Below are 113,094 nucleotides of genomic sequence, written 5' to 3'. Positions count from 1 at the left end.
ACCTCCTTGAAATCGAAGGATGCGATGAAGCGGTCGGCCGAGGCGAAGAAGACCTGGCCCGTCACCAGATAGGCGCGGATGCGGCCCTCGTCGAGCGAGACCGATCCGACATAGAGCACCTTGCCGACCCGGTTGGCGAAGAAGAAGCCGGAGAGCAGCACACCCGCGAGGACGCCTTGCGCCAGATTGTGCGTGGCCACCACGACGATCACGGTCGAGAGCATCACCACGTTGGCCGACAGCGGATGGTCGCGGAGATTGCGGATCGAGGCCCAGTTGAAGGTGCCGATCGAGACCATGATCATGACCGCCACCAGCGCGGCCATGGGGATCTGCGCCACCCAGTCGCCGGCGAAGACCACCATCACCAGCAACAGGAGACCGGCGGCCAGCGTCGAGAGCCGTCCGCGTCCGCCCGACTTCACGTTGATGACCGACTGGCCGATCATGGCGCAGCCGGCCATGCCGCCGAGGAAGCCGGTCGCCACGTTGGCCACGCCCTGGCCAACGCATTCGCGGTTCTTGTTGCTCGACGAATCGGTCAGGTCGTCGACGATCGTGGCCGTCATCATGGATTCCAGCAGACCCACGGCGGCCAGCGTGGCCGAGACCGGGAAGATGATCTGGAGCGTCTCCAAATTGAGCGGGATCTGGGGTAGCAGAAACACCGGCAGGCTGTCGGGCAGCTGACCCATATCGCCGACGGTGCGCACGTCGAGATTGAGCCAGATGGCCACGCCGGTCAGTACCAGGATGGTCACCAACGGCGAGGGAACGACCTTGGTCAGATAGGGGAATAGATAGATGATCGCCAGACCGGCGGCCACCATGGCGTAGACCTGCCAGGTTGCGCCGATCAGCTCGGGAAGCTGGGCCATGAAGATCAGGATGGCGAGTGCGTTGACGAATCCGGTGATGACCGAGCGGGAGATGAAACGCATCAGGTTGCCCAGTCGCAGCCAGCCGGCGAGCATCTGCAGCACGCCGGTCAGGATGGTCGCGGCCAGCAGATACTGGAGCCCGTGGTCCTTGACCAGGGTGACCATGACCAGTGCCATGGCGCCGGTGGCCGCCGAGATCATGCCGGGCCGGCCGCCGACGAAGGCGGTGACCACGGCGATACTGAAGGAGGCATAGAGCCCGACCTTGGGATCGACGCCGGCGATGATGGAAAAGGCGATCGCCTCTGGGATGAGCGCCAGCGCGACCACCAGGCCGGCGAGCAGGTCGTTGCGGACGTTGGAGAGCCATTCCTGGCGGATGGATTTCATGCTGAGTCGGAACCTTCGCGGAGAGAGCCGAGCGGATCGGCGATGGATGGAAAACGCGAAGGCCGGCCGCCTAAGCGGCGAGGGGAGCGATCTGAGAACCGGGGGAGTCGGAGGGAGGCGCAGGCATCAGGTGCGGCATCGCGTCGAGATCTGGATATGGGCGTTTGCTTCAAACGCGTGGCGAGCCGGGGGTGTCTACACGGGGAACTGACTCCTGAAGTCCATGGTTTATTTGCGAATTTTCGCAAGTCTAGCCGTTTTGCATCCCGTGGGCAAACTGGGGCGTGGCCGGCGAGTCCTGCTTTCGGCCTGATTCCGGCGTCACCTTGCGAGCCTCTTCATCAAGCACTGGAGAGGCCCTGCAGCAAGGGGTCGGCGAGCGACGCTCGGCCGACCGAATGACGTCGCTCCGTCATGGATCAGGCGTTCCGCGTGTCCGCGCCGCCCGGTTGCGGGCCGGCGTGCCTGAGAATCAGCTCCTGGGTCGGATAGGCGAACTCGATGCCCTCTTCGCGGAAGCGGCGGTTGATCGCCAGATTGATCGCCTGCTGGATGTCCATGTAGCGGTTGTAGTCCGGACCCTGGACGTAATAGACGATCTCGAAGAGGAGCGCGAAGTCGCCGTACTCGAAGAAATGGGCGCGGTCGAAGCGGGTGTATGCCTGGTCGCGGACGATGCGCTCGATCATCCCCGGGATGCGTTCGAGCAGATCCGGCGGGGTCTGGTAGACCACGCCCAGCTTGAACACCACGCGGCGCTCCTCCATGCGCTTGTAGTTGTGGATGCGGCTGTTGAGCAGGTCGGTGTTCGACATGGTGATCTGCTCGCCCGAAAGACTGCGGATCCGGGTCGTCTTGACCCCGATCTGTTCCACCACGCCCAGGGTCGAGCCGGTGACCACGAAGTCGCCGACCCGGAACGGCTTGTCCAGAATGATGGCCATGGAGCTGAAGATGTCGGCGAGGATGTTCTGCACCGCGAAGGCGACTGCGATGCCGCCCACGCCCAGTGCCCCGATCAGGCCCGTGATGGGATAGTCGAAGTGGGTGAGCACCGAGATGAGCACGATGCTCCAGATGCCGACGCGGATGAAGAAGAGGATCAGTCCGTAACCGCTGACCGCCGAGGGATCCTGCCGCTCGCGGCGGCTGCGCTGGCGGTTGAGATAGTCGAGCGCACCGGCGCTGGCCCAGATCCCGATCTGGAGCCAGAAGACGACGACCAGGATGCTCCAGAGCCAATCGTGCAGTCGTTCCGGAAGCAGTCCGGACACCCGCATGGCCGCATAGAAGGCGATGATCACCACGAACAGCTGGCTGGTGTTGCGCACCAGCGCCAGAACCAAGGCGCGGGGGGCGCGCTTTTCGCCGTCGCTGGCGGCGACCAGACGCGGCAGGACCGTGCGGCGCAGCAGCCGTTGCAACAGTGAGACGGCCGCGATCACCAGCAGGAAGACGGCGCCCCCGCTGACCATGTCGCGCAGATAGAAGCCCTGGTCCTGGAAGACGAAGAGTTCCTTGTTCCACCAGCCCGCGAGCCAGGTCGCGGCCTCGTCCATGCGCTGGGCGAAGGAGCGCCGGCTCACCAGCGGATCCAGTTCCTGTTCGAAACGGTCCGCCAGTGCGCTCAGCTGGTCCTCGACGCCGAGCAGATCCTCGGCCTGTCCCTCCTGCGCGTCCAGGGCATCCAGTCTGCGCTTGAGCGCGGTGCGCATGTCGCTGGCGAGCCCCGAGTCGGCGAGTCGCTGGACGAGCATCAGCTGCACCGAGCGCACCGTGGCGAGTTCGTCCTGCAGATAGCGGGTCTCGTCTGCGATGGTGTCGGCGAGCGTGCCGACCTCTTGCAGCCAACTGGTCAGGGGGGCCTCCTGGTCGCCCTGGTACAGCCGATAGCGGCGCTCCCAGAGGGTACGGGCCGAGGCGAGGCTCGAGAGCGCATGACGCAGATAGGCGATGCCCTTGCGCGAGGCGTCGAGCTCGGCCTCGCGGGCCGCGACCTCTTCCTCGAGGAGCTGGGCGCGTGACGCGTCCTGGTTGCGCTCCAGACGTCGGCGGGCATCGAAGAGGGCGCTTTCGGCGCGATCGCCGGCCTGGGTCAGGCTCTCGATCCGTTTGCGGATCTGGGTCTCGCGCGCCGTCAGTTCATCGACCCGGTCGTCCAGCATCTCTTTGGTGAAGCTGACCGCGTCCTTCATGCGCACGATCTTGGCGCTCAGCAGGTCGCTGCGTTGCCGGGCGACCTGGGACTCCAGATGCGTCAGTTCCAGAAAGTCCTTCGCCGTCGCCCGCCGCTGGCGTGCGGCGAGCACGCCGAGCCGAGACGCCTCCAGGCGGCGTTCGAGCGCTGGCGTGTCGTCGCCGGGTGCGGCTTGCTCCAGCTGGGTGCGGGCGAGCCGGCGCTCCTGCTCCTTGGCCTCGATCTCCTTGGCCGCCGAGTCGGTCTGCTGCCGTGCGATCTCCAGTGCGCGCTCGGCCGCCTCGGCGGCGTGCCTGGCCAATCGATGCTCGCCGTGCAGCTGGTCGATCTGGTCGATCGGGTAGGGCGGCTTTTCGCTCAGCCCCTCGCGCTTCAGGGTCTCCCGGGCGGTCTCGATGTCGTTCAGCGAACCTTGCAGCTCCTGGCGCCGCGCGAGCAGGGTCGCCCGGCGCTGCACCGAGAGTCGCAGATCCTGCAGGGGTTCGAGTCTCGGGTCCGGGGCGGTGCCTTCGTCCGGCTGACCGGGGGCGGGCGGTGCGTCGTCGCGCTCGACCGCCGCGAGTTTGTCCTCGACGATCTTCAGTGCCTTGTCGTAGTCCTCGGCCGTAGCATCTTCTCCCGGAAGCGCGGCGAGACCGACCAGGGCGGGGTCCAGTCCGTTCTTGATTTCCGGCGCGGGCGTGGCTGGGTTATCGGTCGCGGGTGCGTCCTCGGCGGCGGCAGGCGTGTCCTGAGCGAGCGCCGAGATGGAGAAGCAGATGAGCGCGAGGGCGAGGAAGGAGAGGCGGGTGAGGCGAGCGGAGATCACGGATGGACGACTCCCTTGGGCTGGTCATGTGAGCGGAAGGGTGAAGTCGATCAGCTACACAAATATCGTGCCATAGGGCTTGTGTCCCGACGAAACGTCACGGTGGGTTTGCTCGATCCTCGTCGAGTGAGCGGGCACCTGAGTCGTTCGATGTCCCGCATGCGCCGTCGCTCATCGCGACTGGTGTCGGTCGGGCGGAGGTCAGTGGTGGTGCATTTGACTGGGGGCTGGTGCAAAACCACCGGACGGTTGAGGGTCGGGGAACGATGGGTTCACCATCCCCGTTCCAGTAACGGTCGCAGAAAGCGTCCGGTATGGGATGCTGGGTCGGCGGCGATGGTCTCGGGTGTGCCGGTGGCGATGATCTGACCGCCCTTGTCGCCACCCTCCGGTCCCAGGTCGAGGATCCAGTCGGCGGTCTTGATGACGTCGAGATTGTGCTCGATGACCACCACCGTATTGCCCTGGTCGCGTAGGCGGTGCAGCACGTCGAGCAGATGCTTGACGTCGTGGAAGTGCAGTCCGGTGGTGGGTTCGTCGAGGATGTAGAGCGTCCGTCCCGTGTCGCGCTTGCTGAGCTCGCGGCTGAGCTTGACCCGCTGCGCCTCGCCGCCTGAAAGCGTGGTGGCACTCTGTCCGAGCCGAACATAGGAGAGTCCCACGTCCTTCAGCGTCTGGAGCTTGCGGTGGATGACGGACACCGGTGCGAAGAACTCCAGTGCGTCCTCGATCGTGAGGTTCAGCACCTCGTCGATCGTCTTGCCCTTGTAGCGGATCTCCAGGGTCTCGCGGTTGTAGCGCCGGCCCTTGCAGGTGTCGCACTGGACGTAGATATCGGGCAGGAAGTGCATCTCGACCCGGATGAGTCCGTCCCCTTTGCAGGCCTCGCAGCGTCCGCCCTTGACGTTGAAGCTGAAGCGCCCGGCGGTGTAGCCGCGCGAGCGCGCCTCGGGGACGGCGGCGAAGAGGTCGCGCACCAGATTGAAGAGCCCGGTGTAGGTGGCCGGGTTGGAGCGTGGCGTGCGACCGATGGGGCTCTGGTCGATGTCGACGACCTTGTCGAAATGCTCCAACCCCTCGACGGCACCGTGGGGTGCCGGACGTAGACTGGCACCGTTGAAATGACGGGCGGCGACCGGGAAGAGGGTGTCGTTGATGAGCGTCGACTTGCCCGATCCAGAGACCCCGGTGATGCAGCAGAAGGTTCCGACCGGGATGGCGGCGTCGACGGCGCGCAGGTTGTTTCCGCGCGCCCCCAGTATGCGCAACTGACGCTCGGGGTCGTTGGGTGTGCGCCGCTCGGGGATGGGGATGCGCAGGTCGCCCGCGAGATAGCGCCCTGTCAGGGATTCCGGCATGGCCGAGATCGCCTCGGCGGTACCCTGAGCGACGATCTCGCCGCCGTGCGCGCCGGCGCCAGGTCCGATGTCGACCACCAGATCGCCAGCGCGGATCGCCTCCTCGTCGTGCTCGACCACGATCACCGTGTTGCCGATGTCGCGCAGATGCACGAGCGTCTTGAGCAGGCGGGCGTTGTCGCGCTGGTGCAGACCGATCGAGGGCTCGTCGAGGATGTACATGACGCCGACCAGACCGGCGCCGATCTGGCTGGCGAGCCGGATGCGCTGGGCCTCGCCGCCCGAGAGCGTCTCGGCGCTGCGCTCCAGGGTCAGGTATTCGAGCCCGACGTCGACCAGAAAACGCAGCCGGGTGGCGACCTCCTTGATGACCTTGGCGCCGATCTCACCGCGCTTGCCCGGAAGCTCCAGCGTCTCGAAGAAGCGCAGCGACTCGCCGACCGGCATGCGCGAGATGGCGGGCAGGTTGTAGTCGCCGACGAAGACGTGACGCGCCGCTTCGTTGAGCCGCGATCCCTGGCACGCGGGGCAGGGCTGGTGCGAGATGTAGCGCGCCAGCTCTTCGCGGACCGTGTTGGACTCGGTCTCGTGATAGCGGCGCTCCATGTTGCGGATGATGCCTTCGAAGGTGTGCGGCTTGGCGCTGCCCTTCTCGTGCGGCAGCTTGAGCCGAATCTTCTCCTTGCCGCTGCCGAAGAGCACGACCGAGCGGACCTGCTCGGTGAGCTCGTTCCAGGGCGTCTCGACGTCGAATCCGTAGTGCTCGCCGAGCGAGCGGATCATCTGGAAGTAATAGGCGTTGCGTCGGTCCCAGCCGCGCACCGCGCCGCCGGCCAGGCTGAGTTCTGGGTGAACCACGACCTTGGAGGGGTCGAAGAACTGCTCCACGCCCAGTCCGTCACAGGTGGGGCAGGCCCCGGCCGGGTTGTTGAAGGAGAAAATGCGGGGTTCCAGCTCGGGGATGCTGTAGCCGCAGACCGGACAGGCGAACATGGCCGAGAAGGTGAGCTCGGGCCGTTCCGGTTCGTCGATCCACCCGACGCGTGCGGTTCCGCCGGAGAGCGCGAGCGCGGTCTCGAAGGATTCGGCCAGGCGGAGTGGCAGATCCTCGCGCACCCGGAAGCGGTCGATCACCACCTCGATGTCGTGCTTCTTCTTGAGGTCGAGTTCCGGCGGATCGTCGAGTTCGTGGAGCTGGCCGTCGATGCGGGCGCGGATGAACCCCTGGGCATGCAGTTCGGCGAGCAAGCGCTGGTACTCGCCCTTGCGCGCCGAGACCACGGGGGCGAGCAGCATCAGCTTGTCGCCCTCGGGCAGGTTCAGCACCTGGTCGACCATCTGACTCACGGCCTGGGCCTCCAGCGGTTCGCCGTGGGTCGGGCAGCAGGGTTGGCCGACGCGGGCGAACAGCAGGCGCAGGTAGTCGTAGATCTCGGTGATGGTGCCGACGGTCGAGCGCGGATTGTGCGAGGTGGTCTTCTGCTCGATCGAGATGGCCGGCGAGAGTCCCTCGATGTGGTCGACGTCCGGCTTCTCCATGACAGAGAGGAACTGCCGGGCATAGGCGGAGAGGGATTCCACGTAGCGCCGTTGCCCCTCGGCATAGATGGTGTCGAAGGCGAGCGACGACTTGCCGGAGCCCGAGAGCCCGGTGAAGACGATCAGCCGGTCGCGGGGCAGGTCGAGGTCGACGCCCTTGAGGTTGTGCGTGCGTGCGCCGCGGATGCGGATGGTGTCCATGGAGTCTGCCGGGGGATTGGGTGCCTGGTCGCGAGGTTCGCGAGGCTCGGTGCGGATCACTGCGGCGGGGCGTCTGCTTCCGTCCAAGCCGAGCTGCTATTATGCGGAGCTTCGACGTCAAGAAGCAAAGGCCATCGGCCGTGAAGTCATCAGATACGCCAAACCTCGAAATCCCCAAGACTCCGCTCTCGCCCACCGAGCGGCGCGCCGCGATGGGGCTTGCCGCCATCTTTTCCACCCGTATGCTCGGCCTCTTCATGGTGCTGCCGGTCTTCGCGCTCTATGCCGACGATCTTCCCGGCGCGACGCCGCTCTTGATCGGTCTCGCGATCGGCGCTTACGGACTGACGCAGGCGATCCTGCAGATCCCGCTCGGTCTGCTGTCCGACCGCATCGGGCGTAAGCCGGTCATCTACGGCGGGCTCGCGCTCTTCGCCCTGGGTAGCCTGGTCGCGGCGCTGGCCGATAGCATCCAATGGGTGATCCTGGGACGCGCGCTGCAGGGCAGCGGTGCGATCGCTGCCGCGATCATCGCCTTGACCGCCGATCTGACGCGCGACGAGGTGCGTACCAAGGGCATGGCGGCGATCGGCATCAGCGTCGCGCTCTCCTTCGCCGCAGCCCTGGTGATCGGTCCGCCCATCGCGCGCTGGATCGGCATCTCGGGCATCTTCGCCCTGACCTCGGTGCTGGCGATCGTCGGCATGCTGATCCTCGCCTACGTGGTTCCGGACCCGGATCGCTCCATGGTGCATCGCGATGCCCAGCCGGTGCTGGATCAGCTCTCGGGCGTGCTCCGTAACCCGACTCTGCTGCGGCTCGACCTGTCCATCTTCATGCTGCATCTGACCATGGTGAGCATGTTCGTGGTGCTTCCGCTGTCGGTCGAGTCGGCCGGGCTGGCGCCGGTCGATCACTGGATGATCTATCTGCCGGCCGTGCTGCTTGCCATCCTGGCCATGGTGCCCTTCATCGTCATGGCGGAGCGTCTGGGCAAGGTCAAGCCGGTCCTGATCGGGGCCGTGATGGCGCTGGGCGCGGCCATGTTCGGGTTCTATCTGTTCCATTGGTCGCTCTGGCTGGCGGCCTTCCTGCTGGTCGTGGTCTTCACCATCTTCAACCTGCTGGAGGCGGTGCTGCCGTCGCTGGTGTCCAAGGCCGCACGGGCCGGGGCCAAGGGGACGGCCATGGGCGTCTTTTCCAGCTCCCAGTTCGTCGGCGCCTTCCTCGGGGGGCTGCTCGGCGGTTGGGCGCACGGCAGTTTCGGTCCGCAGGCCGTCTATCTGGTCGGCGCGGCGACCTCGCTGGCGTGGATCGGCGTCGTTGCGACCATGCGCATTCCGGCCAACCTGACACGCCACATACTGACCCTGGGCATCCTGCCCGAGGACGCAGTGACCGATGTGGAACAGCGTTTGTTGGATGTGCCAGGCGTCGAGGAGGCCGTGATCGCCCGCGACGAGGGTGTGGCCTACCTCAAAGTGGACAGCCGCCAGCTCGATTGGGCAAGATTGCAGGCCTTTTCGGCCAGCGCTTGAGAATCGGTATCCGACGCCGATGTCTGGCTGGCCGTTTGATTTTTTGCGAGACAACAATCGCTCACGCACGACGTGTAGCGGGAGGAAGGTATGGCGGGTATCAATAAGGTGATCTTGATCGGCAACCTCGGGGCCGATCCCGAGGTTCGCTACATGCCGAGCGGCGACGCGGTGGCCAATGTGCGGATCGCGACCAGCGAGACCTGGAAGGATCGCAACACCGGCGAGCGTCAGGAGCGCACCGAGTGGCACAACGTGGTCTTCTTCGGCAAGGTCGCCGAGATCGTCAAGCAGTATCTGCGCAAGGGCTCCAAGATCTACGTCGAGGGCAAGCTCCGCACCCGCAAATGGCAGGGGCAGGATGGCCAGGACCGCTATTCCACCGAGGTCGTGGTGGACATGAACGGCACCATGCAGATGCTCGACGGTCGTCAGGGGATGGGAGGCGGCTCGGCCGCGCCGTATCCGGAGGAGTCCATGTCGGCCCCGCGCGGCGGTGGCCGCGCTCCGCAGCAGCAGCCCTCGGCCCCGGCCGGTGGTTCGAGCGGCAGTTACGGCGGCGGCCCCGACTTCGACGACGACATCCCGTTCTGAAGACGATTTCGTGGTGGATTCGCATCCTCTCGCGTGGCTCTAGGAGGGCTTCATGCGCACCCTATTGGTAACCGGCGGCGCGGGCTTCATCGGCGGCAACTTCGTTCACTATCTGATGAACGAGACCGATGTCCGCGTGGTCAATCTGGACGCCTTGACCTATGCCGGTAATCGCGACACGCTGGCCGATCTCGAGGGCAACCCGAGGCACATCTTCGTCCAGGGCGACATCGGCGATGCCGCGCTGGTGAGCCGTCTGCTGGCCGAATATGCCGTCGACGCGGTGGTGAACTTCGCCGCCGAGAGTCATGTCGACCGCTCCATCGACGGGCCGGGCGCCTTCATCCAGACGAACGTGGTCGGCACCTTCAACCTGCTCGACTGCGTTCGCGCCCACTGGAATCGGCTCAGCGACAGTGCGCGCGAGGGCTTTCGCTTCCTGCACGTTTCGACCGACGAGGTCTACGGCTCGCTGGGGCCGACCGGGCTCTTCACCGAGACCACGCCCTATGCGCCCAATTCGCCCTATTCGGCCTCCAAGGCGGCCTCGGATCATCTGGTGCGGGCCTGGTTCCACACCTACGGGCTGCCGGTGCTCACCACCAACTGCTCGAACAACTACGGTCCCTATCAGTTTCCCGAGAAGCTGATCCCGCTGATGATTCTCAAGGCTCAGCGCGGCGAGGCCCTGCCCATCTACGGCGATGGCGGCAATATCCGCGACTGGCTGTTCGTCACCGACCACTGTCGCGCCATCTGGCGGGTGCTGGAGGCGGGCACGCCCGGCGAGGTCTACAACGTCGGCGGCAACAGCGAGCGGACCAATTTGGAGGTGGTGGATACCCTCTGCGCACTGCTCGACGAGCTGCTGCCCGGCTCGCCGCATCGCCCGCATACCCAGCTCAAGCGCTTCGTCACCGACCGTCCCGGTCACGACCGCCGCTACGCGATCGATGCCAGCAAGCTCAAGCGCGAGCTGGGTTGGGAGCCGACGGAGACCTTCGAGTCCGGCATGCGGCGCACCGTGAGCTGGTATCTGGACAACCCCGACTGGTGTCAGGGCATTACCTCCGGGCGCTATCGCGGCGAGCGTCTCGGCACCGAGCAGTAAGGACGCACCATGAATCGTAAAGGCATCATCCTGGCCGGCGGCTCCGGCACCCGGCTCTATCCCTTGACCCGGATCGTCAGCAAGCAGTTGCTGCCGGTCTACGACAAACCGATGATCTACTATCCCCTGTCGACGCTCATGCTGGCGGGGATTCGCGAGATCCTCATCATCTCCACCCCGCAGGATCTGCCCATGTTCCGCGCCCTGTTGGGCGACGGCTCGCGGTGGGGGATCTCGTTGAGCTATGCCGAGCAGCCCCATCCGGGCGGGCTGGCGCAGGCCTTCATCATCGGTCGCGACTTCGTCGGCGATGCGCCCTCCTGTCTCATCCTGGGCGACAACATCTTCTACGGCCACGGACTGGTCGATCAGCTCAAGGCGGCGAGTGCCCGTGAGCAGGGCGCGAGCGTCTTCGGCTATTACGTCTCCGATCCGGAGCGTTACGGCGTCGCCGAGTTCGATGCCGAGGGACGGGTGGTGAACCTGGAGGAGAAGCCCCAGTCGCCCAAATCCAACTGGGCGGTGACCGGCATCTATTTCTACGACGCCAAGGTCTGCGATCTGGCCGCAGGCCTCGTCCCCTCGCCGCGCGGCGAACTGGAGATCACGGATCTCAACAACTGCTATCTGCGCCAGGGCGAACTCTCGCTGGTTCGCATCGGACGCGGCACCGCATGGCTCGATACCGGCACCCATGCCTCCCTGATGGAGGCCGGGCAGTACATCGAGACCATCGAGAAACGTCAGGGGCTCAAGATCTGCTGTCCCGAGGAGGTCGCCTATTTCAACGGCTGGATCGACGAGGCGCAGTTGCGTGCCCAGGCCGCAGAGCTGCAGAAGAGCGGCTACGGCGACTATCTGCTGAGCCTGATCCAGCGGGGGCGGGTATGAAGGTCATCGAGACCGAGCTTCCAGGCGTCCTCATCATCGAGCCCAAGGTCTGGGGCGACGAGCGCGGCTATTTCCTGGAGACCTATCGCGCCAACCGCTACGCCGAGCTCGGTATCCCTCAGCCGATGGTGCAGGACAACCAGTCCTTCTCCCGTAAGGGCGTGCTGCGCGGGCTTCATGTCCAGCATCCGCATGCCCAGGGCAAGCTGGTGCAGGTGCTGGCTGGGGAGGTGTTCGACGTCGCCGTGGATATCCGGCGTGGATCCCCCACCTTTGGAAAATGGGTTGGCGCGATGCTCTCGGGCGAGAACAAGCGTCAGTTGTGGATTCCGCCCGGTTTCGCCCACGGTTTTCTGGTGACCGCCGAGACGGCGCTCTTCGTCTACAAGAACACGGACTATTACAGTCCAGAAACAGAATTCAGCGTGCGCTGGGACGACCCCGAGATCGGTATCGACTGGCCTCTTGAGGCCGATCCTGAACTCTCCCGCAAGGACAGCGAGGCGTTGCCTCTCGCCGACATCCCCGCGTCTCGCTTGCCAGGTTACGAGGATTACGCATGAAGAATTCAGGTGGTTCGGTCAGTCGGCCCACGTTGCTGCTGATTGGCTCGAATGGACAGGTCGGCTGGGAGTTGCGCCGCACACTGGCTGGCATCGGTGACGTGGTCGCCGCTTCGATCGAGGGCGAGTGTGGCCCCGTCATCGATCTCATGGATTCCGATGCTCTGGCCCGGCTCATCAGCGAGACCAAGCCCGATGCCGTGATCAATGCCGCCGCCTACACGGCGGTCGACAAGGCCGAGGTCGATCGCGAGATCGCTCAGCGCATCAACGCCGATGCCGTGGGCGAGATGGGGGCTCTGCTGGCGAAGACCGGGACGCCGATCGTCCATTATTCGACCGACTTCGTCTTCTCCGGCAATCTGAACCGTGCCTACACCGAGGACGATGTGCCGGATCCGCTCAACGTCTACGGCGAGACCAAGCTCGGCGGCGAGCGCGCACTGCTGGAGTCGGGCGCCAAGGCATTGGTCTTCCGCACCAGCTGGGTCTATGGCGCGCGCGGGGCCAACTTTCTGCTGACCATGCTGCGTCTGTTCAAGGAGCGTGAAGAGTTGCGGGTGGTCGACGACCAGATCGGCTCGCCGACCTGGAGCCGCATGTTGGCCGAGATGACCTCCATGGTGCTCTACCGTGTGCTGCGCGGCGATCTGGACCTGGACGAAGTCGGCGGGCTCTACAACCTCACCGGCTCCGGACAGGTGAGCTGGTGCGGCTTCGCCAGCGCCATCCTGGAGGCAAGCGGCCTGGACGCGCGCCTCATTCCCATTCCCTCGACCGAATATCAGGCCCCGGCCATGCGCCCCATGTACTCGGTGCTCGACAACAGCCGCTTCCAAGAGACCTTCGGGCTAGCCATGCCCGACTGGCGTCTCTCGCTGACGCAGTGTCTGGAAGAGCTGAAGCGGTAGCCATTCCACTCCGGGCGAGGTCCCGCCGGGTCCAGCTCGGCGGCATCTCCCAGATTAGGCTCGCGCTTCATCCGGGTTATGGCGCGTAGCCTGGGTGGAGCGCAGCGAAACCCAGGACCCCTGTTCGGGTCGCACTCGACGGTCGCGATCTGTTTCCCGTCCTTCACGACATTGACCCCTGCGTACCCTTCCGTCGCATCTTCCGAATAGTCGCGTCCGCGAAAATTTGTCCCCATCGATTCAGGATAGAATGTCGCTCCCATGGTGATGCGACATCGCCGATAGCGATCGATAAAACGAGGAGATGACATGTCGAGATACTGGCTATTGCCGATGGCGTTGACGGCCGGATTGATGTCGGCGAGCAGCGAGGCGGCCCTGGTGGTCACCGAGACTCTGGATGGAGAGTCGCAGACGCGGATCTATCATGACGGCGCCTATTTCGAGGTCGAATCGGGGCGTCTCATGAATCGCATCGATCTCAAGCAGGATCGTTGTCTCATGGTGAACCACGAGGCACGCGTCTATTTCGAGGGTGCATGCGAGGGCGGGCTCGACGAACTGATGGCCACTTTGAAGGCGGAATTCGATCGCCAGATCGCGACCTTGTCCCCCGAGCAGCGCGAGCAGATGCAGGCGATGGTCGGTGCCATGATTCAGGGCACGGGGCGCGGCACGGTGGGCTTCAAGCGTGACGGAGCGGGGGCGGTCGCGGGCTACGACGCCGAATCCTACCTCATCACCATCAACGACGTTCCCTATAGCACGATCTGGGTGTCTTCGGATCTCGAGGCGGCGATTAAGAAGGAGTTCGATCTGGACGCCTTCCGGCGTTGGGAGCGCAAGATGCGCGAGGAGATCGATGCCATGACCCATCAGTTCGGGGATCAAAAGAGGGACGCCGATCCGATGGCCGAAGTGTTCGACGCTATCGTCGCCAAGGGTTACCCTGTCAAGGTCGTGCCTAATCCGGCGGCAGACATGATGGGTATGATGCTGCCTCCGACGATTGCCGACGAGGCCAGCGAAACGATCGAGGTGATCTCGGTCGAGCAGGCATCCGATTTCCGTCCCGAATCCTTGAGTCCGCCGGATGACTACGCGAAGTTGTCATCCTGGGCCGAGTTCATGCGGGCCGACATGGGCAGCGAGGACGAGGATCACGCTCACGACTGAGCGCGATACGTCTCGACACCGCTCGGTTGGCGGAGGCATGTTTCGGCCTCCGCCAACCACTCCGATCGGGCTCAGACGGCCTGATCCATCTCCACGGGCTCGGCCTCGGCGCAATCATCCGCGTTCGCGGCCGATGTCTTCGCCGTCACCACGGACCGCTGGCCGAGTCGGCCCTGGCGATAGGCGACCAGGTCCTCGATCGTCAGCACCGGCATCTCGTGGCGTTCGGCGAACGCGACCACCTCCGGCAGTCGCGCCATGGTGCCGTCCGGGTTGGTCAGTTCGCACAGCACCCCGGCTGGTCCGAATCCCGCGAGCGTCATGAGATCGACCGTGCCCTCGGTATGACCGCGCCGGGCCAGAACGCCGCCGGCACGTGCGCGCAGCGGAAAGACATGTCCTGGGTGCGACAAATCCTCCGGTCGCGCATCCTCTGCGATCGCCGCCTGAATGGTCGTGACTCGATCGGCGGCCGAAACGCCGGTCGTCACGCCGTGGCGCGCTTCGATGGTGACGGTGAAGGCCGTCCCGTTTTGGCTGGTGTTGTGATCGACCATCATCGGCAGTTCGAGCTGCTGGATCCGCGCCTCGTCGAGACAGAGACAGACGATTCCGCTGCACTCGCGGATGAGCATCGCCATCTGCGGTGCGGTGATGGTGTGGGCGGGAAAGATGAGATCACCTTCGTTTTCGCGATCCTCGTCGTCGACCAGAAGGACTCCGCCGCCTTGACGGAGATGCTCGATCGCGATCTGGACGCGTTCCAGGGGTGAGCCGAAACGGCTCAGGAGACTCGTCGAATGAGTCTGGTTGGATTCGGTCTGATTCATGGCTCTCTGATACCGGCTTGTCGGTTTGCCAGAATCAGGGCGTGTTGGAAACGGGTGGTATAAATACCGGGCAATAGGGAACTCTGTCCCCGAAGGGACGCTGTCGGTACTGCCTTATCCTCTTCCATCCGGACTCTAACCGTCGGCTCCGGATTCGCACCGGATCTGCTGACCCTGCCTTGCGGCAGGCGCTCGCGGGCTGCTCCGCTGACGCGGAATCACCGCCGGTCGGGAATTTCACCCTGCCCTGAGAATAAGCGACTGGCGTGCTCCGGGTGGAGCACGCCCTTGATACTACGAGACATGGGCCAGCGGGGCAATGTCGATCAGGGGGCGCGTCTTGCTGGCCCAGGCGACGGCTAGGCCCCCTTTGGACTCAGTCGATGTGTCCCTTTTTGTGCTGATCGTACAGATAGCCGCCGAGCGCTCCCGCACCGGCTCCGATGAGTGCACCGGCCCCGGCGTTGGCGCTGAGCGATCCGATCAGTGCGCCGCCGGCGGCGCCCATGAGGGCGCCGCTACCGGAGCGTTCTCCTGTGGTGGTACCGCAGCCGGCGATACCGATGACAGCGGCGAGCGTGAATGGGATGAAGAGTTTAGGCATGGTCGGGCGCTCCTGATGAGATGAAAGGGGATGGCTCGTGAGTGCTACTTGCATGGATATTTCTCGGCAAGCGCGCGAACGAGACCCACAACGGGTGTTTCGTTCATCAGCGTCTCATTCCCGGCGTTCTTCTTCGCCCAGGCGAGGAATGCCATGCGTCCATCGTCGATGGTCACGCTCTTCGGATAGCAAATCAAAGGTTTCAGCTTCTTACGGTCCGTGACTGCGTCGTGATATTGCACGGCTCCGTGGATGAAGCCCCGGCATGCGAAGGAGGCGGGGACGTATTCAGGTGCGCCGGGCTCGACCGAGCACACCTGATAGAGATCTTCCGTGGTATCGAAGTCGATGTCTTCGTCCTGGACCGCAATGGCCGATTGGCTTGCCAGCAAGGCCGCGACTGCGGCGCCCAGGGTTGCAGCAAACAATGGGTGTGTCGGCATCTGGCTGAATCCTCCCGATCGATTGATGAAAGCTTCGGCTCGCGATCTCCAGGGAGCCGGCCGTGCGATTGGGCCTCGGCCTCCAATTCATAGCACGATCTGGCACCTGGCTGCATGCCCGAAATGGACAATGCGTGCATGCCGATGGATCTTGCTAGGCGCGCGGTACCGCTGGCCGATTCGTCGAGGCCGACTTTACCCGGTCGAGACCTTTATTTAGGCTACTCGGCGGGTGGCATGTCCCCTTGTTTCGCCGCTCGTTCGCTGCGCCTTCCTGTCGGGAGGGCGGCCCCAATCGACCCCAAGGAACGACCATGGCCATGATCAAACGACCGCTTGTTTCCGCCATCCTGTTCGGCGTCTCGATCCCGCTCCTGACGGCCTGTGGGCCCATGTACCGCACCGTCTACACCTACACACCGCCCACCGACCTCGAAGGCAAGCGGTGCCTCAATCAGTGCCTGGCGATGCGCGAGATGTGCCGCTCCAACGCCGAGGGCCGGGCGGCCCAGAATCGATCGAACTGCCAGCAAAGCGCCATGGTCAGCTATACGGCGTGCATCAGCACGGCCAAGAGCGATGCCGAGCGCGCGAAATGCACGGACAGCAGCTATTCGTGCAACGAGCAGGCGAATACCTCGCAATGCGACGCCGACTACCGCGTCTGCTACAGCAACTGCGGCGGAATCGTGGACAGTCGCGAGGTCTGCGTCTCCGGCTGTCAATGATCCAGGGTGCCTCGGTCGCGCCCGATGATCTGGACCCGGCGGGGCGTGCCTTTCGATTTCTCGCCGGCCTAGACGGGCGACTCCGTCCAGAGATACATGCTGGATTTCTTGCCCATGATCCGCAGTTCGAATGCCTCCGAACTGGGGGCTTGGGCGCATCCGTAACAGACCTGCAGTGGCAGCAGGTGTTCCTCGCGCGGGTGGCAATAACGGGCCGAGGGGGCCTTGGCCCACTGGATCAGGCGCCGCTCGCGTTCCTCCTCGTCGAGATTCGTACTGGAGCAGGTTTCCAGCAGCCATTCCTCGAACGCCGCGTTCATCTCCGCCGATTCGGTCGTCTCCTGACCGAAGAAGGCCCGCATGTTGTGAAAGGAGAACCCGGAGCCGATGACCAGCAGGTTTTCGTCTTCCAGTCCCCGGAGCGCCCGTCCCATGGCGAGATGCGCGGTTGGGTCGAGGTCGTTCACCAGTGACAGCTGAACGCAGGGGATGTCCGCCTCCGGGTACATGAGCTTCAGGGGCACGAAGAGCCCGTGGTCGAATCCGCGTTCCGCGTCCAGTTTGGAGGGGATCCCTGCCTCTGCGAGCAGTGCATGAATCCTCTCGGCTAAGCGCGGTTCGCCAGGGCAGGGATATTGGATCTCGTAGGACTCTTCGGGGAACCCGTAATAGTCGTAGATCAGATCCGGACGGTCTCCCGAGGTGATGGTCGGAATCCTCTCCTCCCAGTGCGCGCTGACCAGAATGATGGCCGAGGGCCTGGGATAGCGGGCGGCGATGTCCTCCAGGCACTCGACCATCTCCGCGTGTGCCCTGTCGCCCAAGAGGGGCAGGGGGCCTCCGCCATGCGACAGGAACAGGACGCGAGCTTTATCGTTCATCGGCAACTCTGATTCGGATCATTGGGGGCATGAGCGAAGCCTATTGCACCGGGGGAGGACGGTACAGCGGAATGTTCCCGCCTCGTGTCTACATCGGCATTGCGAATTTTCCGGGCCGGGTTCGATGTCTTGCGGCAGTAGGCGGATGAGAGGATTCTGCCCTCCAGCGAGGATCTCGCCGAGGCCGAGGTCGGGATCGACCGCTTTGATCCAGGAAACGGACCTCTGGGGCGAGGGCTCAGGTTCATCGTCGATTGGTCAACGGGGTGTCTCTCAGTGACGAAACGAGAAAAGGACGAAGCACGGGAAGAGCGTATCGAGATGGAGGTGGTCGTGGACGCCTACGGCCCGGAGGAGCGGGCCATGGGCTGGTACTACTACCTCGACGACAGGCTGAGCTTTCCTTTCAAGGCGCGTTGCGCACGGGAGCGGACGATTTCTCCCTTGCGCACCGGCGAGGAGGTGCTCGTCGAGCGCCTGGCTCCGGAGGACGAGTGTCTGCAGGAGATCTTCGTCTTGATCGCCTGGCAGGACCGGACGTTGGGCCTTCCATTGGCGCAACTCGACGTGGTCGAGTCCGATGAGGACACGCTCGAGGCCGTCGGCGACTGGCATTACTGGGTGGAACAGGGATATTCGTACGGATGAGGGCGAGGGAGCGGAGGCATCGCCCTTGCGGCGGGGTAGCGAGATCCCGCGCCCTCTTCGCCAAGCATGCGGCGCAATACGCTGGCGCTATTGCGCCCTACATGGGCTCGCCGGGTCGTACCGAAGCGTCAGGGTCTGACGCCCAATCTGTCGTATAGATTCCCGCCTCGACGAAGCGGGCAAAGGTCGAAAACGGCCAATCCCGCGCCCGTGAAGCATGGCCATGCTTCACGGGATTGATGTGGACATAGTCGCAATGTGCCGCGAAGTCGCGATTGTCGCGGATCGCATGCTCCCAGAAACGCCGCTGCCAGATGCCTCGCTCCCCTCGACGTCGTCGTACCTCGGAACGATATTCGGTCGATGCCATGGCGCGCGAAAAATGCTGTTTGATGGTCCGCCAGCGATTGGCGTAATCGGCATCGCCCTCCGGCAGTGTCCAGATGGCATGCAGATGATCCGGCAGCACCACCCAGGCATCGATGTGGAAGGGATAGCGACCCCGAACCCGCCGCACCGACTCGCGCAACGCATCGATATGCCGAACCAGCAGATCGTTCGGATAGCGTTCCAGCAGATTCACCGTGAAGAAATAGGTCCCACCCGGAACCCGAACGCGACGATAGTCCGGCATCCTTCCTCCATGTCCGCCCCACCCACTCCGCCCAATGTAGGGCGCAATAGCGAAGCGTATTGCGCCGAATGGAAATTGGCACAGGTCGAGCAGGTTGGCAGCATCAGACGAGACCTCGAAATCCGAGTGGCATGCGGCGTTGGTGTGGCGTTCACGCGAACCGCCCGCCAACCATGCGGCGCAATACGCTATCGCTATTGCGCCCTACGCGGGCTGAACTTTCATGGATTAAGGCGGCGTTCGCGCCGCATATCTTCATAGAGCCAGACCATCCGGTCTAGGAACCAGCTCTTCGCAAGATAGGTCAGCGCTAGGCCGCTGGCGGCGCCGGGGATCGAGTAGACGAGCGCCGACCCGAGAGCGATCAGAAAGCCGACCAAGGCGACGGTCTTGAGAATGGCGAATAGGGGCGAGCGATGATGGTCGGGGATTTCGACCCGATCGCGATCCAGATAGAGGCGTTCGCCGAGCACTGCCTTCGAGGCCCAGGCGTCAGTCGATTTCGGTTTTGGAAACAGCGCCGGATTGATCAGCATCCAGGCGATCGATAGCGCAAGTGGAACGAGAAACCACCAGCCGATCCAGGTCCGGCTCCAAATCGCCAGCATGAGCAGCGGCAGCACGGAATAGCGGCTCCACACGCTGAGAGGGTTGGCGTGTCGCATCCAGTTTTCGTCGGTCAACCGGAAGGTCGACGCGATCTTGCGTTCGAGTGTCATGTGTCAGCCTGTCAGTGTGGGGCTCGATCATCTCCGGCGGAGGGGCGGCCGAAAGAGTGTGCGTCAGCCTCGCCTTGATCCATGTAGGGCGCAATAGCGAAGCGTATTGCGCCGAATGGAAATTGGCACAGGTCGATCAGGTTGGAAGCATCAGACGACACCTCGAAATCCGAGCGGCACGCAACGTTGGTGTGGCATTCACGCGAGCCGCTTGCCAACCATGCGGCGTAATACGCTTTGCTATTGCGCCCTACGCGGGCTGGCATTCTTTGTGTCGTGTGGATCTACTGGCTTGATTGCTGGTACCTACAAATGCGAGAGCGGCCCGATGTTTTTCCCATAGTGGAGCTTCATTTCGCATGAAATGCGTTTCTTCTTCCAGCAGAAAGTCTCAGCTACTAATCTTGTAATCTGTCGTTGGCTATGGGCATCGGGCCTGCCCCGAACTATGCGGCCGCTGAGCAGGCATAGTAGCCCGGGGCTAGTTCAAAAGTTTGGTCAATAACATCACCTCCTGTTGGCCTTTGGTTCGTAGGTTAAGGTCGCGTATGGATGCTGTTTCCTGCTGAGATATTCTCTGAATTGTAGCTGGCTATAGTCAGTCTAGCATCTGATAATCCTAACCAACTGCTCCTACTGACAAGCCTCACACTCCGGATCCAATATCGAGCAGGCACTCGGCGCCGTCGCTCCATTCCCTTTTCCATCCGGCGTGCTCTTATCCATTGCGATATAGCTCCCACCAACCGCACTCAATCGATTCGCCTTGCTCGAATCCGCCATGGTCGACTTCTCGACATGCGTCGCGCCCATGGACCGCAGGTAATAGGTGGTCTTCAACCCCCGCACCCAGGCGAGTTTGTAGAGGTTGTCGAGCTTCTTGCCGCTGGGTTCCTGCATGTAGAGGTTGAGGCTCTGGGCCTGGTCGAGCCATTTCTGGCGGCGGCTGCCGGCCTCGATGAGCCAGCGGGGGTCGATCTCGAAAGCGGTGGCGTAGAGCTGCTTGAGGTCGTCCGGGATGCGGTCGATCTGCTGGACCGAGCCGTCGTAGTACTTGAGGTCGTTGACCATGACCGAGTCCCAGAGTCCGCGCTCCTTGAGGTCGGCGACCAGGAAGGGGTTCACCACGGTGAACTCGCCCGAGAGGTTGGATTTGACGTAGAGGTTCTGATAGGTCGGCTCGATCGACTGGCTGACGCCGACGATGTTGCTGATGGTCGCGGTCGGGGCGATGGCCATGCAGTTGGAGTTGCGCATGCCGACTCGCTTGACCCGCTCGCGCAGGCTGTCCCAGTCGAGCGTGGTTCCGGTGTCCATCTGTAGATAGCCGCTGCGTCCTTCCTCTAGCCGCTTGATGCTGTCGATCGGCAGGATGCCCTGGCTCCAGAGCGAGCCCTCGAAGCTTTGGTAGCGTCCGCGCTCGCCCGCCAGCTCGGAGCTGGCCTCAATGGCGTAGTAGCTCAGGTATTCCATGCTCTGGTCGGCGAACTGCACCGCCTCCAGACTGGAGTAGGGGAGGCGCAGCCGGTAGAGGGCGTCCTGGAAGCCCATGATGCCGAGTCCGACCGGGCGGTGACGCAGGTTAGATTTGCGCGCTTGGGGGACGTTGTAGAAGTTGTACTCGATGACGTTGTCGAGCATGCGCATGGCGGTGCGCACGGTCTTCCGCAACCGCTTGGTGTCGAGCCCCTTGTCGGTGACGTGCGCGGCCAGGTTGATCGAGCCCAGGTTGCAGACCGCGATCTCCTGGTCGTTGGTGTGCAGGGTTATCTCTGTGCACAAGTTGGAGCTGTGCACCACGCCGACGTGCTGGTTGGTGTAGCGCAGGTTGCAGGGATCCTTGAAGGCGATCCAGGGATGGCCGGTCTCGAACAGCATGGCCAGCATCTTGCGCCAGAGGTCGACGGCCTTGATGCGCTTGCTGACCCGCATCTCGCCGCGCTCGGCCCGTGCCTCGTAGGCGAGATAGGTCTGCTCGAACGCCTGACCGTTGAGGTCGTGCAGATCCGGGGTTTCGTCGGGCGAGAAGAGTGTCCAGTTCCCTTCCTCGGCGACGCGCTTCATGAAGAGGTCCGGCACCCAGTTGGCGGTGTTCATGTCGTGGGTGCGGCGGCGGTCGTCGCCGGTGTTCTTGCGCAGGTCGAGGAATTCCTCGATGTCGATGTGCCAGGTTTCGAGATAGGCGCAGACGGCGCCCTTTCTTTTCCCGCCCTGATTCACGGCTACTGCGGTGTCATTCGCCACCTTGAGGAAGGGCACCACCCCCTGACTCTTGCCGTTGGTGCCTTTGATGTGGGCGCCCATGCCGCGTACCCGGCTCCAGTCGTTGCCGAGGCCGCCGGCGAATTTGGACAGGAGCGCGTTGTCCTTGATGGCGCTGTAGATGCCGTCGAGGTCGTCCGGGACGCTGGTGAGGAAGCAGGAGCTGAGCTGCGGGCGCAGGCTGCCGGAGTTGAACAGGGTTGGGGTCGAGCACATGAAGTCGAAGCTGGAGAGCAGCTCGTAGAACTCGATGGCGCGCTCCTCGCGGTCGATCTCGTTGATCGCAAGACCCATGGCGACGCGCATGAAGAATGCCTGGGGCAGCTCGAAGCGGACGCCCTCGGCGGTGTGGATGAAATAGCGGTCGTAGAGTGTCTGCAGGCCCAGATAGGTGAACTGGAGGTCGCGCTCGGGTTTGAGCGCGGCGCCGAGCCGCTTGAGGTCGTAGCGGGCGAGCTGGTGGTCCAGATGCTCCAGGTCGCCGGCGCGCTTGATGTAGGCGGCGAAATAGTCGGAGTAGCGTTCGGCCAGGTCGGCCTGGGTCTCGACGCCGCTGGCCATGTCGAGGAAGCCGAGCGCCTCGCGGCGCAGGATGTCGAGCAGCAGCCGGGCGGCGACCTGGCTGTAGTTGGGCTCGCGCTCGATCAGGGTGCGGGCGGACATGACCAGCGCCTGACGCACGTCGGTCTCGCGCACCCCGTCGAAGAGGTTGCGCAGGGTTTCGGCGAGGATGGCCGGGGCGTCGACGGCGTCCAGGTCGCGGCAGGCCTCGTCGACCAGCCGAGCCATGCGCTCGACATCCAGCGGGCGGGTGCTGCCGTCGTCCAGGGTGACGTTGAGTGTGTTGGCCTCTTGGACCTCGGCGGTCGCGGCGGTCTTCTCGGCGCGCTCGCGGGCGCGGGACTCGCGGTAGAGGACGTAGTCGCGCGCCACCTTGTGCTCGCCGGCGCGCATCAGCGCCAGCTCGACCTGATCCTGGATGTCTTCGATGTGCACGGTGCCGCCGCCGGGCAGGCGACGGGTCAGGGCCGACGTCACCTGTTCGGTCAGTTCTCGTACACGATCGTGGATGCGGCTGGAGGTGGCGGCGGATCCGCCCTCGACGGCCAGGAAGGCCTTGGTCATGGCGACCATGATCTTGTTGGGATCGAAATGGGTGACCTTGCCGTTGCGCCGGATGACCTGCACCTTGCCGGGGGCGTGCGCGGCGATCTCGATGTCCGTGTCGTTTTGCGCCTCGTTCTTGGCGATGCTGGTGACGTTCTGGATCGGGTTCGCGGGCGGCGTTTGGGTAGCAGACATGGCTCCTCCTCGTGGTTTGGTCTGGGTTTATCGGCCTGTGTCGGGCGAGGTCGCTCGCGTCGCAAGGCGCGCGCAGGGTGTGGAATGCGGCCAATATATACGCGATAGCTCGCGAGTCAACCACTATATGTTGTGCTATTTGTGCGCTCCGGGCACCGCCTGGCTGTGGGGGATGTGTGGATGCATCGGCGCGTGCCGCGCCGTTGCTGGCGCTGCGCGGCGTTCGGCAAGGGATGCTCGGTCGGGTCGATCGGTTGGGGCTCGCGCGCTATCGGGCCGCTTCGGTTCGACTCGGTTGGCGGAGCCTGTGGACGTCGCTGCCGGTCTTAGGAGCGGAACTGAGTTGATGTGGATCCGGGTGGAGCGGGCGGGGCCTTCAGACGAGGCGGTTTCCAATGGGGCTGTCGGGCCTGCGGGGTGGCGGGCGTGCACTCAACGTTTCCGTGGTTGCGCCGACTATACTGAATCGCATCCGCCCGCCTGAGCTTGAATACAGACATAGGCGGATCATGACGACATAACGATGAGAGCGAGGACGATTGAGATGAAAGTCAAAGATGCCATGAGCCGTTCGGTTCGATCCGTTGCGCCCGATGCCAAGATCGCCGAGGTCGCTTCATTGATGTGCCTCTATCGTTTCCACGGTCTGCCCGTGGTCGACGAGGGCAATCGCTTGATCGGGGTGATCGCGGAGAAGGATGTGCTGCATTGTCTCTTCCCCAAGCTGGAGGACCTGATGTCCGAGGGCATGCATCATGTGGATCTGGATCGCGAGATGGCGCGCTATTCCGACATTCTCGACCTGCCGGCCGAGGAGCTGATGACGCGCAATCCGATCTCGGTCGGTCCCGAGATGCATCTGCTGCGCGCCGCGACCGAGATGGTTCGGCACAACTTTCGTCGTATTCCGGTGACGGAGGATGGGCGGCTGGTCGGTATGCTGAGTCTGGGCGATGTGCACAAGGCCATCTTCCATGCCAACGTCCGTGGAACGCTCAAGGCCGCCTGAGGGTTGGCTGAATGGGCGTCGCTGGACGTCCGAACGGGAATGCGAGGCCGGGATCTTCCCGGCCTTCATTCGTTGGAGGCAACGCCCTCGGCGCCGGGCTATAGGATCCAGCCGCCGGTGCGCCGATCCTCCATCGGCGGCGCCAGCTCGCAGGCCGCCGACTCGATCACTCGGGGCTGGGTGAGCGGATAGGCCGGGATTTGTAGCCGTTGGAGCCTGGCCTGAAAGGCGGTGCAGTATTCGTGGTGGAAGGTCAGGAACAGCGGATGGGCGGCGATGCTCTGGACCTCGTCGATGAAGGCCAGATAGTTGCGGGACTGGGTCATGTGGTAATTGGACGGGATGTCGCCGAGCCGGAAGCGTTCGACCCTTGGGCCCCAGAGCGGAAAGACCGAGGGGCTGAAGAGATGCAGCACCCTGGCGGCTCCGACCAGGGACCCGAGACAGGCGGCGACGGACTCGATGCAGTCGAGCGAGAGCGAGGCGCCGTCCTGGCGCGCGTTCATGCAGGCCTCGGCGGCTTGGTCGAGATGGTTGGCGTCGAGACAGAGCGAGTGCGGCATCCAGCCGTAGGCGAGCGTCGCCGTGCGCAGGAAGCTCTCGACCGGACTGGCGCTCGGTGCTTGGGCCGTCGTCAGCAGCAGGGGGTAGGTGCGCATGAATGTCGTTTCCCTGGCGTTGCCGTGATATCCGCTCTTGCGTACCAGCTCGACCGCTTCGTATAGGGTTTCGATATCCATGCGTGGCCTCGTTGAAAGTTGCAGGCGGCGAACGGCTTCCGCTCAGGATGTCTCGGGTGTCCGAGAATAGTCGTAATGCTTGATTTTGCGTCTCACGTTGCGCTGGATGATGCGCCCCAGGACCGACCACTCCAGCCCTTGCAGCGCGATCTCCGGGTAGAGCGGATTCAACGCGACCAGGCGCGCGGATCCGGGCGTCTCTTCGAGATACTGTCGGAACCAGCGCACCCCTTCCACCTCGGCGAAGACGTAGTGCCCGTGGTGGCAGCTGTCGCTCGGTTCGATGATGACGATGCAGCGATCCGGAAACTCCGGCTCCATTTCATCGCCAAGCACCTGCAGTGCAAAGGGTTCCTGTAGGGCGCAACCCGTGCTGTCCAGGGAAGGATCTGACATCATTCGTCCTCTTTAATATTCCTCGGCGCCTCGAAGGCGGCGCGTCGGCTCTCGGCGCGCGCTCGGCGGCATGATCGAATCGACAGGGGCATGATACTCAGGGCATGAAAACACAAGGTCAGATGAACCGGGTCTTCGCGACCGAGCGGGTCCACGGGAACCGCCGCGATTGGTACAACCTGCGCGGCATGCTGCCCTATCTGTGGGAGTTTCGCGGTCGTGCCGCGCTCGCGATCGGCTGTCTGGTCCTGGCCAAGATCGCCAATGTCGGCGTTCCGCTCATTCTGAAGGACATCGTCGACGCCTTCCAGAATCCGTCTCGACAGATGTTGATTCTGCCCGTCAGCCTGCTCTTGGCCTATGGCGCGCTCAAGCTCAGCTCCTCGCTCTTCAACGAGTTGCGCGATGTGGTCTTCGCGCGGGTGCGCTATCGCGCCATGCGCCGACTCTCGGCCCGAGTGCTGGAGCATCTGCATCGTCTCTCGCTACGCTATCACCTGGAACGCCAGAGCGGGGCGGTCAGTCGCGACCTGGAGCGCGGCACGCGCTCGGTCTCGACCATCATGAACTATCTGGTGTTCAGCGTGTTGCCGGTGGTGGTCGAGTTCTCGCTGGTGGCGGTCATCATGCTCAGCCATTACGCGCTCTCGTTCGCGCTGGTGACCTTCGGCACGGTGGCGGTCTATTTCGCCTTCACCTTCGCGATCACCGAGTGGCGGATGGAATACCGGCACCGGATGAACCATCTGGATTCGCAGGCCAACACCCAGGCCTTCGACAGTCTCATCAACTACGAGACGGTCAAATATTTCGGCAACGAGCGGCTCGAACTCAAGCGGTACGACGATACCCTGGCCGAATGGGAGGAGATGGCGGTCGCCAGCCAAACCTCCATGTCGGTACTCAATTTCGGTCAGGGCGCCATCATTGCGGTCGGCGTGACCATCATCATGGCCTTCGCCTCTCAGGGGGTGGTCTCGGGTGCTATGAGCGTTGGCGATCTGGTGCTGGTCAACGCCCTCATGCTTCAGCTCTTCATTCCGCTCGGTTTTCTCGGCATCGTCTATCGCCAGATCAAATACGCACTGGCCGATATGGATCTCATCTTCAAGCTGCTGGACCGCAAGCCGGAGATCCAGGACCGGCCCGAGGCGCCGTCCCTGGCGCTGCGCGAGGGCGGCATTCGCTTCGAGCACGTGGATTTCCATTACCAGCCCGAGCGCCAGATCCTGCATGATCTGGATTTCTCCATCGAGCCCGGTCAGACCCTGGCCGTGGTCGGACACAGCGGGGCGGGGAAGTCGACCCTGTCGCGTCTGCTGTTCCGCTTCTACGACGTGAGCGGCGGGCGCATCCTCATCGACGGACAGGATGTGCGCACCGTCAGCCAGGAGAGTCTGCGCGCCGCGATCGGCATCGTTCCGCAGGACACGGTGCTCTTCAACGACAGCATCTATTACAACCTCGTCTACGGGCGCCCCGATGCGAGTCGAGCCGACATCGAGCGCGCCGCCGAGATGGCCCATATCCGCACCTTCATCGAGAGCCTTCCGGACGGTTGGGAGACGGTCGTCGGCGAGCGCGGGCTCAAGCTCTCGGGCGGTGAGAAGCAGCGCGTCGCCATCGCCCGAGCCATCCTCAAGCAGCCGCGCATCCTGGTTTTCGACGAGGCGACCTCCTCGCTCGACAGCCGCACCGAGCAGGCGATCCAGCAGACGCTGTCCGAGGTGGCCGAGAATCACACCACCCTCATCATTGCCCACCGGCTGTCCACCGTGGTCGATGCGGATCGGATCCTGGTCATGGAGCAGGGGCGCATCCGCGAACAGGGTACCCACCGCGCCCTGCTGGAGTCCGGCGGGCTCTACGCCTCCATGTGGGAGCTGCAGCAGCGCGAGGGTGTGGACGAGCGTTTGCCGTCAGGCCGTTCGGCCTGACGGCACGAGTCTCAGCGGGCGATGCGGGGCATGCGGAAGGGCAGCAGCGCCCTGACCCAGTTCGAGCTGAAGCGGTCGAGACAGAGACTCTCGTGGACCGAGGTGGCGCGCTCGCCGAGCAGCTGGCTCTCGATCACCGAGCGGGCGTAGAAGGGGGTGTCCTCCAGCGTGTCCACGACGCTGGCCTCGTGCCCCGGCTCGCTCTGGGTGCCGCGTCCGATGCGCCAGACGCGGGTGGTTTGCAGCGGCACGCGCGGCGGTGGGTCGAAGCGGTCGAGCTGGCCGCGATGGTCGCAGCGTAACGCCAGTTCGGCACCGGCTCCGCGTCCCGCACGCGTGCGCGTATCATAGAGGATGGCCGCGCCCTGCTTGAGTTCGGCGCGCGACCAGTCCCAGCTCTGGAAGGCCTCTTCCAGAGGCTCGCTGCCCCGGTTGGAGTCCAGATAGCCGGGACCGCTCCAGCGCAGATTCGGGTGTTTGAGTTCGACCTCCACGCGCGAAACGGGGCCGAGCGGCCACCAGTGATGCCGGCCCTCCGCGTCGAGGGCGAAGTCCTGCGTGTTGATGGCCTCGGGGTGGACCTTGATCCGCCCGCGAATGCGGACGGGGATGGGCGCGGCGATCTCGTCGATGTCGATGACCAGAGCGTCGCCCTCCCAGGCCAGCGCGCTGGGTCCGATTTCCAGGCGGTCGCCGGTGCGGTGCAGCGATGCGCGTCCGCGCTCGGTCATGGCCCAGCGCTTGCCGCTACGCCCGTAGAGCGCGACGTTGATTGCGCAATGGTCGCGCGGATCGGTCTGACCGCGCTGGCGCGACCAGGCGTAATAGGGCGAAAAGACGCTGCCGATGAACGCGATCAGGGTCAGTCCGTGCTGGCCGTCGTCGCTCAAGGCGTCCAGGTACCACCAGACATAGCCGTTGCTGTCGACGCTCAGGTCGAACCGAGGTCCTCGAACAGGCAGTTCGCCGCCAGTCGTCCCGACATCGCCGCCATCGGCACGCCCGCTCCCGGATGCGTGCTGCCCCCGGCCAGATAGAGTCCCTGAATTCGGGTCCGAGAGCCCGGACGATTGAACGAGGCCCTCCAGCCGTGGGTCGCCTGTCCGTAGAGTGCCCCGCCGGTCGCCGGAAAGAGTTGGTCGAAGCGCGCGGGGGTCGTGACCTGGGTCTGCTGGGTGCGTTTGCACACCCTCAGGCCGTACCGTTCCAAGAGTGAGAATACCCGCTGTTCGCATTGGTCGATCTCCGAGGCATCGAAAGGATGTACATCGCCCCGTGCCGGGGCATTCAAGAGGCAGAAGAGTCGCTCACCCTCGGTTGAGTTCCCGTCCAGCTCAGTGCCGCGATCCTGGGCGCAGATATAGAGGGTGCCCTCGCCGGGGAGGCGGGCGTGATGGAAGAGGTCTTTGAACTCGGCGGCATAGTCGCGCGAGAAGAACACGTTGTGCCGTGCCAGGGGGAATCCCTCGGTCTTGGCGACCAGGCTCCAGGTGATGGCGGATAGCGAGCGGGTCGCGCGTCCATGCCCCGGTAGCGCCTTCGTGGCTGTGGTGCCGAGGTGTCCCGCAGAGAGTGCGGCCGGGTCGCCGTTGAAGACAACGGCGTCCGCCTGGACGATCTCTCCGTCGGCCAGTCGGACGCCGGTGGCTCGGCCGTGCTCGACCAGAATCTCCTCGACTCGGGTTCCGTAGCGGAATTCGGCGCCGTGTTCTTGCGCGAGACGCTCCAGGGCGCACGCGAGCTGGTGCATGCCACCCTCGATGCTCCAGACGCCCTGCTGTTCGACATGGGCGATCAGCATGAGCGTCGCCGGCGATTCGAAGGGGGAGGAGCCGCAGTAGGTCGAATAGCGTCCGAAGAGCTGTCGCAGCCGTTCGTCCTTGAAATACTGTCCCAGCGTCTGCCAGAGGCTGTCGTAGGGCTTGATCCCGCTCAGATTGCCGAAGCCGCGTATGCCGCAGCGGCCCACGAGTCCCAGGATGCTCGGTCGGGTGGCGCGGATGAAGGTCTCGTCGAGGGTTTCGTAGATGATCCGGGCCTGCTCGCTGAAGGCGCGATAGCCGCGTGCCTCGGCCGCTCCGGCGAAATCGCCGATCGCCTCGATCGAGCGTTCGTGGTCGGCGAAGAGGTCCAGCCTTTCATGCTCGCTCCAGGCGTGGCGTGCTATGATTTCGAGCGGTTGGAGTCTCAGATAATCCGAGAGCGACGCGCCGGCGTCCGAGAAGAGATCCTCGAAGATCCAGCGCATGGTGAAAACGGTGGGGCCGGAGTCGATTCCCTGTCCGTAGATGTCGATCTCGCGCATCTTTCCGCCGGGATAGTCCGCGCTTTCCAACACGCTGACTCGCATGCCTCGGGCGGCGAGCTGGGCGGCGGACACGAGGCCTCCGATACCGGCGCCTATGACGATTACCCTGTCTCTGGGCATCAGGTTACAGCCTCCCTTGATTCGCATTGACGCGTCTGGTATTGATGTCTATTGTACATGACACACTCAAGTGTCAACTAATCCTTACATTGAACTGCGGTTACCGGGGGAGTGCATCGATGGATGCCACGACAAGAATTGAGCAGGCTTTGGCGGCAGCCATCGATCACGTGATCCCGGGGTGTCCTCCGCGGCTGGCCGAGGCCGTGAGGCACTCGGTATTCCCAGGTGGCGCTCGCGTTCGTCCGCGTCTCTGTCTCGCTGTCGCCGCCGCTTGCGGCAGCAAGGATTACGCAGCCGCCGACGCCGTTGCCGCCGCGATCGAGCTGCTGCATTGTGCCTCTCTGGTGCATGACGATCTGCCCTGTTTCGACGATTCTCCCCTGCGTCGGGGCGTGCCCTCGGTGCATCGCGCCTTCGGCGAGCCGCTGGCCGTCCTGGCCGGTGACGCGCTCATCATCCTCGCCTTCGAGCATCTGGCGCGCAGCATCCCGTCCGAGCGCCTCGGGCCTTTGCTGCTCACGGTCAGCGGCTCGGTCGGCATGCCCTTCGGCATCACCGCCGGTCAGGCCTGGGAGTGCGAACCGACGGTGTCGGTCGAGGAATATCATCGCACCAAAACCGGTTCCCTGTTCGCCGCAGCGACGGCTGCCGGTGCTCAGGTCGCTGGCGCGGACGCCGATGCCTGGCGTGTCGTCGGGGATCGTATCGGTGAGGCCTATCAGGTCGCCGACGATCTGCGCGACGTCGCCGCCAGCGCCCAGGAGGTCGGCAAGCCGGTCGGTCGCGATGCCCTGCTCAATCGTCCAAGCGCGGCTGGCGAGCTGGGTATCGACGGTGCCATCGAGCGTCTGCGCGGTCTGATGAAGGGGGCGATCGACGCCATTCCGCCCTGTCCTGGTGCCGAGCAGTTGGCCGAGGTGCTGATGGCCGAATCGCGCCACATCATGCCGAAGAACCTCGCGCAAAGGGCTGCCTGAGCGCGGGGCCTCGGTCCTGAGGCACCCATTCGGGTGCCGTTTCTCCGCTGTCGGTGAATTCATTCGTGCGAGTCTTGGATCGTTGGCTGGCTCTGCGCAATCGTGTGCTCTCCAACCCTGGCTTTCAACGCTGGGCGGCGAGTTTTCCCCTGACCCGTCCTATCGCGCAACGTCGGGCACGCGCGCTGTTCGATATCGTCGCGGGCTTCGTCTATTCGCAGGTCCTCTTCGCCTGCGTGCGTCTGGATCTCTTCACGATCCTCTCCGAGGGGCCTCGGCGGCTCGATGAGCTGAGCGATCGACTCGCGCTGTCGCCAGAGGCCGCGCGCCGGCTGCTGCGCGCGGCGGCGAGCCTGCGTCTGGTTCAGACCTTGGATGGCGAGCGCTATGCGCTCGGCACGCTCGGTGCGGCCATGGTCGGCAACCCGGGGATCGCGGCGATGGTCGAGCATCATCGCATGGTCTATGAGGATCTGGGCGACCCGGTCGCCCTGCTGCGTGGAGAGGCCCGGAGTCGCTCGCTCAAGGACTATTGGGCCTATGTCGGTGCGGATGCGCCTGCCTCGGCGGATTCCGATCGGGTCGGCGGTTACACGAACCTTATGTCCGAGTCGCAGCAGCTCATCGCCGATGACGTGCTGGACGCCTATTCGCTCAAGAGCCATCGCTGTCTGCTCGATGTGGCGGGTGGAGACGGGACCTTTCTGGTCTCGGCTGCCAAACGCTGGCCGCATCTGCGGGTCATTCTATTCGACCTGCCTGCAGTGGCTGAGCGGGCGCAAGCCCGGTTCGAGCGCGAGGGGCTGGCCGATCGTGCGACCGCCGTCGGGGGCGACGTGCTGCGCGATCCGTTGCCGGAGGAGGCGGATATCGTCTCGCTGGTGCGGGTGCTGCACGATCACGACGATGCCCAGGCGCAATCCTTTATCGCTGCGGCGTCCAGGGCGCTACGCCCGGGGGGTACGCTGATGGTCGCCGAGCCCATGGCGGAAACCCCGGGCGCGGAGCCTATCGGGGATGCCTACTTCGGCTTCTATCTGCTGGCGATGGGCAGCGGGCGCGCGCGCACGCCGCGCGAATTGGATGCCATGCTGCGCGCCGCCGATCTCGATCGGGTGCGTCAGTTGACGACCCGACGTCCCTTCCTGACCCAGCTCGTGCTCGCGCGCCGCAGCTCCGGGGCGGAGGTCTGAATCTGGAGTGCGTTGCCTGAATCCCTGCGTTCTTCGACCCAGCGCCCGCTAAATCCCCTGCTGTCGTCGCCCTAGACTGGCTGTCAACTTTCGTTAAACTGGGCGGCCTGTCAGATTCAACTTGTCCAGAGTCACATTTTGAACCCAGATACGCCGAAACTCGAAGCACTCGCCGTCGTTCTCGAAGAACCCGAACGCCTCTCTCTTCAGCGTCTGGCGCTGACGCCTCCCGGCGATGCTGACGTCGTGGTCGATATCGAATGGAGCGGTATCAGCACGGGTACCGAGCGCCTGCTCTGGTCTGGGCGGATGCCGCCATTTCCTGGCATGGGCTATCCGCTGGTTCCGGGCTACGAGTCCGTCGGTCATGTCATCTATGCCGGTCCTCAGGCCGGGCTTGCCGTGGGTCAGCGGGTGTTCGTGCCGGGCGCGCTCTGCTATGGGGAGGTGCGCGGACTCTTCGGCGGCGCAGCCTCGCGGGTCGTGGTTCCTGCGGCGCGGCTGATGCCGGTCGAGGAGTCGCTCGGCGAGCAGGGGGTGTTGCTGGCCTTGGCCGCGACTGCCTATCACGCCATCGCCGGCCCCTCGCCACATGTCGAGCTGATCGTCGGTCATGGCGTGCTCGGGCGGCTGCTGGCGCGCATCGCCGCGCTGGGGGAGGGGGCGCGCCCGGTGGTCTGGGAGACCAACCCGGTGCGCCATGCCGGTGCCGAGGGCTATGGCTACGACGTCATGACCCCGGACGAGGATCCGCGCCGCGACTATCGCACCATCTGCGACATGAGCGGCGACGCCAAGATCCTCGACAGCCTGGTCGCCCGCATGGCGCGCGGCGGAGAGATCGTGCTCGCCGGTTTCTATCACGAGCCGGTGTCCTTCACCTTTCCGCCGGCCTTCATGCGCGAGGCGCGCATGCGCATCGCCGCCGAGTTCCAGCCGTCCGATCTGGCGGCGGTGCGCTCACTGTTGGAGTCTGGCCGGCTCTCGCTCGATGGGCTCATTACCCATCGCGTCCCGGCGGCCGAGGCCGATTCGGCCTACCGAACGGCATTCGGTGATCCGACATGCTTGAAGATGATTCTTGATTGGAGATCCATCGCGTGAATGTACCCGTCAATGCTCCCGTGCCGAGCGCCTCGTCCCAGGCCACCACGGATCCGGCCGCTGCGCCGGCCATCAAAGAGACCCAGGTCATTGCCATCTATGGCAAAGGCGGTATCGGCAAGAGCTTCACGCTGGCCAACCTCTCCTACATGATGGCGCAGCAGGGCAAGAAGGTTCTGCTGATCGGCTGCGATCCCAAAAGCGACACCGCCACACTGCTGTTCGGCGGGCGCAACTGCCCGACCATCCTTGGGGTGTCGAGCGAGAAGAAGAAGGCCGGTGAATCGGTGGAGATTGGCGACATCTGCTTCAAGCGCGACGGTGTCTATGCGATGGAGCTGGGCGGTCCCGAGGTCGGGCGCGGTTGCGGCGGTCGCGGCATCATCCACGGCTTCGAGCTGCTGGAGGGCCTGGGCTTCCATGAATGGGACTTCGACTATGTCCTGCTCGACTTCCTGGGCGATGTGGTGTGCGGCGGATTCGGTCTGCCCATCGCGCGCGATCTGTGCCAGAAGGTCATCATCGTCGGCTCCAACGATCTGCAGTCGCTCTATGTCGCCAATAACGTCTGCTCGGCGGTGGAATATTTCCGCGGGCTCGGCGGCAACGTCGGCGTGGCCGGCATGGTGATCAACAAGGACGACGGTACCGGCGAGGCTCAGGCGTTCGCCCAGGGGGTCGATATCCCGATCCTGGCCACCATTCCGGCGCACGAGGAGATCCGGCGCAAGAGCGCCAACTACGAGATCATCGGTATCCCCGGTGGCGAGTGGGGGGGCTTGTTCTCCGGGCTGGCGACCAATGTCGCCGAGGCGCCGCCGGTGCGGCCAAAACCACTCTCGCACGAGGCGTTGCTGGATCTTTTCAAGGGCGATCAGGTCGGTCGTCACGTGGTCCTGGAGCCGGCGCGTCCGGAGGATATGTGCGATGCGGCGGCGATTGCCAAGCCGTCGCTCGAAGTCGTCTACGACGATGTCTGAATCCGAGCGGAGCACCGGTATGGCGAGCGATTCATCACGCGACAAGGCGCCGGAGGCGGGGGCCTGCGGCAATCCCGAGACCCTCAAGGCGGCCGCCGTGGCGGCGGGTAATGCCGAGCTGATCGAGCGTCTCACGGCCGACTATCCGATGGGGCCGCACGATCAGCCCCAGACCATGTGTCCGGCCTTCGGCGCGCTGCGTGTCGGTCTGCGCATGCGCCGCACGGCGATGATTCTGGTCGGCTCCGGGTGCTGCGTCTATGGTCTGAGCTTCACCGCGCATTTCTACGGCGCGCGTCGCTCGATCGGTTATGTGCCCTTCGACTCCGAGTCCTTGGTCTCGGGCCGGCTGTTCGAGGACGCGCGCGAGGCGGTGCTCAAGCTGGCCGACCCGGAGCGGGTGGACACCATCGTCGCCATCAATCTCTGCGTGCCGACCGCCTCCGGCGTGCCGCTGCGTCTGCTGCCGAAGCAGCTCAACGGCGTGCGTATCCTGGGGATCGACGTGCCCGGGTTCGGCACCCCGACCCATGCCGAGGCCAAGGACGTGCTGGCCGGAGCCATGCTTCAGTACGCCCGTCTGGAGGCCGAGCAGGGGCCGGTCCAGGCACCGCGCGGCGGCCGCAGCGAGCGTCCCACCGTGACCCTGCTGGGCGAGATGTTCCCGGCAGATCCGGTCGGCATCGGCATGATGCTGGAGCCGCTGGGGCTGGCGGTCGGTCCGGTGGTGCCGACCCGCGAATGGCGCGAACTCTATGCCGCGCTGGACTGTCAGGCCGTGGCGGCCATCCACCCCCAGTACGCGGCCTCCTGTCGCGAATTCTCCGCAGCCGGTCGTCCTATCGTGGGCTCGGCCCCGGTCGGGCGCGAGGGCACGGCGGCCTGGCTGGACGCCATCGGCGCCGCCTGCGGGATCGCCCAGGACAAGGTCGACGCGGCCAAAAACAAGTTCCTGCCTGCGATCGGCGGTGCGCTGGCAGCGATGCCGATCAAGGGTCGGATCATCGTCTCGGGCTACGAGGGCTCCGAGCTGCTGGTGGCGCGTCTGCTGATCGAGTCGGGTGCCGAAGTGCCCTATGTCGGCACCGCCTGTCCGCGCACGCCCTGGAACGAGGGCGACCGTGCCTGGCTTGAAGCGCACGGCGTTCCGGTTCAGTTCCGCGCCTCGCTGGAGCAGGACCTGGCGGCGGTCAAGTCGCTCGATCCCGATCTCGCCATCGGCACGACGCCGGTCGTGCAGGCGGCCAAGGAACGCGAGATCCCGGCGCTCTACTTCACCAATCTGATCTCGGCGCGTCCCTTGATGGGGCCGGCCGGTGCGGGTTCGCTGGCCCAGGTGATCAACGCGGCTCTGGCCAACAAGGAGCGTTTCGTCGCCATGCGCGCCTTCTTCGAGGGTGTTGGCGAGGGTGAGACCAGTGGCGTCTGGTCGCAAATGCCGGTCAAGCGAGGAACTGGGCGTCCGGCGGCCAAGCGCGCCTGATGCGGATCGACGCGGGGCCGATGATGCCGACAGATTCGCGCGGAGGCTGTCCGACCGGCATCCTCCGCGCGGTCGTGACCGGTTGATCGGCCCTATTCAGAATCAAGAGCGAGATCGCGACGGCTCGGTCGGCGCGGTTTTTGACGAGAGAGCATTTTCCGATGTTGATCAATGACCTCGACCGCGCAGGCGGTTACTGGGGCTCCGTCTATGCCTTCGCTGCCATCAAGGGGCTGCAGGTCATCATCGACGGCCCGGTTGGCTGCGAAAACCTGCCTGTCACGGCGGTGCTGCATTACACCGACGGCTTGCCTCCCCATGAACTGCCGGTCGTAGTGACGGGGCTCGGCGAAGAGGAGTTGGGTCAGAAGGGGACGGAGGAGGCGATGCGCCGGGCCTTCGAGACCCTGGATCCCTCGCGTCCCGCCGTGGTGGTGACGGGGTCCATCGCCGAGATGATCGGTGGTGGCGTGACGCCCCAGGGGACCGGCATCCTGCGTTTTCTGCCGCGCACCATCGACGAGGATCAGTGGCAGAGCGCCAATCGCGCCATCTATTGGCTCTGGACCCAGTTCGGCCCCAAGAAGGGCGTGGCGCCCAAGCGTAAGCCGCGCGCGGCTGGCGAGCGTCCCAAGGTCAACATCATCGGACCCATGTACGGCGTCTTCAACTCGCCGTCCGATCTGGCCGAGATCCGGCGATTGGTCGAGGGTGTTGGCGCCGAGGTCAATATGACCTTCCCGTTGGGCAGCCATCTGGACGATGTGGCCAAGCTGGCGGATGCGGACGTCAATATCTGTATGTACCGCGAGTTCGGACGAACGCTGTGCGAGGCGCTGGACCGGCCCTTCCTGCAGGCTCCGATCGGATTGCACAGCACGACCAAATTCCTGCGCGCATTGGGCGAGCTGCTGGAGCTGGATCCCGAGCCTTTCATCGAACGCGAGAAGCACACGACCATCAAGCCGATCTGGGACCTGTGGCGCTCGGTGACTCAGGACTTCTTCGGCACGGCGAGCTTTGGCGTGGCGGCGAGCGAAACCTACGCGCGCGGTCTGCGGCATTTCCTTGAGGACGAGATGGGGTTGCCCTGCAATTTCGCCTTCGAGCGCAAGGCCGGCGTCAAACCGGACAACGATCTCATCCGCAAGGCGGTGCACGAGAAGACGCCCTTGATCGTCTTCGGCAGCTACAACGAGCGCATGTATCTGTCCGAAATCGGTGGGCGCGCGACCTATATCCCGGCCTCCTTTCCCGGAACCGTGATTCGGCGCCATACCGGGACACCCTTCATGGGCTATTCCGGCGCCACCTATCTGGTGCAGGAGGTCTGTAACGCCCTGTTCGACGCGCTCTTCAATATCCTGCCGCTGGGCACGGATCTCGACAAGGTCGACGCGACTCCCGCTAGATTGCATCGCGAGCTGCCCTGGGATGAGGCGGCGCGAGCCCTGTTCGATAGGATCGTCGAGTCTCAGCCGGTCCTGGTGCGAATCTCGGCTGCGAAGCGTTTGCGCGATGCCGCTGAGCGCGGCGCCCGTACCGATGGCGAGGAGCGCGTCACCGCTGAACGTGTGACGCAAACGCAGAAGGCGCTGGCGTCGGGTTCGGTCTGACCGGCGTGCGTAGGCGTTCGTGCTCTAGGGGCGTTAGGCGATCCCTCGGGCGCTTTGGTGCCTGATTCATTGAGCCTTGCTCTGTCTTTTGGGTTGGGCAGGGCGCCTTTCGATGTCGATCGGGTGGGGTGGGTGGTCTATGCCGCGCCCCGCACCGATCACATTCCTCCCGCGCGGCTTCGCGTGTCGAGGTTGCCGGTTTCGCTACCCGCTTTAGGCCGCCGATTTTTCGTCGGCGCGTGCGCTCGATCGCGGCGATCACCCCTCTCGGGCCATGCCCATCGACTCCATCCTGTCCTCGATCAGTTTGTGCTCAAAACAGGTGTAAATGTAGATTGACATCTGTGCCAGTCAAGCTAGACTGACACGCAAATCCGGGCACCCCGTAAGGCAATTCTCGGCCGGTCAGGGTCGTGGCGCGAGCGGAGCGAGGCTCGCGACGGCATGTCCCGAGACCTTATCTCACTAGATGGATGGTTGAGCAGCCCTTTAGGTTCGGGTTGCGATTGATGGTGAGTGTGGTGCCAGGGAAGAGGTGAACCGAATTTTGCGATCCGCTGTGACAGGGGGTCGCGGATTGAGAATGTGTCCGTACAGCGGACTGTTTCTCTGTCGTGGCGGATTGATCCACGGCGTTCCCGTGCCGCACGGGTTGAGTGCGGCGTAACTTTAAGATTCATCTCCAGATTCGGAGGGTTTAACGATGGCTGACAACACCAGCATGACCGGTCTGACCGAACAAGAAGCTCAAGAGTTCCACGGCATCTTCGTGCAGAGCATGACGGCGTTCTTCGGGATCGTTGTCATTGCTCACATCCTCGCCTGGCTGTGGCGCCCCTGGCTGTAATCGTTCTGGGTAATGGCTGGCCTCGCGTGAGTGTGCCGGCTAACTCGAATCGCCCCATCCGTTATTGATTAGAGGAAAAAACGATGATGTCTCCCGATCTTTGGAAAATCTGGCTGCTGGTCGACCCCCGCCGCGTGCTGACCGCTCTGGGCGTCTTTTTGATCATTCTTGGTCTCGCGATCCACATGATCCTGCTGAGCACTGCCGAGTTCAATTGGCTCGAAGACGGCGTTCCGGCCGCTTCGGTCCAGCAAGTGACGCCGGTTGTCCCGCAACGGTAATCGCGTCCTTGACGGGGGTGGCAGGCGAGGCGTTGTCGACCGGGCAGCCTCACCTACCGCCGCAGTGCTAAGAGGAGGCAGCCGGCCAGGATGCCTCCCCAGCAGAGGATTTTACGATGGCCATGCTCAGTTTTGAGAGAAAATATCGCGTCCGTGGCGGGACGCTAATAGGGGGAGACCTATTCGACTTCTGGGTGGGGCCGTTCTACGTCGGCTTCTTCGGAGTGTCGGGCTTCTTCTTCGCATTGCTGGGAACGCTCCTGATCGTTTGGGGCGCTACCATCGGTCCAACCCCCGAGCTTCAGACCTATAACATCTGGCAGATCAGCATCAATCCGCCGGATCTCAGTTACGGGCTTGGGATGGCGCCGCTGACCGAAGGCGGTCTTTGGCAGATCATCACCATTTGCGCCATCGGCGCTTTTGGTTCATGGGCTCTGAGGGAAGTCGAGATTTGCCGCAAGCTTGGCATCGGCTTCCATGTTCCCTTCGCGTTCAGCTTCGCCATCGGCGCCTACATCACGCTCGTCGTGGTGCGTCCGATTCTGCTGGGTGCATGGGGTAATGGGTTCCCCTACGGGATCCTCAGTCACCTTGACTGGGTGTCGAACACTGGCTACCAGTACCTGCACTTCCACTACAATCCGGCGCACATGCTCGCGATTGCGTTCTTCTTCACCAACTGCTTGGCGCTGTCGATGCATGGCTCGCTGATCCTGTCGGTGACGAATCCGCAAGAAGGCGAGTGCGTGAAGACGGGCGAGCACGAGAACACCTTCTTCCGCGATATCGTCGGTTACTCCATCGGTGCGCTCGCTATCCATCGCCTGGGCTTGTTCCTGGCTCTGAGTGCAGTCTTCTGGAGTGCGGTGTGTATTGTTATCAGTGGACCTTTCTGGACCCGCGGTTGGCCGGAATGGTGGAACTGGTGGCTTGAGCTCCCGCTCTGGTAGGAACTAGGAGACTACAATGCCTGAATATCAAAATATTTTTACCAGCGTGCAGGTGCGCTCTCCGGCTTATCCCGGAGTGCCGTTGCCGAAAGGCCATCTGCCGCGGATTGGCAAGCCCATTTTCTCCTACTGGCTTGGGAAGATCGGTGACGCACAGATCGGTCCGCTCTACCTTGGTTTCACCGGGACGCTGTCTCTGATTTTCGGTTTCGTGGCCCTGTTCATCATCGGCTTCAACATGTTGGCGTCGGTGGACTGGAACGTCATTCAGTTCGTCAAGCATTTCTTCTGGCTTGCGCTGGAGCCACCTGCTCCTCAGTACGGTCTGAGCATTCCGCCTCTCTCCGAGGGCGGTTGGTGGTTGATGGCAGGATTCTTCCTGACCATGGCCATCATTCTTTGGTGGGTTCGTACCTACAAGCGCGCTGAAGCGCTCGGGATGAACCAGCACCTGTCGTGGGCGTTCGCTGCGGCGATCTTCTTCTATCTGAGCCTGGGCTTCATCCGCCCGGTGATGATGGGAAGCTGGGCTGAGGCCGTACCGTTCGGCATCTTCCCGCACCTCGACTGGACGGCTGCCTTCTCGATCCGTTACGGCAACCTGTACTACAACCCGTTCCACATGCTGTCGATCGCCTTCCTGTACGGTTCGGCTCTGCTGTTCGCCATGCACGGCGCGACGATCCTCTCCGTGAGCCGCTTTGGTGGCGACCGCGAGATCGATCAGATCGTCGATCGTGGTACCGCTGCTGAGCGCGCGGCAATCTTCTGGCGCTGGACCATGGGCTTCAATGCCTCCATGGAGTCGATCCACCGTTGGGCTTGGTGGTTTGCGGTTCTGACCGTCATCACCGCTGGTATCGGCATCCTCCTGACCGGAACTGTGGTCGAGAACTGGTATCTCTGGGCGGTGAAGCACGGTGTTGCTCCGAGCTATCCGAGCACTGTGACAATTGAGAACCCATATCTGACGGGGGTGTCGCAATGAAGATCGGAAAGCGCGCATCAGTACCCTTTGTCGCTCTGGTCGCTTCGGTAGTCCTTTTCGGCTGCGAGCGTCCGGCGCCAGAGATCGTGCAGACCGGCTATCGCGGTCTTGCCATGCAGGTGAACTACAACCCACGGTTGCTGGAGGCCTCCATCAAGGAGAACCTTCCGCCCGCCGCCATTCCGGCTGCGGCTCCCGGCGGTCCCAAGGTTTCCGACGTGTACGAGAACGTCCAGGTCCTTGGCGATCTGACGGTCGCCGAGTTCACCCGGACCATGGTTGCCGTGACCACCTGGGTTTCGCCGAAGGAAGGCTGTAATTACTGCCACGTTCCGGGTAACTGGGCCTCCGACGATATCTACACCAAGAAGGTATCCCGTCGGATGTTCGAGATGGTCCGTGCGACCAACGCGGACTGGAAGAAGCACGTGGCCAACACCGGTGTGACCTGCTACACCTGTCACCGCGGCAATCCCGTGCCGAAGTATGTCTGGACCACCGATCCGGGTCCGGGTCAGCCCTCTGGCATGACACCGACCGGTCAGAACTATGGTGCGTCCACTGTGGCCTACGCGGCTCTGCCATACGACCCCTATACCCCGTTCCTCGATCAGGCGAACGAGATTCGGGTCATCGGCGAGACTGCTCTGCCCGAGGGTAACAAGACCTCGCTCAAGCAGGCCGAATGGACCTATGGTCTGATGATGCAGATCTCCGACGCACTCGGCGTCAACTGCACCTTCTGCCATAACACCCGTTCGTTCTACGCTTGGGATCAGAGTACTCCGAAACGGACCACCGCCTGGTACGCTATCCGCCACGTTCGCGACATGAACCAGAACTACATCTGGCCTCTGAACGACGTGCTGCCGGCATCGCGTAAGGGTCCCTACGGCGATCCCTTCAAGATCAGCTGTATGACCTGCCACCAGGGCGCTTACAAGCCGCTCTATGCAGCGCAGATGATGAAGGACTATCCGGCTCTCCAAGGCCCCACGCAGGCGGCAGCGCCTGAAGCGGCTGCCCCTGTGGAACCGGCTCCAGTCGAGGCCGCAGCTCCAGCTCCACAAAAGCTGTAGTCTGGGACCCGATTGCTGGCAGGGACGCCAGAGTGGCGCCAGCGATGGATGCGCGTGGCGCCGGTTCGAAGCCGCAGCCAAGGTGACCCCTTGAGGAAAGCGTGGTTGCGGAGAGAGTGAGAATGGCCTTAGTGTCGAATTCGTAGAGCCATCCTGACGATCTGTAAGGAGTCATCTAATGGCTAGCGAGAACCGCTCGATGTCTGGACTAACAGAGGATGAGGCCAAGGAATTCCATGGCATCTTCGTGTCCAGTTTCGTCGCGTTCACGGGGATTGTCGTCGTTGCACACATCCTCGTGTGGTTGTGGCGTCCTTGGCTGTAACAGCCTTGGGTTTTTAGTGTTGTTGACCGATCGGGCGATTGTTGCTATAGCAGCGCCCACCAGTAAGAGACCGGAGAATACACATGCATAAGATCTGGCAGATTTTCGATCCGCGTAGAACCTTGGTTGCCCTGTTTGGGTTCCTGTTCGTGCTGGCGCTGTTGATCCACTTCATCCTGCTCAGCAGCCCGGCCTTCAACTGGCTGAGTGGCTCCTGAGTCACGCGCTGGGCTAGGCGGCGTCCGAGACGTGCTTTAAGTCGTCTCTGACGCACCATCCTATTCCTCGCCGCGGGGAAGTTCGCGGTAATGGCCAACAGGCCTAAGAAGAGAAATTGAGGGTAATTCAATGGCTGATAAGAGCATGACTGGACTGACCGAGGCTGAAGCTCAAGAGTTCCATGGCATCTTCACCCAGAGCATGACCATGTTTTTCGGAATCGTGGTTATCGCACACATCCTGGCTTGGCTCTGGCGCCCCTGGCTGTAATTGCCGAGCTTCCGCCCTCGGGTGGAAATAAAGACGGGAGGCCGGTACCTAACCGGCGTCCCGTGTTTCGTTCAGGAGACATCTAGATGCATAAGATTTGGCTGGTCTTCGACCCGCGTATGGCGATCATGGGCTTGGCGGCCTTCTTGCTTGTGCTCGCATTCGCGATCCACTACATCCTGATGGTCAGCTCGTCCTACTACGATTTCCTTCAGGGTCCGCCGATCTCCGCAGAGGCTGCCGCACAGATTACCCCTCTGCCAGTCGCCAAGTGAACTTGGGGCTAAGGAACTCGACGGGCGGGGGGAATGCGCAGCATACCCCGCCCGTTTTCATTTGAGCGCTGTCCGATGCGATTTCACTGCGAAAGCCTGGTTATCCCGACGAGCGCTCCGATCCAGATCATCGACGTGACGGACAGGGTGCGCGATGCGCTGAAGGCGCATCCGGTCGGCAACGGCCATCTGATCCTGACCTCATCCCATACCACTGCCTTCGTCGCCCTCAACGAGCGCGAGACGATGCTGCAGCAGGATATGCTGGATTTCCTCTCCCGCGTCGCGCCACCAGGCGTCGGCTACCGCCACGACCGGGATCCTGTCGACGGTCGGCCGAACGCGCATTCGCATCTGATCGGCCTCTTCATGAACGCCTCCGAGATCATCCCGATCGCGGATGGCGAACTGCTCTTAGGTGGTTGGCAATCCATCTTTTTCATCGAGCTGGATGGTCCACGCGACCAGCGGCAGCTAAGAATCCAGATCGCAGGGGAATCCTGAGGCATGCAAGAGAGCGATTGGGCGGGATTCTTCGCCGATCCGCAGGCGTTGGACTCCGACGCCTATATCAAACTCGAATACTATCTGGAATGCGCCGGAGATCCCGAACTTGCCGCCGCGCATTTCTGTGCCGAGCAGTCGACGGCGCAGTGGCGCCGGGTCGGTTCGAGCGAGGATCTGAGGCCGCGATTCGGCGCCCGGGTCATCGGCTTGGAGGTGCTGGGCACGCAGTCTGACTTCAGCTACGGCATCGGCAACGCCAAAGGCGAGCCGGTGCATGCCTGTCGGGTCACCATTGCCCATCCGCATGGCAATTTCGGTCCGCGCATCCCGAACCTGTTGAGCGCCGTATGCGGCGAGGGGACCTTCTTCTCGCCGGGCGCGGCCGTGGTCAAGCTGCTGGATGTCCATTTCCCGGACGCCTATCTCGCCCATTTCGAGGGACCGAGATTCGGCGTGGAGGGCATTCGGGATATGCTTCAGGCCTACGATCGCCCCATCTTCTTCGGCGTCATCAAGCCCAACATCGGTTTGCCGCCCGATGTCTTCAGCGACCTCGGCTATCAGAGCTGGCTCGGCGGTCTGGATATCGCCAAGGATGACGAGATGCTGGGGGATACCGATTGGTGCCCGCTGCAGGAACGCTCGCGCCTGCTCGGCGATGCGCGCCGTCGCGCCGAGGCCGAGACCGGAACCCCCAAGATCTATCTCGCCAACATCACCGACGAGGTGGATCGTCTCATCGAACAGCACGATCTTGCGGTCGCAAACGGCGCCAATGCGCTGCTGATCAATGCCATGCCGGTCGGTCTGAGCGCGGTTAGAATGCTGCGCAAGCATGCGCGCGTTCCGCTGATCGCGCATTTTCCCTTCATCGCGCCCTTCAGTCGGTTGGGGAACTTTGGCATCCATTCGCGGGTCTTTTCCAAACTGCAGCGTTTGGCTGGATTCGACTCCATCATCATGCCAGGCTTCGGCGAGCGCATGCATACCTCTGACGAGGAGGTGCTGGCCAATGTAGATGCCTGTCTGGCACCGATGGGGCAGATGAAGCGCAGTCTCCCGGTGCCCGGCGGCAGCGACTGGGCGGGGACGCTGAAGACCCTCCACGACAAGGTCGGGACGGTCGATTTCGGCTTCGTCCCCGGTCGCGGCGTCTTTGGACACCCCATGGGACCCAAGGGCGGTGCTATGAGCATTCGGCAGGCCTGGGACGCCATCGCTGTGGGCATATCGCTCGACGAGCAGGCGAAAACACATACCGAACTGGAGGCCGCGATGACGGCATTTGGGGGGCGCCGAACGTGATGGTGATCGGTCGATTGGATGGGAAAGACGCTGGAGGTGACTGTTGAGCGCCAGAATCGTTCCACCGTTGGCGGCCGACGAGCTCGAACGGCTCAGCCAGCAAGAGTCACTGGAACAGCTGATCTTGGTCGATGAGCAGGATCGCCCTCTGGGGACGGCGGGCAAGTTCGAGGCGCATCGCGAAGGTCAGTTGCATCGCGCCTTCTCCATCCTGGTGTTCGACGCCGAGGATCGTCTGTTGCTGCAGCGTCGCGCGGACTGCAAATATCACTTCGCGACCCGCTGGTCCAACACCTGCTGCGGCCATCCGCGTCCGGAAGAGTCGAGCTCGGTGGCGGCCGGGCGACGTCTGAAGGAGGAATTCGGCATTCGCGTCCCGCTCGCCGAGCGCGAGCAGATGCTGTATCGCGCCGAGGACCAGTCCTCCGGGCTGATCGAGCACGAATATCTGCACATCTTCTATGGCGTCCATGCGGGCGATCCCCGTCCCGACCCCTCCGAGATCGGTGCCTGGCGCTGGATGTCCATCCCCGCGATTCGGCGCGCCCTGCGGATGCATCCCGACTGGTTCACGCCCTGGTTTCATCTGCTGATCGAGCGACTCTTCCCCAACTGAGTCCCCGTCCGGATCGGAGTTTGGGTGACGTCCTCTCTTGCCCATCCCGATTCGGGCGCGTCATCCCCATCTTAAGGGGCATCCAAGATTCGCTATCCAGGCCATCCATGTCCGAAGAACGACCGACCTTGAACGCGCCCTCGCGGGCAAATCCCGAGACCCATCAACGCGGCAAGGACAAGCTCTCTCGCATCCCGGTCAAGGTTGCGCCCTCCGCCGAGCCGCTACGCAAACCGAGCTGGATCCGCGCCAAGGCGCCGGTCGGGCCAGGCGTACAGCGCATCAAGCGTCTGTTGCGCGAGGCCAAGCTCGCGACCGTCTGCGAGGAGGCCATGTGCCCCAATCTGGGCGAGTGCTTCAATCATGGCACCGCCACCTTCATGATCCTCGGTGACGTCTGCACGCGCCGCTGTCCGTTCTGCGACGTGGCCCATGGTCGGCCGAGTCCGGTCGACGCCGAGGAGGCCGGGCATCTGGCCGAGTCGGTCGCCCTGATGGGGCTGCGCTATGTGGTCATCACCTCGGTCGACCGCGACGATCTGCGCGATGGCGGGGCCGGACATTTCGCGGATTGTCTGCGCGCCGTGCGGGTCAAGAATCCAGAAACGCGTCTGGAAATCCTGGTTCCGGACTTCCGAGGTCGGGAAGCGATCGCCTTGGACTGCTTTGCCGGAGAGGGCGCGCTGCCCGACGTCTTCAATCACAATCTGGAGACGGTGCCCAGGCTCTATCGCCAGGCCCGTCCCGGCGCCGACTATGCCGGCTCTCTGGGCCTGCTCAAGGCATTCAAGGAACGCTATCCAGGGGTTCCGACCAAGTCCGGCATCATGCTAGGGCTCGGCGAGGAGCGCGACGAGGTGCTGGAGGTGATGCGCGACCTGCGCGCGCACGGTTGCGAGATGCTGACCCTCGGGCAATACCTGCAGCCGTCGCGCGATCACCTTCCCGTGGTGCGCTATTGGACCCCTGACGAGTTCGAGGCGTTGCGCGTCGAGGGCGAGCGCATGGGCTTCGTCAACGTCGCCAGCGGCGCCATGGTGCGCTCTTCCTACCATGCCGACCAGCAGGCCAGCGAGGTCATCGGCTGAGTTCTGGAAGCCCTCCCGCGTAGCGCTCCATCAGATAGCAGAGACAATCCTGGCGGATGACGGTCTCGTCGAGCGTGAGCATGGAGGGCATCATGGGCCGTCGCAGACGGATCTCGCCATCCTCGATGCGGAAATAGCGCTCGCCGACATCCGCTCCCTCCGTATCCCGTACCTCGAATCCACGTACCTCGCCGTTGCGCAGCCTGGCGAAGGGCGTTCCGCACGGCAGCTCGCGGAAATTGAATCGCTCCAGCTCCGGGTCTAGCAGCAGGTCCGCATCGGCGGGGGCGAAGCCGAAGCGCACCGTCTCGGGGACCTTCACGCGTGCGACGGTATGGAAGAGGTCGATATCCTGGGGCTTGACCGGATGATCGGGCAGTTCGGTCAGATGCAGCGCCGCATCGACGAAACGTCGTGCATGCTCGATGCCCCGCCGGTCGCCGACCTTGCCGCATTCCACCGTGACCGCCGGGCAGAGCGCGGCCATGGCCATCGACTGAACGCCAGTGGGATGGGTGAAATAGACCAGGGTTCGGCCGAAGAGCATCGCGAGTCGAAGAAACGGATTTTCGACCCGGTTGACGCAGGCGTAATGCGGGTTGATGCCGGTGTTGTTGTGCAGATCGAGACTGGCGAAAATGCCCCGTTGGCGCATGATCTCCGTGACCCGGGCCATGAGTTCCTGCTCGATGCAGGGCTCCAGGTCGCTGCCTGGCCACACCCGGTTGTAGTCTGGCTGTCCGGGAAGATGGCGTACGCCACAGGCGGCTGCCGTAACGTTGCCGATAAAGAGGCTCAGTGAACGGGGCAGACGCAGCTCGCCGAATCGCGTCAGTCGGTCGCGCAAGAGCTCACGCATGGCATCCCAGCCGACCGTTTCGTTTCCGTGCATGAGCACCGAGACGAAGAGCGCGGGCTCTCGGGCGCCGGAGAGATGGATTAAGGTTGGCATACCTAGCTGCTCGGCCAGTCGACGGCTGTCGCAATCGAGGAGCCCTTCGGGCAGTCGGTCGAATTCTTGTAGCATGGATATTGGCTCAAGGAGTTCGTGCAAAACGGTCGCGATCCAAGGCGCGTTCCCCCGCCGCTGTTTGGATTCGGGCGGTTCCGTTGCGACGCGCGCTGCGCGATCTGCGCGCCGTTCGCTCGCCAATGGTCGTTGTTCCCGTCTTCAGAGGGTCTTCCGGCCCATCGCCTCGATAGAGCGTCTCGACCGTCACCAGATCGAATCCCCTGGACGTGAGCGCGCGCACCAGCGTGGCGGTCGCCTCGATGCCGAGCGGACGCCTTCCGCCCGGATGCTCGGGGGCATCATGCAGCAGGATGATGTCGCCATTGCGGGCGCGTTGGGCGAGCCGAATCGCGAAGTCGTCCGCCGGGCCAGGGTGGATGCTGTCCCAGGAGCGCAGACTCCAGCCGACCGGCGTGATCCCAGTTTCGCGCAGCACCGACATCAGGGGCGGCGTCATGAGCCCGTAGGGCGCGCGAAAAAAACGCCGACCTCGAACTCCGAGCCAGCTCAGTGCGCGCAGGCCGCCGAGCGTCAGTTTTCGTGCCCGCCAGGGCGAAACCACGAGCGACCATGAGTGCTGGATCCCGTGACTACAGATCTGATGGCCGGCCGCGCGCATGGCGGCGATCAGTTCCGGGTATCGCTTGGCCTTCTCGCCGATGACGAAAAAGGTGGCGCGATGCTCGCCGAGCGCATCGAGCACCCTGGGGGTCGTCTCCGGGTCCGGTCCGTCGTCGAACGTGAGCGCGACCCTGGGTCGCACCCCCGGTCGAGGGCCGCACAGCACGGGACCGAACGCCTGAAGCCTGGGGCTGAAAACGCCGAGTAGGAAAAGACCGAGCAGGGTCATGCCGATGGCGTACTCGGGCCAGCCTGGTCGGCGTTCGAGCGCGAGATCCAGATAGGGCAGCATGGCGAAAAGCGCGAGCGGCAGGTGCAGCCAGCCGGCCCACCACGCAGGGCGCCAAGGGCGCGATGATGAAGAAGGGGCGACGGACGATTCCACCTCGGCAGTCTACTCGTCGAAGGCGTCGATCGGATAGCTCCCGGGACTCACGCCGAGCCGTCCAGTGTCCATTCGTGAACCGGGCGGCCTGCTCGCTGATGTTCGAGATAGGACTCCAACAGGCCGGCCATGTCGGGTCCGTGTCTGGCCACCCAGGCCCGCTGCCATCGGGCGCCGGTCTGGCGGCGGCTCAATCGTTGCTCGACGATCCCGAGCCAATGCGCGATCTCCGCCGGGTCGATCCCGAGCGCGGCGAGGCCGATCCGTGCCCGTGGGATGAGATCCTCGGCGAGGATGCGCCACACCGGCAGCTCGGCCCCGTCGAGCCAGGGGATGGATGCGTCCAATCCGTCACGCGCGCAATCGTAGAATCCCTTTTGGGCGTGTAGGAACATGAGTCGCGATTCCGGCGCCGGCTCTTCCCGTGCCAGCGAGCGTACCGCACCGGCATAGAGTGCCATGTTGGCGATGACGTCGGGCACCGACGGGCCGGATGGCATGACCCGGTGCTCGATGCGCAGATGGGGCGTGCCGTGCGCGTCGAACCCGATCAGCGGGCGATTCCAGCGCCAGATGGTGCCGTTGTGCAGTCGCAGATGGGCCAGTTGCTCGGGCGGCTCGTCCATGAGCTGGGGGAGCAGGACCGGGTAGCGGTCGACGTTGGACTGAAAGGTCTCCAGGATGGACTGCTTGGCATACCGAAAACCGAAATTGACGCGTTCCTGGAGCACCGCCCCACCGACCGATACCGCCTGCTCGAAGAGCGCGATACGGGTCTCTTCCCAGAGGTCATGGCCGAACAGAAAGGGGGAGTTGGCCGAGATCGCGACCATGGGGCCGCTCAGGATCTTGGAGGCGTTGTAGACCCGTGCCGACTCGGCGGGAGAGACCTTGAGATGGACCTGGAATGAGGTGGCCGCTGCTTCCAGCATGACATCGTGCCAGTTCAGATCCAGGCGATCGCGTCCCTCGATCAGCAGGCGCATCGGGCGTCCGTGGCGCAGCGAAAAGACCTGTTCGTTGAGCGCGCGATAGCGTTTGCGCGGCGTCATGGCGCCGAGCGTCAGATGCGTCTGGCGAACCGTCGGCAGGATGCCGATCAGGGCGACCCGGATATCCGCGCTGGCGGCAGCGCGGTTGGTGCGCGCGAGCGTGGCGTCGAGTTCGGCGGCCAGTCGCGAGAAGGCGTCCGCGTCGAGCGCGGCGGGCGTGCCGTTGAACTCGATATTGAAGGTCGCGAGTTCCGGGACGATCAGCGGGTCGGCGAGCGAGTCCAGCAGCGTCTCCACCTTGGGCGCGGGCGATCCGTCGGCGTCGATCAGCCATGCCTCGGCTTCGAATCCGATCGTGGGCCGATCGGATTCGAACAGGGGTGCTTCGAACCACTGCTTAAGCAGACGTGTTTCACGGCGCAGTCGCGCCGAGAACTCGGTGAAATCCCGTTCGCAGAAGTGCGATTCGGCGATGTTTTGACCCATGCGCTCCCCCGAGATCGGTTGGACTCCCAGTCAGTATGGTCGAGTCCTGTAGCTGTCGCAGCCGGATCGGGGCCTGTCTCGGGCCTCAGCCCTGGGTCAGCATGCGGTCCAGGTCGGCCAGGCGCTCGGGCGTTCCGATGTCGAACCAGAGCCCGCTGTGATGCCGTCCCCCGACCCGATCTCGCGTCATGGCATCGCGCAGCAGTGGGGCGAGCGGGAAGGCGCCGGGAACGCAATCGACGAAGAGATCCGGGTGATAGATGCCGATTCCGCTGAAGGTGAGGCGATGAGACCCTTCGGGTCGGACCCGTCCGTCCTCCAGCGCGAAGTCGCCCGCCGGGTGATGGCGAGGGTTGTCCACCAGGATCAGGTGGGCGAGATCGCCCTCGGCCAGCCTGGTCTCCGGCACCGGGCAATCGGTCCAGACGTCGCCGTTCACCACCAGAAAGGGCTCCGGGCCGAGCAGCGGGAGCGCCCTGAAGATACCGCCTCCGGTTTCGAGTGCCTCGCCCTCCGGCGAGTAGCGGATGCGAACGCCGAGCGCCGAACCGTCGCCCAGCGCCGCTTCGATCTGTTCGCCGAGGTGGGCGTGGTTGATCACCAAATCGCGGATGCCCGCCGCCGCCAGGCGCTCGATGTGGTGCACGATGAGCGGCTTGCCACCGGCGCGCAGCAGTGGCTTGGGACAATGGTCGGTCAAGGGACGCATGCGGTTGCCGCGTCCGGCGGCGAGGATCATGGCGCGCATGCTCATGCGTTGCACTCGCGGAAGATGCGCGTCGTGCAGGTGGCGCAGACGTTTTTGTCGAGCTTCTGATAGATACCGCGAATCGCCGCCGTCTTGGCCTGGAAGACGTTGCGTCCGCCCGTGGCGTCGAGACAGCCGCAGCTCTCCAGGGCATTCCAGAGCCCCTCTTTGACGTGGATGAGATACATGCCTCCGCCTGCGTCGATGCGTCGGGTCATCTCGTTGCGCAGCGCTACTCCGCCCTGTAGATCGACGAAGTTGATGCCGTTGGCGAACACCGCCAGGTGCTTCTGTTGCGGATGCTCGGCGCGTATACGATCGAAATATTGCTCGACGTGTGCCACCGAGCCGAAGAAGACCGAGCCGTCGATACGCAGGAAGCGCAACTGCGGACACTGGGGAGTCTCCGGGTCTTCCCCGAATGCGTGGTTCGGCAGGCGGGGATCCGGCGCCATGGTGACGATGCGCGGCTTGGAGGTGCGTTCCAGATAGAGCACGAGCGAGAGCAGGACGCCGGCGAAGATGGCGAACTCCAGCTCCAAGAACACTGCCGAGAAGAAGGTGACGCCGAGGACGGCGGTCTCTCGCTTGGACGAATGCAGGATATGTCCGATCTCTTTCAGGTCGATCAGACCCCAGGCGACCAGGAACAGGATTCCGGCCATCGCGGCCTTCGGCAGGAAGGCGGCATAGGGCGCGACCAGCAGAACGATCGCCATCAGCATGAAGGCCGCGAAGATGGCGGCCAGCGGTGTGCGGGCGCCGGCCTCGTAATTGACGCCGCTACGGTTGAAGGATCCGGTCGCGACGTAGCCCGAGAAGAAGGATCCGGCGAGGTTTGAGAGCCCCTGTCCGATGAACTCCTGGTTGCCGTCGATGCGGTAGCCGCCGCGCGCGCCGAGCGCGCGCCCGATCGAGACCGCCTCGGTGAGCGCGAAGAGCGTGACGGCGAGCGCCGAGGGCGCCAGCTGACGGATGTGCTCGAACGTCAGCGAGGGGGATGACAGGGGCGGGAGGGTCGCCGGCAAGGCGCCGACCGTGGCGATGCCGGTCGTTTGCGGGCCGAGCCAGTGGTTCAGTCCCAATGCCAGGAGGCTGCCGCCGATGAGTGCGACGATCATGTAGGGAATCTTGGGCAGCCAGACCTTGCAGGCGATGCCCAGGGCGAGCGTAGCTGCCGCGACCAGGGTGGCGCTGGGATTGAGTTCCAGCACATGCCGGCCGAAATGGAACATGATCTCGTGCAGATGTCCGCTGCTGTCCATTTCGATGCCGAAGAAGTGTTTGATCTGCTTGGCCGCGATCAGTACCGCCGCCCCTGCGGTGAATCCCACCACGACCGAGTGCGAGATGAAGTTGACCAGAGCGCCCAGACGGGCGAAGCCCAGTATCAGCTCCAGCATGCCCACCATGAAGGTTAGCGTCAGCGCCAGCGCGACATAGTCCGGGGTGCCGGGCACCGCCATGGTGGATAGGGTCGAGAAGAGGACGACCGAGGCCGCCGTGGTTGGACCCGATACCAGATGGCGGGAGGATCCGAACCAGGCCGCGATGATGGCCGGGATCATGCTCGCGTAGAGCCCGTATTCGGGCGGCATGCCGGCGATGGTGGCGAAGGCGACGCCTTGCGGCAGCACTACGATCGCGCCCGTCAATGCGGCGAGCAGATCGGCCCGGACATCGCGCGGACCGACGCCGGGCAGCCAGGTTTTGTAGGGCGTCAGCCAGGACCAATCGATCGCGCGCACGGCCTTGGCCGAGGCGTCGAGCGACTGACGGGCCAACTCGTTCATGTCGAGCGAGCGAAACGGCTTCATCATATCGGGGGAGCTGTCCTGGTCGAGAGAGGGATGCCGGGCCTTCTGAGGGCGTGCCTCGGTCATCGCGTCGGTTTGGGGCGCGGCCCGCCAGCGGGCGAGGGTCGAGCCCGATCAATCCTGAATATATCGAGAGTCTCTATCTATATTAATGAACTTTAATGGACCTGAACATAGCGCCCCTTCGGTTCATTCTCAGCAGGTCGTTTGGAGCGCCGGGCACCTCATGCTAGCCTGCCCGCGAATTGGCACTGCCGGAGGTGGCTCAAGTTGCTCAAGATCGTCTCGTTCAATGTCAATGGCATTCGTGCCCGTCCCCACCAGATCGAGGCGCTGAAGGCGTCGCGGGACCCGGACATCGTCGGTATCCAGGAAAGCAAGGTCGCCGACGATCAATTTCCGCTCGATTGGGCGCGGGGGCTTGGCTACGCGACCCATTTCCATGGTCAGAAGTCCCACTATGGCGTCGCTCTTCTGAGCAAGATGGAGCCGTTGGAGGTGGTCAAGGGGTTTCCAGGCGATGCGGAAGACGCCCAGCGGCGGCTGATCATGGGGCGTTTCGCCCTGCCGGGCGGTGGTGAGATCAGCGTTATCAACGGCTATTTTCCGCAAGGCGAAGGTCGCGACCATCCGGTCAAGTTTCCCGGCAAGCGCAAGTTCTACGCCGACCTGCTCGACTATCTGCGCCAATCCTTCACGCCCGACCAGAATCTGGTGGTGATCGGCGACATGAACGTGGCGCCGTTGGATCTCGACATCGGCATCGGTGCCGACAACGCCAAGCGTTGGCTGCGGACCGGTAAGTGCAGCTTTCTGCCCGAGGAGCGCGACTGGTTCCAGGCGCTTGCTGACTGGGGTCTGATCGATGCCTACCGCGCCCTGAATCCCGAGTCCGCCGATCGTTTCAGCTGGTTCGACTATCGGTCTCGTGGTTTCGATCGCGATCCCAAGCATGGCCTGCGCATCGACCATCTGCTCGTCACGGCCCCGTTGCGCGAGCGTCTGCTCGACGTCGGCATCGACTACGAGATCCGGGGCATGGAAAAGCCCTCGGACCATTGTCCGGTCTGGGCCAGCTTCGACCTCTGAAGGCGATTGTCCGCTGGATAGCGGTCAGAGGCGGTTCTCCATGATGAGGAACCAGGGGCGGCGCTTATTGGGTTTTACGAGGCCGCGAGGATCCAGTTCCCAGCGGCTTTTGGAGACCGAGTTGCGGACGTTTCCTCCGACCGTTTCCAGTGTCCGCCCCTGCTTGCTCACCACCAGGTCGCAGTGCGCGCTGAGGCTATACAGCATGCGCGAGGTGACGTAAACGTCCGAGCTGAAGACGCGCGCAGGGTTGCGGGAGGCACAGACCAGATCGCCCGGCTTCGGGCTGTAGTCCTTGAGGCGTCGCGGTACGAAATAACGGCCGGGAATTGCTGCGGCGTCGACCATGCGCGCGAGATAGACCCAGTGGGCGATGGAGCGCGAGAACTGGCTTTCGGGAACGCCGGCGCTCTGCATGACCCAGCTCATGAAGGCGGCCGACCAGGGTTTCTGACAGTCCATGCCGTCCAGGCCCGGCTCTCCGGCGGCGCGCCAGTAGCTGTTGACCCGCCGGCTGTGGGAGCCGTCGTCATCCTCCCAATAGCCGACGTGCGGCATGCTCTCGTCGTCGCCCTGAAAGACGATGGTCTGGCGGCCGAAGTAGTTCCATTCGCCTAGGGCGCGATCGATGATGCGCTGCCGGAGTCGAGGGTTGGGCGAGGGCGGTGCGCCGATCGGGCGTCCGGCCCAGGTCGACCCGGATCCGCCTCCCCCGGTCTCGCCGGGCGGCGGGGCCGCACAGCCGAGCACCAGTAGGCAGAGCAGGCTGGTCGTTGCCGCCGTGACCCTGATTCGGGAACTGTTGAGGGTCGGCACCTGTTCGACTCCGTATCGCGTGCTGGCTGGAATGGGGCCAGGCGCTGTATTGCCTGGCGATGATCGCTGTATCAGCGGGGCGGTCTGACGGTATCGCGGAACCAGGCTCGATAGGATTCCATCTTGGCCTGTTGATCGCGCGGTGCGCGACGCTGGCACGTGGCTGCGTCCGGGCTGTCTGCCGTTGCGCCCCAGCGTCGCTCGATGCAGTCGTTGGGGTTGTAGCCGACCTCGAGTCCCGCGCGGCGCCGATAGATGTCTCCCAGCGTCAGGCGCCAGTCGCTGCCGTCGCTGCGTCGGTAGCTGATCGAATTCGCCTCCAGGCTCTGCTCGTGAAGCCTTTCGATGCGCGCTGCGGCGCCCTCGGGCGTCTCTCCATTCAGCCGATAGAGATTCGGATAGCGGCGCACCCGCTCGGGCAGGGCTTCGAGCACCTTCATGGCGATCAGCAGGCGCATGTCGCGCGATGGGGTCGCGTAGTCCTCCCAGGGGCCGGTGGTCTCGAAGATGGCCGGACCGGAGGGCATGGCGATGGTGACTCCCGGATGCGCCCGGACGTACCGCTCGCCGTTGTCGACCGAGCTCACGCGAGTCTGCATTTGCTCCATCAGTGCGTCCAGGGTCGCGCTGTAGGCGGCCTGCGGGTCCAGTCCGTATGGATTGATCAGCCGCTCGACGCGGGCATAGAAATCGTCCGGCGTCAGCGATGCCTGTTCCAGCGAGAAGCGTGGTAGGCCGTTGCGCCCGTCCAGCTCCCGGTTGGACAGGAGCCGCGACCCGGTTGCGGTTCGCTCCAGTGGCCGAAACGTCTTGAATCCGGGTCCGGCCGAGGGCGTGTCGGCGAAGAGGAAGGTTCCCTCCCAGAAGCGCTTGCGGCTCACCGAATTGTCCGGCTGGGCGTCGACGGCGAACAGAATTCCGCTCTGTCCGCCGCGTTGCGGAACCCACTCGACCAGGATCATCACATGACCGTAGGGGTCGGCGTAGAGGGTTCCGGGCCAGAGCGCGTTGCGATCGAGCGGAACCGGATAGAAATCGGTCGATTCGGCGTTCAGGGCGGTGCGCGCGCTGCCCGAATGTACCGTATCGACCAGCCTGCGGGCCGAGTCGCTGAAGGTGTCGAGCGGGACCGGGTCGCCCGTGAAGCGGCTCTCCATGATCGGCGATCGACAGCTTGGGGGCGCGTTGCGGCTGCCGCGCGAGCAGGATCGATAGGATACGGGCAGGCCCAGCTTCCAGGCGAAATAGCTGCGCAGGAAATAGGGGAGGTCGGCGCAGTCCGGTTCCGCCGTGAGCCGATTGTCCTCGTTCTCGCCGAGATAGTTGAAGAGGAAGTTGCGCGTCGGGTCGCCCAGCACCGGTCCCAGCGAGTCGAAGCTCACCGAGGCGTCCGGAGGGGCCGCGAACAGATGCTCGATCCAGGCCGAGTAGAGCGCCTCGGTCGGCAGATCCCAGTCGGCCTGTTCGCGCCGGTTGTCCCGTCCCCCCACCGTCACCTCGGCGCAGGCCGCGACCTGACCGTAGCGTCCGGCCTCGACCCGGTAGGTTCCGGCGACCGGCCTGAACTGCGTTCCATAGAGGCTCCAGGGCGGTCCGCCGTGGGCCTCGGTGCGCAGACGTGTTTGGCGTCCGTCCGGATCCGTGATCAGCACCTGTTCCAGTTGGCCGTCGGTGGCGATGGCGAAGACCTCCAGCGGATCGCCCGGTTGGGGATTGAGCGGGGCGGTCCAGACATGCGCCTCGCGACCCTGTCGGCAGTCGTCGGCAGCGCTGGCGTCGGCCGTTGCGAGCAGCCCGCCGAGCGCAAGCGCGAGGAGCCATCGTGAACTCGGGAATCTTTGTGCTGACATCGCGGTCGCTGGAGGCCAAGTCGTCGACATGCATCAGAGTGTATCGCGTTATCCAGGGCTGTCATTCACATCCTGTCGGCTTCCGGCAAGAGCTTGGTCTGGCAGCGGTGTTGAGGTCTCCTGGGTTTCGCTGCGCTGCACCCAGTTTGGCAAGATCCCCGTCGACCACGGCGGCGACGATCAGGTCGCCCCAGACGTTGATCGCCGTGATGGGGTAGTCGAAGAAGCGGTCGACGACCAGATAGAGCGCCAGATAGGTCTGGGGCAGTCCGAGCAGGTCCAGCATGAAGGCCATCATGGCGATTCCTCCGCCCGGAATGCCGGCCGTTCCGGCGGACGAGGCCATGGTCAGCAGGACGATGAAGATGGCCTGGGCGACGCTCAGGTCGGCGCCGGCGAGCTGCGACATGAAGATCAGCAGGATCGACTGGTAGAGCGCCGAGCCGTCCATGTTGAGCGTCGCGCCCAGCGGCAGGGTGAAGCTGGTGACGCGCTCGCCGATGCCGGCCGATTCCAGCGCCTGCTTGGAGACCGGATAGGTTGCCGAGCTGGATGCGGTGGAGAGTGCTGTCGTGAGCGGTGCGCGACAGGCGAGGATGAACGCCCAGGGCGAGCGCCCGGTGCGCACGCGATAGAGAGCCGGCAGGACCGCCAGCGCATGCAGTCCGGCGGCGAGCGCGACCGCCCAGGCGAAGGCGCGCAGCTCGAAGACCCCGTCCCAATCCATCCCGGCGAGGCTGGCATAGACCAGCGCCGCGATTCCGATCGGCGCCCCGCGCAGCACCCCTTGCAGCAGTTGCATCAGAAGCGCGTCCAGCGCCTGGGCGCCACCGATCAGCGTCGTTCGGTGGGATTCGGCAATGTGTCGCGAGGCCAGCGCCGCCACCAGCGCGACGAAGACGATCTGCAGCACGTTGCCCTCGGCCAACGCGGCGAAGAGGTTGGTCGGGATCAGGTTGCCGATCAGATAGTCCAGACTGAAGCCCGCCCCGCTCGTGGGAACCTGCTCCAGGTCCAGCAGTCCGGGCGGAATGTCCTGGGAGAGCGTCAGGCCAAGGAGGGTGCCCAGGCTCGCCGCCATCGTGGAGGTGAAGAGGTAGTAGAGCAGGGCGCGTCCGCCGATCTGTTTCAGATCGGCCGAGCCCGAGATCGTGGCATAGATGGAGACCAGGATCAGCGGCAGGATGAGCAGCTTGAGCAGCGAGACGAAGATCTGACCCAGCCAGGCGACATAGGGCGCGCCGGCCGGGACGAGGAGGGCGAGAAGGATCCCCAACAGCAGCCCGGCGGGGATGGAATAGAGTCGGCGCATGCGGGCTTCTCCTGTCCTCGTGGGTTCGTGGCGATGCCGTTCGTCAGCCCCAGTTCAGACGTCGCAGATTGCGCGCGACCTCGTCCTGGTCGCTGAAATAGACCTTGTGTCCGTCGCGGTCGATATAGCGCTCGTGTCCCTTGCCGGCGATCAGGGCGACCCAAGGCTCCTCGGCCGGACGGGCGTCCAGCCAGTCGAACAGATGGGCGATGGCGGCGGCGCGGTCGAGGATGACCTCGCGTCCCTCCTCGGGCATGCCGGTCAGGATGTCGGCGACGATGGCCGCCGGGTCCTCGGTGCGCGGGTTGTCCGAGGTGACGATCGCTTGGTCCGAGTACCTTGCGACAGCGGCCCCCATCAGCGGGCGTTTGCCGTGATCGCGGTCGCCGCCGCAGCCGAACAGCGTGAGAACGCGCGACTGCGGAAAGCCGGCGCGGATGGCGCGCAGGATGGTGTCGAGCGCATCCGGCGTGTGGGCGAAGTCGATCACGATGGTGCGGTTGCCGACCACCTGGCACTCGAAGCGCCCGTCCACCGCCTGCAGATGACGCCAGTGCGGGTTCTCGGTCTCGCCATCGCCAAGAACCCCGTCCGCCAGCGCGCACGCCAGTGCATAGTTTTGGCGGTTGTACTCCAGCGCCAGGAAGGGCTTGGCGGCGAGCGCCTCGGACGGGAGCGGATCCGGATGCAGCAGCTCGACCGCCACCCTGGGCGCGCCGCGTTTCTGCAGACGCTCGACGACCGCCGCGCTGGAGCAATAGAGCCGGCCGTCCGGCGGGATCAGGTCCAGGATGCGCGCCTTGGCGTCGAAATAGGCCGCCTCGTCGTGGTGATAGTCGAGATGGTCCTGGGTGAAATTGGTCCAGCCCGCGTTCTGGAAGGGGATGCCATGAACCCGGCCCTGATCGAGTGCGTGACTGCTGGCCTCCATCGCCACCAGATCGTAGCGCTCCCGATGGGCATGCAGCAGACGGCGCAGCTCGATCTGAGGCGGCGAGGTGAATCCGGTCTCGGTCAGGCGTGCGCCGTTGAGAAAGACGCCGAGCGTGCCGATCGAGAGCACCCGCCGTCCGTGCGCGGAGAGGATGGATTCGAGATACTTGACCGTCGTCGTCTTGCCGTTGGTCCCCGTGACGCCGATGAAGTCGACCGATGCGGTGTCCAGCGGATAGGCGAGATCGCAGAAACGGCTCACCGTCTCGGCCCACTCGCCCCGACGGGTGACATAGATCGCCTTGCCGGGCAGTCGGTCGAAGCAGTCCAGCATGCGGTTGACGACCAGCACCGAGCAGGCGCTGCGGGCGAGATAGCGCTCAAGGATCTCTCGGTCGCTCCGGCCGTCGTCGAAGCGCTGGAAGAAGAGGATGGAGCCCGGATCGCAGCGATCGGCGCGCCACTGGATGTTGGTCAGTCGCGGTGGCTGGATGGGCTCGCGCCGCCAGGCGAAGTCGGTGGTGGCGAGCAACTGGTAGAGCGGGTTGTTTGACATGGCCGTGGGTCGCATCGAATCGAAATGAAGGGGAGGGCGCGCGTGTTCATTCTCGCCGAGGAAGGGATCGTCCGTGAACTGCTTGGACGTTTCGGGCTCGATTTCCGGATCGTGAGCCAGGATGCGCCCATTCCAGGCTCCTATTGGGGCGACCCGGAGGCCGGTCTGGTCGGCGACTGTCTCTATGCGCAGCCCGCGACGCCGCTGCATTCCATCCTGCACGAGGCCTGTCACTGGATCTGTCTCGATCGGAGTCGCCGCGAGCGGCTGCACACGGATGCCGGTGGCGACGATGCCGAGGAGAACGCGGTCTGCTATCTCCAGGTGCTGCTGGCCGATGCCATTCCCGGTGTCGGCCGCGCGCGTCTGTTCGCCGACATGGACGCCTGGGGCTACAGCTTTCGTTTGGGCTCGACGCGGGACTGGTTCGAGCGCGATGCCGAGGACGCCCGCGCCTGGCTGCTGGCCGAGGGGCTGATCGACGACCAGGACCGCCCGACCTGGCGGGTGCGTCTCTGAGAACGGTCAACCTATACTTCAGCGGGGGGAGCCGCCAGCGGGCGGTTCCGAGTCTCGCCCATGCGTCCATCTCAGCCCTATTCGGAGTCGCCCATGCGCAAGATCCTGCCGATCGCCGTCGTCCTGCTCGGTATGCCTGGCCTGTCCCTCGCCTGGACGCCCTACGGTCCAGCACCCTATGGCTATCCCGAGCCCCAGAGTCCCTTTTCCGTGCCCTTCTATGGTCCCACATGGCCGGGATATCCGGGTACGCCTGGCGTCGTGCCGCAGCCTCCCGGCGTGCCGGGTGTCCGGTCCGCGCCATCCGTGCCGCAGGCGCGCACCCTGCCCGAGGGACTCCCGCAAAGAACCCTCTCGCTCTGGCCTCGCCTCGAAATCCGCCGCGCGATGCGCGGCGATGTCTATGTCGTCGATGTCCTCCTGCAGAACATCGCGCCCGATGCGGTCGAGGTCCGTCCCGCCGGGCAGGGCCTGTTGATACGCTACGATACCGAGCGCCGCGTCGACCGCGAGAATCAACTGCTCAATGGCGGCTACGCGAGCAGCTACAGTCTCTCGCACGGCACGGCGAGCCGCCGGGTCGGTCTGCCGGGCGACGCCGATCTCTCGGCCATGTCCACCGAGATCGAGGACGGCGTCATCCAGGTCAGCATCCCGCGCACGGCCGCCCCGAACGGCGGCTGGCCGGCTCGACCTTAGAGACTGGAACCGCAAAGACCCGGAGGCATTCCCCGTTTAGTGCCGGCTCGCGACCAAGCAAAAGACCGAAATCCTTTGCGCTCTTTGCGTCTTTGCGGTTCAACTTAGCCTTTTGCCCGCGACGAGGAACCCCTCCGCATGACCTACGAAACACCGCAAGATGCCGAAGACGCCTATTACGACGCACTCGAATCCGGGGACGTCGAGGCGATGTCCCGCATCTGGGACGCGGAGGACGGGATCGCCTGTCTGCTGCCCATGACCCCGATGGCGATCGGCGCACAGGTGCCGCTCCTGTGGCGGACCCTCTTCGAGCAGGGGGGGCGCTTCGATCTGCAGGTGAGACATCTCGGCTGGATCGAGAATGGCGACCTGGCTATCCATCTGGTCGAGGAGCGTGTCGCCGCCGCGCCGGGGGTTCAGGTGCCTCCGCCCATCTATGCCACCAACGTCTTCCGTCGAGACGTCGACGGCTGGCGGCTGGTGCTGCATCAGAATTCGCCGACTCCGCTGCCACCTCCCGCCATGCCGGGCGACGGGCGCACGGCGGTCGCCTAATGTCCGTGCAGTTCGAGGGTCGGCGCTCCGCGTCTTTCCCATCCACCCCAAGCGGCGTGCGTCTCGAAACGCTCGGCTGCCGTCTCAACGAGGCGGAACTCGAAGGCTGGAGCCGCGAGTTCGAGCGTCGCGGATTCCGCATCGTCGGGGACGGCGAACCGGCCGATCTGGTGGTGATCAACAGCTGCGCCGTCACCCAGGAGGCGGTCCGCAAGTCGCGCCAGATCCTGCGCCGCGTCCATCGCGCCAACCCGGCGGCGCGTCTGGTGGTCAGCGGCTGTCTGGCGGCGCTTGAGGCCGAGGCCCTGGCCCGCGAGTCGGGTGTCGATCTGGTCGTGAGCAACCGCGACAAGGATCGGCTGGTCGAGATCGCGCTCGCCGCATTGGCGATTCCGGCCATGCCCGAACTGGCGATCGACGACCCGGCGGCCTCGCTCTTCACCCGTGGGCGTCAGCGTGCCTTCGTCAAGGTCCAGGACGGCTGCCGCTACCAATGCACCTTCTGCATCACCACCCAGGCGCGCGGCGCGGAGCGTAGCCGCCCGATTCCCGAGGTGCTGGAGAGCGTCAATCGGCTGGCGAGCAACGGCATCCAAGAAGTGGTGCTGAGCGGCGTCCACCTGGGCGGCTACGGCAGCGATCTGGGGACCGATCTGGCCGATCTGATCGCGCGCTTGCTGGCCGAGACCGATGTCGCCCGCATCCGCCTGGGATCGCTCGAACCCTGGGATCTGCCCGAGGGCTTCTGGCGTCTGTTCGAGGACGGTCGGCTCATGCCCCATCTGCATCTGCCGTTGCAGAGCGGATCGGATGCGGTGTTGAAGCGCATGGCGCGCCGCTGCAAAACGGACGAGTTTGCACGACTGGTCGGCGCGGGCCGGGCGGCGGTGCCCGATCTGAACCTGACCACCGACATCATCGTCGGCTTCCCCGGCGAGACCGAGGACGACTGGTGCCGGACGCTGGACTTCGCCCGCACGATGCGTTTCGGCCAGATCCATGTCTTCGGCTTCTCGCCCAGGGCCGGCACGCTCGCGGCCGGGCTGCCGGATCGGGTAGACGCCGAGACCCGCAAGCGGCGCTGTCAGGAACTCAAGACCCTGGCCGATGCGCTGCGTCTCGACCGACTGCGCGAACAGATCGGCACCCGCACCCAGGTGCTGTTCGAGGGACCGCCGGTTCTGCCACCCGACGTCGGCCGCAGCGGCTACACCCCCAACTATCTGCCCGTGCGCATCGCCCCAGGTCTGCCCATCGCGAGCAACCAGCTATGCGACGTGCGCCTCACCGCAATCGACAAAACCGGCTCAAGCCTGATCGCCGAGCCGCTCGATAGGCGTGGTGGGGTGGAATAGATGCCATTTCGATCGGGCGATTGGCCGGTCCTTCACCGCCGTTGCCAAGCTGAGAGCTGTGGGTCTTCGTTATGGCTGCAACCGACTAAGATTGGTCGGTTCGGCAGGTCATTGCTGCGAGCGACTTCCGCACGCGGGGAGAGGAAAGCTGGGCCGTGATCTCCGATGTCGGAAGAACCGCCGATAGCGGACCGCTGGGATGCCAAAGACCAAGCTCAAGCGGTGCCGCCCTTGCCTGTTCGTAGGGCGCAATAGCGCAGCGTATTGCGCCGAAAGAACATTGGCACAGGTCTATCAGATTGGTGGCACAAAGACGCCATTCGACGTGCGAGGGCATGCACCGATTGTTGAATCTTGAGGTGAGCAGCCTGCCAACCATGCGGCGCAATACGCTATCGCTATTACGCCCTACGCGGGCTCCGAGCCGAATGTCAAAGCCCGCCCTCGACCTGAGCGGCGCGTCGGGCGTTGAGATCGGTGGCGATGTAGGCGAGCGAGATGCCCATCTCTCGGGTCCAGGACAGTTCGATGAACCAGGATGGGGATGCCGTCCAGTGGTGGATGGCGCGTCCCTCGCCACGGCGGATGGAGGCGAGTCGGGCGGTCGGGGTGGAGGCGTAGTCGGGGAAGCGGCTGCGGTCTTCGCCCGGTCCGTATTTTTCGCGCAGGCTGTTGTAGAGGTCGTCGAAGCGCAGTTGGGTGGCGGTGTCGTAGGCCCTCACCACTTTGTAGATGCGGTTGGTGAAGGCGAGGACGTAGAGCCGATTGGCGCCGTCGGGATAGACCAGCGCCAGGCTGTCGCCCTGGTTCTGACGGATGAGCGGGGGCGGCGCGGTTTGCAGGATCGCGTTGACGTCGCCGCCCAGGCAGTAACGACCGAAGACCATCTTGAGGCAGGGCTCGTCCGCCCGCGCGTCGGTGCCGAGCAGCGGCGCCAGCAGCGTCAGTGCCAGGATTCCGATCTGTCTGCCGACTCTCCAGCCCATGGCATCCCGTCTCGCCTGATGAATTCCGGACAGGATAGCCGATCGGTTCGGTCGGCGGTGTCCTATGCCTGTTGCAGGGCCAGGTTCGGGAAGGGCGTGGCGTGAGGCTCGGCCATGGTCTCGGGGAGCTTTTCCACCCGGATCTCGGCGTTCCAAAGCTGGTCGATCAGGGGTTGGATTCTGGCCGGTTGTCCGCTGGTCCAGAATCGTTCCTGGCCGTTGCGCTCGGCGGGTGCGAGCAGGTCGGCCTCGTCCAGACGGCGGCGCACCTGACGCGCGACGGCGGCGCCCGAGTCGAGCACGGTCACGCCATCGCCGGCCAGTTCTTTGATCAGCGGGGTTAGATAGGGGTAATGGGTGCAGCCCAGCACCAGGGTGTCCGCCCCGCGCTCCATGAGCGGGGCGAGATAGCGCATCAGCAGCGTGCGGATGGCGTCGCTGTCCCGGTCACCGGACTCGATGTGCTCGACCAGGCCGGGGCAGGGCTGTAGCTGGATGTCCGCGCCCTGGCCGACCCGTTGCAGCAAGACCGCGAAGTTGTGGCTGGCCAGGGTCTGGCGTGTCGCCAGCACCCCGACCACGCCGGAGCGGGTCCGCTCCACGGCGGGTTTGACGGCGGGTTCCATGGCGACCAATGGGATCGGATAACGCGTTCGCAGCACCCGTGCTGCCGCGCCGGTCGCCGTGTTGCAGGCGACCACGATCGCCTTTGCGCCCTGCGCGATCAGGAATTCGGTGATGGCGATCGCCCGGGCCTCGATGAAGTCTTTGGGCTTGTCGCCGTAGGGGGCGTGGCCCGAATCCGCGATGTAGAGCAGATCCTCGTTGGGCAGTTCGCGGCGGATCTCACTCAGCACGGTGAGTCCGCCGACTCCTGAATCGAAGACACCGATCGGCTGGCTGGATGACATGGTCTTCAGTGGGTCTGTGTGGTCAGGGGAGGTGCGCCCGGGTCTCGGGGCGGTCGGCCGCCAGCGATGGCGGCACTAAGACGATGCAGGCGGCAGTGTATGACTGTGGTGCGGGACGATGCAATCGACTGCGGAGGTTCCTGGGAGCGCCGAGCGTCGCTCCGCGCTCCCGGGTCTCGTCATAGATGTCCGAGCGTCCAGCGCACGATGTCCGCCGTCCCCATGGCCCCAGGCTGGCGCGCGAGCTCGCGGCCGTTCTTGAAGAGCGCGAGCGTGGGAATGCTGCGGATGCCGTAGCGGGCGCCGAGCGCCTGCTCGGCCTCGGTATCGACCTTGGCCAGGCGCACCCGAGGTTCGAGCTGGGTCGCGGCTTGCTGGAACGCGGGGGCCATCATGCGGCAGGGGGCGCACCAGGGCGCCCAGAAATCGACCAGGACGGGGATGTCGCTGCGTTCGATGTGCTGTTGGAACCGCGCTGTCGTCAGCTCGGTTGGATGCCCGGCGAACAGCGGGGCATGGCACTTGCCGCATTTGGGGCCTTCGCCGAGCCGTGCGACCGGGATGCGGTTGACCGCGTCGCAGGCAGGACAAACGATGTGAAGCGTGTCACTCATGGTCTTTCCTCAGTTTTCGAGCCGTTGCAGCCGCGCGCGCAGTCGCTCCAGCTCTTCCAGCAGATCCAGGGCGAGTGCGGCGCCTGCGGCGTTGACGCCCAGATCCCGTTCCAGCCGCCGTGCGCTATGCACGCGCCGGATGCTGATGGCGCTGAAACGCCAGCGTGTCGGATCCTGCCCCGTCGGGTCGACGACCCCTTCCTCGACCAGTTCGACGACCCGGTCTGCGGGCAGCCCGCAGGCGCGGCACAGTTCCGCCAGGGTCAGCTCCCTTTCTTCCTCCAGCAGTTCGCCGGAGAGCAGTTCGATGATGTGTGTATTGCTCATCCTTCACACTCCCAGATGCGCGCGCGGATCGAATCCGAGCGCCTTCTCGAATGCGGCGTAGGCGGCCTTGGCGGATTCGGAATCCGCCTTCGGCAGTGCGATCTGCAGCACCACGTAGAGGTCCCCAGGCTCCTTGGCCGGGATGCCTCGGCCTTTCAGGCGCAGTTTGCGTCCGCCGGACGAATCGGGCGGGATGCGCAGGTCGACCGCGCCGTTCGGCGTCGGCACCTTCACGGTCGCCCCGAGTGCGGCCTCCCAGGGGGCGAGCGGTAGGGTCAGATAGACGTTCTTGCCCTCGGCACGATAGAGCGGATGCGGGCTGAATTCGACCTCCAGGAAGAGGTCGCCCGCCTCACCTCGGCCGATACCGGCACCGCCCTGCTTGGCGAGCCGGATGTGCTGTCCCTGGCGTACGCCCTTGGGGATGGAGACGTTGAGCGTGCGTTCGGCGATGCGCGGTCGACCGTCCGGTCCCAGTTCGGTGTGGCGGAGAGTGAGCGTGCGCGTCGTGCCTCGGTAGGCGTCTTCGAGATCGATCAGGACCTTGGCGTGCGAGTCTTCGCCACGGGCGTGGAATTCGCGCCGCGACTGGTGGGGATGCGCGCCGGAGAAACCGGCTCGGCCGAACAGGGTCTCGAAGAAGTCGCTGAATTGGTCCGGGTCCGCCTGGGTGAAGCCGCCGCCATGGAACTCGAATCCCTGGTCCCAGTCCGGCGGCGGGCGGAAGTCCTGTCCGGCCCGCCAATCGGCCCCGAGCTGGTCGTAGGCGGCGCGCTTTTCGGGATCCTTCAGGACCTCGTAAGCCTCGCCGACCTCCTTGAAATGGGTCTCGGCGTCCGCCTCCTTGCTGACGTCCGGATGATATTTTCGGGCGAGCTTGCGATAGGCACGCTTGATCTCGTCCTGCGTGGCATCGCGCGCGACCCCCATGATGGCGTAATAGTCTTTGAATTCCATTTGAGTTCGAGTCGTTGCGTTGATCGTCGCGGCCGCCGCGTTCTGGTCGAGGTGACCGCAGCTCGGGCTGTCGCACAAGGCTGTCCGACACCCGGGCCTCATTGTGTCGCGAAATGGTGGTGCGAGGGGCTACTCCACAAGAGTGACAGGGGATTCGTCGCTTGCTGTACGTGCCTTTCAGTGGGGTAGGCGCTCTGGCGCCCTGCGTCCTCGCCGATCGATCGCGACCTGGATTTCGTTTCGGATCGACAATCGACACGCGCGAATCGTTCCTCGGGGGACTGTGAGGGTATTTACCGGGCGGCGCTCGGTTTATGCTGGCGATCACCTATCGAACAGCATCGAGGGCAGATGCATGAGGATTGCCACCATCGCAGCGCTTGCGATCCTGGTGACGGGTTCCGCCTGGGCGGAACAGTGGCCGGGGAATTTCGCGCGGAAATGTCTTCAGCCGGACGGGCGCATCATCTACACCGAGCGGGATTGCACCGATATCGGCACCCCGGTCCCGCAAGGCGGGGGATCCTTCTCCATCACGACCAAGGCATGGCACGATCGTCCGGGTATGACCGCGACGACCAAGCCCATGCCTGGCGTGGTGGGGCGGACCGAGGTCAAGAGCGTCGAGTGACGGGCGCGCCGCTCGGAACCTGACCGACTGATGGGGCTTCGGGTGTCTTCGCGCGTGAAGGCGGCCATTGGCCGCACGTTACGCAGGTGATAGCGCGCCGCTGTCGGCGAGCCGATGCATTGCGAGCGAGCGGTGCGATCAGGCCGTTACGTTGATGTTGCCGCCAACGCCATCCGCCAGGCCCGCGCTGACGTCCGGGATGGATTCGACCAGCTGCATCGCGGCCTGTTCCTGAATATCCATGGATTTCTTGAGCACGGCGACGCCGACGTCATCGGCGAGTTTCCCGTTGCTCATGGTGGTGCTCAGTTGGGCGATCGCCGTTGTCGAGCCGCTGAATGAAGAGATATCCATGATGCGATTCTCCTATGAGATATCAGTGGAGGGTATCTGTCTTATCGGCTGGCGTGCCGTATTCTTGACTCCCGAGTATAGCGTCGTCCCTGGTTTCGATTGCCGACCGCCTCACAGTTCGGGGCGGTCGGGTGCGGATGGGTGTTGGTCGGGCCGGGTCCCTGGCCCGAATCGCCGCGCACCGAGACTCAGTCCAGATCGAAGCGGTCGGCGTTCATGACCTTGGTCCAGGCGGCGACGAAGTCGCGAACGAACTTCTCTCGGTTGTCGTCCTGGGCATAGACCTCGGCATAGGCGCGCAGGATCGCGTTGGAGCCGAAGACGAGATCGACCCGGGTCGCCGTCCATTTGACCCGATCCGTCTTGCGGTCGCGGATCTCGTACAGGTTTTCGCCCGCCGGGTTCCAGCTATAGGCCATATCGGTCAAGTTGACGAAGAAGTCGTTCGTCAGCACACCTTCACGCTCGGTGAAGACACCGTGCTTGGTGCCGCCCTGATTGGTGCCCAGGACGCGCAGGCCGCCGACGAGTACCGTCATCTCGGGGGCGGTCAGGCCCATGAGCTGGGTGCGGTCGAGCATCAGCTCCTCGGCGCTGACCGCGTAGTCCTCCTTGAGCCAGTTGCGGTAGCCGTCATGGATGGGCTCCAGCGGCTCGAAGGACTCGGCATCCGTCATCTCTGCCGTGGCATCGCCGCGACCGGTAGCGAAGGGCACGCTGATCTCGAAACCCGCCGCCTTGGCCGCCTGCTCTATCCCGACGTTGCCGGCGAGGACGATGACATCGGCGACGCTGGCGCCCGACTCGGCCGCGATGTCCTCCAGGACGCCTAAGACTTTGGCGAGACGTTCGGGCTCGTTGCCCGCCCAGTCCTTCTGCGGGGCGAGGCGGATACGCGCCCCATTGGCGCCGCCGCGCATGTCCGAGCCACGGAAGGAGCGGGCGCTGTCCCAGGCGGTCGCGACGAGCTCGCCGATGCTCAAGCCGCTGGCGGCGATCTTGGCCTTCAGTGCCTCGACGTCGTAATCCGTGCGGCCGGCGGGCACCGGATCCTGCCAGATCAGATCTTCCCGAGGAACGTCGGGGCCGATGTAGCGCGCCTTCGGCCCCATGTCGCGATGCGTCAGTTTGAACCAGGCGCGTGCGAAGACCTCGGAGAAATAGGCTGGATCCTGGTAGAACCGCTCGGAGATCTTCCGATACGCCGGGTCCAGTTTCATGGCCATGTCGGCATCGGTCATGATCGGGTTGTAGCGAATCGAGGGATCCTCGACATCGACCGGCTTGTCCTCCTCCTCGATATCGACGGGCTCCCACTGCCAGGCGCCGGCCGGGCTCTTCCTCGATTCCCACTCATGCTCCAGCAGCATGGCGAAATAGCCGTTGTCCCACTGGGTCGGATGGGTGGTCCAGGCGCCTTCGAGACCGCTGGTGACGGCGTCGCGGCCGATGCCTCTGGCAGTCGCGTTGATCCAGCCCAGCCCCTGATCGCCCACATCGGCCGCCTCGGGGGCCGGTCCCAGCAGGCCCGCATCGCCATTGCCGTGGCATTTGCCCACCGTATGGCCGCCGGCCGTCAGGGCGACGGTCTCCTCGTCGTTCATCGCCATGCGCGCGAAAGTCTCGCGCACGTCCTTCGCGGTCCGCAGCGGGTCGGGATTGCCATCGACCCCTTCGGGATTGACGTAGATGAGTCCCATCATCACGGCGGCCAAGGGATTCTCCAACTCTCGGTCGCCGGAGTAACGGCTGTCGGGGTTGTCGCTGGGTGCCAGCCACTCCTTCTCCGAGCCCCAGTAGGTGTCCTTCTCCGGGTGCCAGATGTCCTCGCGTCCGAAGGCGAATCCGAAGGTCTTGAGCCCCATCGATTCATAGGCCATGGTGCCGGCGAGAACGATCAGGTCGGCCCAGCTGATTTTGTTGCCGTATTTTTTCTTGATCGGCCACAGCAGGCGGCGCGCCTTGTCCAGATTGACGTTGTCCGGCCAGCTGTTGAGCGGGGCGAAGCGCTGATTGCCCGTGCCGGCGCCGCCACGCCCATCGGCGATCCGGTAGCTGCCTGCGGCGTGCCAGGCCATACGGATCATCAGGCCGCCATAGTGACCCCAGTCGGCGGGCCACCAGTCCTGGCTGTCCGTCATCAGCGCGCGTAGATCCTGCTTGAGCGCCTCGACGTCGAGCGTCTTGACCGCTTCGCGATAGTCGAAGTCCTGTCCCATCGGATCGGTCTTGGTGTCGTGCTGATGCAGAATGTCGAGGTTCAGCGCATTCGGCCACCAGTCCATGACCGATGCGCCTGCGGCTGTATTTCCGCCGTGCATCACGGGGCACTTGCCGGCGGTCTTCGTCGTGTCGTGACTCATCTCCAATCTCCTAATCGTAGTGTCGTCGAGTACGGCTAGAGAATAGGCATGGACGATCAAGGCGGCTAATCGTTTAGATATATCCGATAGATCGTCTGAGGCTATCGGTTTTGCTGTTTCGATCGTTATTGGTCTTGCTTCGAGCGCCTCGCTGTCTTGGAGTCTGTCGAGGATTCTGTGCGGCATCTCGATGTAAAGGCGCGCTGATCGGTCCGAATGCGTCCTGAGCGGAGGGCGCCGAGCTGGATCTGCGCTCCGATCTGGGGACGGGCGACCAATCGACCAGGGTGCGGTTCGGTTTGAAGTTTCCGGCGATGGCTCAATAAACGCCGCATGGCGATGCTTCACTATCCGATCATCATGAATGGCTCCAAGGTGCGGTCCATGGACCTCCGGGCGTGGGTGTTTCTGGTTCTGCTGTCGTTGTCGCCGTTCGCTACAGCGAGTGCGGTGACGACGGAGCATGTGACGGCGCGCTTGATCGCGGAGCGGAATCAGACCACGCCTGGTGTGGGCATCGAGCTGGCGCTGGTGCTCGACATCCAGCCGGGATGGCATACCTATTGGCGCAATCCCGGTGATTCGGGCGAGGCGCCGCGCATCGACTGGACCCTCCCGGATGGCGTGACGGCGAGCCCGATTCGCTGGCCCCATCCCGAGCTGATCCGGGTCGGCCCGCTCGCCAACTACGGCTACTCGGGACGGGCCGTGCATCTGGTCGCGCTCTCGGTGCCGGCCGACTGGCCGGCCGGGACGCCGATCCCCCTCCGTGCCGAGGCGCATTGGCTCGTCTGTGCCGAGCATTGCATTCCCGAACACGGCGTTCTGAGTCTGACGCTGGAGACCGCCGCAACGCAGGGACCGGTCGACCCGGCCTGGTCGGATCTCTTCGCCGGTGCCCGATCCGCACTGCCCGAGGGCGACATTCAGGGTGCGATGCTCGACGAGCGTGGTGGCGGTCTGCGGTTGTCGGTTCCGCTCGGGACGAATCCGGCGCTACGGATCTCCGATTCGGCATCGGTCTGGTTCTATGCCGGGAGTTGGGGTCTGATCGAACATGCCGCCGCCCAGCCCTGGCGGGTCGGCGGGGATCGGCTGGAGATGGATCTGGTTCCCGGCGCCATGGCCGCAACGGCTGAACCGGAAGGGGTGCTGGTGATCGACGACCCCGATGGCGGGTCGCGTGCCTTTTCGTTGACCGCCGAGCGAGGCGTTCCGCCGGTCTCGGCGGGCGAGATCGAACCCGATGCGCTGAGCCTGCCGATCGCACTGGCCTTCGCCCTGCTCGGCGGTCTCATCCTGAACCTGATGCCCTGCGTCTTTCCGGTGCTGGCGATCAAGGCGCTCAGTCTCACGGCTGGACAGGGCGATGGGGCAGGGCGGCGTGCGCTGCACGGTCTCGCCTATACGGGCGGGGTGCTGCTGTTCTTCGGGTTGCTGAGTGCGGCGTTGCTGGCATTGCGCGCCGGCGGGGCGGCCGTCGGCTGGGGGTTTCAGCTCCAGTCTCCGCCCTTCGTTGCCCTGATGGCCGATCTGTTTCTGGTCATCGGGCTTTCGATGGCCGGTGTCGTGACGCTCGGTGGGCGTCTGATGGCGCTGGGTGGGGGCCAGACCGGGAGCGGTCTACTGGGGGCCTTCGGGACGGGAGCGCTCGCCGCTCTGGTCGCGGCTCCCTGCACGGCGCCGCTCATGGGGGCTGCGCTCGGTTATGCGCTGACGCTCGATTGGGCGGAGGCCATGCTGGTGATCCTGACGCTCGGCCTGGGACTCGCTTTGCCCTTCCTGGCGCTGACGCTGATCCCGGCGCTCGCGCGTCGATTGCCTCGCCCTGGACCCTGGATGGAGACCCTGAAGCAGGGACTCGCCTTTCCCATGTTGGCCGCCTCGGCCTGGCTGCTCTGGGTGCTCGCCGTGCAGACCGGGGCGGATGGGCTCGCTCTGGGTTTGACCGGCATGTTGCTGCTCGCGTTCGGACTCTGGGTACGCGAGCGCACGCTGTTCGGCGCGTCGAGGGTGCGTCGCGCCGGTGCGGTTATCGCGCTCATCGGGCTCGTCACGGCCTTGTGGCTCGGGATCTCGACCGCTGGTCTCCCAGCGTCCTCCGCAGGGTCTGCTGGAACCCCGGATGACGAACGGACGTCATTGGTCGCCGAGCCCTATTCGGCCGAGCGTCTGGCCGAGATCCGCGCCGAGGGCCGTCCAGTGTTCGTCAACATGACCGCAGCCTGGTGCATCACCTGTCTGGTCAACGAGCGGGTGGCGCTGTCGACCGCCGCGACGGCTGAACTCTTCGCCGAGCAGCGCCTGGTCTATCTGAAAGGGGACTGGACCAACCGGGATCCGGCGATCACCGCGTATCTCGCGGGCTTCGGCCGGAGCGGCGTGCCCTTGTATGTCTATTACGCACCCGGTCGAGAACCGGAGGTGTTGCCGCAGATCCTGACCCCGGGCATCGTCCGGGAACGTGTCGCCGGCTCCTCGGGGGAGCCGGCCCGCAACCATTGATCCATTCCATCGACCCATTGAGGAGAGTCGCCATGTCTCGTCTGACCTTACCGCAAGGTGCGCGGACCGCCGCGCTGATTCTGATCGGTCTGCTCGTCGCCGGCACCGTACTGGCCAAGCCCGAGATCGGTGCGCCGGCACCGGACTTCACTGGAACCGATACGGCCGGTCGCACCTGGAGCCTCTCCGATCTGGCCGGCAAGACCTTGGTGCTGGAATGGACCAATCACGACTGTCCCTACGTGCGCAAGCATTACGGCAGCGGCAACATGCAGGCACTGCAGCGCGAGGCGACCGGCAGTGGCGTGGTTTGGCTGTCGGTGATCTCCTCGGCGCCCGGCAAGCAGGGGAACGTCAGCCCCGCCGAGGCCGACGCGCTGACCAAGGAGCGCGATGCCGCCCCGACGGCCGTGCTGCTGGATCCCGAGGGCACCATCGGGCGCGCCTACGGTGCCCGGACGACGCCGCACATGTTCGTCATCGACGGTTCCGGGACGCTGGTCTATATGGGGGGCATCGACGACCGGCCGACGAGCGATCCGGCGGACATCGAGGGTGCGTACAACTACGTCCGCGCGGCCCTGTCCGACCTGGCGGCCGGCAAGCCGGTGACGAACCCGGTCACGCGACCCTATGGCTGCTCGGTCAAATATTGAGCCTGCTCTGATTCTCGATCGGGAGGTTGTGTCCTCCCTGTGCGAATGAGAACAGCCCGGCTACGGCCGGGCTGTTCGCGTGATGCTGTGGGCGGTGTGATCTATCCGGCCTTGCCTGCGGCGGTTGCCTCGGGGATTTCCTCCAATCGCCCGGTCTGGCAGTTGTATATGTAGCCGTAGACCGGAATGGTGCTGGAGACCAGTGGGTGCGCTTTGATGCGTTTGACGTCCTCGACCACACTGGCGGCATTGTCCGAAATCGTCAGCCAGTTGATGTAGCGCCCCTCGGGCGATCCGGGTCCTCGGCCCGTATCGTGCCATCCGCTGGCGTCGACGCTGGCGGTTTCCAGGCTGCTGCTCAAGAGGTCGGCCATGACGTCGTTGGTGAAGGTCTCCATCCCGCAGTCCGTGTGGTGGATGACGAACCACTCCTGCGTACCCAGCAATTTGTGCGAGATCACCAGCGAGCGGATGGCATCGTCGCTGGCGCGTCCGCCCGCGTTGCGAATCACGTGGGCATCCCCTTCCGCAAGTCCTGCGTACTTGGCGGGATCCAGGCGTGCATCCATGCAGGTCAGGATTGCGAAATGCCGACCGGGCGGCATCGGAAGTTTGCCCTTGTCGCCAAAATCGGCTGAGTAACGTTCGTTTGCCGCTCGGATCTGCTCGACTGTCTGGCTCATCGTTTCCGCTCTCCTCTGGTCATTGGTATTAGAGTTATGCAGGATCGACGGATCGGTCGTTAGCCCTACCGTCACGGTAGAGATTAGCCTTTTCCCTTGAAATGTCGCCTTGCCCACTGTGTCGGCTTGCGTGTTGTGTTGCACGAAGAGGCTTTGGAGGCGAATCGTCGGGCAACATCTCTATGGTGCCGCAGAGGAACAGTGAGTCGATGTTCTCGATTGGTTCCGGCGGCGAGAGCGCTCGAAAGGCCGATGTCTCGGCTTGTCTGGGAGGGGGTGCCCGATCGACGGGCAAAAGAAAACCGGCGCGAGGCCGGTTTCTTTTTCTATGTGGTAGCGGGGGCAGGATTTGAACCTACGACCTTCGGGTTATGAGCCCGACGAGCTGCCTGACTGCTCCACCCCGCATCTGTCTGGTCTGCCGCCTTTCAGGGCGGCTGAGATCCCGGTTTGCCTGGGATCTCGGCTCGATCGACGCACGGGGCATCAAACAAGCCATTAAATTGGCGGAGAGGGTGGGATTCGAACCCACGGTACGCTCGCGCGTACACCTGATTTCGAGTCAGGCCCGTTCGGCCACTCCGGCACCTCTCCGGGTGCTGCGAGATGCAGATGCATCCGACAGCGAGCGGGGAATCATAAACGGGTCTTGGCTTGCTGTCTATGCCGGAAAACCGATTCGGGTGGTCGTTCGGCCGCGAACCGGGTTTCGCGATGGCTTCATGCGGGCGGCGGGGCGGGCTTGCTGGCTACCCCTGTGCAGGTTGGCGGTTTAGACTCGCTCGCTTTCGATCGTCAATGCCGGACCCACGGCAATCGGGGGAGAGCGACATGATCTGGATCCTGCTTGGAGTCATTCTGCTGTTGGCGATGATCGCCATCGTCATCTACAACCGCCTGGTAGGCGGTCGCAATGCCTATAAGAACGCCTTCGCTCAGATCGATGTCCAGCTGACGCGGCGTTACGACCTGATCCCGAATCTGGTGAAGGTGGCCGAGCGTTATATGAAGCATGAGCGCGAGACGCTGGAGGCGGTGATCCAGGCGCGCAATCAGGCGGTGGGGAATCTGAAGCAGGCGGCTGCGGATCCGAGCGATGCCGAGGCGATGCGTCGTCTGTCCCAGTCGGAGCAGGGATTGTCGGGTGCGCTGGGGCGTCTGTTCGCGCTGTCCGAGGCCTATCCTGACCTCAAGGCGAATCAGAACATGATGCAGCTCTCCGAGGAGTTGGTCAGCACCGAGAACCGTGTGGCCTTCGCCCGTCAGGCATTCAACGATGCGGTCATGGCCTATAACAATCTGCGCGAGATGTTCCCCGGCAACCTGATCGCCAACAACTTCAATTTCCAGCCGGCCCAGCTTCTGGAGATCGAGGAGCCGGCGAAGCGCAAGGCGGTCGAGATCTCCTTCCAGTAATCGATGCCGATGAACTTCTTCGAGCATCAGGCGCGTGCCCGTCGCCGGACCCTCGGTCTGATCGGGCTCTTCGTCCTGGCCTTAGTCAGTATCGTGATCCTGGTCGATCTGGTGGTGCTGGTCTTCTTCGGGTCCTATCACGAGCTGGCCCAGCCGGGGCGTTACATGGACTACGTCGACCTCGGGGTGCCCGGGCTGTTCGATCGCTATGTGCGGCCGAACCTCCCGCTGCTCTTCTGGGTCTCCTTGGCGACCGGCGGCGGGATCGCGTTGGCGAGCCAGATCCGTATCCTGACCCTGCGTGGAGGCGGCGGAGCGGTGGCGCGCGGTCTCGGCGGGACGCTGGTTCCGCCCGATACCACGGACCCGTTGCGCCGACGGCTGCGCAATGTGGTCGAGGAGATGGCGATCGCTGCAGGCGTGCCCGTGCCCGAGGTCTATGTGCTCGATCAGGAGCCTGGGATCAATGCCTTCGCGGCGGGCTACAGTCCCTCTGATGCGGCGATCGCCGTGACTCAGGGGACGCTCGAAACGCTGAACCGTGCCGAGCTGCAGGGCGTTGTCGCACACGAGTTCGGCCATATCCTCAATGGCGACATGCGGCTGAACATCCGTCTGATGGGCGTGCTGTTCGGCATCCTGGTGCTGGCGCTCCTGGGGCGTTTTCTGCTCAACAGCGGACGCCTTTCGGCGCGGCGCGATGGGCGGGGGATCCTCTCGCTCGGCTTGGCGCTGGTGGCGGTCGGCTATGTGGGGCTCTTCTTCGGACGCCTGATCAAGGCCTCGGTCTCGCGTCAGCGCGAATTTCTGGCGGACGCCTCGGCGGTCCAGTTCACCCGTCACCCGGAAGGTATCGCCGGCGCGCTGAAGAAGATCGGCGCGGCCGGCATGGGCTCGACCCTCCGGGCCAATGCCGAAGAGGTCGCGCACATGCTGTTCGCTCAGGGGCTGTCCAGCCGGATGCTGGCGACCCATCCGCCGATCGAAGCGCGTATCCGTGCCATCGAGCCTGGGTTCGATCCGGCCGAATTGGTCGAGATCGCGCGCTCGATGCGGCGCCCAGGGCCGGTTGGTGTTCCCGGCGGGTCGGTCGAGCCGGCTGGGGTTGCCGAGGCGGTCGCGCCGCTCGCTGCTCGGGGTGCGGCGGTGAGTCCCGAGTCGCTGGTCCAGGGTATCGGCCGACCGGGCGCGGGTCAGATCCTGGCGGCTAGCTTAATCGCTGCGGCCATCCCCAAGACGTTGGAGCGTGCCGCCCATTCGACCGAGTGGGCGGCCAGCGTGCTCTGCTATCTGCTGATGGGCGCGGATCCCGAGGTGCGCGAGCAACGGTTGCTGATGGTTGCGGAGACTCTGGGACAGGAGGCGGAGCACCAGGTGGGCGTGCTGCTGAAGGAGGTGCCCGATCTGGCGTCCGAGCTGCGCATCCCGCTGCTGGATTTGACCTTCCCAGCATTGCGTCGGCGTCCGGCGGCGGAGCTTGAGCGCTTGCTGGGCCTGGTCGATCGGCTGATTCTGGCCGATGGCCAGGTCGCGCTGTTCGAGTATGTTCTGGCGAAGCTGTTGGCGAGACAGATCCGGGATCTGCTGTCTCCCGCGTCTGCGGGTGTTGCCGGATCCGGGCGTCTGGTGGGCGCGACTCGCGAGGTCGTTGTGCTTCTGACGGTGCTGGCGCGCCATGGCAACGGCAGGCCGGAAGATGCCCGTCGGGCACTGATTGTTGGATTGAAACGATTGGGTGCGAAACTCCAGGCGGTCGAACGCATCAAAGAAGACTGGTTCGAGTCTGACTGGCTCGAACGGGAATGGTCCGTGCGGCTGGATGCCGCGCTGGCGCGACTCGATCAGCTTCGATTGGAGGACAAGCAGTGCCTCTTGGGGGCCATGGCTGCGGTCGTGGTGGAGGATGGTCGTGTGGCGCCGGACGAGATGGAGCTCTTGCGGGCCATATGTGCGGCCCTGCGCATGCCGTTGCCGGTGTTGGAGCCGGCTGAGAACCGCTCGTGATCGTGTGCTGCGGGGTTCTTGTGGGGAATGGGTCGCTGTCGATATCTCGAATGGGTCGAGATATCTAGACCTGAGTGAAATTCCGAAAATTCAATGGAGATTGTCGATGAAACGAATGCTAACCAGCTCAGCCGTCGGTCTTGCCGCCGTCGTCTTCGCCAGTGCTGCTTTCGCCTCTGACCTCAAGCCTGAGGAGCAGATCCAGATTCGTCAGGCTGGTTACAGCTTCATGGGCTGGAACATGGGTAAGATCAAGGCGAATCTCCAGGGCGAGTACAATGCGGAGCAGGTGTCGGCTGCCGCGAATACCATCGCCGCCATCGCCAATTCAGGTATGGGTGCGCTCTACGGGCCAGGCACCGATAAGAATATCGGGGACGTCAAGACGGAGGTGAAACCGGAGCTCTTCGAGAACATGGAAGATGTCGGTCGGTTGGCCCACGATTTCGTGGCGGCCGCTGACAATCTCGCCTCGGTCGCCGCTGGCGGTGACAAGGCCGCAGTGAAGTCGGCGTTCGGCGATCTGGGTGCCGCTTGTAAGGCGTGCCACAAGAAGTACCGCGCCGACTGATTCGGCGCGTTCGTCGGTTCGTGTCGAAAGGCCGCCCCTGTGGGGCGGCCTTTCGGCGTTCAGCCGTCTGCTTCCGGTCGGACCGCTGGCGTTACCAGCTTGGGACCGCGCTGGGCGGTGCGGGGGGCGGGGGCGGAATGAGTCCGCCATCGGCGACCCAGACCGCTGCGGCTGCAATCGCGACGGCAAGGACGAAGGCGATCGGACCGCCGCCGGTGGCCGAACGGGCGTCAGGGTCCGAGATCTCTTTCTTGCCGCTGAGCATGGGGATGACGAGATTGTCCCGATGCACGAAGGTGTAGAAGAGGATGGCGCAAACGTGCAGGCAGACCAGGCCGCCAATCGGCCAGATCGCCTGGCGGTGCAGGCTGCTCAGCCAGGCGCTGGTGTCGGTGTCGACCAGATTCCGCAACGGTCCCTCGAAGGCGATGTCGTCGGTGGCGAAGAGTCCGGTCAGGCATTGGAACGACAGCAGTGCCAGCAGGGTCAGCACCGACAGCGCTCCCAGCGGGTTGTGGCCGAGTCCATGCCAGCGGCCCCTGAGATAGTCGAGAATGGCGCTCGGGCCGCGCACGAAGGTGCTGAAGCGGGCGTAGGTGGATCCCAGTACGCCCCAGACGAGTCGGAAGACGACCAGTCCGAGGATGGCGAGTCCCATCCAGCCATGCCAGGTGACCAGGTTGCCGCCTGTCAGCCCGGTTACGAAGGCGAGCGCGACCAGGACGAAGAGCGCCCAGTGGGTGATGCGGGTCGGAAGGTCCCAGAGCGTGATTCGGTTCTTTTGCATCTGTTTTGGAATCGGGTCTTTGATTAAGTGATGTGGCGAGTGTCGCCCAAGGCGAGGTTCGACGCCAAGCCGTCCATCTCTCCAGAGCAGCGATTGAGGTAATGCGATGAAGCGCGCAGTGATTCTATTGAGTGGCGGGCTCGACTCGACGACAGCGTTGGCGATCGCCAAGTCAGAGGGCTATGTCCCCTATGCGCTCTCCTTTCGTTATGGTCAGAGACATGCGGTGGAGCTGGATTCCGCCGCGCGCGTCGCCGAGTCGATGGGGGTTGCCGAGCATGTGATCGCCGACATCGATTTGCGACGGTTCGGCGGATCTGCGCTCACCGACGATCTCGAGGTTCCGAAGGGGCGCGAAGCGGATGCGATGTCGGATGGGATTCCGGTGACCTATGTGCCGGCCCGCAATACGGTCTTTCTGTCGTTTGCGCTTGCCTGGGCCGAGGTGTTGGGTGCGAGCGATATCTTCGTCGGGGTCAACGCGCTCGACTATTCGGGCTACCCGGACTGTCGTCCGGAGTTCATCGATGCCTTCGAGCGTCTGGCCAATCTGGCAACCGCCTCGGGCGTCGAGGGGCGTCAGCGCTTTCATGTGCATGCGCCCCTGATCGAGCTGTCCAAGGCCGACATCGTCCGGCGCGGTGTGCGTTTGGGGGTCGACTATGGGCTGACCAGCAGTTGCTACGATCCGGGCGAGGATGGCCGGCCTTGTGGCGCCTGCGATTCCTGTTTATTGCGGGCGAAGGGTTTCGCGGAGGCCGGTCTGCGCGATCCGCTCCTCGTCCGTTTCGAGAAAAAGGCATGACCGAACAGCTTTTCCATGTTGCCGCCGCGCCGTTCGAGGCGGCCCGACGTGTCGCCATTCTTCCCGAGGGGCATCGTGCCCGGCGGCTACATGGCCACAGTTTTCTCGCCAAGGTGCGCGCGCGGTTGCCGGGCGGCTGGGGCGGTTTTCAGGGCGCCGAGGCCGGTGCGCTTTCAGACGCGCTCGCGCGTGCGGTCGAGGTGCTCGATTATCGCGATCTCAACGAACTGCTGCCGGTGCCGACCGACGAGAACCTGGCGCGCTGGCTGCGCGCGGGGTTGGATGTGCCTGGGGTTGCCTCGATTGGCGTTCAGAGTACGTGCGATCAGGGGGCGGATCTGGAGGGCGAGGGGCGCGTGCATGTCTGGCGTCGCTTCCGTTTCGAGGCCGCGCATCGGCTGCCGAACGTGCCCGAGGGGCATCAGTGCGGTCGGATGCACGGACACGGGTTCGAGGTCATCCTGCATGCCGATCAGAGTCTGGCCGATGCGGATATGGGTGTCGATTTCGACCGGCTCGCGGCGCTCTGGGCGCCGCTGCAGGCCGAGCTGCATCATGCCTGTCTCAATGAAATTCCGGGTCTGGAGAATCCGACCAGCGAGATGCTCTCGCGCTGGATCTGGGAGCGGCTGGCATCTCGGCTGCCGGCGCTGTCCTGGGTGACGGTTTACGAGACCGCGACCGCCGGCTGTCATTACGACGGCGCCCATTATCGGATCTGGAAGGAGCAGCGCTTCGAGGCTGCGCTCCGTCTGTCGCGGGCGCCTGAGGGGGATTCGCGCCGCCGGCTCCACGGTCACAGCTATCTGTTGCGGCTGCATCTGACGGCGCCGCTGGACACTGTGCTCGGTTGGACGGTGGATTACGGCGACGTCAAGCGGCTCTTCAATCCCGTCTATCGTCAGCTCGATCATCATCGGCTCGATGGGCTGCTGCATCTGTCCGCAGCCGATTCTGGCAGTGTGGCGCTCTGGATCCGCGAGACGGTTGCCGGCGTGCTGCCCCAGATGGATCGGATCGATCTGCACGAGACTCCGGGGTGCGGTGCTTCGCTCTGTTGGGGCGAGCTGGGTCCGGCCCTGCCGTCATGAGCTACAGCGTCAAGGAGATCTTCTACACCCTTCAGGGAGAGGGCGCCCAGGCCGGGCGTCCGGCCGTCTTCTGCCGTTTCGCGGGGTGCAATCTCTGGAGTGGTCGCGAGGCGGATCGCGCTGGTGCGATCTGTCGTTTTTGCGATACCGATTTTCGCGGAACCGACGGTGAGGGTGGCGGACGTTTCGAGGATGCGGACTTGCTCGCCGAGCGTATTCGCGCGCTCTGGCCCGATGACTCGGTGGCGCCCTATGTGGTCTGTACCGGTGGCGAGCCGCTGCTGCAGCTCGATTCGGCACTCATCCAGGCGCTGCATGCGCGCGGCTGTCTGATCGCGGTCGAGACCAATGGGACGCTCCCCGTCCCCCGGGGGATCGATTGGGTCTGCGTCAGTCCCAAGGCGGGTGCGGAGTTGCGAGTGCGGTCTGGAAACGAGCTCAAGCTCGTCTATCCCCAGCCCGGTGCCTTGCCCGAGTGTTTCGAGGGATTGGCGTTCGAGCAGTTCTTTCTGCAGCCGATGGATGGAGAGGACGCATTTGAAAATACCGAGGGGGCTTTGGTGTATTGCAAGTCGCATCCGCGCTGGCGATTGAGCGTGCAGATGCATAAACTGATTGGAATTCCATAGAATTCACATGGTTTGACGCGAATGGCTTTTGGGTCGGTGGCGCGGTGTGTCTTGATCTAGCTTCTGTCACGCGAACTTCGCGTGTAAATTCGTGTTGACAATCTCCACTGTAAAGCTAAGATGACACTCAAGATCGCACGGCAGTCCTCCCGGTTCAGCGGTTTTCTAGATCGGGTAGGGCATTGTTTCAGCGGTCAAAGTCACGGCGCCATCCATTCTGATTGAGCGTGATAAGGCGGCGTCAGTGTTACCCGTACGGAGGCCAGCTTTAAGTGGCTGACAAGAGAATCCCTGCCGCCCCTAAAGGTGGCGTTACCAGCAAACCCCGCATGGAGACCGAGCAAATGAGTCTTTCCGGTTTGACCGATCAGCAAGCAAAAGAATTCCACGAGCAGTTCAAGGTCACCTACACCGCTTTCGTCGGTCTGGCTGCCCTGGCGCACCTGTTCGTCATCGCCGCCAAGCCCTGGTTCTAATTCGAGTTAACACGAGGCCAATATCATGAGCAAACCTAGCAATCCTGCTGACGATTGGAAGATCTGGCTCGTCGTGAATCCTGCGACTTGGTTGATGCCTATCTTCTTCGCAGTGCTGATTCTGGCTATCGCTGTCCACGCTGTCGTTTTCTCGGTCGGTCTGGGCTGGCAGTGATTTGACTTCGGCGCTGGCTGATCGATGTATCGAAGCACCGTGAGGTGTTGGGGGTAGCATCTGGTCGAGGCCAGTGGTCGAGTGAGATCCGTATCGGCGTCGGTTGCCTTAGGGCGGCCGGCGCCGATTGCGTTTGGGCGGCGTGAAATCTATGGCTGGGGCGAGAGGGTCTTGCGCGTCGGGAGCGTGTTTTTTCGTGCCCAAAGAAAAAGGGCTTCGCCACTGGCGAAGCCCTTTTTTGTAATTGGTACTCCCTAGGGGATTCGAACCCCTGTTACCGGCGTGAGAGGCCAGCGTCCTAACCACTAGACGAAGAGAGCAGTAATGCGCTTAAGAAAGGCGTATTATACGCAAATTCTCCCGCACGACAAGCGTGCTGTTAATATCGCCTTTTCAACGGCGGTATCCGGGTAGATCGATGGTTGCTACGTCACCCCGAGCTTCTGGTTATCGTCATGGCGCCACAAGGAATCCGCTTCTAGTTACGGTCATGCAGGAATCCGACCCAGAATCAGATATGACGCGCACGGCGCTCCCTCGGATCGTGCCGCGCCCGGAGCACAATATCTCCCGTGCCAATATCAGCGAGCATGCACTCAAGGTGCTGTATCGGCTGCGGCAGGAGAATTTTCAGGCCCATCTCGTGGGAGGCGGCGTGCGCGACCTCCTGCTCGGACATGAGCCGAAGGACTTCGATATCGCGACCGACGCGACCCCGGAACAGGTTCGGCAGGTGTTTCGCAACTGCCGCCTGATCGGCCGGCGGTTCCGCTTGGCGCATGTCCATTTCGGCAGGGATATCATCGAGGTCGCGACCTTCCGAGGTAGTGGGGAGGATGGCGATGACACGGACCGCCGTTTGGAAAACGGCATGATCGTGCGCGACAACAGCTATGGCTCCATCGAGGAAGATGCGCTGCGACGGGATTTCACCATCAATGCGCTCTACTATGATATCGCCGATTTTTCGCTGATCGACTACGCTGGCGGATTGGACGATCTGCGAGCCGGTCGCTTGCGTTTCATTGGCGACCCGGATCGGCGTTACCGGGAAGATCCGGTGCGGATGCTGCGCGCGGTGCGCTTCGCCTGCAAGCTGGGCTTCACCATCGAGTCCGCGACCGAGGCGCCGCTGTTTGCCTTGGGCCATCTGCTGCACGATATCCCCGCCGCGCGCTTGTTCGACGAACTCATCAAGCTCTTCCATTCGGGCTACGGTCTGGCGGTCTTCGAGAAGCTGCGTCACTACGGGCTCTTCGGACACCTGTTCCCGGCGACCGAGGCCTGCTTGACTCGGCAGCATCAGGATTTCCCCTTGACCTTCGTCAGTCGTGGGCTGGCCAATACCGATCTGCGTCTGCAGGAGGGCAAGCCGACCACGCCGGCCTTCCTGTTTGCGATCATCCTCTGGGAGCCGGTGCGCCTGGCCTACGAACGGCTGGTGGAGGAGGGCGTCGCCGAGGCTGATGCCATTCATTCGGCCTCCAGCGCGGTCTGCTCCGAACAGCAGTCTCTGGTCGCGATTCCCAAGCGTTTCTCCTTGCCCATGCGCGAAATTTGGGCGTTGCAGCATCGGTTGGCTCAGCGCGAGGGTAAGCGGCCTTACCGTCTCATCACCCATCCGCGCTTTCGCGCGGCCTACGATTTCCTGGTCTTGCGTGCCGAGGCCGGTGAGGCTGATCCCGAGTTGGCCGCCTGGTGGACCCGTTTTCAGGATGCCAGCAGCCAGGAGCGGGCCAGCATGACCGAATCCGGTGGCAAGCGGCGCAGACCGCGCTCGCGTCGTCGTCGGCGCAAGCCGGCGGACACCGCCAGCGAGGTGCCGAGCTGAGTCGATTCGCTATCCACCGGGCGGGCGAGGGCTGGATCTTTGGGTTCAGCCTTCGCCAGGTGCGACTCGGGCCGATGAGGTAGCGCCGTTTCGGTCCTGCCGTTATCGTCTTCATCCTTAATTTTATCTTCCAGGGCTTCTGTCGCGGCCCTTGCGCGAGCAATGGCCGTGTTTCTGGGGTGGGTGGCTTGCCGTTCGGGTGCTTCAACGGCATATCCGCAGAGCGACCCGCATCCAACCCTTTAACTCTCACTCGGAGGCATCGATGTCTGCCGTTCCCATTTCCGTCTCGACCCTCGCGGCGATGAAGTCGCGAGGCGAGCGGATCGTTTCTCTGACCTGCTATGACGCCAGTTTCGCGCGCCTGCTCGATAGCGCAGGTGTCGACCTCATGCTGGTGGGGGACTCGCTGGGCATGGTGCTGCAGGGCCATCGCACGACTGTCCCGGTGACGCTCGACCAGATGGTCTACCATACCGCCTGCGTTTCGCGGGGCTGCGAACGGGCTCTGCTGGTCGCCGATCTGCCATTCCTGGCCTGCGCGACCCCAGATCGAGCCTTCGATGCCGCCGCTCGGCTGATGCAGGAAGGCGGGGCGCAGGTGGTCAAGATCGAGGGCGGTGCGCCCGTGATGGAGATCGTGCGCCGCTTGTCCGATCAGGGCGTTCCCGTCTGCGGTCATCTTGGGCTGATGCCGCAGTCCGTGAATCGTCTCGGTGGCTATCGCTTTCAGGGGCGCGATCACGCCTCGGCCGAGGCGATCCGGCACGATGCGCTGGCCTTGCAGGATGCGGGTGCCGTCATGCTGGTGCTGGAGTGCGTTCCGGCGGCCTTGGCTGGCGAGATCGCCCGCACCCTGAGCATTCCGGTGATCGGGATTGGCGCGGGCGTCGAATGCGACGGCCAGGTGCTGGTGGTCTATGACATGCTGGGGCTCAATTCGGGACGTCCACCGAGTTTCAGTCGCGATTTCGTGACCGGGCGCGATTCGATCGGCGCAGCGGTCGCCGCCTATGTCGCGGCGGTGCGCGAGGGTTCATTCCCCGCCGCCGCCGAAACCCCTTTTTGAATAGAAACCCTTGAGAGCGGATTTCGATGGACTCTGTCGAGCTTCTGCAAGACTTGCGTCAGCGCGTTGCCGCCTGGCGCTCGGCCGGCCAGCGTTTGGCCCTGGTGCCCACCATGGGCAATCTGCATTCCGGTCATCTCTCCTTGATCGAGGAGGCGCGCCGACGTGCCGATCGCGTGGTCGCGAGCATTTTCGTCAACCCCTTGCAGTTCGGTCCGAGCGAGGATCTGGGCGCCTATCCTCGCACCCTCGAAGAGGATCGGCGTCGACTCGACGAGGCCGGCTGCGATCTGCTGTTCACGCCTGGGGTCCAGGTCATGTATCCGCATGGCCAGGAGTCGCAGACCCGTGTCGAGGTGCCCGGTCTTTCGGAGATTCTCTGCGGTGCGACTCGTGCCGGACACTTCGTCGGAGTCACGACCGTCGTCAGCAAGCTGTTCAACATGGTTCAGCCGGACGTCGCCCTGTTCGGCGAGAAGGATTTTCAGCAGCTGCTCGTGATTCGGCGTATGGTCGCCGACCTGAATATGCCGATCGAGATCGTCGGCGTGCCGATCGCGCGCGAATCCGACGGTCTCGCCATGAGTTCGCGCAACGGGTATCTGACCGCTGAGGAGCGTGCCCTGGCGCCTGGGTTGCGTCGGGCGTTGCTGGCCGTGGAGTCGAGGTTGGCTGCTGGCGCCGATATCGCCGAGGTCGAGACGGCTGCGGCCGACATGATTCGCGAGGCGGGTCTCGGGCCTGACTACGTGAGCATCCGGTCCGCCATCGATCTGGCGCCCGCGACCGAGCGGGACGAGGACCTGGTGGTGCTCGCCGCCGCCTATTTGGGACGGGCGCGACTCATCGACAACCTGCGGATTCGGCGCGTCGGCGATTGACTGGGGCAGTGCCGCCCATTGGGAAGGGGTAAGTGCTGCATTGCAGCAAACGCTGCGGTAAACTTGTCGGAAATTGAAACACTAGAGTCTTCATCGCGTTTTCCCTTCTGAATGCCTGAAGACGTGGCCATCGGGGCCTTTGAGAGGATTGAGTCAATGCAACTAACCTTGCTGAAGTGCAAGCTGCATCGCGCTCGCGTGACGCATTCGGAATTGGATTACGAGGGTTCCTGCGCTATCGACGAGGATCTGCTGGATCTAGCCGGAATCCGCGAGTACGAGCAGATTCAGATCTACAACGTGACCAACGGCAAGCGGTTCACGACCTATGCCATTCGAGCCGATGCCGGTTCGCGGGTTATTTCGGTGAACGGCGCGGCGGCCCATCAGGCGGATCCGGGCGACTGCGTCATCATCTGCGCCTTCGCCACCATGACGGAGGCCGAGGCCGACGCGCACAAGCCGAGTCTCGTCTACCTCAACGAGCAGAACCGTGTGATCCGCACCGGCGACGCCATTCCCGCTCAGGCCGCCTGATCGGCGCCACGGGGCGATTGCGCCTTGCTCAATGGCCTAGCCCCGGTCCTTCAACGGACCGGGGCTAGGCCATGTCTTTTGGCGTTAGGCGCCGAAATGGGGTTCAGGCCGAGGCGGCCTCGACTGGCGACTGGCGTTCGAGAATGGCGTCCGTGTAGAGCTGGAGATAGCGTTGCGCGCTGGCCTCCCAGCTTAGGTCCTGGGTCATGCCGTTGGTGGCCAGCCGCCGCCAGCCGTCCGGGTCGTCGCGATAGAGTGCGACCGCTTGGCGAATCGCGCCGAGTAGCGCCTGGGGTTGCGGCTCGTGGAACAGGAAGCCTGTCGCGGTCCCGGCGGCCAGCGTCTCCTGGGTGGTCTGCGTGACCGTGTCCGCCAGTCCGCCGGTGCGGTGGACGATGGGTGGGGTCCCGTAGCGCAGGCTGTACATCTGGTTCAGCCCGCAGGGCTCGAAGCGCGATGGCATCAGGAAGCTGTCGCAGCCGGCCTCGATGCGGTGCGCCCTGATCTCGTCGTAGCCGATGAAGACGCCGACCTGGCGTGGGAATTGGCTCGCGATGTCGAGCAATGCCTGTTCGGCATGGCGTTCGCCCGAGGTGACGATCATGATCTGGATCCGGGGATCGCCGAGAAGCTCCGGCAGGATCGCCTGGATGAGATCCACGCCCTTCTGTTCGACCAGTCTCCCGATATAGCCCAGCACGAAGGCGTCCTCGCTACGCGGCAGGCCGAACTCGCGCTGCGCGTCGAGCTTGTTCTCGGCCTTGAGCCCGAAGCGCTCCCGATCGTAGTTCTGTAGGATCAGCGGGTCGGTCGCCGGGTCCCAGACCTCATAGTCGATGCCGTTGAGGATGCCGCTGAAGCGGTTGCCGATCTGGCGCAGCAGACCGTCCAATCCGCAACCGAAGCGTGGCGTGCGCACCTCTTCGGCGTAGGTGGGGCTGACCGTGTTGACGCGGTCCGAGAAGGCGATTCCGCCCTTGATGAAGGACAGCCGCTGGTGGAACTCGAGCCCGGACAGGCTCCAGAGCGCCGGGGGCAGCCCAAGCCGGTCGAAGGTGGCGCGGTCGAAAAGTCCTTGGTAGGCCAGATTGTGAATGGTGAAGATCCGAGCCGGATGTTCCGGCAGGTCCTGCATCAGGGCCGGCGCCAGTCCGGTCTGCCAATCGTTGCAGTGCAGGACGTCGGGCCGCCAGCCGATCCCGGGCAGGCCCTGAGCGGTCTGGGCGATGACGCGGCAGAACAGCAGGAAGCGTTCCGCGTTGTCGCCCCAGTCGCGTCCGCTGAGGTCGGTGTAGGGATTGCCCTCGCGATGGAAATACTCGGGGGCATCGACCAGATACACCGGAAGATCGGCATCCGGGTGGCGTCCCTCCAGCAGTCGCACGCTGGTGCGGCAGTTGGGGATCCTGAACTCGCACAACGGTTTGGGCTCGCGCAGTTGGCGCGTTGCCAGTGGATAGCCCGGAAGGATGAGTCGTGCGTCGTGTCCGAGTTGGCGCAAGGCGATCGGCAGGCTGGCAGCGACATCGCCGAGTCCGCCGGTCTTGATGAAGGGGTGTGCCTCACTGCTGGCCAACAGAATGCGTTGACGGTCCCGACTCCAGGCGGGATGGGGGAATTGGTTGGGTGACTGCTCCATCGAGGTCTCTGCGTTCCAGCGGGAGGGGCGTTAAGGGTGCGGTGGGAAATGCATGGTAGACATCACGTTAGCACACTTGCTCGGGTTGGCGGTAACTGCGCGTCTGACTGGGCGGCCCGCTTCGGCGTCGTCGGGTTGCACCTGCTTGTCGAGCAAGCTCAGCGTCGGAGATCCTGGTGTGCCGCCGCACGGCGCGATGGCCGCGCCGGCATCGCTTGACGCAGACGACTGTGGTCCAATGCGCCCGAATCGCATGTGGTTCGATCGGCATCGGATCGCGGATCCGGTCTCATCCGGGTTCGGTTTCATCCAAATAACAGATTCATCGATCAGGAGGGCCCATCAAATGTCGCTCGTAAACGAGACTCCGCAGTGGAAAGCGCTTCAAAGCCATTGGGAGACGATGAAGACGGTGCGTATGCCGGACCTCTTCGCCGACGATCCTGGGCGGGCCAAGGCCATGACCATGGAGGTCGCCGGGTTGCGCCTCGATTACTCGAAGAATCTCGTCACCCAGGAGACGCTCGACCGACTGATCGAACTCGCCGGGACGGTGGATCTCCAGGGCTGGATCCGACGTATGTTCGAGGGCGAGTCGATCAATAACACCGAGGGGCGCGCCGTGCTGCATATCGCGCTGCGCAATCGCTCCAACCGATCGATCCTGGTCGACGGCGAGGATGTGATGCCCGAGGTCAATCGGGTGCTTGCGCGTATGGAGTCCTTCGTCGGGCGCGTGCGCTCGGGCGACTGGAGAGGCTACACGGGCGAGCGCATCACCGACGTCGTCAACATCGGTATCGGCGGGTCCAACCTGGGGCCAAAGATGATCTGCGCCGCGCTCGCCCCCTATCAGAGCGAGAATCTGCGGGTGCATTTCGTCTCCAACGTCGATGGCACCCACCTGGTCGAGACCGTCCGTCCGCTGGATCCCGCAACCACGCTCTTCATCGTCGCCTCCAAGACCTTCACGACCCAGGAGACCATGACCAATGCCGCCAGCGCGCGCGATTGGCTGCTGACCGCGCTCGGCGACCAGGCGGCCGTCGCCCGGCACTTCGTGGCGGTCTCGACCAGCGCCGAGAAGGTCGCGGCCTTCGGTATCGATACCGCCAACATGTTCGGCTTCTGGGACTGGGTCGGAGGGCGCTATTCGCTTTGGTCGGCGATCGGGCTGCCGATCGCCCTTGCTGTCGGGTTCGATCGTTTTCTCGAACTGCTCGACGGCGCCTATGCCATGGACGAGCACTTCCGCTCAGCCGATCTGCGCGAGAACATGCCGGCCCTCATGGGCCTGATTGGGCTCTGGTACGCCAACTTCGCCGGCGCCCGCACCCATGCCGTGCTGCCCTACGACCAGTCGCTGCGCTTTCTGCCGGCCTATCTGCAGCAGGGCGACATGGAGAGCAACGGCAAGGGCGTGACCCGAGAGGGCGTTGCGGTCGACTACAGCACCGGACCCGTGGTCTGGGGCGAGCCCGGCACCGACGGTCAGCACGCCTTCTACCAGCTCATCCATCAGGGCACCCAGATGATCCCGGCCGATTTCATCGGGGCCATCCACAGCCACAACGAACTGGGCGACCATCATCCCAAGTTCATGGCCAACTTCTTTGCCCAGACCGAGGCACTGATGCGCGGGCGCACCCATGACGAGGCACTGGCCGAGATGTTGGGCTCCGGTATGGCGGAAGAGAAGGCGCGTTTTCTCGCACCCCATCGAACCTTCCCCGGAAACCGTCCGACCAACAGCATCCTCATGGACAGCCTGATGCCCCAGACGCTCGGCGCCCTGGTCGCGTTCTACGAGCATCGCATCTTCACCCAGGGGGTCGTCTGGGGCATCAACTCGTTCGACCAGTGGGGCGTGGAACTGGGGAAGAAGTTGGCCAACGTCATCCTCGACGAGATTCGAGCGGGTAAGGTGACGGCCGACCACGATTCCTCGACACGGGCCCTGTTGGAGCATTTCATCCAGCATCGCGGTGCCTGAAGGCTTCACTCCACAATGGGGCCAAATCCTGGTCCCATGAGACCTGTCCTGCCGCAGGGCAGGGCTTGTCAGCGGCGTGGCGCTACACTTCGCGCTGGCCGCTTTAATCTAAATTCTCTGCATAGCCCTATTGATGACCTGTTCGATCGAAGCCCTTCATGCCCTGACCCTCGACGAGCGACGTATCCTGCAAGTCCTGTCCGTGGTCTATGAGCCCATCAATCAGACGACCCTGCAGGCGATCCTGAGGCGGCTCGCGTGGCGCGGTCAGGAGGGACAGTTCTTATCGGTACAGGTGGCCAAGCCGCTGCGCGAGCGTCTACTCGACGCGGGGGTTCTCGACCGTGCGCGTCAAGGTCTGATCTGCGCCCCGTCGCTGGTGGAGATCCTGACCCGCGAGACGGTGCGCGAGGGCACCTTCGAGAAGATCCGTGCGGCGGGCGAGGCCGAGGTAAGCAGCCGACCGCGCAATTCCTGGGAGACCCCGGATGCCTACAGGGTGACGCGACGGCTGCGCAATGCGCTCTATGGCGGCAACGAGCCCGAGGTGCGGCGGCTGTTGGGGCTGGAGGGCAGGGGGACTGAGCGCCCGGTTTCCTATCCTGAGGTCCAGGAGCTGGTCAAGATATGTCTCCGCTCGTCGGACCCCGACTGGCTCAAGAGTTTGCCGCCGTCGCTGCGGATCTTGGTGTTCGCTCCCAAGCTGTTGGACGAGGCCTATGCGCTGGCTTTGGATCCCGACTTCGACGCGCTCGCGGTCGGTATGCTGACGCCTTTGGCGCAAGAGCATATCGATGCGGCCCTGGCGCTTGCCGAGCGCCATCTCTTGTGTGGCGAGCTGGCGCAGGCTGGAGGCATCCTGTCCGATCGGGTCGTTCCCCAGGCATTGCCACTGATCGGCTGGCTCCATTTCGTTCAAGGCCGGCAGGACGAGGCGCTCGGGGTCTTCGAACTCTATCTGTCGACATTGAAGCGTCAAACGCGCAAGCGCAATCTCCATATTCCCGGCGTTCCGGGTATGTTTTATCTGCTCGCGCTGCTGCGCCGGGGTGCACCGAGCGATATCGACACGGTGAAGCGTCAGGCCGAGATCGCCGCGCGCAGCCAGGTGCCGGATACCTTCGGTTCGGTCTTTCGGATTCTCGACAGCCTGGCCGATGTGCTGGGCGGGCGGCTGCGGTTTCAGGATGCAATTTGGCTGACGCGTGATTTGCGGCGGCTAGGTCCCCCCGAGTTGCTCTTTCAATCGCTCGCGCGCCATTGGCTGGGCGAATACCCTCGCGAGGAGGCGCTGGATGCGCTGGCCGGTCAGTGTCGGACCGCCATCAAGGCGGGGGTGCATTGGTATGCCTGGGAGTTCGCGGACCTGATGTCCGCCCTGGGCCGCAAGCCACTGCTGGACGGTCTGCTGCCGCGTCCAGCGGGATTGTCCACGTTCGCCGGTCTGATCTCGCCCAAGTCGACCTGGGAGATCGCGCTGGATGCGCTGAAGGGTCTGGGCGCCGGAGGCCACGCGAAGTCGGATGCCAAGGGGGATACGCAGAACGCATCCGATCGGCGCATGTGCTGGGTGCTGAACCGCTATGGCTGCCGCGCCGTGCTGGAGCCGCGCGAGCAGAAACGCACCAAGCGCGGTGGCTGGACCCAGGGGCGTCCGGTGGCGCTGCAGCGATTGGCCGAGTCGCGCGAGGAGTTCGACTATCTCACGGAGGAGGATAGACGCATCCTCTCGGGCATGACCAAGGAGCGCGAGGAGGGCTGGTACAGCTACGGACGCGTCTATTACAGCCTGGATTCGGACGGAGCGCTGCTCGGTGCCGTGGGGCATCCTCGGCTCTTTCGGCCCGGAGTCATGGACAAGCCGGTCGAGCTGGTGGCGGCTGGACCTGCGCTGGAGGTGCTCGAACGCGAGCGCGATCTGCTGCTGCGCATCGCGCCCTTTCCCCCCGAGGGATCGAATCTGCTGCTTCAGGATGAAGCGGGCCAGCGTCTGCGACTGATCCAGTTCGACGCCTCGCACCGGCGTATCGGCGAGATCCTGGGGGCGGATGGACTCGCCGTTCCGCATGCCGGCAAGGAGAAGGTTCTTGAGGGCATCGCCGCGATCGCCCCGCTGCTCACCGTGCATTCGGCCATCGGTGGAACCGAGCATCTGGCCGAGACTCAGGAGGCCGACTGTCTGCCGCGCGTGCATCTGAGTCCGCTCGGCGAGGGGCTGACGCTCGAACTCTTCATGCATCCGCTCGGTGACGAGGGGCCGCGCATGGCGCCGGGGCAGGGCATGGCGACGCTCTTCGCCGAGATCGACGGCCGGTCGGTTCAGACCACCCGCGATCTGGTCGCCGAGCGCCGCGCGGCCAAAAGGGTGCTCGACGCCTGTCCGATCCTTGCCGGACACAGCGGCTGGACCTGGACCCTGGAGGATCCCGAGGAGGCGCTCACCGCGCTGGAGCAGTTGCATGCGCTTGGCGATGCCGTCGCATTGCGATGGCCCGAGGGCAAGCGTATCGGTCTCACCTCCGAGCTGACCCCGTCGAGCATGCGGGTGGGTGTGAACAAACAGCGCGACTGGTTGGGACTGGAGGGCGAGCTGGATCTCGACGACGGTCGCGTGCTGAACATGCAGCAGCTCCTGGAGCTGGTCCAGGAGTCTCCGGGGCGTTTCGTGCGGCTCGGCGAGCGCGAGTTCATGGTGTTGAGCGATGCCTTGCGCCGTCGTCTGGAGAATCTCGCCGGGCTGACCGACAAGGACGGCCGGTTCCATCCGTTGGCGGCAGGCGTCATCGACGAGAATCTGGACGGGATGTCGGTCAAGAAGAACGCCCATTGGCAGGCGACCCTGAAGCGACTGGCCGAGGTTCGAGACCTGGAGCCGAGCCTGCCCTCGACCCTCCAGGCCGAGCTGCGCGACTATCAGGTCGAGGGCTTCCGCTGGCTGGCGCGTCTGGCCCACTGGGGCGCTGGAGCCTGTCTGGCCGACGACATGGGGCTCGGCAAGACATTACAGGCCCTGGCGCTGGTGCTCTCGCGTGCGACCGAGGGGCCGACCCTGGTGCTGGCACCCATGTCGGTCTGCTCCAACTGGATCTCCGAGGCTCGCCGTTTCGCGCCGACCCTGAATCCCAAGCGCTTCGGCGACGGCGACCGCGAGCAGATGCTGGAGTCGGCCGGTCCCTTCGATCTCATCGTTTGCAGCTACGGGTTGGTGCAGACCGAGGGGGAGCGGCTCGCCGGGCTGCGTTGGGCGACTATCGTGGCCGACGAGGCCCAGGTGTTCAAGAACGCCATGACCAAGCGCTCGCAGGCGATCATGAAGCTCGAAGCCGGATTCCGTCTGATCACCACGGGCACGCCGATCGAGAATCATCTGGGCGAGCTTTGGAACCTGTTTCGCTTCATCAATCCCGGACTGCTCGGCTCGCTCGAAGCCTTCAACCGGCGTTTCGCCAACCCTATCGAGCAGCATCAGGACTCGGGTGCGCGTCAGCGGCTGCGTCAGCTGTTGCGCCCCTTCATCTTGCGCCGACTCAAGAGCGAGGTGCTGACCGAGCTGCCGCCGCGTACCGAGATCGCCATCGAGCTGGAGCTGGGACAGGCCGAGGCCGCGCTCTACGAGGCCGTGCGTCGCGAGGCCATCGAGCGGCTCGAAACCGAGGACGCCAATCCGGGGCAGAAGCGCATGCAACTGCTCGCCGAGATCATGCGTCTGCGCCGGGTCTGCTGCCATCCCAAGCTGGTCCTGCCCGACAGCGAACTGTCGAGCGCGAAGCTGGACGCCTTCGGCGAGATCCTCGACGATCTGCTCGACAACCGCCACAAGGCCCTGGTGTTCAGCCAGTTCGTCGACCATCTCTCCATCATTCGTGCCTATCTCGACGCGCGCGGAATCGGTTACCAGTACCTCGACGGCTCTACGCCCGAGAACAAGCGCAAGGCCGCCGTCGCCGCCTTCCAGGCCGGCGAGGGCGACCTCTTCCTCATCAGTCTGCGAGCCGGCGGTTCCGGCCTCAACCTGACCGCCGCCGACTACGTCATCCACATGGATCCCTGGTGGAACCCGGCGGTCGAGGACCAGGCCAGCGATCGCGCCCACCGCATCGGTCAGGAGCGTCCGGTGACCATCTACCGCCTGGTGACCAAGGGCACGATCGAGGAGAAGATCCTCGCCCTGCACGCCTCCAAGCGCGACCTCGCCGACGGATTGCTGGAAGGCACGGGCGACGGCGGACGCCTCAGTTACGATGAGATGTTGTCGCTGATTCGGGATCAGGCGCTCTGATCCGGGCTCGGGATTCCTGATGGTTTAACTTGGCGATGCCCCCCGCCACGGCTATAGTCCTCGCCCTTGAGTCCGATGAAGAGGTGGAGATGAGCGCGGACAGACCGGCTGAGCCCGATGCGACGACCTGGAATCGCCATGAGGCGTTGTTCCTCGATCGACTGAAGACCTCTCTCGACCTGGAGGACTTCACCGAATACAACGCCCGGCGCGAGAGTCCGGGAAAGCGAATCTGGAGCCGGGCGCGGGTCTATTGCGGCGAGAAGCTCGACCGTGTGATGGTGAGCCAGTATTCGCTCAAACCCGGCCGTGTCGGCCTGGTGATCTTCGCCTTTCCACGGGTCGAGTTCGACATTCCCGCCTTTCTGCTGCACGTCGGCGGCATGCCGCCCGAGCGGACGCTGCTGACGCTGGATCTGGCGCCCAGCTCGTCCGGGATGGACCTGAGCCCCTTCTGTAGCGTCGCCGAGACCTATCGGCCCGTACTCGACCTTCCCGATACCCCGCTCGAATGGCTGAGTGCGGTCTCCTCTCCCTACATGCTGCACTGTGCCTTCAAGCCGCTCGATCCTGAGGGTTTCTTCGCCGCCTATCAGGCGGTCGTCGAGACCTGGGTGAGGAGCTACATCGAACCGATTGGGCGCGATTCCGATCCGGCCTCGGTCCAGGCGCGTCGCCAGACCATCCTGGAGCTCAAGAAGGAGATCTTCCGCAACGATCCCGCCTTTCCGGTCTTCACCCGGGCCTTCGGCGAGACCATGTCCAACGTCCTGGCCGAGGCGGCCTTCGGCGGCGATCCGGGTCTCTCGATCGCCGATACGATCGAACCACCCCCGCCGCCGGGAAGCTGGTTCAATAAAAAGCTCGGGGTCGGTTGGAACGCCGACGCGCAGGATCGGGTCCACGAGGCCCCGGTGTTCATCCGTCCCATGATCCGCCGCATTATCGAGAAAGAGGCGGCGAAGGAGGGCATGCCTCAGGTCACGGTCGACCTGGTCGTGCGCTGCGAAAAGAAATACCGAGGCGGCGCGGACGGCTGAAGCGGGCGCCCGGGTATGCCGCCGAGGCGTGCTCATCCTGGGTTTCGCTGCGCTCCACCCAGGCTACGGGGCGTTGGTCGTGTTTTCGGGGATCTCCAGGCGTTTGGGCCAGGCGGTGATGATGGATTGGACCAGGGTCGCCAAGGGAATGGCGAAGAAGACGCCCCAGAATCCCCAGAGCCCGCCGAATACCAGGATGGCGACGATGATGGCGACCGGGTGTAGATTGACGACCTCCGAGAAGAGCACCGGCACCAGCACGTTGCCGTCCAGCGCCTGGATAATGCCGTAGGCGAAGGTCAGCCAGGCGAATTCGCTCGACCAGCCCCATTGGAACCAGGCGACGATGAGGATCGGAAAGGTCACGACGGCGGCGCCGATGTAGGGGATGATGACCGAGAGTCCAACCAGTAGGGACAGCAACATGGCGTACTTGAGTCCGAAGGCCGAGAAGGTCGCGTAGCTCACCCCCCAGACGATCAGGATTTCCCACGCCTTGCCGCGCACATAGTTGGAGATCTGACGATCCACGTCCTTCCAGACGTCGCCCGCGATCCCGTGGTGCCGAGGCAGCCGATTGCGGAACCAGTCGAGGATCAGCCCCTTGTCCTTCATGAAGAAGAAGACCAGCAGGGGCATCAGGATCAGATAGATCATGATGGTGATGACGCCCACTACGCTCGACAGCGACCAGGACAGCACCTGCTGGCCGAAAGAGACCACCTCGGAGCGTAGCGAGGCGATGAGCTCGTCGAGCTGGGCCTGGGTGACCAGGTCGGGATAGCGCGCGGGCAGGTCCATCAGGACCTGGGTCCCGTCCGAGATCATATTGGGAAGCTGCTGGACCAGGTCGGTGATCTGACGCGATACCAGCGGCATGACCCCGAGCAGCACCAGGGCCACGAACAGCAGAAAAAGCATGTAGACCAGCAGGACGCTCGGCAACCGGGGCAGGCCGCGCCGTTCGAGCTGGACGACCAGCCCTTCGAGCAGATAGGCGATGACGATGCTCGCCAGGACCGGGGCGAGCATATGTCCCATGGTCAGGACGACGGCAAAGACGAACAGGAGCAGCATCGCCAGGAAGACGATCTGCGGGTCAGCGAGATTCCGCTGCAACCAGTGTGAGACGATATTCATGGGGGCTGATGCTTGGGGCGTGTCGGTATGGGCCTTCAGGCCGGGAACTTGGACCGATATTCCTGATAGTGACGGGCGAACAGCGCCTCCAGATCGTCGATGACCTCGGTCGCACCGCGCCCCTGCAGCAGATGCGCGGACATGAGGGCCGAAGTTTCGTTGAGTAGCCGTTCGCGCTCTAGCATATCGTAGCTCTGGGAGAGTCGCTTGATGGCGCCGATGACGGTCTCGTCGTTGGGCCGGATCGTGGGTTTCGGCTCGCGCGGAACCGTTTCTGTCGGCTCGGTCCGGTCTCGCTGGACCAAAAATTCGGCAAAGGCGAGTAGGCTGTCTTTATCGGAGGGCGAGAGTGTACGGAAGAGCTTGGAAAGGCGGCGTTCGTCGGCGGATCCGCGTTGCTGGGTCAACATTCTTCTTGGGTTCCGGCTGGCTGTGTTTCAGGCTCTGACGTGGGCGTCGGCCGGCGCGCTGCGCCGATCAGCGGCTCGCGCATTGGTCGCGGCAATAGTCGCGGGCGAATTCCAACAGTTCCTCCATCACGCGCAATCGGAATTTCTGCTTCTGGTGAACGAATGAAAAGGGACGGTTGAGCGGCGGGTCGAGCCGCAGCGCGACCAGGGTGCCCAGCTTGAGTTCCTTCCAAATGGTCGTTCCTGAGACCACCGAGACGCCCATTCCCGCCTCGACCGCGCCCTTGATCGCCTCCGGACTGCCGAGCTCCATCGCGATATTGAACGTCGCGTTACAGTCGTGCTGAACCTGTAGGTAGTCGGCGATCACCTCGCGCGTGCCGGAGCCTTCCTCGCGGCAGATGAAGGGATGCTGCAGCAGTTGAGTCAGATCGACCGCTTCCTGGTCGGCGAGCGGGTGCCCAGGTGGCACGATGGCGAACAGCTGATCCTGTTTGCAGACCTCGACCACCAGATTCTTGTTGCTCACCGGCGCCTCGACCACGCCAAGATCGATGGTGTTGTTCTCCACCATGGAGACGATCCCCTCGGTATTGGCGACCTTGAGGTGGATGACGATGTCCGGGTAGCGTTCCTTGAACTCTCCCAGCAGTGGCGGCAGCATATATTCGGCGATAGTGGTGCTGGCCCCAATGGTCAGGGTGCCGCTGACTGCGCCCGTGATCTCGCGTACCGTGTTTTCCATCTCGGCATAGAGCTCGAAGATGCGCTCGGCGGAGGCGAAGACGGCGCGTCCGGCCTCGGTCAGGCTGATGCGGTTGTGTGTGCGATCGAACAGGCGGGTGTTGAAATGCTCTTCCAACTGGCGGACCTGGAAGGTCACGGCCGGCTGAGTCATATGCAGCGTCTCGGCGGCCTTGGTGAAGCTCAGCAGCCGCGCGACTGTATGAAATACCTGAAGTCTGCGATCGGCCATCCAAATACCACTCGAAATTCAGATACCCAAATAGAAGGCGCTTATATCACAGCCCGGGTGGTTCCAGATAGTTTCGGGCGCGTGACGGAACCCGGACGGGTGCGTTACACGTATGAGGGATTCCAGGTGTCTGTCACTTTTCACATACATGACAAAAAACCGCAACAAAGTATGGAATTGACGTGAGGCTTCGCATACAGTGCGTCGCGGCCGAAAACCCTCACAAGGAGCGAGAGATGGCGATCTTCCAAGGCTTCACCACTGCCGCCGGGGAGGTCCGCGAGAGCCCAGTCTGATGTTGCGTTGCAGCAGCCGGTCATGATGCTGCGGTTCGCGCATGGCGTTGAGGATGAGGGTGGTTTTCCGAGGCCGTGAGACCGGACCCATAACTCAATTATCCTTATCGAAGGAAACGCCTCATGCTCAACAACAGGATCAGCTATTCCATCGCCTGCGTGCTCGCTGCAGGAGCGCTTGGCGCCCAAGAATCGGCCAATGCGGCTGGATTCTTGCTGCCGGAGGCCTCGGTCGTCGGCTTGAGTACCGCGAACGCGGTGGTCGCCAACACCGAGGAAGTGGGTGCCATCGCCTACAACCCGGCCATCATGGCCTTCCAGGAAGGCTCCAGCATTTCGGCCGGCACCATCCTCATCGGCCCCAGCTTCAGCGTCAAGACGGCGAGCGGCAATCATGACAGCCAGGGCGCCGATTGGCTGTCCTCGGCGCAGCTCCAGGCGGTGCTGCGGGTCAACGACCGCTGGAGCCTCGGCTTTGGCGTCACCGCGCCTTTCGGGCTTGAAACGCGCTGGGAGGACGGAACCTTTCCCGCCGTCAGCGGGACGCGCAGACTGCCCGTACCGCCGCCGCTCGATCCGGATGTCCCGCTCGGCCATCCGACCTCCAGCAAGCTGGAGATTCTGGATTTCTCTCCGACCGCGAGCTATCGCGTCAACGATCAGTTCGCCGTTGCCGCCGGACTCGACGTCTATTGGGCGAAGAGTGCCCAGCTGAGTTCCACCGTTGGCAAGCTGAGCGGGGACGGTACCGGTGTTGGTTTCAACCTGAGCGCTATCTACCGCGAGGGTCCCTGGAGTCTAGGTGCCTCCTATCGTTCTGCGGCGACCGTGTCGCTCGATGGTGATTTCGAGCCCAAGAGCGCGACCCTGGTCGCGCTTGGTGTGCTGTCTCCCGGACAGTCGGCCGAACTGGACGTCGATCTGCCTTGGCGCTTGCAGGTGGGTGCCCGCTACGCCTTCAATCCGCGCCTGGCCGTCGAGTTCGACATCACGCGCACCGGCTGGAGCGAATTCAACGACCTGAAGGCGACGGCAAAGAACTCGGGGCATGTGATCTTCAGCGACTCGAACGATTGGGACGACGCCAATGCCTATCGCATCGGCGCGACCTATCAGCTCAGCGACAAGACCCAGCTGCGCTTCGGGTATGCCTATGATGAAACCGGGCAGGGCGACAGCCACTTCAGCGCCCGCGTGCCGGACAACGATCGCCACCTCTTCAGCATCGGCGTCGCCCAGTCGCTCAGCAACGGCTTCCAGCTTGAGGCCGGCTATATGTACGTGCTCGCCGATCAACGCAAGTACCGCAGCCGTACCCCCTATGCCGGCAAGGATCTGAATGGAACCACTGCGCTCAACGGCGACTATGAAATGGACGCCCATTTGATCGGTCTGGAGATCGTCAAAACCTTCTGACCGACCATCGGCATCCCCGGATTTCCCCCGGGCCACGGGCACGACTCGTCGCCCGGGTGGAGAGGGCGAAGCCCGGGGATGCCGTCAGTCCGGACGCACCTGTTCGACATCCGTCGGTCTCACCAGTGGCTCCGTGCCGTTAGAATGCGGGTTTTCCGATTCTGCTCCGGTCACACACTATGTCGTTGGATTCATTGCGGCCGGCATTCAGGATGGCCTTCGTCGCGTCCCTGTCGCTCATTGCCTTTCTCGCCTTCGCCGAGTTCGATGAATCGCCTGGTTTGAGCTACGACAAGGCCAACCACCTGCTCGCCTTCCTGGTTCTGACCGGGCTGGCGGAGCTTGCCTGGCCCGCGCCGGCCTTGCTCGGTCCGCGACTGGTTGGCCTGGCGCTCTTTGGTCTCGCGATCGAGCTGGTCCAGGCGGTTCTGCCCTATCGCGAGGCATCCGGCTGGGATCTCCTCGCCGACCTGCTCGGCCTCGCGCTCTATCTGCTCCTTCGGCGGCTGACCCGGCCGCTGCTGAGTCGTCTGTTCGACTGAGCCCGTTCGTCCGGGAAACGGGGGAGGGCTGCTTTCCCCATTGCGATCCGTCCGTTAGACTCCGCGCCCATCTATTAGGCCTTCGGCGTTCATGGTGGGATTGCAGATGAAACAGCCTCTAGGCGTCCTTCTCGCCGTTCTACTCTGTCTTGTGGTCCCCCTGGCGACCCTGTTCTCGGGAGGCGTGCTGGCGGCGAGTTGTCATCTGCCCGAGCATCCGCGGATTGGTTTGGTTCTGAGCGGTGGCGGGGCGAAGGGATCGGCCCATATCGGGGTGCTCAAGGTGATGGAGGAGGAGCGGATCCCGATCCATGCCATTGCCGGCACCAGCATGGGTTCTCTGGTCGGGGGCGTTTATGCGGCCGGGCTGTCGGCGCGGGAGCTGGAGCGCCGTGTGACGCAGGTCGACTGGAACGATCTCTTCGACGACGATCCTGCGCGCAAGGATTGGCCCGAGCGTCGCAAGGAGTCCTCTTCCGTTGCGAAATGGAACTTCTCGCTCGGTGTCAATGACGGCCGGTTGCGCCTGCCCAAGGGCGCCATCTCCGGGCAGAAGGTGCAGCTCTTCTTCAACGATCTGGTCAAGGGTGTGGAGACCACGTCCGATTTCGATCATCTGCCAATCCCCTTCCGGGCCGTCGCTACCAATCTCGAAAACGGTGAGATGAAGGTCTTCGACCGAGGCCCCCTGCCGGTCGCCATGCGGGCGAGCATGTCGGTGCCCGGTGTGTTCGCGCCCATGGAATGGCAGGATCACATCTACGTGGATGGCGGGCTGGTGCGCAATCTGCCCGTGGACGTGGCCCGGTCCATGGGGGTCGATGTCATCATCGCAGTCAATCTGGGCTCGGGCTATCTGCCCCGCGAAAAGTTGGGCTCCATCCTCGGCGTGACGGGTCAGATGATCGCCATTCTGACCGAGCAGAACGTCAAGGTCTCGCTCGGCGAGCTGCGCAAGGGATGCGATCTGCTGATCCTGCCCGATCTGGGCGACATCTCGTCGAGCGATTTCAATCGTGCCAAAGAGGCCATCGCGACCGGCGAGGTTGCGGCCTCCAAGGTGCGTCGCGAGCTGCGTCGATTCAGTCTGAGCAAGGCCGAGTATGCGGCCTGGAAGGCCAAGCGCTTCGGACCTGGAGATCCGGTTCGACGGGTCGGGGACGTTCGGGTCGAGGGGTTGAAGCGCGTGAATCCAGGGCTCTTCGACGGGCTGGTCGAGTCGCAGGAGTATCAGCCGCTCGATCGCGAGCAACTGGTCGATGAGATTCAGATGCTCTACGGTCGAGGCGACTTCGAGCGCATCAGCTACCGCTTCCAGCCCCAGCGCGGCGGTTCGGATCTGCTGATCGTGGATGCCGTCGAGAAGGCCTGGGGTCCAGGCTATATCGGATTAGGGCTCGGCTTCTCGAACGACAATCTGGGCGACAGCCGGTTCGGACTGCGTGCCACCTACGATCAGACCTGGGTCAATCGGTTGGGAGCCGAGTGGAGTAGTGCCCTGACGGTCGGCAATGCCCCCAGGCTCTACTCCGAGTTCTATCAGCCGCTGAGCCTCGACCGCGCGCTGTTCGTTGCGCCCTACGTCGATGTCGGTATGAGCCCAGAGAGCGTCTTCATCGGCGATCAGCGCGTTGCGCGCTACGATCTGACCCGACTGCTCCTCGGGGCGGATCTGGGAACCGACATTGCCGATATCGAGGTGCGGGCCGGCGTCTATTATGGACACTCTCAAATGGATCTCGATACCGGATCGACCGAGCTGCCGGAAGGAGGAACCACCGATTCCGGCCTGCGCGTCAGGCTGCTCTATGACACGCTGGACAGCGTGGCCGCTCCACGCTCCGGTTTGCGGATCTCTTTGGAGACGCTCTCTCCGCTCAAGGCGATGGGGGCGGACGTCGACTATACCCGGGCATCCTTGAAGGCAACGGCCGCGCGCAGCTTCGGCGTCAATACCCTTGCCGGAACCCTCAAGGCGGGGACCAGCTTTGGCGCCGAGATGCTCTATCAGGATCAGTTTCCGCTCGGCGGGTTCCTCCAGCTCTCCGGCTATGCCAACGACCAGTTTCGCGGCAACGACATGGCCTTCGCCGGGCTGGCCTTCTATCGCCAGATCGCCTCCCTGCCTCCGCCGCTTGGACGCGGACTCTATCTCGGCGCCTCGCTGGAGGCCGGTTGGGTCGACGATGGCGTATTACACACCCAGGGGCGTGATACCGACGTCATTCTCAACGAGGGGGAAACGCGCTATGGCGGAAGTTTCTTCTTCGGATCCGATACGTGGCTGGGGCCTGCCTATCTGGGAGTTGGGCTGTCCGGGGACGGCGACAGCACCGTCTATGTCTTGATCGGCAACCGCTGATCGGAAGCGGGGCGCCGGTCTCAGCTCTTGCGCAGATAGCAGGCCTTGAGCATGAAGCTGCCTGCGTCGGTCTTGCAATCCACCTCGTGATCGCCGCCGACGAGCCGGATCTTCTTGATCTTGGTCCCGACCTTCAGCGTGGTCGAGCTGCCCTTGACCTTCAGGTCCTTGATCAGGACCACCGAATCGCCGTTCGCCAGCAGATTGCCGTTGGCATCGCGTACCGCGCCGTCCGTCTCGGCGGCATCGTTCGGTTCGTCCGGGGACCATTCGTGGGCGCAGTCCGGGCAGACGTAGAGCGTGCCGTCGGAGTAGGTGTTTTCGCTGGCGCAGAGCGGGCAAGGCGGGAAATCGGACATGAAATCATCCTGGTATGGGTTGGAAGGCGCTGCACGGTAGAGGTTCGTCGCCGATTTGGCAACCGTGCTCCGCGTTTCGAGACCGAATCAGGGCGCTGAAGGCTCGGCCACCTCAACCATGACCTCGTTGCGCCGCAGGAACCAAGGCGTGAAGGGCGGGTTGTAGCGGGCATAGCGGGGCGTTCCGATCGGTTGCAGTCCGGCCTGCCGGATCCCACGCAGCAGGCGGCTCTCCTGCTCCAGATAGTTGGATCGGGTCCAGCGTCCCGAGTAGCGCCGGACCGCCATCAATCTGGATGGCTCCTCGCGTAGCGTCACGCGCGGATCCGTTGGAACGGGCAGGGTGTCGAGCCGGTAGCCGGCCGGCATGACGAAGCTCAGGACATAGGTTCCGCTAGTGCCGTCGCCGTCCGAGCGTTGGATCACCGGGGCGGTCATCTCCAGCCGTTCTCCAGTCCCCTCTGCGGTCGTTTGAGTGACTGGTGCCGTCATTTCCAGCTTGGTCTGACTGCGGTTGTCGCCAAAGATATAGCCGGCCAGAATACGGAACGCCTGGTTGCCGACCGAGTCGAAATCTCCCGTCACCCGCGTCTCGGCGACCAGGTACGGGGCGTATCGCCGCAGCTCGAAATCCGGGTCGCTTTGGACCAGCGTGTAGTTGGGTTCTTCCACCGCCATCGCCAATATCCCCCATGAGAGCAGGATGCCGAACAGTGCCAGTATCCAAACGGATCTTTTCCATCTCCGCGTTCCTTGCGTTGCGTGGATTCGAATGTCTACCGCCGTGTCTTGTGGTTTCTCGTTTTGTGCTTCCATCTGATCGACATCCGTCATGACCAATGTCTTCCTCGGTGTTCAGCCTATTTTCGATCGCGAACGTCAAGTGGTCGCCTACGAGCTTCTATTTCGTAGCGGAACCGGAGGCGGCTTCGAAGGCAGCGGTGTGGACGGAGATTGTGCGACCTCTCAGGTGATTCTCAATGCCTTCGCCGACATCGGCGTCGATAAGCTCGGACGTGACAAGCTGCTCTACATCAATCTCACGGAGGGGATGTTGACGAGCGATGTCATCCAGGCCCTGCCGCCCGACCGCGTGGTGCTGGAGATCCTCGAAAGCGTGCAGGTGACGCCCGAATTGATCGAGTCCGTCCAACGCTTGGTCGATATGGGATTCAAGATCGCGCTCGATGATTTCGTATTCCAGTCGAGTTGGGAGCCGCTGCTTCGGATCTGTCACATCGTCAAACTCGATGTGCAGGGGGACGACGAGGACGCGATGCGCGCCAAGTACGCGTCGGTTTTCAAGAACGAGGGCCCCAGACTGCTGGCCGAGAAGGTCGAGAACCGCATCCAGTTCGTTCAGTGTCTCAACATGGGGTTCGATCTGTTCCAGGGCTATTACCTGGCTCGGCCGCGCGTCATGGAGGGGAAAAGACCGTCGGCCGACAAGATTCGCGTGATGCGGCTCCTGGCCGAGTTGCAGGACAACGATCTCAGCCTGCAGGAGGTGGAGCGTCTCATCGCCCAGGATGTCGCGCTAAGCTACCGACTGTTGCGTTTCCTCAGCGGCGCGTCGATCACGCAGGGGCGCACCATTCACAACCTGATGCAGGCGATTTCCCTGGTTGGCTTGCGCACCATCCGCCAATGGGCAGCCTTGGTGGCCCTAGGAACGCTGAGCACCCAGACGCCCTATTCCGTCACCCGGTCCCTGATCTATGCCCGTTACTGTCAGATCGTCGGAGAGCGCAATCTGCCGCGCGAGAAGGACGCCCTATTCACGGTGGGGCTTTTCTTCAACCTCGACGAGATCCTGGAGATTCCGCTCGTCGAGGCGCTCGCCTCGCTGCCACTGGATGACGCCCTCAAGGATGCGATCCTGTCGCATGAGGGCGTGCTGGGTCAGGTGCTGGCCAGTGCCGTGCGCTTTGAGGAGTTGAATGCATTCGGTCCTGTTCCTCCCTCGCTCGGACTGAGTGGAGAGATACTCTCCGCCTATTTCCTGGAAGCATTCGCCTGGGCTCGGGGCGTTCAGTCGCAATTGGCGGCACCCCTGTCGGCGGCTTGATGACGATGGCTGGTGTTCTCGCCCACCTCGGCGACACGTCTCTGTGCCGCCGAGGGTCCTCTTCCGCGCGCTTGATTCGCAGTGCTGTTCGATGGGGCTGGCGCCATGTGCGTGAGCGCGGCACCTGATTCGGTGGCTGTGGCTCAGGCGGAGATGTTCAGTGCGAGCTTGGGTTTGTCGATCACCTTCTGAATCCCCAGTCCCTTATCGGCATTGATCAAAATGGGACCCGTAATGTTGGCGTGCAGCCCGGGTTTGTCTGGAGATGGCGTTTCCGGCTTCCACACGATCAGCAGCACCAGGATCTGCTCCGGGTGCTCCGCTTGCAGCAAGGCCTCTTCCTCGTCGGTCAGTTGCAGCTCGTAGTTCAACGAATAGAGGTTCGGGTCGACCAGGGTGAAGATGACGTCGGGAGATGTGCAGGACTGCAACCGATAGACTCGACCTGCTTCGATGTCCGAGTAGGTCAGCCGATACTGAGTGTGATCCTCGAATCCTGGGATCCCATTGGGAAAGGTCAATTCCTCTGCTGCTTCGGCGGCAATGCGTTCTTCATCGGCCATGATGCATTCCTTTTCAGTGAGTTGGGGTGCGCCCACGGACGTTCGCATAGACGGCAGTGGTGGGCAAGGGGCGTTTTGCTCTGCGGGCGCTCAGCCTGGTGAGTTGCCGCCGGCAACGGGCGTATCGCGTATGCGCTCCTTGATGATAGTGCTGGACACGCCCTGCGTGTAGGGCAGCCAGACGCAGCGGATCCCCCTTGCGGCCAATGCGGGCTCCAGGTCGCGCCATCGTGGCGAGCCCGCCCACTCGTCGCTGACGAACATGACCTGCACGCCCCAGGACGCGATCCAGTCGGCAGCGGGGGTGGTGTCCGCGAGCGTGCCATCGAATAGGTCGGCCTCATCGACGCATGCCAGACCGCGAATCAATTCGAGACGCTCCTCGTCCGGAATGACCGGCGTTGCCGCCTTGCTGCGCCAGGCCGTCGCTGCCGTCGCGACCCCCACCTTGAGCCGGTCGCAACGCGATCTGGCTGTTTGCAGGAATCGCAGGTGCCCGACGTGCAGCAGATCGTAGACGCCAATGGTGCCGCCGACCAGGCTGGATGCTGGAGCATCAGTCGCCTGATGAGAACGCCAGGCCGGCAATGCCAAATCATGCGGATCGCGCTGCGCAAGCGAGTCCAGCAGGCGTTCGAATCGCTTCCGTTTGCCTTGCAACCATGCCTCCAGCAGTCGCAGATAGCCGAGCCCTCGTGAAAAGTCGTTGAACCGTACCAGTGCCGGATTGCTGAACCAGCACTCGTATTCGGGATCCGGCGTGCTCCAGCCCGGCCCGTATTTCTCTTCGAGCAGGATGTGCGGATCTTTCGGTATCCACATCGGTCCCCAAGCGGTCGGTCGTTGAACCAGCGTGAAGTCGGAGAACTCCAGCAGGCGGCTCTCGGCCAGCGGGCGGCCAGCAACCTCCGATCACCTTGCCGCGCTCTTTATCGAAGGTTTGACCGTTGAGGTCTAGCGTGATGCCCGTGTCGCGGTGCACGAAGGCGCGGAAATTGACCGCGTCGAGCGGGATCCAGGCCGGTTTCCAGCCCAGCGACGGCAAGAGCGCGAGCGCCCGCTCGAGCTCGGGGAAGGGCAGGGCGACGTCCAGATCCTTGTCACCGTCGAGCAACCGCCCTTCGCGGGTCAGTCCCAGCAGGGTGCCGTCGGTCGGGAAGGCGCGGATGCCCGCTGCGCAGAGCGCGGCGAGCGTTTTCTCCAGCAGACGCAATGCCTTTCTCGGGGGGAATGGCGGCGCTTTCGTTGGCGCTGCCGCTGGCCAGGGTAGGGTCGCTGCCAGATCGAGCGCCGGTCGCGTCGCCGCCAGAACCTCGGCTGTCTGGTTGAGGCGATAATGGGCCAGCGCCAGACAGAAGCCCAGCTGCACCCGCTGGAGTGGGATGGGGGCATTGGGGGCGTCGGGCGGGCGAGCCAGCGCCGCCGCGAAGTCCAACGCCGCCCGTTCCGGCGAACGGACCAGACGCTGCTGGGCCTCTGCGATCAATGCGGCGGCTGTTGGCGCCTTCGAATCGGCGGCTACAGTATTGCTCGGAGGGAACATGTCGATCGATCCTTATGTTTCGGCAAACAGCGGGTGACTTTCCGATGCTACCTCAGGAACCGCGCGCCCCCTCGCCCGATCAACAGGCCCTGACGGCCACCTGGCTGGAACCGCATCGGGAGGTCCTCATGCGGCTGTGGCAGTGTGTCCGCACCGAAGTCGATCGGATCTTGGGCGCCAAACAGCCGATCAAGGGCGGAAAACCCTATCCCTTGGGGCAGTGCCTGGAGATCTCCCAGGGCGCGCTCCAGCTCATGCGCGCCTGGCTGAAGCAAGATCAGGCGCCGAGCCTGCCCCGCGACGCGGCGCTCGGTTTCGAGGCATTGTGCCGTTTCCTCACTGCAGGCGGCAGTCTCCGCTCCGTGTGGGGCGTGCTGCGCGATCGATATTTCCAGAACGCCTTCCAACTCGGATCCTGGTATCTGGACGTCGCCAACGACAGCGTCGATCCCGCCAAGCCACAGGTCGAAATCCTGCCCTTCAGCGCGAGCGGGCTGGTAGCCGTCGCGGATTTCCACCAGTTCGCCCGCATCGCCGAATCCTACTGGGGTGGCCGAATCTACCCCAATCACCTGTTTCCCTCGCTGGCCCCCGACTTCCCCCTGCTGTCCGAGGTGGACGGGATCGGCTTGCGCCTGCAAGTGGGTAACGACTACATGATCGCGCTCAACCGCCGCGAGGGATTTCGGCCCGCGCGCGCGGTCTTGGCGCGCGGAGCGGTGCCGGAGGCGGTGAGGCACCGGATCGGAGCGGTCTTCGCCGAGGGCGAGCTGGGATTCCATCCGACCCAAGGCCAGGCGCTCGCCCTGAACGCCTGTGCGACGTATCGGGAGCAGGGACGGCAAGCGTCGACGGAGCATCGCGACGCGGCGGTCCGCCAATACCTGGCGGTCAATCGTCGACTGGCCGAGGTGGATAAGGCGAAGGCGCCGCTGCAGTAAGAACAGATTCCCGATTTTCTTAGGTGAAAATTGCTTAGCGTTTCAGGCGCTTGGGGAGAGAAGGAATGCGGCCAACATCAAGCGCCCTGTTTCGGAAACGCCTGCGGCGCCCAAGATATCCGACTCGAAGCCTTTGTTTGTGACCACCGTCACCCTTGCGCCGCTCGTTTCATTGATGATTCTCATCGGCCAGCCGATATACTCGGCTGGAATGCAGCGAGTGTCGCTCGGTGTTGGACTGCGGAGGTCTCACCGGACGCTGCCGCAAGCGGGATCCGTGAACCGCCTTGTCCTAAACGCTCTAGCAACACCGACCACCTGCTGATTCTCTCTGGAGCCACAGTGCCTACCATGACCACTCAAGCCGATACGCCTCTCTCTTGCATGATCCATTCTGCAAACCCTGAACGGACCGGTGGGCATCAGGAAGTCGCCTTTGTCGAAAGCAATATCGCCGATTATCAAATCCTGCTCGACGGCATTGACCCCAATGTGGAAGTGCATGTGCTTGATGCGGCGCAAGACGGCCTGGCGCAAATCGCCGGCATTCTTGCCGGACGCAGCGGCATCGACGCCATCCATATCCTTTCCCACGGCTCCTCGGGTAGCTTGCAACTGGGCAGCACCACGCTCTCCACGACCAACCTGAACGATAAGACAGACCTGCTCGCCACTATCGGGGCCACTCTGACGGAGGATGGAGACATCTTGGTTTATGGCTGCAATGTGGCTGCGGAGGAAGCAGGAAAGACGCTTGTTGCCAGTTTGGCGGCGATAACCGGAGCAAATGTTGTAGCGTCGGACGATTTGACAGGCAACGCAGCGCTTGGGGGCGACTGGAATCTGGAATATGTAGTCGGCGAGCAAAGTAAACGATCTCATCCGGTCATTGCGCCGTCCGTCTGGAGCGAATTCTCTGGCACATTGACGACAAATACGTTCGATTTTTCGTCTGTAACGACCGGGACGGCCAATGGGCGGCAGACCATCTCCCAAACGGTTGAGGGCGTCACCGCAACGGTCTCGTCCAACATCAATGATGTCAAGGTCAATGATTATAGCAATTTCGGCGGTACAAGCGGCAATGTCGCCAACAACGAGAATGGAGATACCACCGCTGAGGTGACGACACTGACGGTCACCTTCTCATCCGCAACGAACGTTACGTCATTTGTTGTTGGAACAAGTTACGGAGACACCGGTGCCAACAGCGAGTATTACGTTCTGACCCCGAGCGGAGGGGCAAATTCGGCAGTAAACACCTCAATTTCCAATATCGACAGCGAGTCATCGACAGTCACCGTAAATTGGACCGGCGTAACCAGCTTCACTTTTCAGAGAATCACGCATCCAACGGACACCAATTACAACGTTTCGACCAGCAGCAGCGGTAACCAACTGGGAGGCGAATTATTTATTGATACGATCGTTTTTGAAACATCAAGCACAGACGCCACGTCCACCGTGGTCGAAAGCGGATCCCTGACCGAACCCTCTCTCTTTGCCACCACGGCCGCCACATCCGGAACTGCGGCGCAGCTCCTTGACTTCACCATCACAGATGCTGGAGTGGACACCAATGCCACCGCAGTGACGACGCTCACGGTCGATGTGAGCGGCACCACCACGGACGTCGAGCGGGGCAACATGGTCTTTTTGCTCAATGGCCCCGACGCCAACAACGTTAGCGGTTCCTACGATAGCGGCACCGACAAGATCACTTTCTCCGGGTTGAACATTTCCGTGGCCGATGGCGGTAACGAAACCTACACCATCAGCGCCTATTACGACGACGACACCACCAGCAACGACATGACCGAGGGTCATACGCTGATCCTGACCACCAACGCGGCCAACTTCACCACCGGCTCCGGCAGTTCGACCATGGCGAGCGGACAAAACGATGTCAGCAATGGCTCCGGCGCTGCCGTCGATGTCACTGCCACCCAATTGGTCTATGCGCAAGCGCCGTCGGGCACCGTAACCAGCGGCACGGCGTTCGGCACCCAGCCGATTCTGCGGGCAGTGGATGCGCGTGGGAACGTCGACGCGGACTACGTTTCCGACGTCACCTTGACCGAGGACGGTGCGGGCACGCTCGGCGGCACCACGACCTTGGCCGCAGTGGCGGGCGTGGCGACCTTCACCGATGTCGAATACACCGCCGCCTCCGACGCCGACGCCGATTTCACCCTGACCGCCGCCAGCGGCGCTCTGAGTTCGGCCTCCTCCACCAACATCGATCCCGACGTGGTCGCGACCAAGCTGGTCTTCTCGACCCAGCCGGCACCGACCTCGATCGCCAGTGGTCAGAGCACCAGCTTCACCACCGCCCCAGTGGTCAGTGCGGTCGATGACGACGGGAGCGTCGATGCGGACTATGCCACCGACATCACCCTGTCGGTGACCGACCCCAACGACAGCACGGTCGATGGCACCGTCAATAGCTTGTCCGTCACCAGCGGCGACCAAGACGCCGACAACGCCACGGTCACCCTGACCCCATCCAACGGTGCGGTAACCTTCACCGGCCTCACCCTGCAATACACCAACAGCGGGGCGAGCGATGACCTGGCGCTGCACGCGACGAATTCGAGCGCGAGCTTCGAGATCAACAGCGCGACCATCACCTCGACGGCCAATCCTACGGTTACGGGCGTCACCTCCTCCTCCGACGATGGCGCCTACAAGGCGGGCGATCAGATCTCGATCCAGGTGACCTTCTCCCAGGCGGTCGACGTCACCGGCACGCCGCAACTGACGCTCGAAACCGGCACCACCGACCGCACGGTGGACTATGCGAGCGGCTCGGGCAGTACCACGCTGACCTTCACCTATACGGTGCAGGCCGGTGATACCTCGCTCGATCTGGACTACCTGTCCACCAGCGCATTGGCGCTGAACAGCGGCACGATCAATGCCACCAGCGGAGGTGCGGCGGCCGCGCTGACGCTGGCCGCCCCTGGCGCCTCCGGCTCGCTGGGCAACAGTAAGGCGATCGTGATCGACACGACGGCGCCCGGCGCGCCCGGTGCGCCCGACCTCAACGTGTCTTCGGACACCGGGCCTAACAACAGCGACGACATCACCAACGCCACTGCACCAAAGTTCCGGGTCTCCCTCAGCGGCTCCGACGCGGTGGCGGGCGATTCGCTGGAACTGCTGCTGGGCGGCGCCTCGTTGGCAACACCCAGGACCAAGACGCTCGATGCCACCGACATCAGCAACGGATACGTTGATTTCACGATCGCAAGCGGTGGCCTGGGGAGCGATGGCACCAAGGTTCTGACCGCCAAGATCACCGATGCCGCTGGCAACATCGGCACCGCTGGCAGCTCACTGACCCTTATTCTCGACACCGCCAACCCGGTGATTTCCACCAACAACGGGTCGCTGAGCTACACCGAGAACGACGCTGCGACGCCGATCGACAGCGGTGCCACTTTGATCGAGATCGGAACCCCCGGTTCCTCCGTGCTGACGGTGCAGATTTCCGCCAACGCGGAAGCGACCGATACGCTGTCGTTGGCCACCGGCACTTCGACCGGCATCAATATCAACGGCACCGATTTGCGTTCGGACAGCACCACCATTGGCACGGTCACGGCCTCCAGCGTCACCAATAATTCAACCTGGACACTGAGCTTCCTGTCGTCGGCTACGGCGACGGATATTCAAAACGTGATCGATGCGATCCGTTACCACAGCACGTCGGAGAACCCTGGCACTTCGGCCCGCACGGTGACCTACAGCCTGATCGACGGGGCCGGGAACCAGGGATCGAACACCCGCGACATCGCGGTGGCAGCGGTCAACGATGCGCCGAGCGCCGTGTCGCCGAGCAGCGGTTCGCTCAGCACCTATGACGGAGATGGTACGTCGGTGGCGACGCTGTCCGCCAGCGACGTGGACGACAGTGTCTGGACCTTCAGCATCGTCGGCGTGACCGATCCGTCCAGCGCGGATGTGACGAGCAGCAACCTGTTCGCGATCGCCGACGCGGGCAGCGTGGCCAGCACCGCGCTGACGGCGGCGAGCCCCTCCGGACTCACGGCGGGCACCTACACGGTGATCGTACGCGCCACCGATGGCGACGGACTGAGCCAGGATCAGGCGATCGCGGTGACGGTATCGGATGCGCTCGTGGTGACGACGAACGCTGTGGATGGTGTGGGCGGCGTTGATGCCACCTTGGGTGCGGATTACGCCGCAGACGTCGCCGACGGCAACGGTTTGAGCCTCCAGGAGGCGTCGCTCTACGCTGTGGGCGGAGGCAAGACGATCGTCTTCGACGCCTCCCTCGACGGCCAGACGATCGAATTCTATACGAGCGATGAAGACGCGACCCTAGTGGGCGGAACCACCCTCGACGCCGACGCGGTCGGCACCCTGACCCTCGGTTACAACAATGGCACCCTGACTGTCTCAGGTGCGCTGACCGTCACCAACGGCGCGGGCGACACCCTCACGATCCAAGGCATGAGCGGCGGCTCGGGGGCCTTGACCAAGATCGGCGCGGGAACCCTGGTCCTTGGCACGTGGGGAGGCGGATACGACACCACCCTGGTGTCCGCAGGCACCCTGTCGGTGGCGGCCGATTCGGCCCTGGGCAGCGGCGCGGTGACCCTGGAAGGCAACGCCATATTCGACACCGGCAACGCGACCGCTACCATCGACAATGCTTTTGCCATCGGCAGCGGCGGCGCCCGGTTCAACACCACGAGCGGCGGCGTCCTCACCATCAGCGGCGACATCAGCGGCACGGGCATGCTGACCAAGATCAACGCCGGCACCCTGACCCTGACCGGAACCAACAGCTATTCCGGCGGAACCCAGATCAACAACGGCATCGTTCAAGGCACCACATCCAGTCTGCAGGGGGCTATCACCAACAACAGCCAGCTGGTATTCGACCAGAGCACGGACGGCACCTATGCGGAGGTGCTGAGCGGCACCGGCACGGTGACGAAATCGGGCGCCGGAACGGTGACCTTCTCGGGCGCGAATACCTATACCGGGGCGACCACGGTGTCGTTCGGCACCCTGGTCGTATCGGGTGGTGCGGCCATCGCCGACACCGGAGCGGTGGCGGTTGCGTCCAGTGCCAACTTCCAGCTCGCCTCCAACGAGACCATCGGCGCGCTCAGCGGCGCTGGCAGTGTCGCCTTGGGCGCCAACAGTCTCTCTGTGAACCAAGCGACCGACACCAGCTTCTCCGGCATCATCGGCGGCACGGGCGGGCTGATTAAATCGGGGACTGGCGAGCTGACCCTGACGGGGACCAACACCTACACTGGGGCCACCACGGTTTCGGCGGGAACACTGGTGGCGTCGGGCGGCTCGGCCATCGCCGACACCAGTGCAGTGACGGTCGCCTCTGGGGCGACCCTCTACAGTGTTGGCTCGGAAACGGTCGGTTCTATCGCCGGAGCCGGTGGCATCGACGTCAACGGCGGCGTATTGACGGTTGGCGGCGACGATAGTTCCACCACCTTCTCGGGCGTGATCTCCGAAGGTTCTGAGGGCGGCGGCCTCACCAAGGTTGGCGCCGGCACCCTGACGCTCTCCGGTAACAACAGCTACACGGGGACTACAGCCGTCTCGGCTGGAACCCTCTCGATCGGTGGCGACGCCAACCTCGGCGGCGGCGCGGTGAACCTGTCGAACGACGCCACGCTGACCGTAACCGGCACCGGCGCTCAGACCATCGACAACGCCATCAGTCTCGACCTCAATGGCGGCACCCTCAGCTATGACAACAGCGCCAGCGGCGATGCGCTGACCCTCAGCGGAGCCATCACCGGCAGCGACCTCCTGACCAAGAGCGGCGCCGGCCTGGTGCTGATCGAAAATGCCACCAATACCGTCGCAGTAAACGTCAGCGCCGGCACCCTCGGCGGTAACGGAAAGGTCGGCGACCTCACCCTCAGCGCCGGCACCCTCGCGCCCGGCAACGGGGCTGGCGATCTCGATACCGGCAACCTCAGCCTCGCCAGCGGTGCCATCTACGCCGTCGAGCTGGGCGGCACCACCGTTGCGACCCAATACGATCAGGTCAAGGTCACCGGCACAGTCGACCTCGGCGGTGCCACCCTGAACGCCGCTCTGATCAACAGCTTCACGCCCACCAGCGGCGACAGCTTCGTCATCATCGACAACGACGGCAGCGATGCCGTCACCGGGACCTTCAGCGGTCTGGCCGAAGGCGCTAGCGTCACGGTTGGCGGCACCGACTTCACCATTTCCTACGTTGGCGGCGATGGCAATGATGTGGTGCTGACCGCGTTCAACAGCGCCCCGACCACCACCATCGCCAGCGGCGCCTATACCGAGGCCAGCCGCACCCTCGTGCTGAACGGCGCCCACTTCGACACCCTCCTGGAGCCCGGCGAGAACGCGAACACCGACATCCAGGGGCGCCTCGACTGGAGCAAGCTCGTCTGGGACATTGATGGCGACGACGCCGCTACCGCCAACGTCCGTTTTAGCGTGACCGACATCGCCTCGGCCAAGGTCACGGATGCCGGCCACCTGACGATCGTGCTCACCAGTGCCAAGGCCGCCGCGCTCTACGCCACCCCTGGCTATGGCTCCAGCCCTAGCGCCGACACCCTCGACATCAGTGCCGGCTTCGCCCGCGACCTCGCCGGCAACGCCGCCACCAGCGACGCCAAGGCCGATGCGCCACTCAG

At 64.0% G+C, this 113,094-nt stretch carries 100 protein-coding genes, 3 tRNA genes and 1 riboswitch (1 of these 104 only partly in view); of the genes, 59 read left to right on the top strand and 44 right to left on the bottom strand.

Annotated features, from left to right (window positions below):
• The 3 genes from ACFSJC_RS17430 to uvrA all read right to left on the bottom strand — a co-directional run.
• On the bottom strand, nt 1-1,271 hold the 5' portion of the coding sequence (locus ACFSJC_RS17430; RefSeq protein ID WP_386028465.1) for a SulP family inorganic anion transporter. It extends 205 nt beyond the left edge of the window; 1,271 of the gene's 1,476 nt are visible here — the first part of the coding sequence; its start codon is at nt 1,269-1,271; its stop codon lies off the left edge, out of view.
• Between the two features lie 419 nt (nt 1,272-1,690).
• Complete coding sequence (locus ACFSJC_RS17425) at nt 1,691-4,276, bottom strand: mechanosensitive ion channel domain-containing protein (protein ID WP_386028464.1); 2,586 nt, start codon at nt 4,274-4,276, stop codon at nt 1,691-1,693.
• 272 nt (nt 4,277-4,548) lie between these two features.
• Nucleotides 4,549-7,374 carry an excinuclease ABC subunit UvrA gene (uvrA, locus tag ACFSJC_RS17420; protein ID WP_386028582.1) on the bottom strand — a complete coding sequence of 942 codons (2,826 nt, stop codon included), beginning with the start codon at nt 7,372-7,374 and terminating at the stop codon, nt 4,549-4,551.
• 101 nt (nt 7,375-7,475) lie between these two features.
• Here uvrA and ACFSJC_RS17415 point away from each other — a divergent pair, with 101 nt between their 5' ends.
• The 7 genes from ACFSJC_RS17415 to ACFSJC_RS17385 all read left to right on the top strand — a co-directional run bounded on the left by ACFSJC_RS17415 (nt 7,476) and on the right by ACFSJC_RS17385 (nt 14,158).
• On the top strand, nt 7,476-8,912 hold the full coding sequence (locus ACFSJC_RS17415) for an MFS transporter (protein WP_386028463.1): 1,437 nt from the start codon (nt 7,476-7,478) through the stop codon (nt 8,910-8,912).
• A gap of 90 nt (nt 8,913-9,002) precedes the next feature.
• The gene (ssb, locus tag ACFSJC_RS17410; protein WP_007039507.1) at nt 9,003-9,506 is read left to right on the top strand and encodes a single-stranded DNA-binding protein; all 504 of its coding nucleotides are present in this window, start codon (nt 9,003-9,005) and stop codon (nt 9,504-9,506) included.
• Between the two features lie 52 nt (nt 9,507-9,558).
• Nucleotides 9,559-10,617: a dTDP-glucose 4,6-dehydratase gene (rfbB, locus tag ACFSJC_RS17405; protein ID WP_386028462.1), complete on the top strand. Its 1,059-nt coding sequence runs from the start codon at nt 9,559-9,561 to the stop codon at nt 10,615-10,617.
• Between the two features lie 9 nt (nt 10,618-10,626).
• Nucleotides 10,627-11,508: a glucose-1-phosphate thymidylyltransferase RfbA gene (rfbA, locus tag ACFSJC_RS17400; protein ID WP_386028461.1), complete on the top strand. Its 882-nt coding sequence runs from the start codon at nt 10,627-10,629 to the stop codon at nt 11,506-11,508.
• Nucleotides 11,505-12,071, top strand: a complete 567-nt coding sequence (gene rfbC / locus ACFSJC_RS17395; RefSeq protein WP_386028460.1) for a dTDP-4-dehydrorhamnose 3,5-epimerase — start codon at nt 11,505-11,507, stop codon at nt 12,069-12,071. The genes rfbA and rfbC overlap by 4 nt, the downstream gene beginning before the upstream one ends.
• Nucleotides 12,068-12,982: a dTDP-4-dehydrorhamnose reductase gene (rfbD, locus tag ACFSJC_RS17390; protein WP_386028459.1), complete on the top strand. Its 915-nt coding sequence runs from the start codon at nt 12,068-12,070 to the stop codon at nt 12,980-12,982. The genes rfbC and rfbD overlap by 4 nt, the downstream gene beginning before the upstream one ends.
• A 309-nt stretch (nt 12,983-13,291) precedes the next feature.
• Nucleotides 13,292-14,158, top strand: coding sequence for a hypothetical protein (locus ACFSJC_RS17385; protein ID WP_386028458.1), 867 nt, complete (start codon nt 13,292-13,294; stop codon nt 14,156-14,158).
• Nucleotides 14,159-14,229: 71 nt separating this feature from the next.
• On the opposite strand, the gene ribB is transcribed toward ACFSJC_RS17385, so the two are convergent.
• The 3 genes from ribB to ACFSJC_RS17370 all read right to left on the bottom strand — a co-directional run bounded on the left by ribB (nt 14,230) and on the right by ACFSJC_RS17370 (nt 16,035).
• Nucleotides 14,230-14,988 carry a 3,4-dihydroxy-2-butanone-4-phosphate synthase gene (gene ribB, locus ACFSJC_RS17380; protein ID WP_386028457.1) on the bottom strand — a complete coding sequence of 253 codons (759 nt, stop codon included), beginning with the start codon at nt 14,986-14,988 and terminating at the stop codon, nt 14,230-14,232.
• Nucleotides 14,989-15,100: 112 nt separating this feature from the next.
• A riboswitch (FMN riboswitch) is annotated at nt 15,101-15,247 on the bottom strand.
• A 117-nt stretch (nt 15,248-15,364) separates the two neighbouring features.
• Entirely contained in the window at nt 15,365-15,592 is a 228-nt protein-coding gene (locus ACFSJC_RS17375) for a glycine zipper domain-containing protein (RefSeq protein WP_386028456.1), read from the bottom strand.
• A 44-nt stretch (nt 15,593-15,636) separates the two neighbouring features.
• The gene (locus ACFSJC_RS17370; protein ID WP_386028455.1) at nt 15,637-16,035 is read right to left on the bottom strand and encodes a Rap1a/Tai family immunity protein; all 399 of its coding nucleotides are present in this window, start codon (nt 16,033-16,035) and stop codon (nt 15,637-15,639) included.
• A gap of 314 nt (nt 16,036-16,349) precedes the next feature.
• On the opposite strand from ACFSJC_RS17370, the gene ACFSJC_RS17365 reads away from it, so the two are divergent.
• Entirely contained in the window at nt 16,350-16,763 is a 414-nt protein-coding gene (locus ACFSJC_RS17365) for a hypothetical protein (RefSeq protein WP_386028454.1), read from the top strand.
• Between the two features lie 68 nt (nt 16,764-16,831).
• On the opposite strand, the gene ACFSJC_RS17360 is transcribed toward ACFSJC_RS17365, so the two are convergent.
• Nucleotides 16,832-17,644 carry a DODA-type extradiol aromatic ring-opening family dioxygenase gene (locus ACFSJC_RS17360; RefSeq protein WP_386028453.1) on the bottom strand — a complete coding sequence of 271 codons (813 nt, stop codon included), beginning with the start codon at nt 17,642-17,644 and terminating at the stop codon, nt 16,832-16,834.
• Nucleotides 17,645-17,920: 276 nt separating this feature from the next.
• Here ACFSJC_RS17360 and ACFSJC_RS17355 point away from each other — a divergent pair, with 276 nt between their 5' ends.
• On the top strand, nt 17,921-18,292 hold the full coding sequence (locus ACFSJC_RS17355; protein WP_386028452.1) for a calcium-binding protein: 372 nt from the start codon (nt 17,921-17,923) through the stop codon (nt 18,290-18,292).
• Between the two features lie 97 nt (nt 18,293-18,389).
• On the opposite strand, the gene ACFSJC_RS17350 is transcribed toward ACFSJC_RS17355, so the two are convergent.
• From ACFSJC_RS17350 to ACFSJC_RS17340, 3 genes are all read right to left on the bottom strand, one after another.
• On the bottom strand, nt 18,390-18,926 hold the full coding sequence (locus tag ACFSJC_RS17350; RefSeq protein ID WP_386028451.1) for an REP-associated tyrosine transposase: 537 nt from the start codon (nt 18,924-18,926) through the stop codon (nt 18,390-18,392).
• Between the two features lie 221 nt (nt 18,927-19,147).
• Nucleotides 19,148-19,645, bottom strand: a complete 498-nt coding sequence (locus ACFSJC_RS17345; RefSeq protein WP_386028450.1) for a DUF6653 family protein — start codon at nt 19,643-19,645, stop codon at nt 19,148-19,150.
• A gap of 633 nt (nt 19,646-20,278) precedes the next feature.
• Nucleotides 20,279-23,209 carry a ribonucleoside-diphosphate reductase subunit alpha gene (locus ACFSJC_RS17340; protein ID WP_386028449.1) on the bottom strand — a complete coding sequence of 977 codons (2,931 nt, stop codon included), beginning with the start codon at nt 23,207-23,209 and terminating at the stop codon, nt 20,279-20,281.
• A gap of 544 nt (nt 23,210-23,753) precedes the next feature.
• Here ACFSJC_RS17340 and ACFSJC_RS17335 point away from each other — a divergent pair.
• Nucleotides 23,754-24,218, top strand: coding sequence for a CBS domain-containing protein (locus ACFSJC_RS17335; RefSeq protein WP_386028448.1), 465 nt, complete (start codon nt 23,754-23,756; stop codon nt 24,216-24,218).
• Nucleotides 24,219-24,316: 98 nt separating this feature from the next.
• On the opposite strand, the gene ACFSJC_RS17330 is transcribed toward ACFSJC_RS17335, so the two are convergent.
• Together ACFSJC_RS17330 and ACFSJC_RS17325 are read right to left on the bottom strand one after the other, a co-directional pair.
• Nucleotides 24,317-24,958 (bottom strand): hypothetical protein, encoded by a 642-nt coding sequence (locus ACFSJC_RS17330; protein WP_386028447.1) that lies wholly within the window; start codon nt 24,956-24,958, stop codon nt 24,317-24,319.
• 42 nt (nt 24,959-25,000) lie between these two features.
• Nucleotides 25,001-25,354 carry a S24 family peptidase gene (locus ACFSJC_RS17325; RefSeq protein ID WP_386028446.1) on the bottom strand — a complete coding sequence of 118 codons (354 nt, stop codon included), beginning with the start codon at nt 25,352-25,354 and terminating at the stop codon, nt 25,001-25,003.
• Nucleotides 25,355-25,476: 122 nt separating this feature from the next.
• Between ACFSJC_RS17325 and ACFSJC_RS17320 the strand changes: the two genes are divergently transcribed.
• On the top strand, nt 25,477-27,291 hold the full coding sequence (locus ACFSJC_RS17320; protein WP_386028581.1) for an ABCB family ABC transporter ATP-binding protein/permease: 1,815 nt from the start codon (nt 25,477-25,479) through the stop codon (nt 27,289-27,291).
• Nucleotides 27,292-27,302: 11 nt separating this feature from the next.
• On the opposite strand, the gene ACFSJC_RS17315 is transcribed toward ACFSJC_RS17320, so the two are convergent.
• Together ACFSJC_RS17315 and crtD are read right to left on the bottom strand one after the other, a co-directional pair.
• Complete coding sequence (locus ACFSJC_RS17315) at nt 27,303-28,181, bottom strand: carotenoid 1,2-hydratase (RefSeq protein ID WP_386028445.1); 879 nt, start codon at nt 28,179-28,181, stop codon at nt 27,303-27,305.
• A 41-nt stretch (nt 28,182-28,222) separates the two neighbouring features.
• The gene (gene crtD / locus ACFSJC_RS17310) at nt 28,223-29,719 is read right to left on the bottom strand and encodes a 1-hydroxycarotenoid 3,4-desaturase CrtD (protein WP_386028444.1); all 1,497 of its coding nucleotides are present in this window, start codon (nt 29,717-29,719) and stop codon (nt 28,223-28,225) included.
• 119 nt (nt 29,720-29,838) lie between these two features.
• Between crtD and ACFSJC_RS17305 the strand changes: the two genes are divergently transcribed.
• From ACFSJC_RS17305 to lipA, 19 genes are all read left to right on the top strand, one after another.
• The gene (locus ACFSJC_RS17305) at nt 29,839-30,699 is read left to right on the top strand and encodes a polyprenyl synthetase family protein (protein ID WP_386028443.1); all 861 of its coding nucleotides are present in this window, start codon (nt 29,839-29,841) and stop codon (nt 30,697-30,699) included.
• Between the two features lie 65 nt (nt 30,700-30,764).
• Nucleotides 30,765-31,892, top strand: coding sequence for a methyltransferase (locus ACFSJC_RS17300; protein ID WP_386028442.1), 1,128 nt, complete (start codon nt 30,765-30,767; stop codon nt 31,890-31,892).
• A gap of 138 nt (nt 31,893-32,030) precedes the next feature.
• Nucleotides 32,031-32,996: a chlorophyll synthesis pathway protein BchC gene (bchC, locus tag ACFSJC_RS17295; protein WP_386028441.1), complete on the top strand. Its 966-nt coding sequence runs from the start codon at nt 32,031-32,033 to the stop codon at nt 32,994-32,996.
• Entirely contained in the window at nt 32,993-33,976 is a 984-nt protein-coding gene (locus tag ACFSJC_RS17290) for a chlorophyllide a reductase iron protein subunit X (RefSeq protein ID WP_386028440.1), read from the top strand. Before bchC ends, ACFSJC_RS17290 begins: the two co-directional genes overlap by 4 nt.
• 19 nt (nt 33,977-33,995) lie before the next feature.
• A complete protein-coding gene (bchY, locus tag ACFSJC_RS17285; protein ID WP_386028439.1) occupies nt 33,996-35,459 on the top strand; it encodes a chlorophyllide a reductase subunit Y in 1,464 nt (487 codons plus the stop codon).
• Nucleotides 35,460-35,620: 161 nt separating this feature from the next.
• Complete coding sequence (gene bchZ / locus ACFSJC_RS17280) at nt 35,621-37,075, top strand: chlorophyllide a reductase subunit Z (protein ID WP_386028438.1); 1,455 nt, start codon at nt 35,621-35,623, stop codon at nt 37,073-37,075.
• 703 nt (nt 37,076-37,778) lie between these two features.
• Nucleotides 37,779-37,922 carry a light-harvesting antenna LH1, beta subunit gene (gene pufB, locus ACFSJC_RS17275; RefSeq protein ID WP_007039479.1) on the top strand — a complete coding sequence of 48 codons (144 nt, stop codon included), beginning with the start codon at nt 37,779-37,781 and terminating at the stop codon, nt 37,920-37,922.
• 83 nt (nt 37,923-38,005) lie between these two features.
• Nucleotides 38,006-38,203, top strand: coding sequence for a light-harvesting antenna LH1, alpha subunit (gene pufA, locus ACFSJC_RS17270; protein ID WP_386028437.1), 198 nt, complete (start codon nt 38,006-38,008; stop codon nt 38,201-38,203).
• 116 nt (nt 38,204-38,319) lie between these two features.
• Nucleotides 38,320-39,156, top strand: coding sequence for a photosynthetic reaction center subunit L (gene pufL, locus ACFSJC_RS17265; RefSeq protein WP_007039477.1), 837 nt, complete (start codon nt 38,320-38,322; stop codon nt 39,154-39,156).
• 16 nt (nt 39,157-39,172) lie between these two features.
• Nucleotides 39,173-40,144: a photosynthetic reaction center subunit M gene (gene pufM, locus ACFSJC_RS17260; RefSeq protein WP_386028436.1), complete on the top strand. Its 972-nt coding sequence runs from the start codon at nt 39,173-39,175 to the stop codon at nt 40,142-40,144.
• Nucleotides 40,141-41,223 (top strand): photosynthetic reaction center cytochrome PufC, encoded by a 1,083-nt coding sequence (pufC, locus tag ACFSJC_RS17255; protein WP_386028435.1) that lies wholly within the window; start codon nt 40,141-40,143, stop codon nt 41,221-41,223. Before pufM ends, pufC begins: the two co-directional genes overlap by 4 nt.
• A gap of 178 nt (nt 41,224-41,401) precedes the next feature.
• On the top strand, nt 41,402-41,548 hold the full coding sequence (gene pufB, locus ACFSJC_RS17250; protein WP_007039474.1) for a light-harvesting antenna LH1, beta subunit: 147 nt from the start codon (nt 41,402-41,404) through the stop codon (nt 41,546-41,548).
• Nucleotides 41,549-41,631: 83 nt separating this feature from the next.
• Nucleotides 41,632-41,766: a light-harvesting antenna LH1, alpha subunit gene (pufA, locus tag ACFSJC_RS17245; RefSeq protein ID WP_164453631.1), complete on the top strand. Its 135-nt coding sequence runs from the start codon at nt 41,632-41,634 to the stop codon at nt 41,764-41,766.
• 130 nt (nt 41,767-41,896) lie between these two features.
• Nucleotides 41,897-42,037: a light-harvesting antenna LH1, beta subunit gene (gene pufB / locus ACFSJC_RS17240; RefSeq protein ID WP_007039472.1), complete on the top strand. Its 141-nt coding sequence runs from the start codon at nt 41,897-41,899 to the stop codon at nt 42,035-42,037.
• 86 nt (nt 42,038-42,123) lie between these two features.
• A complete protein-coding gene (gene pufA / locus ACFSJC_RS17235; protein WP_007039471.1) occupies nt 42,124-42,312 on the top strand; it encodes a light-harvesting antenna LH1, alpha subunit in 189 nt (62 codons plus the stop codon).
• 75 nt (nt 42,313-42,387) lie between these two features.
• A complete protein-coding gene (locus ACFSJC_RS17230; protein WP_386028434.1) occupies nt 42,388-42,816 on the top strand; it encodes a secondary thiamine-phosphate synthase enzyme YjbQ in 429 nt (142 codons plus the stop codon).
• Between the two features lie 3 nt (nt 42,817-42,819).
• The gene (locus tag ACFSJC_RS17225) at nt 42,820-44,124 is read left to right on the top strand and encodes a RuBisCO large subunit C-terminal-like domain-containing protein (RefSeq protein WP_386028433.1); all 1,305 of its coding nucleotides are present in this window, start codon (nt 42,820-42,822) and stop codon (nt 44,122-44,124) included.
• A gap of 43 nt (nt 44,125-44,167) precedes the next feature.
• A complete protein-coding gene (idi, locus tag ACFSJC_RS17220; protein ID WP_386028432.1) occupies nt 44,168-44,740 on the top strand; it encodes an isopentenyl-diphosphate Delta-isomerase in 573 nt (190 codons plus the stop codon).
• 107 nt (nt 44,741-44,847) lie between these two features.
• Entirely contained in the window at nt 44,848-45,828 is a 981-nt protein-coding gene (lipA, locus tag ACFSJC_RS17215) for a lipoyl synthase (RefSeq protein ID WP_386028431.1), read from the top strand.
• Here lipA and ACFSJC_RS17210 read toward each other — a convergent pair.
• The 5 genes from ACFSJC_RS17210 to ACFSJC_RS17190 form a co-directional block, all read right to left on the bottom strand.
• Nucleotides 45,818-46,855, bottom strand: coding sequence for a M14 family metallopeptidase (locus ACFSJC_RS17210; protein ID WP_386028430.1), 1,038 nt, complete (start codon nt 46,853-46,855; stop codon nt 45,818-45,820). The two genes, lipA and ACFSJC_RS17210, sit on opposite strands and share 11 nt — an antisense overlap.
• A 10-nt stretch (nt 46,856-46,865) precedes the next feature.
• Nucleotides 46,866-47,846, bottom strand: coding sequence for a polysaccharide deacetylase family protein (locus ACFSJC_RS17205; protein WP_386028429.1), 981 nt, complete (start codon nt 47,844-47,846; stop codon nt 46,866-46,868).
• A gap of 47 nt (nt 47,847-47,893) precedes the next feature.
• Nucleotides 47,894-49,324: a glutamate-cysteine ligase family protein gene (locus ACFSJC_RS17200; protein ID WP_386028428.1), complete on the bottom strand. Its 1,431-nt coding sequence runs from the start codon at nt 49,322-49,324 to the stop codon at nt 47,894-47,896.
• An 85-nt stretch (nt 49,325-49,409) separates the two neighbouring features.
• Nucleotides 49,410-50,072, bottom strand: coding sequence for an N-acetylmuramate alpha-1-phosphate uridylyltransferase MurU (gene murU, locus ACFSJC_RS17195; protein WP_386028580.1), 663 nt, complete (start codon nt 50,070-50,072; stop codon nt 49,410-49,412).
• A 2-nt stretch (nt 50,073-50,074) separates the two neighbouring features.
• On the bottom strand, nt 50,075-51,865 hold the full coding sequence (locus ACFSJC_RS17190; RefSeq protein ID WP_386028579.1) for a SulP family inorganic anion transporter: 1,791 nt from the start codon (nt 51,863-51,865) through the stop codon (nt 50,075-50,077).
• 294 nt (nt 51,866-52,159) lie between these two features.
• On the opposite strand from ACFSJC_RS17190, the gene xthA reads away from it, so the two are divergent.
• Nucleotides 52,160-52,978 (top strand): exodeoxyribonuclease III, encoded by an 819-nt coding sequence (gene xthA, locus ACFSJC_RS17185; RefSeq protein ID WP_386028427.1) that lies wholly within the window; start codon nt 52,160-52,162, stop codon nt 52,976-52,978.
• Nucleotides 52,979-53,002: 24 nt separating this feature from the next.
• On the opposite strand, the gene ACFSJC_RS17180 is transcribed toward xthA, so the two are convergent.
• From ACFSJC_RS17180 to ACFSJC_RS17165, 4 genes are all read right to left on the bottom strand, one after another.
• The gene (locus ACFSJC_RS17180) at nt 53,003-53,794 is read right to left on the bottom strand and encodes a DUF2272 domain-containing protein (RefSeq protein ID WP_386028426.1); all 792 of its coding nucleotides are present in this window, start codon (nt 53,792-53,794) and stop codon (nt 53,003-53,005) included.
• 71 nt (nt 53,795-53,865) lie between these two features.
• Nucleotides 53,866-55,644 carry a hypothetical protein gene (locus ACFSJC_RS17175; protein ID WP_386028425.1) on the bottom strand — a complete coding sequence of 593 codons (1,779 nt, stop codon included), beginning with the start codon at nt 55,642-55,644 and terminating at the stop codon, nt 53,866-53,868.
• A gap of 61 nt (nt 55,645-55,705) precedes the next feature.
• The gene (locus ACFSJC_RS17170) at nt 55,706-56,956 is read right to left on the bottom strand and encodes a dicarboxylate/amino acid:cation symporter (protein WP_386028424.1); all 1,251 of its coding nucleotides are present in this window, start codon (nt 56,954-56,956) and stop codon (nt 55,706-55,708) included.
• A gap of 43 nt (nt 56,957-56,999) precedes the next feature.
• A complete protein-coding gene (locus ACFSJC_RS17165) occupies nt 57,000-58,445 on the bottom strand; it encodes a Mur ligase family protein (protein WP_386028423.1) in 1,446 nt (481 codons plus the stop codon).
• Between the two features lie 42 nt (nt 58,446-58,487).
• Between ACFSJC_RS17165 and ACFSJC_RS17160 the strand changes: the two genes are divergently transcribed.
• From ACFSJC_RS17160 to mtaB, 4 genes are all read left to right on the top strand, one after another.
• Nucleotides 58,488-58,964, top strand: coding sequence for a hypothetical protein (locus tag ACFSJC_RS17160; RefSeq protein ID WP_386028422.1), 477 nt, complete (start codon nt 58,488-58,490; stop codon nt 58,962-58,964).
• Nucleotides 58,965-59,024: 60 nt separating this feature from the next.
• Complete coding sequence (locus tag ACFSJC_RS17155) at nt 59,025-59,663, top strand: Hsp20 family protein (protein WP_386028421.1); 639 nt, start codon at nt 59,025-59,027, stop codon at nt 59,661-59,663.
• A 138-nt stretch (nt 59,664-59,801) separates the two neighbouring features.
• On the top strand, nt 59,802-60,221 hold the full coding sequence (locus ACFSJC_RS17150; protein WP_386028420.1) for a YybH family protein: 420 nt from the start codon (nt 59,802-59,804) through the stop codon (nt 60,219-60,221).
• Entirely contained in the window at nt 60,221-61,576 is a 1,356-nt protein-coding gene (gene mtaB, locus ACFSJC_RS17145; RefSeq protein WP_386028419.1) for a tRNA (N(6)-L-threonylcarbamoyladenosine(37)-C(2))-methylthiotransferase MtaB, read from the top strand. The genes ACFSJC_RS17150 and mtaB overlap by 1 nt, the downstream gene beginning before the upstream one ends.
• A 431-nt stretch (nt 61,577-62,007) precedes the next feature.
• Here the strand turns inward: mtaB and ACFSJC_RS17140 are convergent, their stop codons facing one another.
• From ACFSJC_RS17140 to ACFSJC_RS17120, 5 genes are all read right to left on the bottom strand, one after another.
• Nucleotides 62,008-62,562, bottom strand: a complete 555-nt coding sequence (locus ACFSJC_RS17140; RefSeq protein WP_386028418.1) for a hypothetical protein — start codon at nt 62,560-62,562, stop codon at nt 62,008-62,010.
• A gap of 62 nt (nt 62,563-62,624) precedes the next feature.
• Nucleotides 62,625-63,473 carry a glutamate racemase gene (gene murI / locus ACFSJC_RS17135; protein ID WP_386028417.1) on the bottom strand — a complete coding sequence of 283 codons (849 nt, stop codon included), beginning with the start codon at nt 63,471-63,473 and terminating at the stop codon, nt 62,625-62,627.
• 179 nt (nt 63,474-63,652) lie between these two features.
• The gene (gene trxC, locus ACFSJC_RS17130; RefSeq protein WP_386028416.1) at nt 63,653-64,087 is read right to left on the bottom strand and encodes a thioredoxin TrxC; all 435 of its coding nucleotides are present in this window, start codon (nt 64,085-64,087) and stop codon (nt 63,653-63,655) included.
• A 9-nt stretch (nt 64,088-64,096) separates the two neighbouring features.
• Nucleotides 64,097-64,414 carry a chaperone modulator CbpM gene (locus tag ACFSJC_RS17125; protein ID WP_386028415.1) on the bottom strand — a complete coding sequence of 106 codons (318 nt, stop codon included), beginning with the start codon at nt 64,412-64,414 and terminating at the stop codon, nt 64,097-64,099.
• A 3-nt stretch (nt 64,415-64,417) separates the two neighbouring features.
• Nucleotides 64,418-65,371: a DnaJ C-terminal domain-containing protein gene (locus ACFSJC_RS17120; protein ID WP_386028414.1), complete on the bottom strand. Its 954-nt coding sequence runs from the start codon at nt 65,369-65,371 to the stop codon at nt 64,418-64,420.
• Nucleotides 65,372-65,726: 355 nt separating this feature from the next.
• Between ACFSJC_RS17120 and ACFSJC_RS17115 the strand changes: the two genes are divergently transcribed.
• A complete protein-coding gene (locus ACFSJC_RS17115; RefSeq protein ID WP_386028413.1) occupies nt 65,727-66,002 on the top strand; it encodes a hypothetical protein in 276 nt (91 codons plus the stop codon).
• 138 nt (nt 66,003-66,140) lie between these two features.
• Here ACFSJC_RS17115 and ACFSJC_RS17110 read toward each other — a convergent pair whose 3' ends face one another.
• Both ACFSJC_RS17110 and katG read right to left on the bottom strand, forming a co-directional pair.
• On the bottom strand, nt 66,141-66,356 hold the full coding sequence (locus ACFSJC_RS17110; protein WP_386028412.1) for a YjfB family protein: 216 nt from the start codon (nt 66,354-66,356) through the stop codon (nt 66,141-66,143).
• A 188-nt stretch (nt 66,357-66,544) separates the two neighbouring features.
• Nucleotides 66,545-68,719 (bottom strand): catalase/peroxidase HPI, encoded by a 2,175-nt coding sequence (gene katG / locus ACFSJC_RS17105; protein ID WP_386028411.1) that lies wholly within the window; start codon nt 68,717-68,719, stop codon nt 66,545-66,547.
• Between the two features lie 333 nt (nt 68,720-69,052).
• Between katG and ACFSJC_RS17100 the strand changes: the two genes are divergently transcribed.
• Nucleotides 69,053-71,224, top strand: coding sequence for a protein-disulfide reductase DsbD family protein (locus tag ACFSJC_RS17100; protein WP_386028410.1), 2,172 nt, complete (start codon nt 69,053-69,055; stop codon nt 71,222-71,224).
• A gap of 32 nt (nt 71,225-71,256) precedes the next feature.
• Nucleotides 71,257-71,880 (top strand): thioredoxin family protein, encoded by a 624-nt coding sequence (locus ACFSJC_RS17095; RefSeq protein WP_386028409.1) that lies wholly within the window; start codon nt 71,257-71,259, stop codon nt 71,878-71,880.
• Between the two features lie 101 nt (nt 71,881-71,981).
• Here ACFSJC_RS17095 and ACFSJC_RS17090 read toward each other — a convergent pair whose 3' ends face one another.
• The 3 genes from ACFSJC_RS17090 to ACFSJC_RS17080 all read right to left on the bottom strand — a co-directional run bounded on the left by ACFSJC_RS17090 (nt 71,982) and on the right by ACFSJC_RS17080 (nt 73,157).
• Nucleotides 71,982-72,563 (bottom strand): beta-class carbonic anhydrase, encoded by a 582-nt coding sequence (locus tag ACFSJC_RS17090; protein ID WP_386028408.1) that lies wholly within the window; start codon nt 72,561-72,563, stop codon nt 71,982-71,984.
• Nucleotides 72,564-72,894: 331 nt separating this feature from the next.
• Nucleotides 72,895-72,971 (bottom strand) — tRNA-Met (locus tag ACFSJC_RS17085).
• Nucleotides 72,972-73,067: 96 nt separating this feature from the next.
• A tRNA-Ser gene (locus tag ACFSJC_RS17080) sits at nt 73,068-73,157 on the bottom strand.
• A gap of 237 nt (nt 73,158-73,394) precedes the next feature.
• Here ACFSJC_RS17080 and ACFSJC_RS17075 point away from each other — a divergent pair.
• From ACFSJC_RS17075 to ACFSJC_RS17065, 3 genes are all read left to right on the top strand, one after another.
• Complete coding sequence (locus tag ACFSJC_RS17075; protein ID WP_386028407.1) at nt 73,395-73,979, top strand: LemA family protein; 585 nt, start codon at nt 73,395-73,397, stop codon at nt 73,977-73,979.
• Nucleotides 73,980-73,988: 9 nt separating this feature from the next.
• Nucleotides 73,989-75,983 (top strand): M48 family metalloprotease, encoded by a 1,995-nt coding sequence (locus ACFSJC_RS17070; protein WP_386028578.1) that lies wholly within the window; start codon nt 73,989-73,991, stop codon nt 75,981-75,983.
• A 106-nt stretch (nt 75,984-76,089) separates the two neighbouring features.
• Nucleotides 76,090-76,554 (top strand): c-type cytochrome, encoded by a 465-nt coding sequence (locus ACFSJC_RS17065; protein WP_386028406.1) that lies wholly within the window; start codon nt 76,090-76,092, stop codon nt 76,552-76,554.
• 91 nt (nt 76,555-76,645) lie between these two features.
• Here ACFSJC_RS17065 and ACFSJC_RS17060 read toward each other — a convergent pair whose 3' ends face one another.
• On the bottom strand, nt 76,646-77,341 hold the full coding sequence (locus ACFSJC_RS17060) for a cytochrome b/b6 domain-containing protein (RefSeq protein WP_386028405.1): 696 nt from the start codon (nt 77,339-77,341) through the stop codon (nt 76,646-76,648).
• 106 nt (nt 77,342-77,447) lie between these two features.
• On the opposite strand from ACFSJC_RS17060, the gene queC reads away from it, so the two are divergent.
• The 5 genes from queC to pufA (ACFSJC_RS17035) all read left to right on the top strand — a co-directional run bounded on the left by queC (nt 77,448) and on the right by pufA (ACFSJC_RS17035) (nt 80,517).
• Nucleotides 77,448-78,146 carry a 7-cyano-7-deazaguanine synthase QueC gene (queC, locus tag ACFSJC_RS17055; RefSeq protein WP_386028404.1) on the top strand — a complete coding sequence of 233 codons (699 nt, stop codon included), beginning with the start codon at nt 77,448-77,450 and terminating at the stop codon, nt 78,144-78,146.
• Nucleotides 78,143-79,237: a 6-carboxytetrahydropterin synthase gene (locus ACFSJC_RS17050; protein ID WP_386028403.1), complete on the top strand. Its 1,095-nt coding sequence runs from the start codon at nt 78,143-78,145 to the stop codon at nt 79,235-79,237. The genes queC and ACFSJC_RS17050 overlap by 4 nt, the downstream gene beginning before the upstream one ends.
• Nucleotides 79,234-79,866: a 7-carboxy-7-deazaguanine synthase gene (queE, locus tag ACFSJC_RS17045; RefSeq protein WP_386028402.1), complete on the top strand. Its 633-nt coding sequence runs from the start codon at nt 79,234-79,236 to the stop codon at nt 79,864-79,866. The genes ACFSJC_RS17050 and queE overlap by 4 nt, the downstream gene beginning before the upstream one ends.
• Nucleotides 79,867-80,195: 329 nt before the next feature.
• Nucleotides 80,196-80,342, top strand: a complete 147-nt coding sequence (gene pufB / locus ACFSJC_RS17040; RefSeq protein WP_386028577.1) for a light-harvesting antenna LH1, beta subunit — start codon at nt 80,196-80,198, stop codon at nt 80,340-80,342.
• A gap of 25 nt (nt 80,343-80,367) precedes the next feature.
• Entirely contained in the window at nt 80,368-80,517 is a 150-nt protein-coding gene (gene pufA / locus ACFSJC_RS17035) for a light-harvesting antenna LH1, alpha subunit (RefSeq protein WP_386028401.1), read from the top strand.
• A gap of 245 nt (nt 80,518-80,762) precedes the next feature.
• On the opposite strand, the gene ACFSJC_RS17030 is transcribed toward pufA (ACFSJC_RS17035), so the two are convergent.
• A tRNA-Glu gene (locus ACFSJC_RS17030) sits at nt 80,763-80,837 on the bottom strand.
• 170 nt (nt 80,838-81,007) lie between these two features.
• On the opposite strand from ACFSJC_RS17030, the gene pcnB reads away from it, so the two are divergent.
• The 4 genes from pcnB to panD all read left to right on the top strand — a co-directional run bounded on the left by pcnB (nt 81,008) and on the right by panD (nt 84,835).
• Nucleotides 81,008-82,348, top strand: coding sequence for a polynucleotide adenylyltransferase PcnB (gene pcnB / locus ACFSJC_RS17025; RefSeq protein ID WP_386028400.1), 1,341 nt, complete (start codon nt 81,008-81,010; stop codon nt 82,346-82,348).
• Between the two features lie 265 nt (nt 82,349-82,613).
• Entirely contained in the window at nt 82,614-83,417 is an 804-nt protein-coding gene (gene panB, locus ACFSJC_RS17020) for a 3-methyl-2-oxobutanoate hydroxymethyltransferase (RefSeq protein ID WP_386028399.1), read from the top strand.
• A 26-nt stretch (nt 83,418-83,443) separates the two neighbouring features.
• Nucleotides 83,444-84,298, top strand: coding sequence for a pantoate--beta-alanine ligase (gene panC, locus ACFSJC_RS17015; RefSeq protein ID WP_386028398.1), 855 nt, complete (start codon nt 83,444-83,446; stop codon nt 84,296-84,298).
• A gap of 156 nt (nt 84,299-84,454) precedes the next feature.
• On the top strand, nt 84,455-84,835 hold the full coding sequence (gene panD / locus ACFSJC_RS17010; protein WP_386028397.1) for an aspartate 1-decarboxylase: 381 nt from the start codon (nt 84,455-84,457) through the stop codon (nt 84,833-84,835).
• A 103-nt stretch (nt 84,836-84,938) separates the two neighbouring features.
• Here panD and glgA read toward each other — a convergent pair whose 3' ends face one another.
• On the bottom strand, nt 84,939-86,474 hold the full coding sequence (glgA, locus tag ACFSJC_RS17005; protein WP_386028396.1) for a glycogen synthase GlgA: 1,536 nt from the start codon (nt 86,472-86,474) through the stop codon (nt 84,939-84,941).
• A gap of 346 nt (nt 86,475-86,820) precedes the next feature.
• Between glgA and pgi the strand changes: the two genes are divergently transcribed.
• From pgi to ACFSJC_RS16990, 3 genes are all read left to right on the top strand, one after another.
• The gene (pgi, locus tag ACFSJC_RS17000; RefSeq protein WP_386028395.1) at nt 86,821-88,467 is read left to right on the top strand and encodes a glucose-6-phosphate isomerase; all 1,647 of its coding nucleotides are present in this window, start codon (nt 86,821-86,823) and stop codon (nt 88,465-88,467) included.
• Between the two features lie 133 nt (nt 88,468-88,600).
• A complete protein-coding gene (locus ACFSJC_RS16995; RefSeq protein WP_386028394.1) occupies nt 88,601-92,746 on the top strand; it encodes a DEAD/DEAH box helicase in 4,146 nt (1,381 codons plus the stop codon).
• A gap of 89 nt (nt 92,747-92,835) precedes the next feature.
• The gene (locus tag ACFSJC_RS16990) at nt 92,836-93,786 is read left to right on the top strand and encodes a protochlorophyllide oxidoreductase (protein ID WP_386028393.1); all 951 of its coding nucleotides are present in this window, start codon (nt 92,836-92,838) and stop codon (nt 93,784-93,786) included.
• 63 nt (nt 93,787-93,849) lie between these two features.
• On the opposite strand, the gene ACFSJC_RS16985 is transcribed toward ACFSJC_RS16990, so the two are convergent.
• The 3 genes from ACFSJC_RS16985 to ACFSJC_RS16975 all read right to left on the bottom strand — a co-directional run bounded on the left by ACFSJC_RS16985 (nt 93,850) and on the right by ACFSJC_RS16975 (nt 96,312).
• Nucleotides 93,850-94,926: an AI-2E family transporter gene (locus ACFSJC_RS16985; RefSeq protein ID WP_386028392.1), complete on the bottom strand. Its 1,077-nt coding sequence runs from the start codon at nt 94,924-94,926 to the stop codon at nt 93,850-93,852.
• Nucleotides 94,927-94,961: 35 nt separating this feature from the next.
• Nucleotides 94,962-95,336 carry a hypothetical protein gene (locus ACFSJC_RS16980; RefSeq protein ID WP_386028391.1) on the bottom strand — a complete coding sequence of 125 codons (375 nt, stop codon included), beginning with the start codon at nt 95,334-95,336 and terminating at the stop codon, nt 94,962-94,964.
• 67 nt (nt 95,337-95,403) lie between these two features.
• Entirely contained in the window at nt 95,404-96,312 is a 909-nt protein-coding gene (locus ACFSJC_RS16975) for a LysR family transcriptional regulator (RefSeq protein ID WP_386028390.1), read from the bottom strand.
• A 419-nt stretch (nt 96,313-96,731) separates the two neighbouring features.
• Here ACFSJC_RS16975 and ACFSJC_RS16970 point away from each other — a divergent pair, with 419 nt between their 5' ends.
• From ACFSJC_RS16970 to ACFSJC_RS16960, 3 genes are all read left to right on the top strand, one after another.
• Nucleotides 96,732-98,024 (top strand): OmpP1/FadL family transporter, encoded by a 1,293-nt coding sequence (locus ACFSJC_RS16970; RefSeq protein ID WP_386028389.1) that lies wholly within the window; start codon nt 96,732-96,734, stop codon nt 98,022-98,024.
• Between the two features lie 212 nt (nt 98,025-98,236).
• The gene (locus ACFSJC_RS16965) at nt 98,237-98,566 is read left to right on the top strand and encodes a VanZ family protein (RefSeq protein WP_386028388.1); all 330 of its coding nucleotides are present in this window, start codon (nt 98,237-98,239) and stop codon (nt 98,564-98,566) included.
• A gap of 106 nt (nt 98,567-98,672) precedes the next feature.
• Nucleotides 98,673-100,928 (top strand): patatin-like phospholipase family protein, encoded by a 2,256-nt coding sequence (locus ACFSJC_RS16960; RefSeq protein WP_386028387.1) that lies wholly within the window; start codon nt 98,673-98,675, stop codon nt 100,926-100,928.
• A gap of 20 nt (nt 100,929-100,948) precedes the next feature.
• Here ACFSJC_RS16960 and ACFSJC_RS16955 read toward each other — a convergent pair whose 3' ends face one another.
• Nucleotides 100,949-101,287 (bottom strand): zinc ribbon domain-containing protein YjdM, encoded by a 339-nt coding sequence (locus ACFSJC_RS16955; protein WP_386028386.1) that lies wholly within the window; start codon nt 101,285-101,287, stop codon nt 100,949-100,951.
• Nucleotides 101,288-101,374: 87 nt separating this feature from the next.
• Nucleotides 101,375-101,965, bottom strand: a complete 591-nt coding sequence (locus tag ACFSJC_RS16950) for an SOUL family heme-binding protein (RefSeq protein WP_386028385.1) — start codon at nt 101,963-101,965, stop codon at nt 101,375-101,377.
• A 154-nt stretch (nt 101,966-102,119) separates the two neighbouring features.
• Between ACFSJC_RS16950 and ACFSJC_RS16945 the strand changes: the two genes are divergently transcribed.
• Entirely contained in the window at nt 102,120-103,355 is a 1,236-nt protein-coding gene (locus tag ACFSJC_RS16945) for an EAL and HDOD domain-containing protein (protein ID WP_386028384.1), read from the top strand.
• Nucleotides 103,356-103,498: 143 nt separating this feature from the next.
• Here the strand turns inward: ACFSJC_RS16945 and fliW are convergent, their stop codons facing one another.
• The 3 genes from fliW to ACFSJC_RS16930 all read right to left on the bottom strand — a co-directional run bounded on the left by fliW (nt 103,499) and on the right by ACFSJC_RS16930 (nt 105,461).
• A complete protein-coding gene (fliW, locus tag ACFSJC_RS16940; protein WP_386028383.1) occupies nt 103,499-103,918 on the bottom strand; it encodes a flagellar assembly protein FliW in 420 nt (139 codons plus the stop codon).
• A gap of 90 nt (nt 103,919-104,008) precedes the next feature.
• Nucleotides 104,009-104,578, bottom strand: a complete 570-nt coding sequence (locus ACFSJC_RS16935; protein ID WP_386028382.1) for an FAD synthase family protein — start codon at nt 104,576-104,578, stop codon at nt 104,009-104,011.
• Nucleotides 104,514-105,461, bottom strand: a complete 948-nt coding sequence (locus ACFSJC_RS16930; protein ID WP_386028381.1) for a hypothetical protein — start codon at nt 105,459-105,461, stop codon at nt 104,514-104,516. Before ACFSJC_RS16930 ends, ACFSJC_RS16935 begins: the two co-directional genes overlap by 65 nt.
• Before the next feature lie 44 nt (nt 105,462-105,505).
• On the opposite strand from ACFSJC_RS16930, the gene ACFSJC_RS16925 reads away from it, so the two are divergent.
• A complete protein-coding gene (locus tag ACFSJC_RS16925) occupies nt 105,506-106,402 on the top strand; it encodes a hypothetical protein (RefSeq protein WP_386028380.1) in 897 nt (298 codons plus the stop codon).
• 351 nt (nt 106,403-106,753) lie between these two features.
• On the top strand, nt 106,754-113,094 hold a 6,341-nt coding region (locus ACFSJC_RS16920), incomplete at its 3' end, for a DUF4347 domain-containing protein (RefSeq protein ID WP_386028379.1).

The organism is Thiorhodococcus fuscus (genome assembly GCF_042682685.1).
Taxonomy (GTDB): Bacteria; Pseudomonadota; Gammaproteobacteria; order Chromatiales; family Chromatiaceae; genus Imhoffiella; species Imhoffiella fuscus.
This window is presented reverse-complemented; position numbering and strand designations above follow the sequence as displayed.

What these genes read in the sequence shown, in the direction of transcription:
- uvrA (WP_386028582.1), bottom strand. Translation starts at nt 7,374, where the DNA reads ATGGACACCATCCGCATCCGCGGCGCACGCACGCACAACCTCAAGGGC.
- ACFSJC_RS17415 (WP_386028463.1), top strand. Translation starts at nt 7,476, where the DNA reads ATGCGGAGCTTCGACGTCAAGAAGCAAAGGCCATCGGCCGTGAAGTCA.
- ssb (WP_007039507.1), top strand. Translation starts at nt 9,003, where the DNA reads ATGGCGGGTATCAATAAGGTGATCTTGATCGGCAACCTCGGGGCCGAT.
- rfbB (WP_386028462.1), top strand. Translation starts at nt 9,559, where the DNA reads ATGCGCACCCTATTGGTAACCGGCGGCGCGGGCTTCATCGGCGGCAAC.
- rfbA (WP_386028461.1), top strand. Translation starts at nt 10,627, where the DNA reads ATGAATCGTAAAGGCATCATCCTGGCCGGCGGCTCCGGCACCCGGCTC.
- rfbC (WP_386028460.1), top strand. Translation starts at nt 11,505, where the DNA reads ATGAAGGTCATCGAGACCGAGCTTCCAGGCGTCCTCATCATCGAGCCC.
- rfbD (WP_386028459.1), top strand. Translation starts at nt 12,068, where the DNA reads ATGAAGAATTCAGGTGGTTCGGTCAGTCGGCCCACGTTGCTGCTGATT.
- ACFSJC_RS17385 (WP_386028458.1), top strand. Translation starts at nt 13,292, where the DNA reads ATGTCGAGATACTGGCTATTGCCGATGGCGTTGACGGCCGGATTGATG.
- ribB (WP_386028457.1), bottom strand. Translation starts at nt 14,988, where the DNA reads ATGAATCAGACCGAATCCAACCAGACTCATTCGACGAGTCTCCTGAGC.
- ACFSJC_RS17375 (WP_386028456.1), bottom strand. Translation starts at nt 15,592, where the DNA reads ATGCCTAAACTCTTCATCCCATTCACGCTCGCCGCTGTCATCGGTATC.
- ACFSJC_RS17370 (WP_386028455.1), bottom strand. Translation starts at nt 16,035, where the DNA reads ATGCCGACACACCCATTGTTTGCTGCAACCCTGGGCGCCGCAGTCGCG.
- ACFSJC_RS17365 (WP_386028454.1), top strand. Translation starts at nt 16,350, where the DNA reads ATGGCCATGATCAAACGACCGCTTGTTTCCGCCATCCTGTTCGGCGTC.
- ACFSJC_RS17360 (WP_386028453.1), bottom strand. Translation starts at nt 17,644, where the DNA reads ATGAACGATAAAGCTCGCGTCCTGTTCCTGTCGCATGGCGGAGGCCCC.
- ACFSJC_RS17350 (WP_386028451.1), bottom strand. Translation starts at nt 18,926, where the DNA reads ATGCCGGACTATCGTCGCGTTCGGGTTCCGGGTGGGACCTATTTCTTC.
- ACFSJC_RS17345 (WP_386028450.1), bottom strand. Translation starts at nt 19,645, where the DNA reads ATGACACTCGAACGCAAGATCGCGTCGACCTTCCGGTTGACCGACGAA.
- ACFSJC_RS17340 (WP_386028449.1), bottom strand. Translation starts at nt 23,209, where the DNA reads ATGTCTGCTACCCAAACGCCGCCCGCGAACCCGATCCAGAACGTCACC.
- ACFSJC_RS17335 (WP_386028448.1), top strand. Translation starts at nt 23,754, where the DNA reads ATGAAAGTCAAAGATGCCATGAGCCGTTCGGTTCGATCCGTTGCGCCC.
- ACFSJC_RS17330 (WP_386028447.1), bottom strand. Translation starts at nt 24,958, where the DNA reads ATGGATATCGAAACCCTATACGAAGCGGTCGAGCTGGTACGCAAGAGC.
- ACFSJC_RS17325 (WP_386028446.1), bottom strand. Translation starts at nt 25,354, where the DNA reads ATGTCAGATCCTTCCCTGGACAGCACGGGTTGCGCCCTACAGGAACCC.
- ACFSJC_RS17320 (WP_386028581.1), top strand. Translation starts at nt 25,477, where the DNA reads ATGAACCGGGTCTTCGCGACCGAGCGGGTCCACGGGAACCGCCGCGAT.
- crtD (WP_386028444.1), bottom strand. Translation starts at nt 29,719, where the DNA reads ATGCCCAGAGACAGGGTAATCGTCATAGGCGCCGGTATCGGAGGCCTC.
- ACFSJC_RS17305 (WP_386028443.1), top strand. Translation starts at nt 29,839, where the DNA reads ATGGATGCCACGACAAGAATTGAGCAGGCTTTGGCGGCAGCCATCGAT.
- bchY (WP_386028439.1), top strand. Translation starts at nt 33,996, where the DNA reads ATGGCGAGCGATTCATCACGCGACAAGGCGCCGGAGGCGGGGGCCTGC.
- bchZ (WP_386028438.1), top strand. Translation starts at nt 35,621, where the DNA reads ATGTTGATCAATGACCTCGACCGCGCAGGCGGTTACTGGGGCTCCGTC.
- pufB (WP_007039479.1), top strand. Translation starts at nt 37,779, where the DNA reads ATGGCTGACAACACCAGCATGACCGGTCTGACCGAACAAGAAGCTCAA.
- pufA (WP_386028437.1), top strand. Translation starts at nt 38,006, where the DNA reads ATGATGTCTCCCGATCTTTGGAAAATCTGGCTGCTGGTCGACCCCCGC.
- pufL (WP_007039477.1), top strand. Translation starts at nt 38,320, where the DNA reads ATGGCCATGCTCAGTTTTGAGAGAAAATATCGCGTCCGTGGCGGGACG.
- pufM (WP_386028436.1), top strand. Translation starts at nt 39,173, where the DNA reads ATGCCTGAATATCAAAATATTTTTACCAGCGTGCAGGTGCGCTCTCCG.
- pufC (WP_386028435.1), top strand. Translation starts at nt 40,141, where the DNA reads ATGAAGATCGGAAAGCGCGCATCAGTACCCTTTGTCGCTCTGGTCGCT.
- pufB (WP_007039474.1), top strand. Translation starts at nt 41,402, where the DNA reads ATGGCTAGCGAGAACCGCTCGATGTCTGGACTAACAGAGGATGAGGCC.
- pufA (WP_164453631.1), top strand. Translation starts at nt 41,632, where the DNA reads ATGCATAAGATCTGGCAGATTTTCGATCCGCGTAGAACCTTGGTTGCC.
- pufB (WP_007039472.1), top strand. Translation starts at nt 41,897, where the DNA reads ATGGCTGATAAGAGCATGACTGGACTGACCGAGGCTGAAGCTCAAGAG.
- pufA (WP_007039471.1), top strand. Translation starts at nt 42,124, where the DNA reads ATGCATAAGATTTGGCTGGTCTTCGACCCGCGTATGGCGATCATGGGC.
- ACFSJC_RS17230 (WP_386028434.1), top strand. Translation starts at nt 42,388, where the DNA reads ATGCGATTTCACTGCGAAAGCCTGGTTATCCCGACGAGCGCTCCGATC.
- ACFSJC_RS17225 (WP_386028433.1), top strand. Translation starts at nt 42,820, where the DNA reads ATGCAAGAGAGCGATTGGGCGGGATTCTTCGCCGATCCGCAGGCGTTG.
- lipA (WP_386028431.1), top strand. Translation starts at nt 44,848, where the DNA reads ATGTCCGAAGAACGACCGACCTTGAACGCGCCCTCGCGGGCAAATCCC.
- ACFSJC_RS17210 (WP_386028430.1), bottom strand. Translation starts at nt 46,855, where the DNA reads ATGCTACAAGAATTCGACCGACTGCCCGAAGGGCTCCTCGATTGCGAC.
- ACFSJC_RS17200 (WP_386028428.1), bottom strand. Translation starts at nt 49,324, where the DNA reads ATGGGTCAAAACATCGCCGAATCGCACTTCTGCGAACGGGATTTCACC.
- murU (WP_386028580.1), bottom strand. Translation starts at nt 50,072, where the DNA reads ATGCGCGCCATGATCCTCGCCGCCGGACGCGGCAACCGCATGCGTCCC.
- ACFSJC_RS17190 (WP_386028579.1), bottom strand. Translation starts at nt 51,865, where the DNA reads ATGAACGAGTTGGCCCGTCAGTCGCTCGACGCCTCGGCCAAGGCCGTG.
- ACFSJC_RS17175 (WP_386028425.1), bottom strand. Translation starts at nt 55,644, where the DNA reads ATGTCAGCACAAAGATTCCCGAGTTCACGATGGCTCCTCGCGCTTGCG.
- ACFSJC_RS17170 (WP_386028424.1), bottom strand. Translation starts at nt 56,956, where the DNA reads ATGCGCCGACTCTATTCCATCCCCGCCGGGCTGCTGTTGGGGATCCTT.
- ACFSJC_RS17165 (WP_386028423.1), bottom strand. Translation starts at nt 58,445, where the DNA reads ATGTCAAACAACCCGCTCTACCAGTTGCTCGCCACCACCGACTTCGCC.
- ACFSJC_RS17155 (WP_386028421.1), top strand. Translation starts at nt 59,025, where the DNA reads ATGCGTCCATCTCAGCCCTATTCGGAGTCGCCCATGCGCAAGATCCTG.
- ACFSJC_RS17150 (WP_386028420.1), top strand. Translation starts at nt 59,802, where the DNA reads ATGACCTACGAAACACCGCAAGATGCCGAAGACGCCTATTACGACGCA.
- mtaB (WP_386028419.1), top strand. Translation starts at nt 60,221, where the DNA reads ATGTCCGTGCAGTTCGAGGGTCGGCGCTCCGCGTCTTTCCCATCCACC.
- ACFSJC_RS17140 (WP_386028418.1), bottom strand. Translation starts at nt 62,562, where the DNA reads ATGGGCTGGAGAGTCGGCAGACAGATCGGAATCCTGGCACTGACGCTG.
- murI (WP_386028417.1), bottom strand. Translation starts at nt 63,473, where the DNA reads ATGTCATCCAGCCAGCCGATCGGTGTCTTCGATTCAGGAGTCGGCGGA.
- trxC (WP_386028416.1), bottom strand. Translation starts at nt 64,087, where the DNA reads ATGAGTGACACGCTTCACATCGTTTGTCCTGCCTGCGACGCGGTCAAC.
- ACFSJC_RS17125 (WP_386028415.1), bottom strand. Translation starts at nt 64,414, where the DNA reads ATGAGCAATACACACATCATCGAACTGCTCTCCGGCGAACTGCTGGAG.
- ACFSJC_RS17120 (WP_386028414.1), bottom strand. Translation starts at nt 65,371, where the DNA reads ATGGAATTCAAAGACTATTACGCCATCATGGGGGTCGCGCGCGATGCC.
- ACFSJC_RS17115 (WP_386028413.1), top strand. Translation starts at nt 65,727, where the DNA reads ATGAGGATTGCCACCATCGCAGCGCTTGCGATCCTGGTGACGGGTTCC.
- ACFSJC_RS17110 (WP_386028412.1), bottom strand. Translation starts at nt 66,356, where the DNA reads ATGGATATCTCTTCATTCAGCGGCTCGACAACGGCGATCGCCCAACTG.
- katG (WP_386028411.1), bottom strand. Translation starts at nt 68,719, where the DNA reads ATGAGTCACGACACGACGAAGACCGCCGGCAAGTGCCCCGTGATGCAC.
- ACFSJC_RS17100 (WP_386028410.1), top strand. Translation starts at nt 69,053, where the DNA reads ATGGCGATGCTTCACTATCCGATCATCATGAATGGCTCCAAGGTGCGG.
- ACFSJC_RS17095 (WP_386028409.1), top strand. Translation starts at nt 71,257, where the DNA reads ATGTCTCGTCTGACCTTACCGCAAGGTGCGCGGACCGCCGCGCTGATT.
- ACFSJC_RS17090 (WP_386028408.1), bottom strand. Translation starts at nt 72,563, where the DNA reads ATGAGCCAGACAGTCGAGCAGATCCGAGCGGCAAACGAACGTTACTCA.
- ACFSJC_RS17075 (WP_386028407.1), top strand. Translation starts at nt 73,395, where the DNA reads ATGATCTGGATCCTGCTTGGAGTCATTCTGCTGTTGGCGATGATCGCC.
- ACFSJC_RS17070 (WP_386028578.1), top strand. Translation starts at nt 73,989, where the DNA reads ATGAACTTCTTCGAGCATCAGGCGCGTGCCCGTCGCCGGACCCTCGGT.
- ACFSJC_RS17065 (WP_386028406.1), top strand. Translation starts at nt 76,090, where the DNA reads ATGAAACGAATGCTAACCAGCTCAGCCGTCGGTCTTGCCGCCGTCGTC.
- ACFSJC_RS17060 (WP_386028405.1), bottom strand. Translation starts at nt 77,341, where the DNA reads ATGCAAAAGAACCGAATCACGCTCTGGGACCTTCCGACCCGCATCACC.
- queC (WP_386028404.1), top strand. Translation starts at nt 77,448, where the DNA reads ATGAAGCGCGCAGTGATTCTATTGAGTGGCGGGCTCGACTCGACGACA.
- ACFSJC_RS17050 (WP_386028403.1), top strand. Translation starts at nt 78,143, where the DNA reads ATGACCGAACAGCTTTTCCATGTTGCCGCCGCGCCGTTCGAGGCGGCC.
- queE (WP_386028402.1), top strand. Translation starts at nt 79,234, where the DNA reads ATGAGCTACAGCGTCAAGGAGATCTTCTACACCCTTCAGGGAGAGGGC.
- pufB (WP_386028577.1), top strand. Translation starts at nt 80,196, where the DNA reads ATGGAGACCGAGCAAATGAGTCTTTCCGGTTTGACCGATCAGCAAGCA.
- pufA (WP_386028401.1), top strand. Translation starts at nt 80,368, where the DNA reads ATGAGCAAACCTAGCAATCCTGCTGACGATTGGAAGATCTGGCTCGTC.
- pcnB (WP_386028400.1), top strand. Translation starts at nt 81,008, where the DNA reads ATGCAGGAATCCGACCCAGAATCAGATATGACGCGCACGGCGCTCCCT.
- panB (WP_386028399.1), top strand. Translation starts at nt 82,614, where the DNA reads ATGTCTGCCGTTCCCATTTCCGTCTCGACCCTCGCGGCGATGAAGTCG.
- panC (WP_386028398.1), top strand. Translation starts at nt 83,444, where the DNA reads ATGGACTCTGTCGAGCTTCTGCAAGACTTGCGTCAGCGCGTTGCCGCC.
- panD (WP_386028397.1), top strand. Translation starts at nt 84,455, where the DNA reads ATGCAACTAACCTTGCTGAAGTGCAAGCTGCATCGCGCTCGCGTGACG.
- glgA (WP_386028396.1), bottom strand. Translation starts at nt 86,474, where the DNA reads ATGGAGCAGTCACCCAACCAATTCCCCCATCCCGCCTGGAGTCGGGAC.
- pgi (WP_386028395.1), top strand. Translation starts at nt 86,821, where the DNA reads ATGTCGCTCGTAAACGAGACTCCGCAGTGGAAAGCGCTTCAAAGCCAT.
- ACFSJC_RS16995 (WP_386028394.1), top strand. Translation starts at nt 88,601, where the DNA reads ATGACCTGTTCGATCGAAGCCCTTCATGCCCTGACCCTCGACGAGCGA.
- ACFSJC_RS16990 (WP_386028393.1), top strand. Translation starts at nt 92,836, where the DNA reads ATGAGCGCGGACAGACCGGCTGAGCCCGATGCGACGACCTGGAATCGC.
- ACFSJC_RS16985 (WP_386028392.1), bottom strand. Translation starts at nt 94,926, where the DNA reads ATGAATATCGTCTCACACTGGTTGCAGCGGAATCTCGCTGACCCGCAG.
- ACFSJC_RS16980 (WP_386028391.1), bottom strand. Translation starts at nt 95,336, where the DNA reads ATGTTGACCCAGCAACGCGGATCCGCCGACGAACGCCGCCTTTCCAAG.
- ACFSJC_RS16975 (WP_386028390.1), bottom strand. Translation starts at nt 96,312, where the DNA reads ATGGCCGATCGCAGACTTCAGGTATTTCATACAGTCGCGCGGCTGCTG.
- ACFSJC_RS16970 (WP_386028389.1), top strand. Translation starts at nt 96,732, where the DNA reads ATGCTCAACAACAGGATCAGCTATTCCATCGCCTGCGTGCTCGCTGCA.
- ACFSJC_RS16965 (WP_386028388.1), top strand. Translation starts at nt 98,237, where the DNA reads ATGGCCTTCGTCGCGTCCCTGTCGCTCATTGCCTTTCTCGCCTTCGCC.
- ACFSJC_RS16960 (WP_386028387.1), top strand. Translation starts at nt 98,673, where the DNA reads ATGAAACAGCCTCTAGGCGTCCTTCTCGCCGTTCTACTCTGTCTTGTG.
- ACFSJC_RS16955 (WP_386028386.1), bottom strand. Translation starts at nt 101,287, where the DNA reads ATGTCCGATTTCCCGCCTTGCCCGCTCTGCGCCAGCGAAAACACCTAC.
- ACFSJC_RS16950 (WP_386028385.1), bottom strand. Translation starts at nt 101,965, where the DNA reads ATGGCGGTGGAAGAACCCAACTACACGCTGGTCCAAAGCGACCCGGAT.
- ACFSJC_RS16945 (WP_386028384.1), top strand. Translation starts at nt 102,120, where the DNA reads ATGACCAATGTCTTCCTCGGTGTTCAGCCTATTTTCGATCGCGAACGT.
- fliW (WP_386028383.1), bottom strand. Translation starts at nt 103,918, where the DNA reads ATGGCCGATGAAGAACGCATTGCCGCCGAAGCAGCAGAGGAATTGACC.
- ACFSJC_RS16930 (WP_386028381.1), bottom strand. Translation starts at nt 105,461, where the DNA reads ATGTTCCCTCCGAGCAATACTGTAGCCGCCGATTCGAAGGCGCCAACA.
- ACFSJC_RS16925 (WP_386028380.1), top strand. Translation starts at nt 105,506, where the DNA reads ATGCTACCTCAGGAACCGCGCGCCCCCTCGCCCGATCAACAGGCCCTG.